This is a genomic window from Vibrio rubrogenes (assembly GCF_059641415.1).
On sequence record NZ_JCARSY010000014.1, the window covers coordinates 1 to 104,263 of the forward strand.

Genomic DNA, 104,263 nt, shown 5'->3' on the forward strand with positions numbered 1-104,263 from the left:
CGGAACACTTTCCCCGACACTGAAAATACTGACAACGCTCTTAAATGATCTACTTTCTCCATGCACAATTATATTTATGTCTATCGTATATTTCAGGCTTTACGTTACAAACTCCGACTCGAATAATGAAACAAAATCCAGTTGATGAAACCATTGTTTTATGACGAAGATCTATTCTCAATGCTTTGTCAGTCCCCGACTAAATAAGCAATGACTCACATAAAACGGTCTATAGAACACTTTCGCCTATCATAAATGCATATGACTATTTCAGAACATATGTAATAACCGACCGCAAGTGCATGACATTCTCCGCATTTTTGTCGCTTACTAATAATATTTAGTTGATAAGTCAGACGACTATCGCCATTTTATTCCGTACATCTGGCGAGATGTCTCGCGAACATTGTCCATAAATAAATATAATTAGGCCATGGATGTTTTATCAAGATCACTTACAAACTGTCTCCCTTCCAAACAATGAATCTGCCGAACCATCACCATCGGCAATCGTTGACTCACTGGTCGCTGAGCACGAATATACGCACGAAAGAGGAAGCCAAAATCAAAACAGCTCAGGTGGCACTCGCATATCAAGAAAAGTCAATACAATTTGTTGGCATATTGAACAAAATACTATACAAAGCATTTTAGAAGATGTAGCACGTACAACACGTTTAATTGGCGTTGGGGTGAACAACGCTTAACGTTTTTGTACTGCAGTCGGCACCTTTAACATGTCAAGCTGTAAGGGAAGTTATGTATAAAAAATTAAGCATTATTTTATTGTCCGCACTGATTACTGCATGTTCCGGCGGAACAATTGGTGGCTTGTTACCTGCACCCAAAATCGTGCATGGAAAACTGGAGGGCTTAACCTATACCTCACCGCAAGGCGACTTAACTGTTACAGCTCCCGTCACAGAAGATCATGGAGAATGGACCTACACGCAAGTGAAAGAACATTCTGAAAATACCCCTGATCGAAAAGATACTTTCGTTGGATTTAAAACGCCTTACGATAGCCATTTTTACTCTGCTGAAGTGGTAAGCTATAAACATGACCAAGCGCTCACTGACAAGCAGTTTTTGCAAGTCAAAGAGCACAACTTAAATCGCATCATAAGCGCGACAGAAGAGCGTTGGGGAAGCAAAGTTGAGCAACTCAATGAAACCAGTATTCATTGTGCAAACAATCAATCCTTCACCTATACAATACTGAAACAAAAAGTCACATCCTACGAGCTTAATTTCGTAAAATACTATTTAGTTTCTCAATCGTATCGAGGGAATAGCACTGCAATTGTCACAAGCGAACTGAATTTCGATTTAAGAAACACACGTCTCCCCGAAGACGATATAAAGAACGCAAAGTATGCAAAGCATCAAGAATTTACATGTTCTTTAGAATACGGTGCCTCTGCCATCTAAAACGTCACAAAAGGATGCCGCTTGCACTGATTCATAAAGCGGCAACTTTCTTTCTCTCCGAATAGATAAAGCTCTCATCAAAACCGAGTTCGTGCTAGAATCGCGCGTTTTGTTCATTCAGCCGCATCAAAATCACCGGAGGTCACTATGTCATTCGCGAAACTCGGACTCAGCACACCCCTGCTTCAAGCGGTTAGTGAGCTTGGTTATCATCAACCGACGACGATTCAGAGTCAGGCCATACCTGTGATTCTACAGGAACATGATCTCATTGCTGCGGCACAAACCGGCACCGGTAAAACAGCTGGATTTGTCCTCCCGATATTGAACAGACTCGCTCAAGGACAAACTCAGCGTAAAAAACGTATTCGGGCTTTAATCTTAGTCCCCACTCGTGAGCTGGCAATGCAGGTCGCGGAGAAAATCACCCAATATGGCCGATATCTTCCCCTGACATCTCTCGCAATTTATGGCGGCGTTGATGAAAAACCACAGAAACAACACCTGATTGAAGGCGTTGATGTACTGGTGGCAACACCGGGAAGACTACTTGATCTGTACCATCAACGGGCGGTTTACTTCGAAGAAGTAGAAGTTTTAGTCCTTGATGAAGCAGACCGAATGCTGGATATGGGATTTATCGATGATCTGAATAAGATTCTTGATCGGCTGCCAGAGAATATTCAACACTTATTATTCTCTGCAACGTTATCCCGCAAAGTTCGTGATCTCGCAAAGACAGCGGTCCACAATCCGCACGAAATTACCATTGCCGCGAATCAGGCTTCCAAATCCAATATTGAACAGTGGCTGATCACCGTTGATAAAGACAAAAAGTCAGCACTGCTCGCTCATCTGATTCAAGAGAATCAATGGGATCAAGCACTCATCTTTATTGAAACCAAACATGGTGCCGCCAAACTGGTGGCCCAGCTGGAGAAACGAGGCATTCAGGCCGAAGCCTTTCATAGCGGTCGTAGTCAGGCCATCCGGGCCAAATTGCTGGAAGATTTTAAAAACGGCCAAATCAAATATATGGTGGCAACGGGTGTGGCTGCCCGAGGCATCGATATTGATTCACTACCACGTGTCATCAATTACGATCTGCCTTTCCCTGCGGATGAATATGTTCACCGCATCGGCCGGACCGGAAGAGCCAATGCATCCGGCGAAGCGATCTCTTTCGTTTCTAAAGACAATTTTAAAAATTTGTGCATGATTGAAAGCCGTCTCGGTCACTTAATCGAGCGTAGAGACGTTGCCGGATTCGAACCGAAAAAACCGGTCCCAATTTCTATTCTGAACTATGTGCCCAAGCATCAACGCACGCATCCTTAAACAGTTCAATTGATATGCGGCTTGAAGTATCAACAGACCGTACCATTAACCATCAGTTACCCAGTTTCAACTTATATGAGGAATGCCCTTGTGAGCCAGTTACCTTTTTCTTCTCTGCCTTTATCTCCGGAACTGTTGCAGAGCCTTGATGCCCTTGGCTATACACACATGACTCCGATTCAAGCGCAAAGTCTGCCTTTTCTGCTTCAGGGAAAAGATATTATCGGACAGGGGAAAACCGGCTCGGGTAAAACCGCAGCATTTGGCCTCGGTTTATTACATAATCTGAATGTGAAACGCTTTCGGGTACAGTCCCTGGTCCTGTGTCCAACCCGCGAGCTGGCAGATCAAGTTGCCAATGAGATCCGTTCACTGGCAAAAACCGTGCACAACATTAAAGTGTTAACTCTCTGCGGTGGCATGCCGATGGGACCACAAATCGGTTCTCTCGCTCACGGCGCGCATATTTTGGTTGGTACACCGGGACGCATTCTTGACCATTTGCAGAAAGGTCGTATCGACTTATCAGAATTAAATACGTTAGTCTTGGATGAAGCCGACCGAATGCTGGAGATGGGCTTTCAAGACGCGCTGGATGCCATTATTGACCATGTTCCGTCTCAACGACAAACACTGCTGTTCAGTGCAACGTTTCCGGCACAGATTCAGTCGATTGCACAGCGGATTATGCAGGCCCCGGAGTGGATCAAAGTCGAATCCACCCATGATAATACCTCCATTCACCAGACATTTTATCAAGTCGGTGGTGATGAATCTCGCTTACTGGCACTGAAAAAACTGCTCCTTGCTCATCAACCGGAATCGACAGTTATTTTCTGTAATACCAAACGTGAGGTGCAAGAAGTAGCCGATGCCCTCTATCATGATGGTTTCAGTGTTATCGATTTACATGGCGATCTGGAACAGCGGGAACGAAACCAATCGTTAGTCCAATTTGCCAATAAAAGTGTGTCGATTCTCATCGCTACTGACGTCGCCGCCCGAGGTCTGGATGTTGACCAACTCGATATGGTGATTAACTACCGCCTGTCACGCGATCCAGAAGTTCATGTTCACCGCATCGGCCGGACCGGCAGAGCGGGCAGCAAAGGCATGGCATGTAGTTTATTCAGCGCCAACGAAGGTATTCGGGTTGCTCAAATCGACGAATACATGAACACACCGATTGATCCGGTTGCGCTACCGGCTGACGACGTACTCAACCGCTCACCATTTCAGCCCCAGATGGTCACCATTGAAATCTCCGGAGGCAAGAAACAAAAAGTCCGCGCCGGCGATATTCTCGGAGCCCTCACCGGTCAGCAAGGCATCGAAGGAAAACAAGTCGGAAAAATTAATCTATTCGATATGCGAGCTTATGTGGCAGTACACAAAAGTGTCGGTAAAAAAGCGGTGAAAAAGCTAGAGAGTGGCAAAATTAAAGGACGGTCTTTCAGAGCTCGAATCATCAAGTAATATTTATCTGATAGATTCATATCAATAAATTTATTTTTCTCTGAAATAATGTTAATGCAAATATCCCGGTATTGGATTGATACCGGGATCATTTTTATTGATATATGCCCAATGACAGATTTTTTGAGACCATTGTGACAATGCCACGCACCGGGGGTTATTTGATATCACCCGAAAGTGGCAATTCGTCGGGCCCGACATAAAAATAGAACTAATTTTAAATGCTGCCGGATATTCCTACACAGTGTCAAAAATAATGATCGCTCCTGAATGATTAAATAAATTTTCTGGCGTTATCGTGAAATATGAAATGGTATAAGTCTAGTCGAATGTTTCAATAATGCTGATATTTAATTGAGCAATTGAACATGTTCTTATCACTTCGATAATGTGTCTGTCCTTATAACATCTGTCCTTATAAAGGATGACCCCACCGACAACAACAATGTTCTGATTCATTTTTAACCGTTCAAAGATGAACTGAAACACGTGGCACAGATGTTACAGCGTCTGTCCTTATAACTTTGTTGGACATAGCAGGCGCTTTATGAGTAAAGTAATTGATAACAAAAGCCTAACCAATACCCTACCAATTTACTAGGTTACTTATGGTATACTAGCGCAAACTTCCCACCGTAAAATTACGTTAGGCAAGCCCAGAACATAGTCAGATAAAAAGAATCCAGAGGTACTTATGAAAACGTCCAACCCACGACTAACACTGCGTGTGATTGAAAAGAGTGATTACGATGAGCTTGCTGAACTCATGGATCTCGTCTTTCCTGATGTAGGTGGGGCATGGCCAAAAATGACCATCATGGATCTGATTCGTCAGTTTCCAGATGGGCAGATCTGTATTGAAGACAACGGAAAAATTGTTGCCGCTGCACTCACGATCAAAGTTGATTACAACCGTTACTCACTGCCCCATGTTTACACAGATATTGTTGACGAAAACAATGTCATTCAACATAACCCACATGGCGATGCGATGTATGGTCTCGATGTTTTCGTTCATCCTGACTATCGCGGTATGCGTTTAGGTCGCCGTTTATATCATGCGCGCAAAGAGCTTTGTCAAAGTGAAAACCTTAAAGCAATTCTGGCAGGTGGCAGGATTACGGGATATCACAAACTCTCCGATGAACTAAAAGTCGCAGAATATATTGAGCAGGTGAAACGTAAAACCATTCATGACCCGATCCTCTCCTTCCAGCTCGCCAATGACTTTGATGTCAAACGAATTATGCGCCACTATCTACCGGAAGATGATAAATCTCAGGGCTACGCGACACTGCTTGAGTGGGATAACTTCTTTTATGAAGAAGATCAATCGTCAATCCATGAACTCGATAAAACCCTCGTCCGTATTGGCATTGTACAATGGCAGATGCGTCAGGTTACAAGTTTGGAAGACTTACTTGAGCAATCTGAGTTCTTTATTCGCTCATTATCAAACTATAAGGCTGACTTTGCACTCTTCCCTGAGTTTTTCAATGCACCGCTCATGGGTCTTCAGCAAGACCAAACTTCCGTCGAAGCGATTCGCTACCTTGCATCCTTTAGTGAGGCGATTAAACAGCGTTTTTCTGAGCTAGCTATCACATACAACATCAATATTATCGCCGGTAGTATGCCCGAAGAACGGGATGATAAGTTGTACAATGTCTCTTATCTGCTTCATCGTGATGGTATGATTGATGAGCAGTTGAAGATTCACATCACACCACATGAACAACGTGACTGGGTCATCGATGGCGGGAACGAAATCGGTGTATTTGAAACCGATGCAGGACGTGTTGGCATTCTCATCTGTTACGATAGTGAGTTCCCGGAACTTGGACGAATGATGGCAGAAAAGGATGTTCAAATTATGTTTGTGCCGTTCTGGACTGACACCAAAAATGGCTATCAGCGCGTTCGTCTCTGTTCACAAGCCAGAGCCATTGAAAATGAGTGTTATGTCGCGATTGGCGGCAGCGTCGGTAACTTGCCACGCGTAGATAATGTGGATATTCAATACGCACAATCTGCGGTATTTTCACCATCCGATATTTTCTTCCCGCACGATGCCACGATCGCGGAAGCAAGTCCGAACACAGAGATGATCATTTTTGCCGATGTTGATCTAGATAAATTGAAACAGCTGAATACCGAAGGCTCTGTGACCAACTTACGTCACCGCCGTCTCGATGTTTACGGTGGATTTACGCAACCGAAATCAAGCAGATAGTCAGAGGAAAGGAGGATAATCCTCCTTTTTTATCGGCTTAAAGTGCCTGTCCTTATAACTAGATGGACCTCAATAAATATAAAATATTATTCATATAGTATCCATTGTTCCAATGACTCAGACTCATGCAAAAGGAACACTATGAGAAAAATAATTCAGGCGTCCATGTTACTACTACTTGGCTTGGGAATAGTATCGAATACATATGCTGCACAAGTCGAAGTACATGACCCAGTGATGGCACGCGAAAACGGGATCTACTATGTATTCAGTACTGGGCCAGGCATCACCATATACTCATCCACAGACAAAGTTCACTGGAAATATGCTGACCGAGTATTCAGTGGCGAGCCAGTATGGGCAAAATCGGTCGCCCCGGAATTTAATGGTCATCTCTGGGCACCAGAAATCTACAAGAAAAATGGCAAGTTCTACCTTTACTACTCGGTATCAGCATTCGGCAAGAACACATCCGCCATAGGTGTTACCGTGAACAACACTCTCAACCCGGATTCACCGGATTATCACTGGCAGGATCAGGGGATCGTTATCCAATCAGTTCCGGAACGCGATAACTGGAATGCAATTGACCCTGCCATTATCGAAGATGACAACGGCAATACTTGGATGAGTTTTGGCTCATTCTGGAGTGGCCTGAAACTGGTTAAACTCAATCCGGATATGAAAACCCTCGCTCAGCCACAAACGTGGTTTGATATCGCTTCCCGTCCCGGCGTCACCGATAACCCGGTTGAAGCACCCTTTATCTTTAAAAAGGATGGCTACTACTATTTGTTCGCCTCATTCGATTTTTGCTGCCGCGGGGTGAACAGCACTTATAAAATAATGGTCGGACGAAGTCAGAATGTGCAAGGGCCCTATTACGATAAACATGGTGTCTCCATGTTAAACGGGGGTGGCTCTCTTGTTCTTGAAGGTAATCAAGACTGGGCAGCGCTTGGCCATAATTCGATCTATAGCTTTGATCATCAGGATTACATGGCATTCCACGCCTATGAAACAGCAGATAACAGCATCCAAAAACTGCGTATTCTAAAAGTTAACTGGGAAAACGGCTGGCCCGTCGTCAATCCTGACGATCTCAATACCAATACAACCGAACTGATTGAATAATCCCGCTCCGGCACAGCAATATGGGACAGAAATCTTCGCCTGTCCCCACTTTTATCAATTCCCCGATACAAATGAACTAGATACCTGTACCTGACAACAAACCATTCATCAATATATGAAATTAAACACGCATCACTCTTGATGTATTCATGTAATCAATTACTCTTAATTAATCAATTAATGAATAATAACTCAAATATCAGGAACCAAGCGCACGCTCAGAAGTTTGATGTTTGAGTCACTCAGATATATCCAGAGATTCGCTGACATCTCGTAAGATCATGGTGATGATATGAATATCACAGCTAAACATTATCAAAAGATACTCAAAATAATTAAGCAAATAAATGAGCATGATAATGAGCGGGAGATGCGTGCCGATATTGCTGAACCGTTGATGGATTTACTGAGTGCTGACTATCTCGCATCGTTTTGCTGGCAGCCCGACAGACAAAGCTATGGTCAAGGGGTTTATGTGAATATGAGTGATCACAATATTGACCGCTACATTCACTATTACCAATTTAAAGATCCTATCACTTCCCTTCTGGCTAAGAGAAAAGAAGCAACTGCTGTCAGTGAAATTCTACCTCATAAGGATTTGATAAAAACCGAATTTTTTAACGATTTTCTATTGGTCGATGGTCTGTTTCGCGGAATAAATATCCACCTGTACAATTTTGATGAACACATTGGTGATTTTCGTATCTGGCGTAAAAAAGGAAAAACCGATTTTGATGCCGCCTCCTGCATGATGCTCAATATACTTATTCCTCACCTCAAACAGGCACTGTTAAACATGCGCCGTTATCAAAAGCCGACGGGTATTCCGATGGGGCTCATGCTTGATGAACAGTGTCACCATTTGAAATATCATTACAAACTGACACCACGAGAACTCCATGTTGCCCGACTGGTTCTTGCAGGTGAAACAGACGAGTATATTTCATCCCAATTGCATATTTCATCCACGACTGTACGTACCCACATTAAGCACATATTCCAGAAAACCGAGGTTTGTAATCGCCATAAATTACAGCAACTCATTTATACATCACCAGATATAACGTAATTAATCATTTTCCCCGAAAAATCATCAATTATGATGATACCAGCGTGTTCCCCCCTTCACTACACTCAATGAGACAGCAAACGCAATGAAACTGATAGCACTGCAACACTAAAATGCTGTGTAAACTCCGTATCCATTGTGTAATCAGTCTACTGTCGCCAGTAAAGCAAGAATGATCGCAAGTTCGCCTTCAGGAAAAGGAGAAGTTACATATGGCAATCGCACCAAATCAATGTACTGTGTTTGTTCAAGTCTGGGTTGACGTCAACGGCTTACAACAGAACTCAACCCGAGGATGCTATGCAGTTTCCAATAGAAGTCAGGATTCCTCCGGTGAAGGAACAGCACACCTCACGACAAAAGTTATCACCGGCAGTAATGTCTGCTGGTCTGTCGTACCGATCGACCCACAATATAGCGGTGATTTCACCATCACAGGTGTCGGTGTTGAACATGGCTGGGCAGAACCGCCTAAACCAGTTGCAGGGAAACCCAATGTATTTACCGGTCAACTGGAAGAAGGTACCGTCTCGGGTAATGTTAATTCCGAAGTCGACTTTAGCTATAACAACGGTTCACAATCCACAACTGTGAAATTACCAATCACCATTATTCCAGTGACAGCCTAGACCGTCTATCTGAACGACTCAGGAGAATTATTATGGCTAGAAAATTAAACCACCCCTTTCTTGTATCAGCGGTCATCCCTGCCCGTGTGATTAATGTGGCTGTCGATACGGTCTATTTATACAGCCAGACCTCGGGAACCTATGCAGGAACGGGGGTATACATGATGGATAACAATGTTGTAGGCGGCAGTAGTGGTGAAGGTGGCTTAGAACTGACATCTATTGTGACAGCCGGGTTCGGTATCGCATTCAATACTTTCCCTATTGATCAGGAAGGCGCACAGGGAGACACGGTTGAAATCGAAGGCTTTGAAATTTCCAATGGGACAGACATCTTCGGTACGTGGGGCTTTCCAACCAAACAACCCGACACTTCATCATACCAATGGATCGGTACCGCGATGACTCAGGGAGAGTGTACCTATCAAATTAAATTGGGCATCTCAGTCGGTGGTGCACCGAAAAAATACTACTGGTGGGACCCGTTCCTCGTCTGTAAAGCTTAACCATCATACAGGTTCAGGTCAGGCAATGTCTGATCTGAACCTGTTGATTTTCTCACGGTTTATAATGGCGAGATCAAGGCTTAAGTTCCAACACTTAAACACTTAAACACTTAAACACTTAAACACTTAAAGTGTCTGTCCCTGTAAGGCTCAAATTTATTGCCAATACAGGTCTTGTATTTTAAACCGCCCACCTTCACATCCATTAATTGTCACTTTGCTTGAAACGTCTGTCTTACAAAACGTCTGTCCTTACAAAAATAGAAGTGTCTGTCCTTATAAAAATATCTGTCCAAAAATAAGGCACTAACCTCTCCAATCTGCTCAGAATACTGACAACTGTCTCATTCTGCATACAGAATGAATTGACAAGAAAAAACTTCCTTTTAGCATGGGTGTTTTAACCCGATGAGTGCCTTTTATGTCTGATACGACACAATCTCAAGAACCTCAGGTTCAGCTTGATGAACTCTCTCCTGAACTGCGTCAGGTCATTTTATTTGATGATGTTCCTCAGGAAATGTTTACTATGATCGCTTCGATCCATGAAGTATCGGAAGAAGCCGTTAGAGAGGCATGGAATAGTCTGCCCGCTAGTGCGCAGAATATTTTAGATAATTTTGAACAGTTTCATGCACTGATATCTGTAAGTCAGGCTTTTGCCGGCATTGAAACGATGGAAGGAATTGCGGGGATGGACTTACCGGCCTCGATGGATGACCAAGCCAAAGAAGATTATCGGGCACAAATGCTGGATCAAGTGTTGTTCCAATGTGTGAAAGATATGGTCAAACAACTGAAAAAAGCGCGTCGGGATCCAATTCTCAAGCGTGAATTTATCGAAGTATTCCAATCGAATTAAACCGTCGATTTAACCGACTTCAGTCAAACGGCAGGCCATCTCACAATGTTGCCCTGCCGCCGCTGATCGAGCTTTTATTCACAAACAAAAACCTGAGAATCAACTAACGGTAGTCGGTTGATTTCTGGTTCTGCAAAATAAAAACCTTGCATAAATCGGATTCCTGCCCGCTTTAACCAGAGCATTTCTTCTTTCGATTCAATCCCTTCCGCTATCACATCAATGTTCAGTTCATTCATCATATTCAGCGAGTGCTTCAAAATACACTGACGAACCGGATCTTGATGGATATACCGAATCAAAGACATATCCAGCTTGACGATGTCTGTTTGCAGATCAGCAAGCAACCCCAACCCCGAGTATCCGGAACCAAAATCATCAATCGCCGTTTTAAAACCTAAATTCTGATAGGTTCGGATAATTTCAAGCATCCCGGCAATATCTTCTATCGCCTCAACTTCAGTAAACTCAAAAATGATATTCTCGGTCGGAAATTTAAATCGCTCCGCAACTTCCAGCGTCGCTTGTAAACACTGCTCAGGATGCAAGATAGCATTCGGTAGAAAATTAATGCTCAAGAGTAAATCCAAGCCAAGACGTGACGCATTTTCTATCGCCCTAACCCGACACATTTGGTCAAATGCGTAACGGCTGTCTTTTTTTACCGAAGCAATGACTGTATCTGCATCTTCATCATTTTGGCCCCGAACCAGTGCTTCATAGCCAACTATTACATTTTCCTGACAATCTACTATCGGTTGAAATGCCGTTAAAAAGTGTCCCATGCGTTCTTCACGATGAGATGAACAGCAGTGCAGCAGATGTTCTGAGGACTTTGTTTTCATCAATTATCGCCTGCGTCAAAAAATATTCTCACATTAACCCTAACCTGCTCTTATCGCTTACACAAGTCTCTTTGTTCATCCGGAATAATTAACTATCTGATAAGCATGACATATGCATATATTTTATGATCAATCGGATTAACTGTTTCATGAGAATGTGATTTGAATGTTACTGAATCGTCAGTATATTGACGAAGTAGCATATCAATTATCAATTTGCGATAAATTAATTATGAGTCTCTAGAACCCAAATATAAAGGATGATCAAATCGGATGCTAACAACTAATTTATATTTCTGATATTATTCAAAAAGTAACGATTCCAAGCACCTTTCGATGCAATGGTCTTATCGCCCATTTAATCCTTTGCAACGGTTTGCATTTAGGTGATATATGACTTTAGTGTAATAAAGTCATAGTCATTTTATATTGAATATATAATTTTCATTTATGATCATACTTCCACTCATAATCTTCTATAATTATTCCATGTCAGTGACCATATTGCGTAACTGATCTCTTTGCTACATTTTTTAATCCATGATTATTAAGGATTTTTCTCATGTTCATGAGCCGACAGCTAAAATCTGATTTACAAAAAACACAACAACAATTACATACATTGCAAGGTACGACAACATCAATTGAAAAACATGTTGCTGTAGTTGAATTTGATATTGATGGCAAGCTGATAAATATCAATGACATTTTTTTGAATACGTTAGGCTACAAACGAGAAGAAGTCCTTGGCAAACATCATTCTATGCTCTGCTTCGATGATTATAGTCGCAGCCAAGAATATACTCAGTTCTGGAGAAATCTGGCTGCCGGCAAGTCACAACACGGCACATTCAGACGAAAGAGTAAAAGTGGGCAGAATATCTGGCTAGAGGCAACCTACTTTCCGATCACTATTGACAATAAAGTGGTCCGGATCATGAAAATCGCCAATGATGTCACGGATAAATATGAACTGAGCCAGACAAGAGAAAGTATTTTGGACGCTTTGAACCGCTCGTTGGCAATTATTGAGTTTGAGCCTGACGGACATATTATCAGCGCGAATAAGAATTTTATGCAAACGATGGGATATTCCCAAGAGCAACTGAAAGGCAAACATCACCGAATGTTCTGTGATGAGGCTTTTATCCGCAATAATCCGAATTTCTGGCAAGAACTGGGGCAAGGTCAGTTTAAATCCGGTAAATTTCTCCGGATTTCAAGTCATGGAGAACATATCTGGCTGGAGGCAACTTACAACCCAATTATTGATGTCAATGGTAAAGTGACGAAAGTCATTAAGTTTGCATCTGATATTACCCAGCAAGAAAAACGGAATATTGCGATTGCCGAGTCCACTGATCTAGCCTTCAGTACAGCCGTGGAGACATCTCAAATCGCCAGACAAGGCGCAGATCAACTGGATGAAGCCGTCGAAGTCTCTAAGAAAATTACCAGCCAGGTACAGGAAACCTCAGAAAAAATTCAATCACTGAATGATAAATCTAAAAGTATTGAAGAAATTGTCGATACCATCCGAGGCATTGCCGAACAGACCAACCTTTTGGCACTGAATGCTGCAATTGAGGCTGCTCGTGCCGGTGAACAGGGGCGTGGATTTGCCGTGGTTGCCGATGAAGTCCGCAAACTCGCGTCTCGGACGGCTCAGTCCACGGAAGAAATTGCCAAAGTTGTCAGTGAGACCCATCAACTGATGCTTTCGGCTGCTTCAGCTATGTCTGAAGTGAATCATATCGCCGGTGAAGGTATGGATAAAATATCTCAGGTGGCAACCGTGATAGATGAAATCTATCTGGGTGCAGAGAATATTTCCCGCTCTGTCAGTGAGTTAAACGAAAAGCTTTAAACCTGCAATACCGCCAAACACTCCAACGACAATCTTCACTGTCACCTCGTTCAACGAGGTGACTCATTTCCGGACAGCAATACATCACTCCGACATGGACGACGACGTATCAATTCAATATTTTCGAATAGGTTAAGCGAATATTCCTACTTCTTTATTTTGATCTGCATCACTAGAATATTTTCTGTTTACAGTTCACATGTTTCCAACTAAACAAGGAATTTATTATGTCTCATGTTCTTGCTCTGAAATCTAGTATTCTTGGTGAATATTCTCAATCCAGTAAACTGCTTGATGCCTATCTGGAAAAATTCAGCGGTGCGCAGGTGACGCTCCGTGATCTAGCGGCTAGCCCACTTCCAGTACTCGATTTCTCGGTTGCCACAGCACTGCGTGCCGCTGAAGACCTGAGTGATGAACAACAAGCCATTGTTAATCTTTCTGATCAACTGATTGCTGAGATTAAAGCGGCCGATACTATCGTCATTGCCGCGCCAATGTATAACTTCACCATCCCGACTCAGTTGAAAAACTGGTTCGATTTGATTGCGCGTGCTGGTGTGACTTTCCAATATACAGAAACAGGTGTTCAAGGCTTACTTGAGAACAAAAAAGTTGTGGTGATCACCACGCGTGGCGGTATTCACCAGGGTAGTGCGACCGACAACGTCACGCCATACCTCAAAACCATTCTGGGCTTCCTCGGCCTGACTGATGTTGAGTTTGCTTATGCTGAAGCACTGAATATGGGTGAAGAATCCGCAGCACAAGGCATTGCAGCCGCAAAAGACCAATTGAAAGCAATTGCGGTTTAATTGTCTATAGTGTTCATTGCCTAGTAAAAACAGCGCTGATGGCGCTGTTTTTTACTCATCCTCAATCGAAGTCTCACTCCGACTGATTGGGTTATTTTTATCAATGTGTTGCTAAAAAGTCCGTAAGCTATAACATGTTAATAATGCCGTCAGGATAAAATGGCAGACTGCCGTTCAAAATATCATCTTCATCAAACCAACGAACAATAAATCGCTCTCCGTCCACTTCAATCCCGGGAATTTCATCCCGCTGATAGAATGATTTATCTTTCAGCTCGGCCTCGTAGACAAACACAATTTCATGTCCGGCAGTGCCACTGAATGTAAAGATGTTCTCACTGATTCCCAACAACCTCAGATTATCGATTTCAGCACCAATTTCTTCGAAGGTTTCTCTGCGGGCTGCATCTGTGGACTTCTCACCAAATTCAATCCCACCACCGACGGGAATAACATACTTTTCATCTTTAATCGGATCATATCCTTCAGCAAGTAAGATGCGACGCTGATGTCGGAACAGGCAGACGGCTTTTGCTCGGATGTATGGCATAAAAAGCTCTCATTTCAAATCATGGGAAATGTCTGTCAAATCCTATTCAATTCATCGAATACAATCAATGTTTGAACGACAGACCTGCTCTCACAGGAACAATTTTTGGACGAGAAGAAAGCAAATTTCTAACTAACCGTTTCCGCTTACCTTCTCATTTAACTGATGGGATAACTTGTCCCGATACATGCTCTTATCAGCTTCTGATAATATATCATTGATAACAAGGTCTTCTGATTGACCTTGAAAACTATAATATCCGATACTTAAAGAAATCCATATTTCATGCTGACGCCAATGTAAAGGATTAGACTCAAAGAATCGATGTATCTTGTGTATCATCAGTTCAATGTCTTCTGGTTTTGTCCTGCGCTGGAGGATAACGACGAATTCATCACCACCAATTCTAGAAATAAAATCGGATGATCTTAAACACTTGGTTAATGATGATGCAGTATATTTCAACACTTCATCACCGGCCTCATGTCCTAATGAGTCATTAATTTTTTTGAACCGATTTAAATCAATATTCAACACCGTCAATTCAACCACTGTTCCGTTTCTTAGTTTTATTCTGTCAAATTCATTGAATAAATAACGTCGATTGGGAAGTTTGGTCAGCTCATCATGCAGTGACAATTCATGAACACGCAAGTAATTATTAATCAAAAATAATATGAGAAAATAGCCCAAGGAGAATGTCATGGCACCAAGCGTATAAAATAGGTTTCTAAACTTATCCACACTTTCGATCTCATGAATATTTTTATATTTAGCAAACAAAGTCCAGTTCACATTGGGCAGATATATGGGGTAGCTGATATCAAAATCTTTCAGAACAGCTTCATTACCTTCAATAAATTTGCTGGTTGCACCATTATAGTTATTTGCAACTAAAGCGACGTCAACATCCTTCAACTGATGGAAATTAGACAGGGCAATCAGTTTATCATAATTGATCACGACACTGAGACCGCCCCAATAGTTGGTGTTATGCGGTGCGTCCGTGAAAATCGGATATCGGGCAATCATCGCTATCCCACCTTGCACCAGTTCGAGTGGACCCGCAATGAAAACCTTTTGAGTCTCTCTGGCAATCTGAACCGTTTTATATTGTTTCGGCACCGTACGAAAATCTAGCCCAACCGCTCTTTCATTTCCTTTTAAAGGATAAACATGAGATATGATGTCATTGGGGGCAAGGCCGATATTTCTCACCAGAGCGGCTTTCGATAAAAATTGCTCGGAGACGTGCTTCCAATTTTCCATTGCGAACTTGGGATTCAGAGCAACGACGGAAGCAAAGCTATCTGCTAAATATGTATCACGAAAGATATTCGCTTCGATACTATATCGAACCAACGCAAGTTCATGTTGTATGACCTCTTTCACCTCTTGACTCTGTTTGTCAACAAAGCGCTCAGTTACCAGCGTCACGGCCATAAAAGCAAATAAAACATACCCTATCGTCAATAGACAAAATATCCATGGGTTGAATTGATACGTTTTGATAATCTCATACTCCCATACCAGATATTGACTAAAAAACTACCTTTATAATCATATACTAAATATAGCAAGTCAGTTGAAATTTTAGTCGCGATTCACCTTGGTTGTTCCAACTTCGGAATTGATACCCTAACTTGCTTCAGTCGGTGGAGGACTCAGTATTGGTGTTAATTTCTTTACTAAACGAGCTTTAGTTCGTATTTGGGCTGACCTATGTAAAAAAGTCGGCATTCCTCATCGCAATCAATACCAACTGAGGCACACCTATGCGAGTTGGGCTATCACACACGCGAACATAAACGTGAGTTACCTTGCACAGCAAATGGGCCACTCCGATATTACGATGGTGGCCAAGGTCTATGCTAAGTGGTTAACCGAGTCCAACAAGAAAGAGTCAGTTCGGGTTTGGAGAGAGCTACAAAAGGTTAAGTAATTTTTGTAGCTCAGTTCTGGATAATTTCGATTTAGCATCTTGCATGAATAAAATCGGTACTACATTAGTCAATCAGTTGATTATAGGTTTGAATACTATCAGAATGAAACCATCAGTCGTTATTAAGCTAGCGGCTGTCTAGGTTCTTTATCCCACCGAACAACTTCACAAGGAATGGTGTAATGGATACAACGATTTATCGTTATGTTAGCAAGGCTGAACTGGACGGAATAATAATTAACAAAAAGCTATGGGTTAGTAGCCCTTTGCACATGAATGATCGCTTGGAAATCAAACATGGTATTGAAATACTACATCGAATAGCTTCACCTAAAGGAAGCTCCATCATACACCAGACAATATCTACTATCCTGACTCAATATGAAGATTGTTTAGAACGTTTTTATAACCGATTATTCATCTTGTCGATGAGTAAACATCAAGATGAATTACCGATGTGGAATGGTTATGGTTCTTCTACTCAAACCTATAATGTTGGTTTCAAAACCAGTGAATTAATCAACTCGGCAAAAAAACAGTTTTCAGATACAGCCCAACAAAAGAAAAATAAAAATACTGTAGAAATAAAAGAATGCATATATTTAGATGAAGACAAAGAAGATGCTATCAATTCATTTATATCCGACAATGCAGCTCTTTTACCTGAAAATGCGTATGAATTTTTTCTTGATTTCATAAGATTATGCTTAACATTTAAGCATAAAAAATTTCATTATGAACAGGAGGTTAGGTTAATTATCGACATCGAAGAACGATGTATTACTACTAAGAAAAATAAAAGAAATTCTTGTTATACTAATCAAGAACAGTCTTATTTTGAACTTGAATTGTCAGACCCAATGGTTACGCATATAGGCATTGGACCAACCCAAAACGATACTACAGAAGAAAGATTGTCTGAAGAAAATATCGTCAAAACTATAATGCAGGAATCAATCAATACATCTCCGAATATTATTCAAAACGATATTTTCATAGTATGTACAGAGGCACCATATAGACGAGGAAATAACGAACTGACGCCATCTTCACACACTGTCTAACATTTCGTTCCTAATGCCCTTGGTACGGAATAACTACTGAAGTGACCCAATAAAGTTGGACAGAAGGTGTTCACCAAAAATCCCAATCACTGTAATTTTCATCTGGCAAATTGGTACATAACAAATCATAGATAAATTGAAATGGGGCAAAAGTATGTTAGTGCTAACAAGCTTCTTGGGGCTTTTTCGGGGTATTCATTGAAGGGGAATCTTCATTTTGGGGCTAAATTGGGCTTTATCTTCCACTTTGCTGTTTATACACCCAGTAGTAGCACAAACAAAAAGCGCCCCAATCGGAGCGCTTCAAAATCAATATTTGATTATTCCCAGTCGAGTATCACTTTCCCGGAAGCCCCGCTACGCATGGTGTCAAAGCCTTGCTGGAAATCATCAATCTTGTAATGGTGAGTGATGATTGGTGACAAATCTAGACCAGATTGGATCAGGCTTGCCATCTTGTACCAAGTCTCGAACATTTCCCGGCCGTAAATACCCTTGATCACCAAGCCTTTAAAAATCACCTGATTCCAATCGATAGCCATATCCGATGGTGGGATGCCCAATAGTGCAATTCGTCCGCCGTGGTTCATAGTTTCTAACATGGTACGAAATGCCGCCGGAACTCCTGACATTTCTAAACCGACATCAAATCCTTCTGTCATGCCCAGTTCTGCCATGACATCACTCAGACGTTCTTCGGCAACGTTGACGGCTCGTGTCACGCCCATTTTCTCAGCCAATTGCAAACGATATGGATTCACATCAGTAATCACCACATGACGCGCACCGACATGCTTCGCAACCGCCGCGGCCATAATACCAATCGGCCCGGCACCGGTAATCAGCACATCTTCGCCGACCATATCAAACGAAAGCGCAGTATGGACAGCGTTACCGAATGGATCAAAAATCGCAGCCAAATCATCGGAGATACCGTCCGGTATCTTAAATGCGTTGTAAGCCGGAATGACCAGATACTCGGCAAATGCACCAGTCCGGTTGACACCGACGCCAATGGTATTGCGACATAGATGTGTTCTGCCACCACGACAGTTACGACAGTGGCCACAGGTAATGTGCCCTTCACCGGAAACCCGATCACCAATAGAGAAACCACGGACTTCCTGCCCGATGCCTACAACTTCACCAACATATTCATGGCCGACCACCATCGGAACCGGGATAGTTCTTTGCGACCATTCGTCCCAGTTATAAATATGGACATCTGTTCCACAAATCGCTGTCTTCTTAATTTTGATCAGCAGATCGTTATGTCCCATGACAGGCATATCGACCGAGGTCATCCAGATACCCTGTTCTGGTTTTAGCTTTGATAATGCTTTAATTTTCATATGACTATCTCTGTCACAATTACCGACTGTCACAACTGTCTCTACGACCATCATGATTACACTTGTGCGAACAGAAGAACATCACCATGTACTGTTCACATCTCTTGATCATTCAACAATTAATCTGCGATGATACCCATCTCTCGGCCAACCTGAATAAATACATCAATAGCCCTGTCCAGCTGCGCTTTTGAATGCGCCGCAGACATTTGAGTACGGATCCGTGCCTGCCCCTTCGGCACGACAGGGTAAGAGAATCCAACCACATAGATACCCTGTGCTAAAGCTCGCTCAGCAAACTCAGCCGCCACTTTGGCATCTCCCAACATGATGGGAATAATGGCATGATCTGCACCAGCCAGCGTAAAGCCGGCGTCACTCATACGCTGACGGAAATGGGCGGCGTTCTCCCACAAATGTGTTCTCAGCTCGCTGCTTTCAGCCAGTAAATCCAGCACCCGGATCGATGCAGCAACAATGGCAGGGGCAACGGAGTTAGAGAACAGATAAGGGCGGGAACGCTGACGCAGCCAATCAATGACTTCTTTTTTACCGGCAGTGTAACCACCGGAGGCCCCGCCCATCGCTTTACCTAATGTGCCGGTAATCAGATCCACGCGATCAATCACTTGGTGATATTCATGAGTTCCGCGACCATTTTCACCCATGAAACCAACCGCATGAGAGTCATCCACCATCACCAAAGCATCATATTGGTCTGCCAGATCACAGATAGCCGGAAGATTAGCCACCACACCATCCATGGAAAAAACGCCATCGGTGACAATCATTTTATACCGTGCACCCGCTTGATCAGCGGCAATCAACTGCTGCTCCAGCTCCGCCATATTGTTATTGCTATAACGAAAACGCATGGCCTTACACAACCGGACACCATCAATAATCGATGCATGATTGAGCGCATCGGAAATGATTGCATCTTCTTTATCTAACAATGTTTCAAACAATCCGGCATTGGCATCAAAACATGATGTATACAGAATGGTATCTTCCTTCCCGAGAAAGGCTGAAAGTTTCTGTTCTAGTGTTTTATGGATATCTTGCGTACCGCAAATAAACCGAACTGAAGCCATCCCGAACCCATGACTATCCATCCCGTCTTTTGCAGCTTTAATCAACTCCGGATGGTCGGCCAGCCCCAGGTAGTTATTTGCACAAAAATTCAGGACTTCATCACCGGTATTGATATGAACAGCTGCTTGCTGTGCCGAGGTGATGACACGTTCCGACTTATAAAGACCTTCTTCTTTGATGGACTCGATCTGATGTTGAATATGTGCGTAGAATGCAGAGGACATAATGATTCCTTTGATATTTTTTAGTTCACTGTCGTTGATGATACTGCAATATTTACAGTGTAAAGATACGTTATTGATCAGTGTAATCGATGTGGTGAAAAGCGATTATCCCTTACGGGGGAAAATCATTATTGAATTTAATTCACAAATAAAGCGTATTCTTATTTATTCCAGTCGCCCATGTTTTTTATGCCATTCAACAACTCTATTTTTGCAATCAATATCACAGAATGGGATGAATGGCACAGTTTCACCGTGATCTCATTGATCTTGATTTCATCTGGAACCTATCATTGGAACCGGTTTCAAAATTACAATTTTATCAAATTCTGGAGGCGTTAAATGAATCCGAAATTTCCGGAGAATTTTCTATGGGGAGGCGCTGTCGCTGCTCATCAGCTTGAAGGTGGCTGGGACAAAGATGGTAAAGGGATGAGCATTATCGATGTTGTGACCGCTGGTGCCTATGGCAAGCAACGCAAGATCACCGACGGTATTCAGCCTGATGAGTTTTACCCGAACCATGAAGCAATCGATTTTCACGGCCGTTATAAAGAAGACATCAAACTCTTTGCCGAGATGGGATTCAAATGTTTCAGAACCAGTATCGCCTGGACGCGTATTTTCCCGACCGGCGAAGAAACGACACCGTGTGAAGCCGGATTGAAGTTCTACGATGATATGTTCGATGAACTACTGAAATACAATATTGAACCGGTCATCACCCTCAGCCATTTCGAAATGCCCTACCATCTTGCCCAGAAGTATGATGGCTGGATGAGCCGGGAAGTTATTGATTTGTTCGTCAAATATGCGATGACAGTGATTGAGCGTTATCAGCACAAAGTGAAATATTGGATGACATTCAATGAAATCAATAACCAGAAGAATGTTGCTCTTGATATCTTTGGCTGGACCTGTTCAGGCGTCAAGTTCACGCAGAAAGAAAAACCTGAAGAAGCAATGTATCAAGCGACTCACCACCAATTTGTTGCCAGTGCCAAAGTGGTTGCTCAGGCCCATGCTCTGAATCCGGCACTGAAAATCGGTTGTATGGTGGCGATGGTGCCATTCTATCCATATTCCTCCCATCCAGACGATGTCATGCTGGCGCAAGTCGCGATGCGGGATCGCTTTATTTTCTCGGATGTGATGGCCAAAGGTCACTATCCGACTTACGCACTAAAAGAGTGGGAAGAGAAAGGTTATACCATTGAAATGGCTGAAGGCGATGAGGCGATTCTGAAAGCCGGGGCGGTCGACTATATCGGTTTTAGCTATTACATGTCCAATACGGTCAACTCCCAGGCAACAGAAAGTAATCAGGAAGAGCTGGTTGATGGAAGTCGTAAACACGCGGTCCGTAATCCGTTCTTAAAAGCCAGTGACTGGGGATGGCAAATTGATCCTGTCGGTCTGCGGTATAGTCTGACTGCCCTCTATGAACGTTACGAGAAACCGCTGTTTATTGTTGAAAATGGTCTGGGTGCCGTCGATAAAGTCGAAGCAAACGGTGAAATTCACGATGATTATCGGATCGACTATCTGCGCGCCCATATTCAGGAAATGGCGAAAGCAATTCATATTGATGGTGTCGAACTGATGGGTTATACCCCTTGGGGATGTATTGATCTGGTCTCCTTCACCACCGGAGAAATGAAAAAACGCTATGGCTTCATCTATGTTGATAAGCATGACGACAATACCGGTACGCTACAACGTTCACCGAAAAAGTCATTTTATTGGTATAAAAATGTGATTACATCTCACGGTTCAGAACTTTAATCGGACAGAAGAAATTTTATGTCAATATTCTGATCAACGATCATCGCGTCTTTTTAGTGATCAAAAAGTATTTTAGTGGTCAAGAGTATTTTAGTGATCAAAAACACTTCAGTGATAAACATAAGGCTAACCACACATGCCAAAAAAAGAGGGAAGCGCAAGCGCTTCCCTCTCTTCATTCAGTTCAGTATGGCTGATTTATGCTTCAGTGTGACGTCGGCTGTGACCGCGTTCACCACGATGAGCACCGCGATGATCTCCACCACGGTTGCGATCAAAACGGCGTTCACCTTCACGGCGACCATTTTCATTGAAACCCCGGCCTTCGCCACGGCTGTCACGGTTTGGACGACCACCCTCACGACGGGCACGAGACTCACGGAAGTCATCAAAGTCACACACCACGGCACCGACATCTTTCTGACGAATCCGTAGTTTACGCAACTTACGAGTCACATCAGAAGACATGCTTTTCGGCAATTGAACAAAGGTGTGTCCTTGTGCCAGTTTAATCGCACCAATCGAGTTTTTACCTAAGCCGAGTTCGTTTGCCAGTGCACCGACGATATCTTTAACCTGCACACCTTGTTCACGACCAACTTGTAATTGGTAAGTATCCCAATCCTGAGTTCCCTGACCGTAGCTCCGACGACCATCACTACCACCATTACCACCGTCACGACGATCACGACGACGTGATTTTTCACGCTCAATTTCAGCAACCATCGGGTCTTCACCGACGTAGAATAATGGACGTTTACCTTGTTGACGCTTCAGTAACATCGCCGCCAGTGTCGTGGTATCGATGTCCAGAGAATCTCTGAGGCTTTCAATCAGCGCGGAAAATTTTTCCAATGCTTTGTGTTCTTTTTCAGTTTCAAGTTCTTGGCTCAGTTGAACCAAGCGTGCCTGAGCAACTTTATCACGATGCGGTAACTGAATTTCTTCCATAGAAGAACGCGTCACCCGTTCAATCGTCCGCAACATACGGATTTGATTGGTACGAACCAACAGGATCGCTTTTCCTTTCCGCCCGGCACGACCCGTACGGCCAATACGGTGAATGTAAGATTCTACGTCAAATGGAATATCGTAGTTGAATACATGCGTAATGCGAGGCACATCTAGTCCACGCGCAACAACATCAGTTGCAACCAAAATGTCAGTCACGCCTTTTTTGATATGCTCAACCGTTCTTTCACGTAAAGACTGAGGGATATCGCCATGCAGCGCAGTTGCTTTGAATCCGCGAGAAGAAAGCCAGTCTGCCAGACGCTCGGTATCTTGACGGGTACGTACGAAAACAATCGATGCATCCGTTTCTTCCGTCTCAAGCATGCGAACCATTGCTTCATCTTTTTCGACGCCTTTCACAACCCAGAATTGCTGTTCTACTTTTGCAACGGTCTGATTTGCACCTGCTACGTCAACCCGAGCCGGGTCACGCAGGAAGCGATCTACGATGTTTTTCACCATTGGTGGCATTGTTGCCGAGAACAAGACACGCTGAGCACTTTCAGGAGATTGTTCCATAATCCAGGTCACATCATCGACAAAACCCATTTTCAGCATTTCATCAGCTTCGTCGAGAATAAAGGTGTGACACTCATCCAAATGGAGACGATCACGGGTAATCAGATCTTTTACCCGTCCCGGTGTGCCGACAATGATATGAGCACCGGCTCTCAGGGAGCGCATCTGATCAACAATCGATGCACCACCATAAATTTCTAACACTTTCAGGCCGGCAATATTTTGACCTAAAGTTTTGATTTCTGCTGCAACCTGAATAGCCAGTTCACGCGTCGGTGCCATCACAATGGCCTGAGGCTTATGCTGATTCATAATCAGTTTATTGAGCAGAGGTAGAGAGAATGCTGCAGTTTTTCCGGTACCGGTTTGTGCTTTACCTAAAGCATCACGACCTTCCAACAAAAATGGAATTGCAGCAGCCTGAATGGGTGTAGGAGAAACGAAGCCCATATTGTCCAGAGCGGAGAGGATTTCGTTTTTGAGAGCTAATTCGTTGAATTGAATCACATTATCTTGCATGGGGTTCCCACTAATTTAGATGAATAACAAGGCCCCATGCGCTTTACCATTTCTAATCCAGTCAAGGATAGATTCCTTTCCGTGCGGTATTAACTAAAGTCCGCTTTAAAGCGACGAGGGACATAACAAAGGATGCGGATTATTCCTTAAATGCATAAAAAAATCTAGAAAAAATTGAAATTCATCACATATTTTTCTCAATACGAACAAAAACCCCCTTTTAATTCCGCCACATAACACATTGTCATGGATTTTGCACCTTATAATCTCAGATTCAAGGTTGCATAATACCAATGAAGATGAAAAAACGACATGACATAGTGGCATAACGTCTGCTGCATCACGTTACCAAATAATGTCTGAACACTTGTAAGACACTATAATGTCTACTGATACGCATTCTCTCCAAAACCGATACCAGCACGCTCTATCAGCAGGTATGCTCATGATGGAATCGTATACTTTCCCCCAATTACCGAGTACCATGTGGGGGTATTATAGTATTTACGGATATTTCGCAGATATTCGATGCCATGTACTGGAGAATACTTCGCGAAATTGGGGGAGAGCGACCTCTCCTGAGCCAAAAGATGAAAGGTTAAAATAATATCTGATGTTTCAAGACAATCCATTACTTGCCCAGTTAAAACAACAGATTCAGGAGAATCTGCCGAAAAAAGAAGGGACCGTTAAAGCAACTGATAAAGGTTTCGGCTTTTTAGAAATCGACAGTAAAAACAGTGTCTTTATCCCACCTCCTTACATGAAAAAATCAATGCATGGCGATAAAGTCATTGCCATTATCCGCACCGAAAACGAACGTGAAGTTGCCGAACCACAAGAATTACTCGAACCCGCTCTCTCTCGCTTTATCGGTCGTGTCAAACTGCACAAAGGTAAGCTCAATGTTGCACCGGATCACCCGCAACTGAAAAAACAGCCGCTGAAAGCCAAAGTCAGAAAAGGACTGGATCCAAATACGATTGCGGAAAATGATTGGGTGGTTGCACAACTCACACGTCACCCACTCAAAGGTGACAATGGGTTTTTCGTTGAAATTACCCATAAAATTACCGATGCCGACGACAAGATCGCACCTTGGTGGGTCACACTGGCTCAAAACGATTTACCGAATCAGGAACCGGAAGGGATTGATAACTGGGAACAGAAAGATGATCCGGCATTGGCCCGCGTTGATTTAACCGATGTACCATTTGTTACGATTGATGGCGCATCGACCCAAGACATGGACGATGCATTATATGCCAAGCGCACTGAGTCCGGTGATTTTGAGTTAACCATCGCCATTGCAGATCCAACCGCTTACATCACGCCAGATGATCAGATGGACAAGGTTGCCCGTGAACGTGGCTTTACGATTTACCTGCCGGGGCGCAACATTCCAATGCTGCCGAGAGAACTCGCTGATAACCTATGTTCACTGCGGGAAGGTGAAGTACGCCCTGCCCTGTGTTGTACAGTCACGGTGGCTCAGGATGGCACTCTGCAAGATGATATCCGCTTTTTCTCAGCTCAGATTCAGTCTCATGCACGTCTGGTTTACGATCATGTTTCCGATTGGCTGGAACAGGGTGAGTCGAGCGACTGGACTCCTTCCGATGAAATTGCTCAGGTCGTCCGAGATCTATATGCCTTTTCTCAGGCGCGCATCTCATGGCGGGAAACCCACGCAGTGGTGTTCCCCGACAGACCGGATTATCGCTTTGAACTCAGTGAAGATAATGATGTGATTGCGATTCATGCCGATATGCGCCGCAGTGCCAATCGTTTGGTTGAAGAGGCGATGGTGACGGCGAACGTATGTGCCGGTAAAGTACTCCAACAGCAATTCGGAACAGGCGTATTTAATGTCCACGACGGTTTTAAAACTGAGCGTATTGCTGATGTAATTGCGCTGATTACCGAACACGGCATGAGTGATCACAGCGATGAGACGGTCAAAACACTGGCAGGCTTTTCCGCACTACGTCGTTGGCTCGCGACTCAAGACACTAGTTATTTGGATAACCGTATTCGTAAATTCCAAAGCTATAGTGAAATCAGCAATCAGCCAGCGCCACATTTTGCTATGGGGCTGGATGTCTATGCGACGTGGACATCCCCGATCCGTAAATATGGCGATATGATCAATCACCGCTTACTGAAGTCTTATATTATGGGTAAACCGCCAGTGCAATTACCGGATGAACTGGTTGGTGAAGAGCTGGCGATTCATCGGAAACATCATAAGATTGCTGAAAGAAGTGTCAGTGACTGGCTTTATGCCCGAACTTTGGCTGAAGAGCCACAGAAACAAACACGCTATCAGGCGGAAATCTTTGATATAAACCGTGCCGGGATGCGGATCAGATTGATCGAAAATGGGGCCACGGCATTTGTCCCTGCTCCGCTGATTATGGATAACAAAGAACGTATCGAATGCCACGCAGAACAAGGTTATATCTACATCGATAAAGCATTGGTGTACAAACTGGGAGATACACTTGAAGTCACACTCAATGAAGTGAATCAGGAAAACCGGAACATCATTGCCAAACCGACTGCAGTTTTTGCTGAGCCGCCTCAAAACGACGTATCAGAATCAGAAACGGCTTGAACCTGTGTTGTGCGTGCTTATGGCTGCGATAGAAGTAGCCGTGTAAGCAGGGTCAAGTGACACATAGCGCAACATCTGTTTTGCATAAAAAAGGTATTCATCTGAATACCTTTTTATTTGTCAATCGAAATGTGGTAGTGATGTTTCATCTTGGCAGCCGGTGCATCTGGCTCAGTTTCAATAAAACCACCGATGTACAAACAAATTAAGACCAAAATAAAGATTTCGGATCTTTCTCAACTTCGCGGATTAATGCGGTTAAATCTTCACTTCGACCCAAGAAGGGGTATAGCATCCAAGCGTTTTCATCATCCGGCACATAGAGTGCCCACACTCGTGCTTGCTGATCCCACTGAATCTTTGCCACTGGCGTAGAATAATCATAATGGCTGGAATCAAGCTTATAATGGTGTTTGAGAAATTTGACACCATCCACAATCGGCTCAAAGCATGATTTACCAATACCAACGGGCAACCCTTGATTGCGATTTTGGCATAATAGTTCAGCTCGGTGTTCGATCTGACGTTGTAATAGGTTAACGACCGTCATCTGTATCTCAATAAGCCTCTGAATCAACTAAGATAAGCAACCATGACATATTTTCTACTCTGGTTGCATTGATCTCACGATGTACTGAGTATAAACCATTCAACTCTTCAGGACGATACACAAAGCTGAATTCTGCCCACTGCCACACTAAGAAAACGTTTCAGCCCGTACCACTTGTCAAAATACCTGGCCAACCTCTTTTACTGCCGCTGCTTTCTCGATGTTCAAGCTGGATCAACACGCTCAAGGACTGTCGAAACGTCGTATTCTTCTCTGATTCAGCAACAAGCAGTCACAAAAGTGTCATCAAAACCTCATAATATCGAGGCTTTATTAGATAACGTGGAGTGGATTATGTTGCGGGTTGTTATCGGCCTATTTCTCAGTGTATGGGTCATGTCATCGCAGGTTGTTGCCAAAGAAATCAATGTTTCAGGGTCAACCTCAGTCGCGCGAATTATGGATGTCCTTGCTGAAGACTACAATAAAGCGCATCCGGAAAGCTTTATTGCTGTTCAGGGTGTGGGCTCAACCGCAGGGATTACCTTATTGAAAAAAGGTGTTGCAGATATCGCCATGAGCTCCCGCTATCTGACCGAAGGTGAGCTGGATGAAAATTTAGAAATTCGACTCATCGCATATGACGGCTTGGCAATTGTCGTGAATCTTGCTAATCCGATCAAGAATCTGACCCGAGACCAGCTCTACAAAATTTATAAAGGTCAGATTACCAACTGGAAGGAGTTGGGGGGAACGGATCAAAGAATCGCGGTTGTGACACGAGAAGCGTCATCGGGATCCAGATTCAGTTTTGAGAGCCTGTTGGGATTAACCCGGGTCGTTAACAATCGTCTGGTCTCCGATATCAACCCAAGTAACCTTGTCGTCAATAGTAACAGCATGGTCAAAACATTAGTCAATCATAATCCACGGGCCATTGGCTTCATTTCGACCGGTTCGGTTGATCAGTCAATTAAGGCCGTTCCATTTGAAGGTGTGGTCGCTTCGACGAAAACGATTTCTGATGGTTCATATCAGCTTTCGAGACCATTTTTCGTCATTGATTATTCAAACAAAGCCAGTCAGGAAGCCCAAGATTTTATCAAATATCTCCAGTCGGATCGGGCACGGGAACTGATTCACAGTTATGGATATATTCCATCGATTAAATAATTCTTTCTGAATCTCATCAAAAAGGACTGGCGTTGCCAGTCCTTTTTGATTGCGCAGATCACCTCATAACCATTAAACGATGGGTTGTTCCTGCGGTGGTAAATCCTGCTGACGCAGTTTGTCGTTTTTCAGGGTTCGATGGAGTAACTGACTGTATAGTGGCTCTCCGCCAAACAACTGAGCAAAGATAACTGCACCCAATACGGTAATGATGAGCGGTAGAATCAAATAATAGTTATTGGTCATCTCAATCACCAATAAAATACCGGTAATCGGGGCCCGAACCGTTGCAGCAAACAATGCGCCCATCCCTGCAATCGCAAACATTCCCGGTTCGAATGCCAGTTCAGGCCAGAAATTATGTGAAATCAGACCAAATGCATAACCAAACAAGGTTCCTAAAGCCAGCATGGGAGCAAAAATACCACCGGGCGCACCCGAACCAAAACAGAGCATTGTGGTTAAGATGCGTCCCAAAAATAGCAGCATTAATAAACTCGCAGTGTATCCGCCATTGGTAATCACAGGAATAAGCGCAATACCACCACCGGTTAGATCAGGAAGATACAGCAACAAGATGCCGAAACACCCACCGAGAAACGATCCGACCAATAAATAACGCTTACGATCATTGCGGTGAATTTTGACAAAGATATCCTGAAAAAATGTCACTAGGCGATTGAAGAACACCCCGAAGATCCCAAATAGAATGCCCAGTAGTAAAAAAAGCCATAATGACCGAATTTCTGGTGCCTGATACTGAGGCATAGTAATCACGGCCGCCTGACCGTTAATCAGCCGAAATACAATGTTGGCGAAAACAGAAGAAATGATCACCGCTTTAATCGAAATCAGCGTGTAACGAAACTGGGGGCGCATCTCTTCAACCACAAACATAATCCCGGCCAGAGGTGCGTTAAATGCCGCAGATAACCCACCGGCAGCACCGGCAGCCAACAACGAATGTCGGGCATCATCATTTTTAACCCGGAACAGACTTGAGATCATGCGCCCGATCGCTCCTCCCATCTGAACCGTCGGACCTTCACGTCCTAGCACCATTCCCGATCCCAGCGCACCGAGCCCACCGAAGAATTTCACTGGCAGCACCCGCCACCAGCGGACTTGTCGCATTCCGTCCATCGCCCCTTCAATTTCAGGGATCCCGGAACCTGCCGCTTCCGGCGCAAAACGGTGAACCAGAAAGTAACCGATGAAAGCCAGAGTCGCACTAATCAAAAAGGCTGCAAGCCAAAGCGGTAATAGGTTACCGATTTCACTGATTAACCAGCTAGTCCGTGTTTCTGAAACAAAGTGAATGCCTAACTCAAAATAAGTCCCGACCAAGCCGGATAAGAGCCCGACAAGAATAGAAAGCAGCAAAACAGAGACCGGAGTCTTATCTTTTGAGAGAAACTGATTAATGGCGTCCTTAGGTACTTTAGCTAATAGGGAAGGTTTGAATCTCTCTTTAGATCTCATTGAGTTAAGGCCTCACAAATGAAAGTATCAGTATCAACGAGCGTGAATTATACGCATCCTTATCATCTTCTATAGTTGCAATAATGAAATGTTGTATTTCATATTTATACTCAGATCACTTTCTCAATGCGACTTCATGCGCAAATTGAAAGAATTCCGATATCTGATGATAACCACAGTTGCAGGTGAAAAACAAATCTGTGAACCACATAAAAAAACGGTACAACAAATGATCATCACACTTGAAATACCAACATATCGAGCCATAATCAAAGTGTAAGGCAATTGAAATAATCTTAACCGGAGGAACGATTCAGTCTTACGTACAATTTGGATCAAGGAATAAAAATCCTAAGACCATTCCCGCCATTAGCTGGTTAACACAACCAGATCGCAAGCTCACGATATGAGTCGCGGGAAATGAAGGCGCGCTTTTATAAGTGCGCCTTTTACATTTTATCCACTCGTAGAATATTTGTATACTAACACACTGAATCCTGAACGTTCTTCAATTTGGAGTTGAAGTTATGACTCAACGAATTCCTGCCAATATCATCACCGGATTTCTGGGAACTGGCAAAACCACTGCTATTCTGAATCTACTTAAACATAAACCTGCCGATCAAAACTGGGCGGTTTTAGTCAATGAATTTGGTGAAATTGGCATTGATGGCACCCTCTTGTCTCAACAAAGTGCCTTGGTGAAAGAAGTCCCCGGCGGTTGTATGTGTTGTACTGCCGGTGTGCCGATGTCTGTTGGAATTACGGCTCTGCTTAGACAGAAGCCGGATCGGTTGCTGATTGAGCCTACAGGGCTGGGACACCCCCGGGAAATTGTCTCAACGCTCACCTCAGCCCAATATCAACCCTATCTGGATTTAAAAGCAACAATTGCGCTGGTCGATCCGCGTAATCTCAGCAATCGCAAATATACGACTCACCAAAACTTCAACGACCAGTTAGCCAGTGCTGATGTCATCATCGGCAATAAAGTCGATCAATGTCATACCCATGATATCGATACATTCAATGACTGGCTCACCGACCAACAACCGGCCAAAATTTTTCACAAACTGACCCGATTCGGTGACATACCACTGGAAGTGTTGGATCTCCCGCGTCGGGAAGAACCACAACAGGTATCGCCTCAATCCCCTCATGAGCATCTGCATGGCCACGCTGAACCGATCTTTCAGTTAGCTCCGGGAGAGCAGTACCAGAGAAAAGAAAATCAGGGTGAGGGCTACTACAGCTGTGGCTGGGTGTTCGGGGCTGAGTTCCACTTTCCTTTTGATGCACTGTTTTCACTATTCAGTGAGCTAACAGCGGAACGGATCAAAGCCGTTATCAATACAGACCGTGGCTGCTATGCATTCAATGTTAACCACCGCGTTGTCTCCGTACATGAGATATCGCTGGATGGATTCGAGTCAAAAATAGAGGTAATCGATTCCCAGCTGATGCCTTGGGATGAGCTGGAACAGATTCTACTTGAACTGGGACAGTTGACTGCAAAATGATGTGCAACATGGGGGAGCAATCGCTCCTCTTCACCCATCGACACGGATGAAACCATAATGACAGCAGGATGCTGTCATTATCTGGGGCTCAATTGCTGTTAGAGCAACCGTTACGGATGGATTAACGTTTATTCCGTAAATAGCGTTTACGCCGTTCTTCTTTATGCTTTGTCTTCTCTGCAGCTTTTCTTGTGGCTTCCAGTTCAGCATCAATCAGTTCCTGATGAATCATCTCCGGCCGCTCCAGCGTAATTGCCCCAATCGTACCGGCTCGCAGTTCATGCAACAGAATCTCTGACGCTTTGTGCAAATCAATCCGCCCTCCAGCCCGTAACGCACCACGTTTACGGCCAATCGCTTCCATCCATTCGAGATCCGATTGTGGATTTTCATCAATCTGATAACGCGCTTTCAATAAATCCGGATATACCTGGGCCAGATATTCAACGGTGTAAAACGCGACTTCATCATATTCCATCGCAGTGTCTTTCACCGCTCCGGTCGCAGCAAGGCGGAAGCCAGAATGGGGATTCTCAACTTTGGGCCAGAGAATTCCCGGGGTATCTGATAAAACAATCCCATTTTGCAGATTAATCCGTTGCTGGCGACGTGTGACAGCAGGCTGATTTCCTGTCTGAGCAATCGTCCGTCCGGCCAAGGCATTAATAATTGTTGATTTGCCGACATTGGGAATCCCCATGATCATCGTGCGAATATTCTTGCCGATCTCTTCCCGATGGGGTGCCAGTTTACGACACAGTTCCATAATCTGATTGACTTCCTGAGTATTCTGGGTCGTAATCGCCAACGCTTTTACGCCTTTCTCTCGCTCAAGGTGTTCAATCCAGAGTGCCGTTGTGACAGGATCCGCCAGATCGCGTTTATTCAACACTTTCACACAAGGCTTGTCACCCCGAAGTTCGGCAATCATGGGATTTTCGCTACTAAATGGAATACGGGCATCCAGCACTTCAATAATGACATCAATCTGGGGAATGACTTCTTCGATTTCCTTGCGTGCTTTATGCATGTGTCCCGGAAACCATTGGATTGTATTGTTAACCATTTGAAACGAACCTTTCACCGATATCCGTTTGTTTTGTTTCCCTGAATCAATGCTTTTCATATCTTCATCTTCAGGGCATGACAAACGGACGGATTTGATAAAATGATGGCATTCTAACATGCTCTGTGTGAAATGGGGGATTGTTCTTTGTTCATGGCGGTGGTGAACGACACTGAGTGAGGAAATCGCGGCCAACAGTTGACAAGTCACTGCAATTCAGTACGACTCAAATAAAAAAGTGCCGCCTAAAGGTAGGGACGGCACAAGAGGTATAGCTATCGTTAAGATAGGCTATTTTTTTGCAGATTGGAGATCTTCTGCCACATTTACAGATGAATCATGCTCTGCTGGCGGAACAGGCAAAACCTGACGAACATACTCTCCCGGAGCATCATCGAGGACAGGATAACTATCACTGCCGACAGCAAACGGTTCAATTTTTTCCTTCGCACAGAAGCCACACAGCCATTCATTCCAGTGAGTCCACCATGAGCCTTCTTGACGTTGCGCATTTGCCAGCCACTCATCGGCATTTTCTTCCAGCGCGTCATTCAGCCAGAAACCATATTTCTTTTTATCCGGATGATTGATAATACCGGCAATATGCCCGGATTCGCCTAAAACGAACGTTTTATTACCGCCGGTTTTCATCGCACCGTCATAGGTTCCTTGCCACAGCGCAATATGATCCTCTTTGGTTGAAATGAAATAGCTCGGAATCTTAATCTTATCCAGATCGATCCAAACACCACCGACTTTCACGCCTTTATCCTGAATCAGTTTGTTCTCCAGATAGAGATCTCTGAGCAAGAAATTGTGGCACGTGGCTGTCACATTAGTGCTGTCACTATTCCAGTACAACAGGTCAAAATCGACCGGACTTGAACCTTTCAGATAGTTATCGACATAGTAGTTCCAATAGAGATTATTCTCCCGCAATAGGCTGAATGTCACACTCAGTGAACGGCCATCCATATAACCACGAGATAAATTTTGCATCTCAATCGCACTAATCACAGGATCATTGATATACGCACCCACTTCACCCGGCTGTGAGAAATCCAGCAAAGTGGTAAAGAAAGATGCAGATTTAATCCGTTTTTTCATGCGTTTCGCAGCATAATAAGCAATCGTAGTTGCCAGCAAAGTACCGCCAATACAATAGCCTGCCGCATTGATCTGTTCCTGCCCGGTAATCTCTTCCACGACAGAAACAGCTTTCACAACGCCATCGATAACATAGCTTTCATACCCCAATTCGGCATGTTCTCTGCCCGGATTTCGCCAAGACATCATAAAGACACTATGGCCTTGTTCCAGCAGCCAACGAACCATGGAGTTCTTTTCGCGGAGATCGAGAATGTAATATTTATTAATAAATGGCGGCACAATCAGCAACGGTGTACTGTAGACTTGTTCAGTCATCGGTGTGTACTGAATCAGTTCAAACAACTCGTTTCTGAAGACGACTTTACCCGGTGTTGTTGCAACATTTTGACCGACCCGGAATGCATTGTTATTGGTCATCCGAATTTTCAAAATATCGGCACTGGAGGCAACATCCTCTTTCAGTGCTTCCATGCCATCAACCAAATTCTGTCCGTTAGACTCAAGTGTCAACTTCAATAATTCTGGGTTTGTCGCGATAAAGTTGCTGGGTGACATCGCATTGATTGTCTGACGTGAAAAGAAGCGTAAGCGTTCTTTCGCTTTGTCATCCAAGCCTTCAATAGCGTCAATTGTGTCGAGGTATGTTTTGCCAAACAATAAATAGGATTGCATGATAAAGTTGTACATGGCGTCATCTCTCCATGACTCATCCGCAAAGCGCTTATCGCCATGCTCAACTTCAATCAGCAAGTCTTTATTACCGGCAAGGGCAACATTTTGCCAAATTTCCAACTGCTTTTGCCACCACGCCATCTGAAGATCGAGTAGTGCAGCCGGTTGGTTGGCAGCCCTTTCAAAAAGTTTTGCAGTATCCTCAAAATTCACTTCCTGCATCGCTTTATTCAAGGGCGAACGAAAGACTTCCTGTTGTGTTTCAAAATCAGTCCACCATTTTTGATTGGTTTCCTGAATTTTCATCAGGTAGTCTGAGAAGAAGTGTTGAATCATAACCTACTCCCTAGTTCAGAAAAAAGCCGCCCGCAAAGGCGGCCAAAAGACATGGAGTTACGCAGGAGTGACTGTTGAAATGTTTTCTGAAGTTAATTTCTCAACATCATCTTTAAACTCTTTGGCAATCGCCTGAAGCTTATTACTGTCATCAACCATTTGTTGTGACAGTTTAGATAGCGCACCCATTTGCTGAGTGTTGAAAGCAGTTAAAGAAGCGACATCTTTCACGTCACCCGCGGCTTTCATCTGAGCAAGACCAATATCACTGTAGGTTTTCATTGAGTTCAACTGAAGCTGAGTCAATACTTCAACGTTTTTAGTCAGTAATTTGTTGAATTTAAAATAAGGTTCTAATGTTTTTTCTGTTTGATCAGTAAATGATTTAAAGAAGTCCGTATACATATTTTCATCTCCAATTGTGGGTCAAATCTTCATTTTTATTTAGCCAACGGCCTTCACTATGACAGCGGTTCCCATTCCTCCGCCGATACATAATGAAGCCACCCCATACTGGTCACCTCTCCGCTTCAATTCGTGGATAAGTGTCACCAATATACGGTTTCCAGATGCACCAAGTGGATGACCAAGCGCGATCGCTCCACCGTTTACATTCGCTTTTTGAAGAATTGCTTCTTCAGAAACTGCGTGTTCTCTTGATAAGCCTTTGACAACGCCCAATGCCTGAGCCGCAAATGCTTCATTCAATTCCAGCAGATCCATTTGATCGAGTGTTTTTCCCGCTCGTTTGAGTGCTTTCGCTACCGCAGGAACCGGCCCAAGTCCCATCACTTTCGGATCGACCCCAGCCTGTGCATAGCTAACAATTTCAACCAACGGTGTTAAACCGTATTGCTTGACTGCGCTTTCAGAAGCAACAATCACTGCACTGGCACCATCATTTAAGCCGGATGCATTCCCAGCGGTCACCGTGCCATCTTTCATAAAGGCAGGACGCAGGCGAGCTAAAAGTTCGATGGATGTGTCCGCTTTAGGGTACTCATCAGTGTCGAACATGACGCTATCCCGTTTAACTTTCACTTCAACAGGTACAATTTCATCAACAAACTTCCCAGCCTTAATCGCTGCAACGGCTTTCTGCTGACTACTCAGTGCAAACTGATCTTGTGCTTCCCGGGAGATGCCATATTCTCCGGCAATATTTTCTGCGGTACACCCCATATGATATTGATTAAATATATCCGTCAATCCGTCACGAATTAACAAATCAACCAAGGTCATATCACCCATTTTATGACCGTCACGGATACTGCCCGATAAGGCATAAGGAATTTGAGACATCGACTCAACACCGGCAGCAACCACAACTTGAGCATCTCCACTACGAATGTGGCTGACACCTTCCATCACCGCTTTCATCCCACTCCCACAAACCATATTAATGTTATAAGCGGGTGTAGTTTCAGGAATGCCGGCAAATAATGATGCCTGACGGCCGATACTCATCCCCTGCCCTGCACCAATAACATTCCCCACGATCACTTCATCAACCGCTTCGGGAGCAAGTGATGCTGCACTGAGTACGCCTTGAATTGCTAAGGCCCCAAGATGCCCGGCATCCACACTTTTCAAACTACCACCAAACGAACCGACAGGCGTGCGCTTTGCCGCAACAATAAATACTTTTTCCATGATTTGGCTCCCCGATCAGCTCATGTATAATCCACCGTTGACAGACAATGTTGCCCCTGTGATATAGGCGGCACCATCACTCACTAAAAAGCTGACTGTCTGGGCGATTTCTTCGGGTTTGGCAAGACGTTTCATTGGGACTTGTCCGACGATAGATTCGAGGACTTCAGGCTTCATTTCTTCCACCATGGGCGTAGCTGTATATCCGGGTGCGATGACATTGACTGTCACGCCTGAGCGAGCACCTTCGGCCGCTAAAGCTTTACTAAAACCAATCATACCGGCTTTCGCGGCAGAATAGTTTGTTTGACCAAACTGCCCTTTCAGTCCATTGACTGATGAAATATTAATCACGCGACCATAGCCTTTATCGCACATCGCGCCGAATAAAGGTTGAGTCACATTGAACACACTGTTTAAATTGGTATCAATGACATCCTTCCAGTTTTGGGCGGTCATTTTTTTAAATACACCATCTCGTGTGATACCGGCATTGTTAATGACCACATCGATACTTCCTTCCTCCTCAAGGAGCAACGACAGCCGTTCTGCACACTGCGCTGTATCGGTTACATCCAACTCAAGCAGACGAACCTGATCTTCAGTAAATCCTTTTTCATTAAACCAATCGATAGCACACTGATATGCCCCAGTATAATATGTTGCGACAACACGGAATCCTTCCGCGACGAGTTGACTAGAAATAGCAGAACCAATACCGCCCTTTGAGCCGGTAATCAAAGCGATTCTTTTCATTCAAGACTCCATCCTAAAATAATCAATTCAATATGTTTTATAATGAAAGGTGTCAAAAGAGGAATGGACACCAACCGACGAATGTTAAAATAATGTAAAAACTTCAAAGCCTTTGAAATCAAATAAAATTATTTTCTTCACTATTTAAGCTAATATAAGCTTCCAACTTTTCAAATAAATATGAGAATAAATTTGCCAACACTGACGAAGGTCACAAAAATTGATATCATTATTATATTGAATTATCAATTAAATGTAACTAGTTGATTTTAAATGGTAATTTATGAGGTTATTTTTTATTTTCTATTGAGATATACAGTACAATCAATGGGTTAAATATGAAATAAAATAAATAATCAATAAAACAAAATTATCATAAATAGAAATTAATCCGTATTTTCTATTCTCAATATAATTATTGAGTTTGATATAAATGAAATTGAATTCAACCTTTATTTAATATTTCATTTACTAATAAAATATTTCTCCGCTATCAGCATCAAAATAAATTTTATCGATTGATTTTAGACCACCACAATAAATGAAATAGACATGGCGTTCTTGGTAACGAACAGAACGAACCCAACCTTTTAGCTCGTCAAAATCTTCCGGTGCGCACATTTTTTCATCGATTAATTGTCCGGTGATTTGTATAAATTTTTCTTTGTAAATCAGTAAATCATCTGATTTGTTAATATAACTCATCAGAATCTCTTCTTTTTCTTCTTTGGAAATCACAGGAGCCTGCTCACTCAACTGATCCATCGCCACCCATTCTGCGATTTCCGGTCCACCTTGTTGATAGACAAAATATCTGGAAATCCTTCCCCAGCCCTGCTTTTGCTCCAACACGGTAACCGGATCCCCTTTGTACAAATATCGCACAGGAAAGGACTCTGAATCGGGAGCATTTCTGATCGCCAATTTATGTTCATTCACATAGAAATGCGTATTGACTTTGACCTCAGCCGTTTCATCAGGTTGCTCTGTCGAAGCGTTCGCTAATACCGGTTTTTTCTTCTTCTTTGCTGAACCTTGCTCGGCTGCATCTTGTTCCGGTTTCATGTAAAACAGATAGTACCCCGCACCGGCACCACCGATACCCAGCAATAAGATCAAAATCATCAATACTTTTTTCATATAATCAGAGCCTCTTTGTATATACTTTGTTATCGGCAACGGTGTGATTCACTTAACAATAACCTGCATCGATTGTAGCGTATAAAAACTGACGTAAAAACCACATGCTTTCACGTTATGAGTTGCACCAAAATTGCTCATTCAGACTCATTCTATGCACCAATGTTTATCATCTGAGATCATCGATGAATCTGAATCACTGAGCATAGAAGCACTTAACTTGTTGGCTTGAAACTTGTACTGCTCACTACAATTGAAATGAATTGCACATATATAGGGAGATAATAAAGATGCAAGAAACACTGACAGTTGTGCTTGCTGGTGGCATCGGCTCACGTCTTTCACCATTAACGGATCACCGGGCGAAACCGGCTGTTCCTTTTGGTGGTAAATATCGCATTATTGATTTTACCCTCACCAACTGCCTGCATTCCGGCTTAAGACGGATTCTGGTACTTACCCAATATAAATCTCACTCTCTGCAGAAACATCTCCGGGATGGATGGTCCATATTCAACCCAGAATTGGGAGAGTACATTACCGCAGTACCACCTCAGATGAGAAAAGGCGGCAAATGGTATGAAGGGACTGCTGATGCCATTTTCCATAATCTGTGGCTACTTTCGAGAAGCGATGCAAAGTATGTCGTGGTTCTATCCGGTGACCATATTTACAAGATGGACTATGCGGCAATGTTAGAAGAGCATATTGCCAATCAGGCAAAACTTACCATTGCCTGTATGGATATTCCCCGGAACGAGGCGAGTTCATTTGGGGTTATCTGTACCGATGATGACAACGCTAAAATTACGGGATTCATTGAAAAACCGCTCGATCCACCGGCAATGCTCACGAAACCTGAGCGTAGTCTCGTATCGATGGGCGTCTATATTTTCAATATGGATGTCCTGCAAGAAGCATTAGTTGATGATTCTGAGAGAGAGCATTCAAGTCATGATTTCGGTAAAGATGTCATTCCCGAACTGATTAAAACCAACGCTGTATTCGCTTATAACTTCTATGGTGACAAAGGGCGGGTCGCCAAAGACTGCTACTGGCGAGATGTCGGTACGATCGACTCCTATTACGAAGCCAACATGGATCTGCTGGAGCCAATCCCACCGATGAACATTTACCAGAAAAATTGGTCTATCCGCACTTATGAACCGCAGTATCCACCCGCCCGAACCGTTTCATCGGCAACCGGAAATGAAGGTATCTTTATCAATTCGATGATCGCCAACGGTGTGATCAATTCAGGTGGGTCTGTACAGCACTCTATTATCTCTTCCAATGTTCGAATCAATGACAGTGCCACTATTGTAGATAGTATTATTTTCGATGATGTCGAAGTCGGAGAAGGATGCCAGTTGGTCAATTGCATCATCGATAAACATGTCCACATTCCCCCTTACACTCAAATCGGGGTTGATCCCGTTCAGGACAAAAAACGCTTCCAGATGTCAGAAAAGGGCATCGTTGTCGTTCCGGAAAGCTACCACTTCACCAACTAACCCCACTTTCAAACCTCACAGCATAAAAAAAACCGTATTTCGAAAGAAATACGGTCAAATCTTCAATCGTATACTCTCTCAAAAGGAACATCATTAGGGGGTAGCCTTTAAGAGAACGCGGATCAATACGCATGAGTATGGAATATTTTCGCTCGGGGAAAAACAGTAAAAACCCTCTCCGTTCAATTCCCCTTTTACAATGTACTGGTTTCATTCCATTTTCTTAAAAGAGGATAAATCATCCCTCAATTATCAATAAAAATAATTGATTTATATAGAATATTTCGTATATAAAATGATCTGATGTAATGACTTCAAGACAAACCTACGACGAGAGTCATCCATGAGCATGGAGCAAAATTAATGCAAACGATTCAACGCAGATTATCGGAAAAGAAACATATTGCCCTTGTGGCCCACGATCACCGCAAGGCTGACCTACTCGCATGGACCAAGCAAAACCAAGCACAACTCGCCAATCATACGCTTTACGCGACCGGCACAACGGGTCATCTTCTCAGTCAGGAGACCGGCCTTGAGATCATTCAAATGATTAGTGGTCCAATGGGCGGAGATCAGCAGATTGGTGCTCTAATTTCTGAATGTAAAATCGATGTTCTCGTCTTTTTCTGGGATCCGCTCAACGCCGTACCGCATGATCCAGACGTCAAGGCACTCCTGCGAATCGCCAGCGTGTGGAATATTCCGATGGCACTCAATCGTGCCACGGCCGATTTCATTTTTTCATCCGCGTTGATAGCACAGAGTACCGATATCGAAATCCCTGACTATCAGTCCTATATCAATGCTCGAAAAATACTATAAGACGCTGAATTTATATTTTAGAAACCGCGTATGGCCCTTCAAGCAGTTCTTTGACGAAGGAGGAACCGCCTGCATTGTAGGCGACCCAGACTTTTTCTCTTGCCCGGGTCATCGCAACATAAAATAAACGACGCTCTTCTGCATTCGGGAAAGTCTCATCTGATAGTGTCAATACATCATCCAAGTGCAAGGTTTTCGTTTTGGTCGGAAATTGCCCTTCATCCACATTCACAATGATGACAAAATCGGCTTCTTTGCCCTTACTGGCGTGACATGTCATGAACTGAATATCGAGATGACGATATTGCTTCTGCCATGCGGCCAGCAATTGTGGTTTGTGATAGTGATTTCTGCCAAGAATCAATAGTGATTTGACTTCATTCTTGGCTGAATTCTTGCGATTCAGTTGCTCGATAATCTTCTCGATCCGTGATTGGGGAAGTAATGCTACTGCATTGTTTTTCTGTATTTTCAGACTATTGAGCGACTTCGGTATCTGCTGTGGATTCGCCTGTACGAAGGTATTTGCCACTTCTGCCAGTCGGTTATTAAACCGATAAGTGGTATCGAGATGTGTCACGGTCGAGGCAGGGAAACGCTGCTTGAAGCCCGTGGTTAAATCAACATCGGAACCGGCAAACTGATAAATTGATTGCCAGTCATCTCCAACGGCAAAGAGATTCCCGTTTGCTGGATGTTGTTTGCAGAGTGCCTCCAGTAACGCGAGACGCGGTGGCGAAATATCCTGATATTCATCGACCATGATAAACGCCCAACGAGATTGATATTTTTTCTTTCTGACATAAGCCGTTGCCCGACTGATCATCAGATTAAAATCCAGTTGTCCCTGCGTCTTCAGCATCTCATTCCAAGCCTGATAACATGGCCAGCATAATGCAAGCTCACTGTTCAGACGCGGATAATCTTCTCGCTCGACAATTTTTTGCTGAATCTCTTTTTTACTGAAGCCCAACAACGAAAGTTGTTCGACCTGCTGAGTCAGCCAAGAAATCAATTTAGGGTTTTCAACATGACTGCCCAGCTCTTCATCCCCTTTGATATAAGCAATCGGCCACTGATTTAAATGTTTCTGCCACCGTTTAAAGTTTGTCGGTGTCATCCAGTGTTTTTTGAGCCAGTCGGTCATCCAAGCTTCTTTGAGCTTGGCTTCGCCAACAATCGGGGACAGTTGCACATCTTGCCCTTCAACCTCATGAATAATCCGTAACCCAAGCTGATGAAACGTATTCACTGTGACATGTTCCGCTGCGGGCCCCACACGGTCTTTCAATCGTTGTTCCATCTCCAATGCCGCATCTTTGCCGAATGAAAGCAACAGGATTTGCGACGCCTCGGCCAACCCACTTTCAATTAAATAGGCAACCCGGGCAGAGAGTACGCTGGTTTTCCCCGAGCCGGCACCGGCTAATACCAAATTGTAATCATCATTCAAAAGAACGGCGGACTGCTGCGATGGATTTAAAGGCGAGGATTCCAGTGCTTTGAACAACGAATCCCAACGCTCACGCTCGGCCTCAATCCATGCTTCATTACGTTGTGACAACATCACTGAAGGTTGATGGTACCATGCACCAATTTCTGAAATCAGCCCGGGGGCCCGCTGCTCAATCTCATCGAGAGACATCCCCAATGCTGTCAAATCACGACTCACCTGACGGTGCCATTCTCGGATCTTGGAATGAGCAAGAAAAACAGGTTCATTCTGGCGCTGATTCAGCGCCTGCTGCCAAGCCGGTAAGTAGGTGGAAAGCTGAGCACACTGTAATTGATGCCATTGACGATAGGCTGCCACCGCTTTATCAGCAAACTTCCGGCACTGGGGCCAAGGTAACCCCCGGATTAACCAACTATAACGCTGGCCATCATGCTCATGGGCAAAAAACTCAAGTTCTCCCCACATAATCCCGCGCCGGACACGTACCGAACCATCCCAAACTGCAAATGGAATTCTTTCTTCTGCGGCACTAGAACGGATGATAAGTTTCTCGCCATCAATCGCGACTTGGTAAAACTCATCATTCATAAAATATTTTGCAGTATTACTGGCTTTCAGCTGCATCAGTTATGCTCATTGACTTGAAGTTCAACGTATAAATTCAGTTACACGCGTAAGAATATCTGAAGTATGCCCTCAGTGCAGTTTAAATCCTGCCCAAAGGTAACGTGGGTCTATTTATATATAAAATAGTCATTTATCTCAACGATTCTGAGGCATCATTCCGACATCATTGTTTGACTGACATTCACAGACGCAACAAATATCCACAGATGCAACAAATATCACAACCGGATAGGTTGATACGTCAGCAGCCTGTCATTTCCCGACGGGGAGAATTGCACCTCATTTTTATGCCTGCGGGCGAAAAGACGGATAAAAGTTCAATACGTTACAGTACAGTTCTGATATCATTCACTATAGTGGCACAACATGAATAAAATGGTTGAAATCCTGTGAAATTCCTCAGTCAGATTCGTGGTTATTGGGCGAATAAAACGTTCCATTATTCTGTCTTAATTTTAATTGCGCTGTTAGGTGTGGCATTGCCGACTTGGCATTATCAACTATCAACTTGGATCACCCCGCTGATTCTGGGGATTATTGCGGCAGCACTGACAGAACAGGATGACAGCATTACCGGCAGACTTAAGACTATCGGTCTGGCTCTGATCTGTTTTGCCATTGCGACATTTTCGATTGAAATTCTGTTTCATCATCCCGTTTTATTCGCTATCGGTCTGTCCATCTCCACATTTGGTTTCATTATGCTTGGCGCGATCAGCTCTCGTTATGCCAGCATTGCATTCGGCTCACTGTTGATAGCCGTATATACCATGATTGGTGAACACCAGAGTCCCGGATTCTGGTTTCAACCGACGTTACTGCTTGCCGGTGCGTTATGGTATTTCCTCATCTCAATTGTATGGCTGGTTCTATTTCCGAACCGTCCGGTACAACATAATCTCGCGGTCGTCTTTCTCAATCTGGCTGATTACTTTGCGCTGAAAAGCGAACTGTTTCATCCGGTTTCACAGGTGCAGATCCAACCCTACCGGATCCGTGAAGCCAACTTCAACGCACAGATTGTCACAGCATTAAATCAATGTAAGGCAACATTACTTTCCTATAGCAAGAAAGGTCAGATTCATACCACCAGTCATCATTTTTTGAACACTTACTTTCTCGCGCAGGATATTCATGAGCGTATCAGTTCAACACACTCGCGATATCAGGAGCTTGCGGAACATTTCGGGCGCAGTGATATTCTTTTCCGTTTCCGGCATCTGTTAGAAACTCAGGCTCAAGCATGCCGGGAAATCGCAACAAGCATCAAAGAAAACCGTGAATATCAACATCCGAACGCATCCGCTCTGGCACTGGATGAACTGCTCCTCTCGATGCAGTATTTACACACACATTCCCAACCTGAGTGGAAATCGTTATTTGCCCAGCTCAATTATCTGTTTAACAATCTGTCAACTATCGAAAAACAGCTATGTAATATCGGTCATCCAGAAAGTCATCAGTTTGATGAAACCCAACTTTCAGATACCAACCCTTATGGTTTGAAAAGTATGTGGCAGCGAGTCTGGAATAACATGAACCGGGACTCACTATTGTTTCGTCATGCCATCCGGATGTCCGTGACATTCACAACCGGCTATGCCATTTTGCAAACGCTTGATCTGGAACTGGGATACTGGATCCTCCTCACAACACTGTTTGTCTGTCAGCCCAATTTCTCCTCAACCCGGCAAAGAATTACGCTCCGTGTTATCGGGACAATTTCCGGGTTATTTATCGGTGTTTTACTGCTCACGTTGTTCCCCTCACAAGCAAGCCAAATCGCCATAATCGTTATTTCCGGGGTGATGTTTTTTGCATTCCGGAACAATAATTACGGCTATGCGACCGGATTTATCACTGTCTTGGTACTCTTTTGTTTCAATCAGATGGGTGCCGGATATGCGGTGGTTCTGCCGCGTTTGCTCGATACACTCATTGGATGTGGTCTTGCTGTGCTTGCGGTGTCTTTCATTCTACCGGACTGGCACGCGAAAAGGCTGCACCGAGTCATGGCTGAAGCAATTCGGAGTAATAAAAATTATCTGGATCAGATGATGGTTCAATACCGTATCGGCAAGAAAGATAGCTTGAGTTATCGTGTCGCCAGGAGAGAAGCACATGATCAGGATGCTGCCCTCACCACCACAATCAATAATATGCTGTCTGAACCGGGCAAATACAGAAAAGCAGAAGAAGACTGTTTCCGCTTTTTGACCTTAAATCATGCACTGCTCAGCTACATTTCAACCATCGGAGCGCACCGGACACAACTGGGGGACGAATCGGTTCTCTATTTGGTGCTTAACGGGCACCGTGTCATTCACCAACATCTGCAACAACTCCACGAACAACTGGAACATCACCAAAACAGTGGTGATATCAGTCAGACTGAAGACGCAGGATTAGAAAAACAACTGGCAGAATGGCATGAGGAAGACAAAGGATCAGCTCGTTTGGTGCTGCAACAACTGCACCTGATTTACCGGATTATTCCTGAATTACACTCACTGGCCAACAAGCTGGCTGCCCGAGTCGAACAGGAATAATGCAGAGGTAACCCCGCCCGGCGACTTGTTCTTGGTCTAAACAAGGCCTGAATGAGAAACTGCTGCCCGATTCAATTTGCATCACGCATCCATATCAGTCGTGCCAAAACGGATATTTCATTGCAAAAATCAACGATTCAGTGCAGCATTCTTGCTTTTGTCTGACATTACACGGACAAAAGCATCCGTCGAAATACTTATACTTTAAAACTGAGCCGTACAAGAAACATACAAAACCAGAACATCGTAGCCTTACTTATTAATTAAGTGATGGAGAATTGGAGCATAACGATGCGGGCACAACTCAGTCATAGTCACCATTATTTCCCGGTATCCGAACCGAATTTGTCAAGCTGCCAGTTTGAATCATTGAAAGCGCAACTCAAACAGTTGACGCCAGCGCAGTTACGTAGCCTTCAGAGCGAAATCGACGCAAACTTATCTTCGGAAAGTTCAGCACTTCTGACTCACGAAGAGTTGGATGTGATCTCCAGCCTGTTTTAAGGGGCTACCTGTCGTGCGTCAGTTTACTTACACTTATCGCGTTCAAGAAAAACGCGATCAAGAAAAAAATGTACCTGAGTCATATTTTGGCTATAATATAACCACGACCAAGGGAGTTTTTATGTCTGTATCTGCGCTTCAATCCGGTTACCAAATGATCGATCATGCGACTCAAATGACCAATGAGGCAAGTCGTGATATTAACCGTGCGACACGACATCGCTCTGATGAACAAATGCAGCAAGAACCACGTGCGGTCGATTCTGCACTCGCTCCCCAGCAAAATACCATTCGTCAACAAAAAGAAATTGCCGACAAAAACCCGGATCAAACCCAAGTTGATGCCTTAATTAAACTCAATCAAGCGACACAATATAACCGTGTTGGCGCCAACGTGATTCAGCGTGAACAGGACATGATCGGCTCTTTACTCGATATTCAAGTCTGATTGCGACACTGACTGACAGTCATCCCCATAAAATCGCGATAGCTCGGAATACTCGCTTATTTTGATAGTTCCGGCCACAGCAATGCCAGATCAAGATGCGTTTCAATTGCATCAGCAACCCGATTAAGAGCATCTTCTTTCCGCTGTATGTGATCAAGCGTTTGGAGCTCTCCGCTACCGGCCCATTGACACAAACATTGCATCACTTCTGTCTGATCAAAAATACCATGCAGATAAGTTCCGAATACCTGATTCGCCTGATCCATCAGGCCATCTTCCCGACCATCCTGTAACTGAATCACGGCCCGATCACGATTGCCATCCCGCCGATGTGAGTGTCCGGCGTGAATTTCATAACCTTGTACCCGGACATCGTCTCCACCAAAACAGAGTGAGCCTTGCACGTTGGTCAGATGTTTTTGCGCCATCAGTTCAGTATCAATATCGAGTAACCCAAGACCCTGACTCACACCCGATTCCCCTTCAATCCCCAGCGGATCACGCACCGTCTGACCAAGCATCTGGTATCCGCCACAAATACCGATGACTTTTCCGCCATAACGCAGATGCTGCATGATATCTTGATCCCACCCTTGCGCTCTCAAAAACGCAAGATCAGCACGGGTTGATTTACTGCCGGGCAGAATAATCAGATCAGCATCGCGGAGTCTTTCTCCTTTTCTGACATAACGAAACGAAATTTCCGGGTGATAGCGTAAAGCATCAAAATCGGTATGGTTACTGATACGAGAAAATACCGGCACCACCACTTTCAGTTTTTCGTCTCCTTCACGGACTTCAGTCGCAACAATCGCATCTTCAGCTTCAATATCCAATCCATGTAAATAGGGCAGCACCCCAATCACCGGCTTCTGGGTTTTCTGCTCCAACCAGTCAAGTCCTGACTGAAGTAAACGAATATCTCCGCGAAACCGATTGATGACAAAACCGACTACCCGCGCTTGTTCAGACTCGGAAAGCAACGCCAATGTGCCATACAAATGCGCAAAAACACCACCACGATCAATATCTGCCACAATAATAACCGGGACATCGGCCGCTTCAGCAAATCCCATATTGGCAATATCATTTTCACGCAAATTAATTTCGGCCGGGCTGCCTGCCCCTTCAATCATAATACTGTCGTATGTTTTACTGAGATGCTGAAAGGAATCCATCACAACATGCAGCGCGGTCTTCTTATAATCATGGTAACTGTCTGCTTCCATATTGGTAATCGCTTTGCCCTGCAGAATAATCTGAGCCCCGGTATCGGAATTTGGTTTGAGCAGCACTGGGTTCATGTGCACTGAAGGTTCAATCCCTGCTGCGAAAGCCTGAACTGCCTGAGCACGACCGATTTCGCCCCCGTCAGGGGTAACGGCACTATTCAATGCCATATTCTGGGGCTTAAACGGTGCTACCCGAATCCCCCGACGATAAAGAACCCGACACAGACCGGCGACAAGAACACTTTTCCCTGCATCGGAGGTAGTGCCCTGAACCATCAGTGCATTTAACGAAGATTTCATAATCGAGCGACTCCATCGGAAAGAAATAAGCAACTGCCACCATCAGAATTTTGGAATTCACTCAAAGAATCACCACCAGCTGATAGGTAACACTTGAATATCTGTCCTAATCGTTTAAATTAAAAATCAATATATTATACTTCTCTATATACAAAGGGAATCAAACCGATAGGACGTTTTATGTTAAGACAGGCTTTCAGTTTAATCATTACAGGCCTTGCTTTTATCTTTGCACCGCTGGCAGCCCATGCTGCAAATTTTAATTACAACTATCTTGAAGTCCGAGTCGGCGGTGGGCCGGAATCTATCGGTTCTGAATTCAGTATGAGTATCGTGGACAACTTTCATGTGCTCGCCCATGCCGACACCCAGATGGATAGTGATTGGGATCTTGCGAGTGGGATCGGTTTTAACGGCCCGGTGACACAGTTTGCAGATGTGTTCGGTGCCATCTTGTTACACCAAATCAAACGCCCTCAGGATGAAGGTGGTAAGTCCGATACCTTGGGAGAAATCAACATCGGTGGTCGTCTGTGGCTTGGTGATCAACTGGAAGTCTATGGCAAAGTGGGTAAGCTTGATGAACATTCTGTCGTCAGCTTTGGTGCCCGCTTCCACTCGACCGATCAACTCTCTTTGAATATGGGATTTGATAATAACGGTCTTTGGGGACCACGAGCTGTACTCGGGGTTCGCTACGAGTATTAATCACGGTTTACCGGTTTCCAGAACAAGAAACCGGTAAACAATGCACATCAATATCATCAGGGATGACCAATCATCCTCATATAACGCCGCCATTAATGGGATTGAAGTACGCTCGACGTTATCGGTGCCCAATAATTATCTCTGAAATGAACCAGCGCCTTATATAAGTTCTCTTCTCGGATCGGTTTGACCAGTATGTATTCTGCCCCTGCATGTAAGAAATCATTCTTGGTTTTTTCAGTATCATCCGCAGTACACGCATAAATTGGTGTGTCTAGTCTGAGTTGATGTTTCACAAAATCGGTAACTTCAACCCCATCCATACCTGGCAACTGGTTATCCATCAAAACTAAATCAAAGCCTATTTTTTTCAGTGTTTCAACGGCAACCTTGCCATCTTCAACCCATGTCACCCGTAGGCCGAAACGGTCACAAAATGCCTTCGCGATATAGGCATTAGTTTTGTTATCTTCAACTAATAGTACGTGAGGAGATTGCTCAAATAGTTGACCAGAGACCTCCTGTTCAACCGTTTCTTGCGTTTGTTTAACATGGTATTGCTCAACTTCAATCGGAATTGTGAACTCGAAGCAGCTTCCCTTGCCGACCTGAGACGAGACCGACACGGTTCCCCCCATGAGTTCCACCAAATTTTTCACAATCGATAGCCCTAAACCACTCCCGCCAAATTCGCGACTCGATGTCGTTCCGCCTTGAATAAAAGGTTCAAAGATTAACGAAAGATCATCATGTCCAATGCCAATACCGGTATCGGAGATAGAAACATGAAACATCGCGCCATCTTCTGAATGGTTTAAATTGATCAGGACACAAATCTCACCTTCACGGGTAAATTTAATCGCGTTATTCAGCAAATTAAAGATGATTTGATTCAGACGGATTTGATCAATGACAACGATGGTATCTTCCTGAATATTAGTCATCACATCCAGCTCAAGTTCCTTTTCCTGACATAGCGGTTGATAAATCCGTTCGATGACTCGAACTGTCTCAATCAAGTGGAAATGAACCGGATTCAGTTTGAACTTATTCTGCTCAATTTTGGAGAAGTCCAAAATATCATTTAAAACAGCAAGCAGATGTTCGCTACACAGGCTGAGTACACCGACCTGTTCACGCTGTTTTTCGTCTGTCACACTCTCTTTCAATAACTGTGATACCCCTAAAATCCCATTCAAAGGTGTTCTGACCTCATGACTCATCCGAGCCAGAAAATCAGCTCTGGCACCGGCAGCTCTTTCTGCTTCACTGCGCGCCAAATGGCTTTGTTTCTCAGCTTCGGCAATGGTCGTGACATCCTGTCCTTGAGTCAGGACAGACTCAACACGGCCTTCGGTCACAATCGGGGAAATCGTCCAGCGGAATATTTGACCTTCAAACTCAGTCGCGACTTCGTTGAGTGTCTCACCGCTAGACGCCTTTTTGATGCTGGGAATTAATCGTTCTTTCAGTTCATAGAAAGTAGAGACCTGACTCTCTTTGGAAAATTGTTTTACCGCAGCAGGATTCATCCGTAGTAAACGGCCGTCAGCTCCCCATAAAATGGTTGGTGCAATAGAGGAATTGAACAAATTCTCAAATTGCTTTTCTTGTTCAGACAAGCGCTTAAAGGTATGTTCAAGTGCTCGCCCGAATAGGTCAAATTCCTCGATCTTTGAACCATGGAAAACATGCTCGGCTCCACGATCAACAATTGAGCGACTAAACTGGACCAGTTTTTCAATCTCAGCCCGAATTCGCTTATGTAACCACCACCACAAGATGAAAGAGAACAACGCTGTCGCAATCAAAATAAACAAGACACCGTAATAAAAATTACGCTTCAGTTTGACAACATTCTGATTATCCTGAACTGCATACATCATCAGCTGAGTCGGATTTTCATCAACCCTCAGCTTGGTGGTATTGACCGTATAGGACTCAAGTCGATCAGCATGTTGGGGATAAGCGAGCACATCCTGTTCTGAGTATGACTCTTCTCCGTTGAGGGTCGTTGAAAGGACATTGGATCCGATCGCAAGGATCAAATTCTGCGAATTGCTACGGGAGCGAATCTGTTCGATAAGATTATAATTATTATTAATCACAAACATAACGTACAAGTAACCGATCAATTCACCAGAATTACTCACAAGCGGTGTTCTTCTTGCCAAAGCATAAACCGTCTCCAGCAAAGACGGTATTTTCACCAACATCCATGCATTATTCACGGCCATCCGGTGTGAGACGGATTCTAATTCATTCGGCACAATACCGTAGAACTGAGCATTCCCATCATCCCACAGCATATGATTCAACCCGGCAATAAAGCGGACGTCCGGTGTATTATCCGGGTCAAGCTGATCAACGGAACGAAAATATTGATCAATATACTGCGACTTCCCAGAGCTTACCGCATGTAATAAATCAGCGTTTGTCGCACTTCCATCCTGATGAATTTTGAGCAAAGAGAGGCGGAAGTTGACCATGCCCTGAACTAATCCTGAGGTCTGATTTGCCGTCCGTTGCACTTCCTGAGCAATCAACTGACTACTGATCTGATAGTTCTGAAACAGAACACTAAATGTCAGAATGACAATGATAATTGTAATCGCCCGAGTAAAATAGGTTGCTATTTTCTGTTTCTGGCGAATAGGGCTCGGCCTGACGTTCATAAAGCATGGTCTCTTTCTTTATCTATCATTTTCGACGGATCAGTGTCGATCAGAATACCGGAATGCACGTTGTTTCAATGCCTCAACTCTTTCGGGGTCATCTGCACTGGAAACCACTTCAAAGTCCCCGGAATAAACCGTTGGTACTTTTTTACCTTCCAGATCCCACTTGATTGCTTCAGCCATTGCGACACCGGTGTCATCATTCATCCGCATAACCGTGACATTCAAATCATGATGCTGTAAAGCTTCCAGTTCCGCAGAACCACCACCCCAGCCATTGATAAGAACATCATCTCGGCCCAGTTCTTTCAAAGCTTTAGCGGCTCCGAGAGCGACATCGGTTGAACAGGCATACAATAATTTAATATCCGGATGCTCCCTCATATTCTCAAGCGTAATTTTATAAGCACTTTCTTTATTCGCCTGAGTATAAAATGATGATACGAGTGGATATTCACTCATTGCTTGAATAAAGGTATCGCCTCGCGCTTCACTCACATAACCTTGTGAAAAATACAGCACGGAATAAGGTGAATGAGGTTTTAATGTTTGCTTAAAATAGTCCACCAACAAACTGGTCCCTATTTCATGGTCAAACCCGATGTACATCCACGGTTGTCGATGTGACCAGTCTTTCACAGGTGTGGTCACATTCTGTAGAATCAATTTGGTTTCTCCACCTCTTAATACATGCTCAATAAATTTTTTATGTCTGGTGGTATCGAGCGTAAAAATCAAATAGTCAGATTTATTCTTTAATGCTTCCATCAAAGAAAGACTTTGCTGACGGATATCCAGATTTGGTCGGGTGAACACCTGATGTATTTCGTATTTGACACCCAGCTCGTTCAAACGCAATTCAAAAGCCCGGATGTTACGACTCCAATAATCCGACACTTGCTGTCCGGGATAAATCACTGATATTTTTACCGGATGTTCCTGAGTCGCCTGTAATGGTTTCGGTTCAAGCCGAACGGCATTTGCCAAAGACTGTGTCAGTTGTTTTTGTTCGGGGTTTAAATCCAGAAATTCGTTGTAATGCCAATAGCCACTCAACGCATACGCCGCTGAATGATAAATAAGAAAGCAGGCGGTTAAAATAACTCCAGAAAGTCTCATTGTCGTCTTCTCATTAATTGAATATGTTCAACATAAACAAAAGAAAGAGCGCTCGTGTAACGCGCTGTGGTAAATCAAAAAGTAAAGGCAAGATTTGCCGAACCACCCAGCTGATGTTCTCCGGCATAACTTCCGGCAATATCAAGGCTAACGGTGTCTCCGGGGCTGATTTCCAACCCCAAGGTTATTGCATTATCCACTGTATTCTCTATGTCGATTTCATATCCAGCCCTTAGCTGTCCCCAGCCCCGGGCATTCCCTTCAATACCAAACCGGATAAACTGTGTATCATCATTTTTACCGATAAAACGTTCTTGTTTTGTCATATCAACATCAACGGCTGCACTCAAGAATTCTCCGACATAATCAGCCGACATCGTGACTTGCATGTCCAATTGATAATGTTTCAGCATCAGCACTCCCCATGCCGTTACCTCGGGCATCAGCAACCCACGATGCTGCCTCAACAGGAGCTGCCAAAGAACATATCACTACAATCAATCGATAATTCTTCATTTGATACCCACCTTATCTCATAAGTGATCAATCTAAGATTAGTACAAAATGAACGTTCTACAGATAGTTATGCACCTGAGTGATCAAAAATTTGCGACGGTAATAAATTTTTGAGTACTATTTTTTCTTTGCGGGTTTTGGAAAAACGTTTGACCTTCGCTTCCATACGCAATGCTTCACGATGTGTGCCGACCGGATGACTCCAGACCAGCACCAGAGGGGATTTGCCCCGCAATGCCTTCGCTCCCTGACCACACTGGTGCTGCTGAAAGCGTCGTGCAATATCGGTTGTAATACCGCAATAAAGCGCATTTTGGGGTGTTCGGATCAAATAGATCCACCATTGAGAGGTTTGTTGCTCGGTCATCAGATATTATTCACGGGAAGAAAGCAGCTCATCCACTTGTGCGCGTAACCACTGAACTTCCTGCTTTAATGCCTCCACTTCTTGTTCGAGTCCGTCGAGTCGTTCTGGTTGTGCTGGCGTTTCCGCTGCCGATTCTGCAATATCTTCACTTGCATCATAAGGTGTAAACGTTTGACGATAGCGAATTTCTCTTTTGCCCGGTTCCCGAGGCAATCTGGCCACTAATTCTCTTTCAATCAACGTTTCCAGCACATGTTCCGTGGTCTTCATGTCCGGCAAAACACATAGACGATTGGTTCGGGTCCGCAATTCTCCCGGGGTCTGCGGGCCACGTAACAGCAAGCAGCAAATGATTCCTAGCTCTTGTTCTGTAAGTTGCAAATCACCGAACTCCGTATTGCAAAAGCGATGCTGGTATTTGCTGGTCCGGCTGTTAAAACCACTTTCATCACTGACGAACCGACGAGAGATTAAACCCTCCACGGTTTCAAGCACTTGAGATTCAGATAAATTCATCACAGGCTCTCGGTTACTTTTCTGATTGCAAGCAGTGACCAGACTATTGAGGCTCAGCGGATAGTAATCCGGTGTGGTAATCGATTTTTCAATTAAACTGCCAATAATCCGCGCCTCATGTGCACTAAGCTCATACTTCATCATGATTTCCTTTATGCTCTATTCAATTGAATTCGGTATACACCATGTCCAACATCATTAATGTTCGACAACAAAAGTACATTTCACAATATGACCATGCTCATCCAAGACAAAAATTCGTGAACGATTCAATTCGATGTCCGTGAAACTACACGATTTTCTTGCTGTGATATAGCCAGTTCTGAGTTTATCCTGACGTGGGTTTTCGAGCGGTTCCTCAAAAATAGGAACAATAATCTCTGATGATAATGACATGACTTTTGATGAGTGATAATAGGAATGTCATTATCATATAGTGACTGACTGAGAAAATAAATCATGTTCAAACGATGAATCGCGTTTCCAGCACCACCATACGCTGATCGCCAGAAAATTCAGCGGACAAAGCCACTTTTGATTGATCTCAGGGCTGTTCCCAAGGCGATGGATATGATTTAATTCTGGTAGACCCATTTAATAAGACAATAGGAAAGGAACCGATGAGCAGCGTATTTGAAATTGTCTCGCTAGCACGCCGTAAAAATAAACTAAAACGGGAGTTGATCGATAACGAGAAAAAAGTTCGGGATAACCGTAAACGTGTTGACCTGCTTGAGAACCTGCTGGATTACATCAAACCTGAAATGACACACGATGAGTTTATTGCTATCGTCAAAAACATGAAAGCAGACTATGAAGATCGGGTTGATGACCATATCATCAAGAGTGCTGAAATCTCAAAAGAGCGCCGGGAGATGAGCCGTCGCATTAAAGAGTTAACCGAGCAAGATAAACTTCAGACTCAGGGTAAAAAATAATCCCTACAGTATCGTGACTGATACAGAAAAAACCCACAGCCATGTGGGTTTTTTTATGCGGCTATCTGGTTCTCCGCAACATTGCTGCCCGTGCTTGCCCCATAAAAAGCGTATTTCTCATGTCATAATTCCCTAATATTTTTATGTTTTTATTGATCTGATTTCAAGCTAGACTCAATGGAAGCCCTCATATCAATAAAAGGAAAAAATCATGATCGAACAAGGTCAGAAACTCCCTGCAGCAACGTTAGGTCAACTGACAGCAGATGGCATGGTCAATCATCAGGTTCAAGAACTCTTTGCCGGTAAGAAAGCGGTTTTATTTGCTGTTCCCGGTGCATTTACCCCAACCTGCTCCGAAGCTCACCTACCCGGCTATGTTGTGCTGGCCGACCAGTTAAAAGCCAAAGGCATTGATATTATCGCATGTGTTGCCGTCAATGATGCATTTGTGATGAAAGCATGGGGTGAAGCGCAGAATGCTTCAGAAATTATGATGCTGGCTGATGGCGATGCCAGTTTCACCAAAGCACTCGGTCTGGAAATGGATACCGAACAATTCGGTGGTATTCGCTCTCAACGTTATGCCATGATCATTGAAGATGGTGTGGTCAAACAGTTAAATGTCGAACCTCCGAAATCATTTGAAGTCAGCAACGCTGAAACCATTCTTGCCAGTTTATAAATCACATTGGTAGAGATCAGAAAACGGAAACCTCAAGGTTTCCGTTTTTTGGTTCATTAAGATAAATACGTTGCACAGCAAACACTAGCATCATGCCTTCAGTGTCGGTAATACCGGACTACCTTTTAAACGATGATACTCAGACAAAGCCACTTTGTCTGCCAGCGTGTCAACGTGTGCTTCAGACAAGTCACACCAAAACACTTCCTCGGCCTCGAAAGACGAGACACTGCCATCCCAACAACTGACCACATAATAATGCAGCAGTTGCAATTCTGTTGTCGGATGATAAAGCGAGCAGAGATAGTGATAACTTTTCGGGAGAACACCGAGCTCTTCCTGAATTTCACGGAGCAGTGCTTCTTTTTGCGACTCACCCGCTTCAATATGACCACCGGGGATCGCGACAATATCAGGATCACACGTTTTATCTTTCGCACGCTTTTCCAGCAGGACCTGAGCGTCATCAACCAATAGAAAAGACACACATTCATGGACTTTCATCATGTTATTCCTCCTCCGGGCCCCGACTCACTAACACCGAATCATATTCTGCTTAACCGATACCTATCATCCAGCATACACCGGTATATACCAGTAAGGCTAACACCGAGACCAAATACATCAGCCGAATCGTGCGCTGGATATCATCTCGTTCAATCAGACGTTTATCATCGCCAATCCAAGGCTTCTCTACCCGCTGGCCGAAATAATCATTTGCCCCGCCGAGCCGTATCCCCAGAGCGCCGGCAACAGCGGCTTCCGACCATGCACAATTCGGGCTTTTATGTTGATAGCGATCCCGCCAACCTATCGTTAATGCGCCACATGCATCGTAACGCAATAACCAAGCAGCCAAAGAAAACAGTAACCAGCTCAAACGCGCAGGTAACCAGTTTGCCAGATCGTCCATTTTGGCGGAGGCATAGCCCAACGCCCGATACTTTTCATTACGATAACCCACCATCGAATCCAGCGTATTGATTGCTTTATATGCCATCGCCAACGGCACACCGCCGAGAAACAGATAAAACATCGGTGCAATGACACCGTCAACGGTATTTTCTGCCACAGTTTCAACCACTGCGCGCGAAATCTGGGTATTGTCGAGGTTGCGGGTATCCCGTCCCACAATGTAAGACAATTGGCGACGGCTCTCTTCAATATCGCCTTGCTCCTGTGCCCGATAAACCAAATTGGCACAATCTGCCAGACACCGTCCCGCCAATGTGGTGTAAGCCAGCCACACGGTAACAACCACGCCCAACCAAGGATGAACCGCCCCGGCAGCTTGTAACACCAGCCAAGTGACACCCCAGCTCAACGCCACAATGACGACCCATAATACGCCGCCTCCTGCATAAAGCCCCCATTCATGATGACTCATACGACGGATCATCTTTTCCATTCGGGAAATTGCAGTGCCAATCCAGCGGATCGGATGCGGCCAATGAGGCGGGTCACCGAGGATTAAGTCAAGAATAAAAGCACAGCTATAGATCAACAGACTCATTGGCGCATTCTTCCCCGGCGAAACCAATGCAACAATAAATCAGGATTCTGACCGAAGTGGACATGGAAATAACTCGCGAGGGTATTGTTAACTTGATAGCCGCCTTGCCAGCGCTGCAACACCTGACCATCCCGCTCTTTGGTGCAGGTGAAGACCGGGGCAAGGTCTGTCGTAAATTCGGAATAGTGAAACTCATGGCCCCGAATCACCTCATCTTGTGAGGCAATCAGCACATCTTGGTTCGCAGAAACCTGACAATAACCGAAACGCTTCAGGGAAGTCGTCATCGTGCTATACCCGGGGAAAATGCCGCACATCGGATACTGCTCTCCGGCTTGATCAATCAAACTTTCGCCCAAATACATCAGCCCGCCACACTCGGCATAAATCGCAGTCCCTTGCTCATGAGCACGCTTTAGTGCTTGCAGCATCGGTTGGTTAACTGACAACCGTTCGGCATACAATTCCGGAAAACCGCCACCGATATAAATCAGATCGGCGTCTGGCAACGCCTGATCCTGCAAAGGGCTGAAACGGACAATCCGTACACCGCTTGCCGCCAATAGATCAAGGTTATCCTGATAATAGAAATTAAAGGCTTCGTCATAAGCCATGGCTAAGGTCAACCCGTCACCTTGTCCCTTTAATGTCAAAGCCAGCGTGTCATCGGTCACCGGTGCCATGGGCAACACCGAAACCTGAAGCAGTAAATCCAGATCAAGATGCTGTTCAATCTGATCCGCCAGTTGATCCCAGACATCATCATAAGCAGCCTGTTCATGCGCGGTGATCAATCCGAGATGACGAGACGGCAATTCAATTGCTTTGAGGTTGGGTAAACGTCCGAGCACGGGGATGCCGGTATAACGCTCGATTGCGGTTTTCAGTAAGTCAAAGTGACCGTCCGAATTAACCTGATTGACGATCACGCCGGCAATATTCAGGGTCGGGTCAAACTGCTGGAATCCCAGCACCGTTGCTGCTGCCGACGTCGAGACCGCTTTGCCGTCAATAACCAGAATGACCGGACAAGCCAGTTGTTTTGCCATCCCGGCACTACTGCAATAGTGTGGATCAGTGCCGTAACCGTCATATAACCCCATCACACCTTCAATGATGGCAACATCAACCTGAGCCACGCGTTGGTAAAACGTATTCAATAACACCGCCTGCGGTAACATAAACTCGTCCAGATTTCTGGATAACGTGCCAGAAACTCGCGAATGCCAGGCAGTATCAATGTAGTCGGGACCAACTTTGAACGGCTGAACCGACAAACCTCTGCGCCGAAATGCACGCAATAAACCTAAGGTGAGGGTCGTCTTACCACTGCCACTACTCGTGCCACCAATTAAGAATGCATTCATGTCGATTTAAATCTCATGTCGGTTTAAATATGATTTTTAATCAAAAACGGCACGATAGCAGAAGTGACTAGACCTGATCACCACAAAGTTATCGATCTGTCCTACTTTATCTGCAAAAAGTATCATCATCTGCAAAAAGCACCATCTCCGATAAACCTGAGCGAATCACCCAGACCAATCAGGATAAGAATATAACCTGAATCAAATGGCAGCTATGTGGTCAGGATGATATCAATAGCTTCATCAAATTTTCATATTAATGACCGACAATACAAAGATCAGACGACAAAACATCCGCCACCGGCTTGAAACCACTCAAACGATATCAGTACGAACATTATGCCGTACTCTGTAAACTCGCCTATCCTCGAATATTCAGGCATACCCGTTATGGCTTTGATCCCAACGGGCAACGTATCATTGGTGATCGATACGGTAAAACCATGATTCGGGTGCTATGGAGCAGCAAAAAGGACGAAGTCGTGGTCGTGTTTAAAGGCTCTCATTCCGTGAGTGACTGGGTGTTGAATCTTGCATTATGGATGAAAGACTGTCGGCCGCTCGGATTGCCCTATCATATTCATGCCGGCTTGTACTATCTGTTGCTTCAGGAGAGCCAGCCGCTTCGTAATGAAGATAAACTCGGCATCAGCGTACTGGAAAGGCTGGAAACCATTCTGTTACCGCTGATTGAACAGGGGAAACGCATCGTCTTGACCGGACACTCGTCCGGGGGAGCAATGGCATGTGTTGTCGCTGACTATCTGGAACGCAGAGCACCGAAAAGCATTAAACGCGTGGTTACCTTTGGTCAACCAGCCGTCGGCAACTGGCGCTTCTACAGGCAGTATACGTTGAAGCATAAAACCTACCGTATCTGTTGCGACATCGATATCGTGACCTTTTTACCGCCACTCCCGTTTATCTACTGGCATGTCGGTAAACTGCTCTGGCTTTATAACGGACGTATTTATGAAAATACACCGACCTTGATCCGACTTGGCCGCTCACTGCTCAGTTGGGTGATTCGACCGTTTTCTTATCATTTGATGAGTAAATACATCCGCAATAAAGATTTCTTTGACGAACGCTGAAAATAATGGGGTCACACAAAAGACTGACCGATAAGTCGGTAGTTGAGACGTAAAAGCGGAGACGTAAAAAAAGACGCTTTAAACGTCTTTTTTATCGAGATATGGAGGCGCGTCCCGGAGTCGAACCGAGGTCCACGGATTTGCAATCCGCTGCATAGCCACTCTGCCAACGCGCCAAATCATTTCGTTCTCAATTTTGTAGATGGTGCCCCGGGCCGGACTTGAACCGGCACAGCGCGAACGCCGAGGGATTTTAAATCCCTTGTGTCTACCAATTCCACCACCAGGGCAACGCTAAAAAGCGATGGTAACACCACCTCTCATCGGTATGAACCGTGAGAACGAGGCATACTTTATCGGATTAAAATTCGAGGTCAACAAAAATTTCTCTATTATCAATCAAATGGCTAATAAACATGCGTCTCGGTATAGACAACATACAATCAGGATGAAAACCAGCCACGAATCTGTCGCCCCCTCATAGTTTTTCTGTACCCGGTTCTACGCTGGCGATGGCGCCCATCAACTTTCAAGTGTCCGGGCAACTTTTTCTTCATATTTTTCTGTCATGTCACATGATGTTTGAGTCTATCGGATTGCTCACAAACTAATTCCCCTTCGATATTCAACGGATTATCATGACCGATAGACAGTCAGTGAATGATATTTTGTATCGTTAACGTTTAGCCACTCGGCTTGCAAAAAAAAGCTAAAGGAGAAGGGGAAAATTAGATGAGCGAAAATCAATATGTACCGCCTAAGATCTGGAAGAATGAACCAAGCTCGGGTAGTCAATGGGCGAATATTAACCGCCCGGAAGCTGGTGCAAGATTTGACAAAGATCTGTCGGTTGGCGAGCATCCATTCCAACTTTACTCATTAGGTACACCGAACGGGCAAAAAGTCACTATCCTGTTTGAAGAGCTTTTAGCACTAGGAATTAAAGAAGCTGAATATGACGCACATCTCATTAACATCGGGGATTCTGATCAGTTTTCATCGGGATTCGTTGCTGTAAACCCAAATTCAAAAATCCCTGCTTTGGTTGATCAATCAGGAGATGAACCGGTTAATGTATTTGAATCCGCGTCTATACTAGTTCACCTTGCTGAAAAATTTGATCATTTTTTACCGGTCAGTGGTTCGGCAAGAACGCAAACATTAAACTGGTTGTTCTGGGCGCAAGGCTCAGCACCATTCTTAGGCGGTGGTTTTGGCCATTTCTATGCCTATGCCGATGAAAAGCAAGAGTATCCGATTAACCGTTTCGCGATGGAAGTAAAACGTCAGTTAGATGTGTTAGATAAACAACTCGCCAAAAACACTTACGTGGCGGGTGAAAAATATACCATTGCTGATATGGCCATCTGGCCTTGGTATGGCAACCTTGTGTTGGGTCGGGCATACGACGCTGCAGAGTTTTTACAAGTTCATACCTACGAGCATGTGGTCCGTTGGGCGAAGCAGATTGAAGCTCGTGAAGCCGTACAACGTGGTCGTATTGTCAACCGTACGATGGGCGAAGCATGGGAACAAGTGGCTGAAAGACATAGTGCTGAAGATATTGATAAAGCTTTAAAACTAAAACCATAGAACGATTCAACAAAGCGCACTTATCATGGTGCGCTTTTATGAATGACGAACTTATCTGATCATGTGCACAAGCCAAGGCTGGCTCGTCTTCCGTTTAAATCATTCCCCTCATCTATCGATGACTCGATAAATATATTGCTTTTCTCCAATGAGGTATTAGAATCCGCGTCGTTTTGATGCTGTCAGACAACCAACACCGACAGCTTATTCCTCATCTATTTGTAAAGGTAAGTATCCATGTCAATGAAATTAGCCAACCCGGCCCCTCTTGGCTTAATGGGTTTTGGTATGACCACTGTATTGCTTAATATTCACAATGCAGGGTTCTTCCCTCTCGATTCGATGATTCTAGCCATGGGGATATTTTATGGCGGTCTCAGTCAAGTCATTGTGGGCATGATGTGTTTTAAACGCGGTGACACATTCGGCACAACAGCTTTCACTTCTTACGGCTTATTCTGGCTAACCCTGGTCGGCCTGATTGTGATGCCTAAAATGGGTCTGCCAGCCAGCCCGGCGCATTTTATGGGTTGCTATCTAGCATTGTGGGGGATTTTTACCGGATTTATGTTTATTGGCTCTTTGTGTTATCCAATCGCCAAGCAAGTGGTATTCGGCTCTCTGACCGTCCTGTTTGCACTGCTGGCAATCCGTGATTTCACTGGCAATGAAACCATTGGTATGATCGCTGGTTTTGAAGGTATTTTCTGTGGCGCAAGTGCCATCTACTTCGCAATGGCGCAAGTGCTGAACCATGAATATGGTCGCGTTATTTTACCCGTGGGTGATAAACGTAAGGGCAGCATTCAACCTGCCGTTGCTTAATATGATCCAGCCCCACTGAACAACGGTGAGAAACTCACCATCAAAAATCAGCCTGTTAAAACAGGCTGATTTTATTTATATGACACCTCTTATTATTATCAGTACGACTAAGTTACAAAAATCCGCCATGTGAACAACGAATCGTTCATCTCAATATGAATAAACTACAACTCAATATTGAATGTCACAAAATGTCACAACTATCAAAGAATTCCTGAGATAAAATTTACCAAGAACATCCTTTTGAACCGTCATACAGACTATGATATTCTCGATGCGCGGGCTTTTATCAATGTAAAACTCTTTACTCAACTTGTCTGTAAAGCAAGAAATTACACTTTATATACATAGGGTAAATAATAAAAACGACTTTGTTAGGTGATCAGGAGCTTTAATGTCAAACTTATATTTAAAACAGGTTTTATGCCTTATCCCAGCGTCATGCTTAATTACTTTTCCGGGATATGCTGCAGAAAATGGACTTTCACTCGGCGTTGGTGCTTCATATTCAACATCAGTTTATAAAGATTATGATGAAAACGTCTTTCCGCTACCGCTAGTCAATTACGATAATAATGTTTTCTTTATTCATGGTCTCTCAGCCGGTGCCTATTTGTATCAGGATGAATACAATGTGTTACAAGCCTCTGTGTCTTACTACGCTCAGGAGTTCGATCCAGATGATGCCAACAATAGTCAAATGAAATTGTTGGATAAAAGAGACGGTACGGCGATGGGCGCTGTTTCTTATACATTCCGCTCACCACTTGGAAATATTACTTCCTCGCTTGCTATCGATGTCCTTGATGAGACCGATGGCGGAATAATGGCTTCAGCACAATATAACTATCCAATTCCTTTTACTCAGCAGTTGATAATCATTCCTGAAGTGGGTATCAAATATACTAACAGTGATATGAATCAGCACTATTATGGTGTCAGTTCAGGCGAATCGGCACGTAGTGGACTAACAGCCTACGATCCCGGCAGTGCAATTACGCCTTATTTCGGGGTGACATTCAGATATAGTGTCTCTGATACTTTAGATGCATTTGTTTCCAGCCGTTATCAAGTATTACCAGACGAAATTCAAGACAGTCCAATGGTTGATTCTAGCCACACGATTCAAACCATCGCTGGTATTTCTTATCAATTTTAATCGTATACGAACTAAAACAGAGGGCCGATTGGCTCTCTGTTCATTACTGAATAAAATTATCTGACCGACGAACGACTTTTTATCAAACGACCGAGAATACCGGGATAATAACGCCAGGTGTAATCAAATATTTCCATTAATTGCGGATTCCCATACCGAAAAAGACTAATGGCATGAAAACGATTATGTTTTGCCCTTAGTGTATTGATCGCTTTATTCAATTCTTGAGAAGGTTTCGGTGCCATAAAATCAGAAATCACCACCAAATCAGCATTCTTATATCGATCACTATGCATTGTCTGAATTGCATCCGATAATGCCAGTTCCAGATCGGTCCCACCTTTAAAGGTATAACTCAGAAAGTCACAAACTTCTCTCAATCCATCTTGCTTGGTTAATTGATAGGTAATGATCTGTGTGGAGAAAATAACGACGTAGCAGTCCCGGTTGTCCGCCAGAGCAATCTGCATCAAAGCATAGGCTACTGCCTTGGCACACTGCTCCGGAAATCCGTTCATCGAACCGGACGCATCAATACAGACCACAAAAGGTCCTTTTTCAATATCCACTTGAGCATTGGCCGGTTTTGATGTTGTCACTTTCGATAATGTTCGTGATTTTCCCTGCATACGATAGTTCAACAGCCGCTTATCAATCAAATGCTTATAAAAAATCACTTCCAGCTCAGGATGCGCTAAAAACAACATCTCATTGGGAAGAATTTTATTTAAATCATCACTCTGATGAACACCGACAATATCGTCAGTTGCCAGATCAGATTGTTCTTCAACCAACTGTAGTGTCTCGACACTTGCCTGTTGAAGATCAGGATCATCTACCTCGCTGGCCATACGCCCAAGACTTTCAGCGATTTGTTGAATTTCCTTATGCTTTTTAAGGAATTCGGCATGTTTTTTCATCACTGCCAAATCAACTTTGCCTAGCTTAGCACTCGCCATATTCCACAAACGGTGAATACTTTTTACATCGTCGGTATCTGTGACTTGATCCATTGAACGCAGCGTCTCAATCCGCTGGTATAAGTCATCCAATACCTTCTCTTTATTCGCTTCGAGCTCCATCACCTGCGCCTGTTTAAGCGCATTGGATAAACTGTTATACCATTGATCGCAAAAGTAACGCGGGAACATCGGATTACTGAAGTTTTTCTTTTGCTCACATAACTGGCGGGCGGTTGTATAAAATGCAGAGTGCCACTCTAGTTGTTGCAACACTTGTGGGATTTTCTGAAAAAAAGTTTTTTCATCCCAATGAACGACTTCCTGATATAACGCTAATTCCTGCTGAAATCGCTCAGTTTCACAAACCTTGGTCATTCTTTTCTTCACTTGACCACGCCACTTGAGCAGATGATTTTGTACCGAAGTATTCACCCCTCGGTTTTCAACTGCGATCAACAATTGAATGTCGTCCATCAGTTCATTCACCGCTGTATCAATTAATCCTGAATCGGCAATCATCATCGCGAGATTTAGTCCGTCAATACCTAACATAACAATCTCTCCTAAGTGAAATACTGACTGAAATGATTCATCTGCTGAGCGGCTTCTTCGCACGCAGTAATTGATTTCTCCAATTGTTGTTGTAATTGCTGTAATGAACTTTCCATTGCTACGGGAAGTTCAGGATCGATAAAATGATGTGGCAATGCATCATGAAACTGTCGGGACGATTGACGTAAATGAGAGCCGGCTTGTTCTAATTGATGATGAACCTGTTCAATGCGTGTTTGCCATGCCTGAAATAGCTGATGCTGGTTTTGATGTTGTGTCGTCACGACAGAAACCAGTACCGAACGATTGGCAATATCTTTGATAATTAACAAATCTTCTGAGTCAACACCAAACTGAAAAGAGCAAAGGGTGGTATTTTGGTTCACATAACCGAATAGCTCACCTCCCCCTTCGCGGATAACCTTGTCAAACTCGGCTTTAGGTACATAAACCCAATGGCAATATTTATCAGTATTCTCTGCATCGGTGACGGTAGTATGACTTTGGAGCAACACGATTTTTAGGAGGTCTTTCCGATTGCCGGATTGATATGTCTTCGCATGTGTCAGATCATAGCTATAGACCTGCTTCTTAATCAGCCCCGCGGTTTTCTCAACCGCCAACGGCATCGTATATTGTTCCTCCAGTTCTCGTCCAACATCGGTTAACGCTTCCTGACAAATCTCAATTTGATGCTCAACATCCTGCTGATCAAAAGCATACTTCAGCGCAAACTCACGAATGACCTCTTTCACAATGGCAAGGGAGTCCGGGCTGTTCCACAAACAATCCTGCAACAAAAACAGATCCAGAGGATTAATGCTGTCACGGCCATTAAAGAAAGCACTAGCTTTGAGCAGCTTGACGGCTTTTTTCCAGCGCCGGTCAGAAACATACATCTCATCAGATGTTGTCAATGTGCTGTTTTCCGCTGCTGTATCAAGCATCGATTTGAGCTGATAGAGTTTTTCAAAAACATCGTTACTCAATGTTAATTGATCTAATGCCTGCTGCCACTCATGATACTCCTGATCGGTAATTGCTAATCCTTCCGGAATATGGGCTTCTTGCGGTGTACCAACCGTCAGCATCGATTTAAAATTTTGTTTATTCTGGATACGATTAACAAAAATTCGCACCAAAATTCGGTCAAATAACGCTTCCAAACCACTATCTTTATCCGGTAACTCATTCGATGCGGACACCAACAGACGCATAGGAACCCGCTCAACTTCACTACCGTTATTGAACGTTTTTTCATTCACAACCGTCAGCAATGTATTCAAGATAGCGGGACCGGCTTTCCAGATTTCATCTAAGAAAACGACCTGAGCCGTCGGCAGATAACCTTTGGTTAACCGCAGATAACGCCCATTATCCTTTAACTCTTGAATACTCAACGGCCCGAATACTTCTTCAGGCGTTGAAAAGCGCGTCATGAGATATTCGAAATAGGAACTATTTTCGAAGGCTTGAATCAGGCGTTTCGCAATCAAACTCTTTGCAATACCGGGAGGACCCAACAGAAACACACTCTCACCAGCGAGGGCAGAAAGCAGACAAATTTTAATCGCGTGTTCCCGTTCATAAACACCATCAGCCAGCGCACCGGCTAATTTATTGATCCTTTCTGACAGCAACGCCTTCTGCGAATGACTTGCAGGAATTGAACTTACCATGAAAATGACTCACTAGATTCACAAAATACTGAGTTATTGTTGTAATATTTTTATACAACTTCAGTTTATTATAAGTTTATCGATTTGTTAATCGAATGTTGCACAAGATTTAATTTGTGCTCCTGTTTTTATATCAGATCCACAATTCGTGCGATTGGTTGAAACCTATGTTTCCAAATATGAGTTTTGTATCATTAACCGCCCTGAAATTTATTCAAACTAAAAACCTTTATTTTTGAGTGTCATAGAGGTATCGTTTGCCAAGAACACCCTATCACAATTCCGAGCAATAACAGGCCGGATAAGTCAAAGGACTGTATGCGTAAAACGATACATCAGTGGAAACAGATTTCTTTGGTTGAGGAAGAAATCATGCTACCAACACACCGCCCAATCCTTCATACGACGATCATTCATCCTGGAGCTGCAGTGATCCTGCCTGTCAATCAACGGGGAGAGATTGTCATGTTGCGACAATTTCGTCCGTCAATTCGAAAATGGCTACTCGAATTACCAGCCGGAACCCGCGAGAATACGGAGACACCACTGGCATGTGCGCAACGAGAGCTCGCTGAAGAAACCGGTTATCTTGCCAGCGAATGGGTTGCTTTAGGACAGTTGACTCCGCTGGCCGGTTTCTGTGATGAGATTCAGCATCTGTTTGTCGCCAAAGGTCTATCTGTGACACAAGATTATCAGCGCGATGATGATGAAGTGATTGATATCTTCTGCCTGTCCATTCCAGCGCTGGAAAAGAAGATTATCGACAGTGAAATTACCGATACCAAAACAATCGCTTGTCTGAGTAAAGCCAAGCTTTGTGGATATATATGATAGCAACTTATCAGTTGCCCCGTTGATAAATCGGAATACCATCAAAACAGCGCGTTCAAAATTTTGATACAATCGGAGAACGCTCAACACTGGAATCTCACAACACTAAAACATCAAAATGACCATAAAAAGACAAGGGCGTCGCAGCGCTCACGATGCCGCACAAACGCGTCAGCAAATTTTACGCATTGCAACTGAGCTGTTTTGTGAGTTTGGTTATGCGCAAGTCTCGCTGCGTACCATTAGCGAAAAGGTAGGAATCTCACATAGCCTGATTCGCCACCATTTTGGTAGTAAAGAACAAATCTGGTATTGCATTAGCGACAATATGCACCAATACATTACTCAATATTGTCAAACCATACTGATGAATTTACCGAAAGATATGCCGGTCAACGAACTCCTGTATCAATTTATTGTTCGTATGCTGGCCTTTACCCTCATTAACAAACAACCAATCCAGTTAATGGCGGATGTTGTGCGCCAGAAAGGCAGTCGATTCGATTACTTTATTGATCAATCCGGTGAAGTTGAGAAACTGGTTTTCCATCTGGCTGAAGATTACAACCAACGTTTTCCGGAACACGCCATTAAAATTTGGGAAATCAAATGGCAAATGATTATGTTTACTCACGGCGCGGCCTCGCTCGAACCTTTCCTGCATGAAACTTGGTCACAAGAATGTGATACCGAAAGCGAGTGTCTGTTGAAACATTGGCAAATGTGCGATGAAATCATGGCGAAAAAATTGATGATACCGGCATCATCCCGTTTACAACCACAACAGCTTGACGAGCTGGTCATTCAACTGGAATTATATCGCACACCCCAATGATTTAACGGCCACCAGTCACCCGTTTTTTCAAACCTTTTCTCAAAAACCTTTTCTCAAAAACCTTTTCTCAAAAACCTTTTCTCAAAAACATGGATGACTGATTTTCCCAAAGCCGGGGAATATTACATATCTGGATAACCGTCCGGATTATTTGACTGCCAACGCCAGCTATCCTGAACCATATCATCTAATGAGCGGGTGGCTCGCCATCCTAATTCTTGCGTTGCTTTGGCAGGGTCGGCCCAGCACTCTGCGATATCCCCCGGGCGACGTTCAACCAATTGATAGGGGATCGTTTGACCACACGCTTTTTCAAACGCATGCACCATATCCAGCACGCTGTAACCAATCCCGGTACCGAGGTTGTACACATGTAATCCGCTTTTCGTCCCAACGTTTTGCAAGGCTGCAATATGTCCGTCCGCGAGATCCATCACATGAATGTAGTCCCGAACCCCAGTACCATCTTTGGTCGGATAATCATCACCAAAAATAGAGAGACACTCACGGCGTCCGACAGCAACTTGCGCGACAAACGGCATCAGGTTGTTTGGAATCCCCTGCGGGTCTTCACCAAGTTCACCCGAAGGATGAGATCCGACCGGATTAAAATAACGCAGCAAAGAGATACTCCAGTCCGGATTCGCATGTTGGAAATCAGTAAGACACTCCTCAACGATTAGTTTACTTCTGCCGTATGGATTCGTTGCCTGTGTCGGAAAATCTTCGAGAATAGGCACGGAAGCCGGATCACCGTAAACCGTGGCGGATGAGCTGAAAATTAATGTTTTGACATTCGCGATCCGCATCGCATCGACCAGCACCAAAGTGCCACTGACATTATTTTCATAATATTCCAGCGGCTTCTGAACCGATTCGCCCACCGCTTTCAAACCAGCAAAATGAATCACGGCATCAATCTGATGCTCATTCATCACTTCAATCAATAAACTACGGTCACGAACATCACCGCGGATAAATACAGGCCGGTAACCAGCAATCTTTTCAATCCGTTCCAAAACGGCTGGTTTGCTATTGTAGAGATTGTCTAAAATCACAGGCGTCATGCCTGCTTCAATCATCTGAATACAAGTATGGCTGCCAATATAGCCCATACCGCCGGTAATCAATACATTCATTGCCTAGCCTCTCCCTATCACACTTACATTGGCGCATCTTACCATACCAATGTAATCGTAAAGTCATTCTAGTTTGAAATTCCTGCGACATCTGTCTGGATTATAAGAATCACTTCATAAATTCAGACAGATGTAACACGGAGATGGGATTAACAACCAATAATTTTCGCCAGTTCAATGGGATAACCACGCGCCTGAGCCAAATCAATCGCAAACTGTTCAATTCTATCCGCTTCGAACGAAAGGCTAATCGGATGCTGCTGTTCAATCGACGCTAAAGTCGAATGATCGGTCAACTGCCAGTGCGACATCAGCTTTCTCGCAGCTTCTAAAGCCGATGAACCTTTGACAATTTCGATCCGGGCATAATTGTGACCACTGAACGACACATCGGCAGCGCGCAACGTCTCATCTTCACCCGGGATCTGCTGGGCACCAAACAGTGGCTTGCCATCAGGATAAGCGCGACAATAGTCAGGCATAAACTTACCGATATGCGCAATCGCATGACGCGTTCTGGCTTCAACGACTGTATCCGGCCAACCGTTGATCAGTTTCATCTGCAATACATCAGGCAAAATCGGTTGTGATGAATGAATAGAACTCCGTGTTAAGCCATCATCGAACAAGGTGATGGTTTTCGTCATACCATGTAACTGAAAAACACCGTCAGCATATGGCGTAAGCTGGGCCATTCCCTGTGGTGTGCCTCGCTGACCATGAAATATTACTTCGGGCCAGAGACTATGTTCATCAGGCCACTTGGCAATATATGCGGCTTTAAATTCAGCCATCCGATATTGAGGGTTCTTGGTGAGATCATCCAGTTTGCCCGTCTCATATCCACACGCATTGACTAAATAATCCACAACTAGTGTATGAGTTTGTGAATCTTTATCATGATAAGTCAAATGCCATTGGCCATCATGCATTTGCGCATCGACCAACGTACTGTTGGTTAACAGTTGACAATGAGGCAGTTGCTGAAGGGTCAACATCGCAGTTGCAGCAAGACGGAAAACACTCCACCCATATTCTTGCACAGCAATAACGGGATACTGAATCAACGCCAAATCCACATGTTTTGCGAAAGGAATCAGCCAGTCATCCATACTGACAGGCTCACTTGGCTGCGAACACAACCGAAGCCGTTCTAAATCAGCCCGTTCGTAGAGTCGATAGTATTCGTCAGGAGCACCCAGTACCTCATTGCGGGCATCCTGGTGAACCATCTCTTGATAAGCCTGTTTTATCGCTTCTAATCGGGGTAATAATGCTTGTGGATGTTCAGGATCAGTGGTCGGTGTCGCGATCACGGTCGGACGCTTGTTGATGGTATGTCGATATAGCCGAATCGTCTCAACGGACTGCCGCAATAATTCCAGACACTGTTGTTGAGAGATCTCTCGGTATAGGTTTCCCCCGGCATGCAGATGACAGATTGGCGGACCATTAACCAAACTCGGGCCACGTTCCATCAGAACGACGTCTACGCCCTGTTCACCTAAATGAACCGCAGCCGTCGCTCCCGCAACGCCACCGCCAATAATCGCAATCCGAGGTTTTTGGCGATTCGATGAATTATTCTGCATCACTACTCTATCTTGTCTGACGTGTCCACATTGTATATGCACGAAAACTTAATTTAAATCACATTTTTGATAGGGTTTTCCTTGAATCATCCATTCATCTGTAAGAATAATTTTTTCAAAAAAAACACTTGACGAGGACTCTATCTATCTCGAATTCAGTGTTTTGAACACATCAAAACTAACGGTAACATATTGAATGTACACATGAGATATTTCAAACCATCGGTCATGCTTGTCCACTTATCCCAAACTTTATCCACTGTTTTTGTGGATAACTGCTCCGACAACTGAACATGCAACCCTTCACTCAGGAGAAAACGGGAAGGTGTCCGTTTATAAATCACCCGCTGCCGTATCCAACCCGCTGATAGCTTCATATTTCGCCCTGATTAACGAAAGATATACCACAAAGCTTACAACCTGATTGTTTATCATTGCCGGTTTTGCTCATGCTTATTTTTCTATTGCGACTCATGACCAATTTTACCTTGGCTTACTTCTCTATAACTGAGACACTTATGCCGCAACTTACATTAGGCAAAAAAATATGAAACTTTTAGTCCGCAATCTAGCGCGCACAACGACTGAACATGACATTCGTGTTCTTTTTTCGACTCATGGCACAGTCACTGAATGCAACTTGGTTCTAGACCAGGAAACAGGATTATCAAAAGGCTTCGCGTTTGTTGAAATGCCCAACGACGATGAAGCGAAAGCTGCAATCCAAAATCTAAACCTTTCAAACGTCGCGAAAAGCACCATTAGGGTTAAACGCGCACAAAACTGACACTCTCGAAGCCAGCCGTGTATTGCACGACTGGCTTTTCTGATCGCCCTTCCCTTCATCCATTGAAAAACTGGTTAAGTTGCGAGAGCCATCATCAATGCCCCGTGACATAGCACCAGCCTCATTTCACCCGATTGAAGCAACTAAATGCGCAAAGCCGTTTTCAATCAAACTCGTTTCCATGATTGAAATAACTTTCCGGCTTGTATCAGCGGATATCACATCCGATTGAACTTGCTGCTTGAGAATTAGCGAAGAGATGTGCTCGATCTCGTATTCAAATCCACCCCCTTTCGCAGGTGAGGTTATTTTATGGTTTTTGCCTTGATAGAAAAGGTCAATGTTTTGGGGGTTCCACCACTTATCATGAATCACGATTTCCACCTCAGGCCCGGTAATGATCGCTTCGCGCTTTAGATCACGAGTAATCGAAGCCCCGACTCTGCCCTTGATATCACCATCAAACATAAATTCAACATTTTCATCGACTTCAGATTGAGCATTATCTTTTATATATTTCACCGCAGGTTTTAAGACCATGCTTTTCGTCAGTTGGCACAAGTCAACATACAGCCATAAAGCATACACACCGACATCTAAAGTTGCTCCGCCACATAAATCAGGATTGAATATTCTCAATTGGCTATCGAAATCATGTCGATTACCAAAAGCCGCCTCAACCGTGTTAATTTTTATATTGTTATCCAGAATAAATTGTCGCAGTGATTGATACGCCGGGAAAACAACCGATTTCATGGCTTCAACTAACAGTAAACCTTGTTCTTTTGCCAGCGAGGACATTGCATCCCAGTCATCAACATTGGTAAATGCTGGCTTTTCAACCAAAACGTGTTTGCCGTGTCTGAGAAACAGTTCAACCGTGCTTTTATGAAAAGGATGAATGGTTGCAATATAGACAACATCAACGGTTGGGTCTTGTGCCAACGCCAGATATGAGCCGTAACTTCTTTGACACCTGAATTCATCGGCAAACGTATCTGCTCGCAACTGATCTTGTGCTGCGACAGCATACAACTCACCATTCGGGACATGTTGTGTCAGATCTTTCACAAAACGATGTGCAATTTTGCCTAATCCGGCAATTCCCCAACGAACCTTGTTATTAATCACAGACGTACCTAAATCAAATAACTCATTGAACAACAATACTAGCGCGACGCCCCAAAGTATCAAGTCTCGCCATTTGAATCGAAGTGAAGATTTAACTCAGAGCTTTGAGGATAGATGAACAATAGGGCCATTTTGTATCCGACCCTAAATGTCGGCACGATATCGTGGATGGCAATCAGAATAGCTCCCGAAACACTTAACCGGCATCCAATTGAGACCGGACCACAGACAAACATTCCTCAGCTTTGCGTTTACGTCGGTCGCGATGACTTAAATACGCCAGCGGCACAATAATGAACAAAGCACCTATCACTAAAAAGAAATCAATTGACTCATGAAAGACCACCCAGCCCAGAATGGCCGCAAACAATAAACCGGAATATTCGGCACTACTCACTTGGCTGGACGCGACATAGCGATAACCTTGCAGACACGCCAAGCTATATATCATTGCGCATACCGCAGACGCCCCCGCGTAAATTAAGCCACTAAAATGCCAAGGTTCATTTTCCCAGAGTGCCAGACCAGCCGTCAATGGCAAGGCAGAGACATGAGTAATCAACAGCCCGAAGAACAAATTTTGATTTTTCGGCAGCTTGCGAATCAATAAACTGTTTGTCGCCAGCAGCACAGAAAATGACACCGCACTGATCATCCCCCAGCTCACTTCCGAAGGTCGTAAAATAATCAACACCCCGACAAAACCAGAGCAGGCCGCAATCACGATGCCTGTGGTAATTTTCTCCTTAAAGAAAATCCCGGCAAATAAAACAATCAGAATCGGAGCGATATAAAACACCGCATTGGCCGTCGCAAGGGGTAACTGGGACAAAGAAATAATCAACAAAATGCTCGCCAGCACCCAAAGATTGCCTCTTAACACGTGCAATTTCAGGCCAACCTCCCCCTTAAAATTGATATGCTTATAGGCCAATGGCAACAAAATCAGACAAATCATCACCAGACGCATCAACGTAAACTGATATGCCGACATACTACTGCCCGCCATCTTGATAAACACATCGCACAAAGTCGCGAACAAGTTTCCGATCACCAGGATCAAAATAGCGCTACTCACCGTTTTCCCAGACATTTCCCCTGCCCATATCGATAAAAACATCAAGAATTACAGTCTAATCTCGACTTCAGCGACGATAAAATGATATATCCTGACTTAGTATTCATTTTTTGGATAATAAAAATGCTGCCACCACTAAAAGCCTTACCCGTATTTGAAGCGGTTGCCCGATTAAACAGTTTTTCGCTCGCTGCGCAGGAGCTTAATCTCAGCCAAAGTGCGGTGTCTCATCAGATCCGCGTCTTGGAAAATCACTTGGGCGAAAGTCTCTTCCACCGTCAAGGCCGTTATCTCAGCCTGACACCAGAGGGAAAACATTATCTGGATGCGATCAGCAGCTCTTTGTCACAAATTGCTCACGCAAGCAGCCTGATACGCGGGGAAAGTGAAACCAAAGTCAGAATTGCCGTCTACAGTTCTTTTGCCGTTTGCTGGTTAATGCCACGCCTGCCCGATCTGATGAGGCTGCATCCGAATTTGGATATCAGCATCACAATGTCACACAGCTTGCTCGAACTTTCTGACAAAACAGCGGATTGTTTCATCACGACGGACAGCGAAAAACGCGGGTTTGACTTTAAGCACATCTACAGAGAGCGACTCTTTCCCGTTTGCAGCCCCGCATTTTATGAGTCGATGAAAAGTGCCCTCAACATCCGCTCAGACAAAGACATGGCCGACTTGCTGAAAAAACATCCCGAGACATTGGGCGAATTTCCTCTCGCGACCTCTTTTGGTATCTACAACGAATATACCGAAGACTGGCGCAGATGGTTTGCCGAATCAGGCCACCCCCTACCCGACGAACTGCAACTGCACAAATTCAGTCATTTACTGCTCGCTTATGAAGCTGCCAAATATTCGCTTGGTATCGGTTTAATCAATGACTATATGTTTAATGAGGATAGAACCAGAGACGATCTGATCCGCCTGCCGGCTCACCATATTGAAACCGGCGATGAATTTTACTTTGCTTATAAGTATTCAAGGCGAAATGAACCGGGCATTGCGGAAGTCAAACGATGGTTAATCCATGAAGCCACAGGGCTGCAGCCAGATGACTGAGGGAGGAGGGAACGCATCACCATCACTCCCTCGATGACTCGACCCGGATGAGCAATGGATACCATCGTTATTGGTCTACGAATAATACTCATTATTCGTCAATTATCTTAAATTGCCACCCGTTCTCCTTGCGTTCAATTAACTCTATTTTTTTATGCAGAAGAATCGTTCGCAAAATCTCGGAGAGACGTTGGTTGATATCTTCATTGGATGTATATGTCTTATCGTCTTCAATATCCATAATATGCATTCTCCTATTTAGTCATGATTAGACTATTGTTTACATAATGGATCATTTCTATCACTGACTTATGGTTTGAAAGTTTTTCTCTACCACTTGCCAATCTTGGGGAATATTCAACTATTGCGGCTAACATGGCTTCTTTTTCCTTAGCTGTATCTATCAATTCTTCTGATAAAATAGCTTTACGACAGACACGAATCGATTCATCTAATCTACTTAAATATGTCGTGATATTATTAAATGATTTTTTTTCGCTAAATTGTTCATCTTCAGGGATTACCTTTTTTTTACCATTAACATCATCAATATAGTAATAAATAAATTCTTTCCTGTATTCTCCACGATCAAGTGCATCGACTTTATCTTTAATTCTCATAGCTTCATGATCATCTGATTCAGCAGCCTTTTTTAAAATACTGTAAATATCAACCAAATAGGCATATCGTGATAAATCATGATCATGGAGACCCAAGTCGATACCTGACCCGACAGGATATCCGGATAGCGCACTCGTCACACCCGGTAATTTTGCGAGAGATTCTGCAGCAAGGCCAGTGGCAAACCATTGAGATGCAGAAGCTCCGGTCCCGCCACCAGTGGCGCCAAAATTCATCTTGGCCAATACAGAATGAGGAATAGTCTCTTTCGGTACTGCAACCCCCACAGGTGTTAATACGATATGTGTATTGCCATTTTCGGGCTTCGATAGCGTATTCGGAACACCGGCCTCCGAAGCACTGGGAAGTTTCGAAGCACTAGACTTGAATTCATAATTGGGTATTAAGGGATCGATGACTCCCTCCTGACGTTTATAACCCAGTACAAATTTTGCAGGTGTTCCAGAGGAAGGTTCCGAGCCAACCTCTAACCCGATGGTTGTATTGGTAAAAAAAACCAAATGCTGATTTGAAGCACAGGCAGTTAATATTCCAGAAAGAAGTAACACACAGAGTTCACCTTTCATAATAACCCCCTAACGATATGATTTATTTAAAGGTGACACTTTCTTCTGATAATTTTTTATCGACTACAAAAACTTCACCTATTTTACTTTCACAATGACTTGACAAATTTTTATCGATTTCCATTTTTTTGTTACTAAAATAACCCAAACCAAATGTTGCTGTACCAAGTTTTATGCCACTTCCTTCAATCGATGAATAAATACAACCAGGTGCCTCTTTTTTTTCATGATTGAATGCCCCCAAATAGACATCGCCATCATATACAACCAAATATTTATAGGAGCATCCGCTCAGTAGCACGAATAATGCGATCAACAAAGATTTCCCCACAAATACCATTTGCTCGTACCTAGACTAAGAAGCATAAAAATGCGAATGCATAATATAAAATTAGTTGCAATAAGTGGGTGTGAGCATTTTTTTTTACAAACTGACTTTATTATCACAAAGCTGACTCAGAATATAACAACCCCTTTCAATCAAAACATTGTCTGTCTAACAAAAATATCAAAGCGATCGTTAAATAATATGGAGCCGGTATACAGCGCTTGATATAAAACCAAGGACACATTTCGTTATTCGAATATATCGGGCAATGCATCGAACCGATAATATGCCCTTAAGCTTGATGACAGACAAAGGCTTTTGGCCTCATTCACTGGCCAAAGCCTGTTGTGGCGACATTACAAAGAAATATCTCGCTGTACGCCTGATTCACGAGCAAAATCATGGTCATGACTAATCAGAATGAAACCGCCACGATAGTTGCACAAGACCTGTGCCAAGATGACTTTTGATTCGAGATCGAGATGATTATCGGGCTCATCGAGTAGTAACAAAGGTTGTTCAGGTTGATGACTGACGATCAACATCGCTAACTTCATTGTCTCGCCGCCACTCAGCGTACCACCCAGACGAAAGACACTGTCACGACGAAACCCAATTCCGGCCAGCAATGTTCTGGCATCGCTTTCTTTGATACCACCACACTGTTGCATCAAATTATCCAACACCGACAGCGTGGGTTGAACCGTCCCAAAATGCTGATCAAGATAATACAATGGTGTATTCAATCGCAGTTCCCCTTGTTGAAGAGCAAACTCGCCGAATAACGTTTTCAACAGCGTTGATTTACCACTGCCATTGTTACCTCTCAGATGAATCTTTTCATTGGCATAGACTTGGAGTGAGATGGGCTGAGTTCGACCAAACGGCAATACACCGTCAAGCATCGAAACCACCTTACCTGCGTGGCTTGGGCTATCTTCAAGATAGAGCTTTTGCCCTTTCAGTTGCTCTTTTCTGGCCTTTAATAACTGCGTTTTATTTTGGAGGTGAACCTGACGAAGTTGCTCATTTTTATTGCGACTTGAGGCATGCGCGGTGGCTTTATCTTGTTTCGCATCGAGCAAGCTTTTCCCGTGGCTACCTGCCTGACGTAATTTGTTCCCTTGCGCCGCTCTTTGCTCGGCCTTTTCCCGGTTGCGCTGCGCTTGCACTGCCAGCTTTTTTCTCTGCTTATCAACGCTTGCCAGCTGTCGATCGACCGCTTGTAACTCGGTACGTTTCTGCTCCGCATAAGCATCGTAGTTCCCGCCAAATATTTGTAATCCAAGCCCGGACAGCTCCCAAATTTCTTCCATGTCACGCAGCAGTACCCGGTCATGACTAATGAGTAAAATTGCACCGTTGAACGCTCGCATCGATGCCAACAACCATTGTTTTGCCTGAACATCAAGGTGGTTGGAAGGTTCATCGAGAATCAGCAGCTCAACGTCACTTGCAAACATCTGCCAAAGCTGTAATCGTGCTAATTGCCCGCCACTCAATCGGGCGCAAGGAAAGTCTGCTTCTGGTGGCAGTCCCAGCACTTCAAGTTGCTGAATGAGTTGTATGGGTAAATCCCACTGCTCCCCAATCACATCAAACCAATGTTCTGAACAATCACCGGATTCAACCCGCTTTAACGCTTCAAGGACATGGTGTTTGCCCAAAAATTGCGCAATAGAAAGCTCACCGGATAGCAAGTCCGACGGTTGCTGACGATACACTAAAAATGACTTGGGTAACGTCACCGTTCCACTCGATGGCTGTTGTTCGCCACTTAAGATTGAAGCGAGTATCGATTTACCCACCCCATTGCGACCAACCAACCCGACACGATTCTTAATCATGGAACATGATAATTGTTGAAACAGCCTTTCACCGTTCTCAAATTGATGACTGATGTTGTAAGCCTGTAAGACTGGCATAATTGCCTCCTGTATGACAGGGACATCAGCCGTAGCTAGACAGTGACAGAGATGGCATCAATACAAATACCCGGCAATGACCCGCTCGACGCTGAGCGATTAGAGATTCAAGCACGGATTTGTAAAGAAATATCGGAAAGTGAGCTACGCCGACTAACCCTGTAGATCCAAAAATAAAATGAGCAATGGATGACAGGTTTAGTTGTTCATATTGGCGTAATCTCCTCAAGAAGTGATTGGGGAAAGATACTGGATTCATACGTGTTTCGTCAAGGAACACCGACCGATAAAAGGCTACCCGTAGGTAGCCTTTGTCTGGCTGTTCTGTTGCTTAAATTCTGTGTGCTTAAATCCTATGGCTTAAATCGATCTGATCACGCCTGTCTATCCGCATCAAAGTGATCCATTTATCCTGAAAATAAGCGACTGCACCGCTACCAGGATGCATGTTCATCCAGAAAACTAGCCACCCAGAAGAAAGGCGCATTCCAGTTGACTGTCACTTCATTCATCGTCCAGGCACCAATATCATCAATCCAGCAGGTTTGTCCGGTACAATTTCCTTTCAGCGTGGCGGCAACCGGATCACTAAAGTCGATAGAGTTCGGACCGCCTGAGATAACGCCGGGTGGGACAATCGGGAGATCAGGATTTTCAGAATGAGCCCAGAACCGATGATGAGGATTTTGCAGCGGATAAGAGCCATACCCAGAAACATAAGAATGATCCATCGGGTTACGTCCTAACATATAATCCATTGCATCAGACATCGCCTGTAAATACTTTTGTGTTTTCGTCCAGTCAAAAGCAAGCCCGAGGAAGATACTGCGATTCATCAGATTAGAGTTTGAACCCCATGGATATTGATCGCTTTGATAAGGAATCAGATATCCTTGTGTCTTGACACTGGCTTCATAGATATCCGCAGCTTTGAGAAGATTTGCACGCGCCTTTTCAATCGTGTTTTCATCGAGGCTATTCGGGACGAGTGCTAACGAAACCGTGCCGGCGCTGCCCATATTTGACCATGTCAGATCATCACTTGTTGTCGGTGTGGTCAAGTAATAAGGGGATTGTTCAAGCGCGGTTTTGTATTCTCCTTTACCAGTCGTAACATACAATTCAGCAGCAGCCCAGTAGAACTCATCCGCCAGATGGGTATCGCCATAAGGACCGGAGCCGTTAAAGTTATCATAGGCATACACATTTTTGTGAACATTGGCCGCCTGCCATGCTCTTTCAGCAGCGGATAAACATTTGTCTGCATAAGTCGCATCCAGAGGACGCCAGATACGGGCACATTGTGCGGCAGTCGCGGCCAGATTCAATGTTGCCGCAGTACTCGGATAACTCAGGAAGCGTGGTTGAGGATCTTCATAAGGTGGCAGAGGAACACCCGTCCATTCTGCATCGGCAATTTTATGGAAAACCATGCCACCGGCATCGATTTCTGTCAGTTTTAACGCAGACAGATGCCCGGACTGATCGCCAACCGGTACCGAGACTTTTTTATGTTCCGGAACTTGCATGGCCAGCATAAAGTCCATCATCCACTTGGCTTCATCCAGTAAATCATTGTACTGGTTAGACTGCTCAGGGATCTGAACCATACCGTCAGCAAATGCACTGGTATGATTGGTTTTATAGAGATTTTCACGCTCGTAATAATTCATCAGTGTCCAGACCGAAATCCCGCCATTCACCACATATTTGCCGTGATCGCCGGCATCGTACCATCCACCTGTGACATCCAGAGAAAAATCACATCCGGGCCACTGATTCCCTTTGGCATCGATTTGATTAAAGCAGGTCACGATTTCCTGTGGATGACCAGCCGGCCGGGCCAAATCAGCGCGCTGAACGTAGGCATTTTCAATCTCAATTCCGCTGCGTTGTTGATAGAAGAAAGACAGCGCATCATATTTCATCGTCTTGTAAATATCATGGCTGATATCAAACGGATGACTTTTCTGGCCGTTGACTTCAAGAGTGATCTGCGTTTCCGGTGTCTGTACCTGGCTGAAATCAGCAATCTGAACCTGCTCTCCTGAAGCACTGTTAAGACCAAAGGGAATGGTCTGACCTTCAGCAATCACCTCTCCCTGAGCGTCTAACAACTGCCACGGCAACGGTGTCTGAGTATCGGTCTGAATGGTGGCCCGTTTTTTTGCATTTAGCAGATAACCAACCTGATTGACACGAACAGCTGAGCGCCGATCTTCTTCTTGGTATTTCGGTCCATACAAGGAGATATCACTCAGGCACACGGTATTCGGCTGTTGTGCCCCGACTTGAAAAGCCAACTGTACTTTTTTATCTCTGGCAGACGGTATAATCTCAAATTCAAATGATTGAACCGTGTTATTTAAAGTGAGCAACTGATTCATATAGTTGGTGTAAGGCTCACCATCATGCTGAATCACTGCTGTTAAATTAGCTGCATTCTGAGCCATCGCACTAAATCGGAGGGTATATATTTCATCTTTTAGTAATTTTAGATTCGACTGACCTAAAACTACATCCCACGGATTCTCACCACCATCAGTGAATGTAATACATCCCTGTTGATCCTGCGTGTTAAAGGTTCCACCCGATGCCCACCAGCCGGTATCTCCCTGAAAACTACCATTGACCAGAATATCGACTGTTGAATTTTGTTGATTTTGTATCTTGTTCAGATTTTGTGAACTTTGCGCTGCATAGCTGCCATTCACACCAATCAGGCTGCAAACAATCGCAGCGAATACTGTTGATTGAATCTTTTTCATCTAAGCCTCTTATGTACCAATCCTACTGTAAAAATAAATTCGTCAGTTTATTGTTAGTGTTTGAAACAATGTTAAATCATAGTCAATGGATACGCTTTGCTCTGCACATTCAGGATGCATCTTTAATCTTTATGAACAAGGTTCAATATATTCACGGATTAGTTATCCCTAATCACAATAAGGATTTAGTGCTGGGATTGAGCGTTATAATTTGGAGCCGGAGACTGAGAAAAATAAACTGTGAGGCAGTGGTCTGGTGCGACCACTCGCCAGCAAGCCTGATGCCACTTACACTGCACTGGCACCGAAAAAAAACGATGTCGGGATGATGGTGAGCTGGGCATAGGCAGCGATGCTGGCCGCTTTTGAGGTTCTCTTAGTTAGACGACATACTCATTTGTTATAATTCGGATTTGTCACCACTTGGACGCAACTGACGCTGAAGACCGAGCAAGAAGTTGCGAAGAACTTGGTCTTTGCATTCTCTGTAATGCTTGTTCTCTGGCTTACGGAAAAATGCGCTAAGTTCATGCTTACTTAAACGAAAGTCTGCAAGTTGCAAAATTTCTAGGATATCCTCAGCTTTCAAGTTCAAAGCAATACGTAACTTTTGGAATATAATATTATGATTTAACTTCTCTTCTCGCTTAGGCTGCTCACCTTCGCGTTTACCGCGCTTAAAATTGATAAAACCGTTTAGAAATACAGCCAACTCTGTGTCGTTAAGCTCAACAAAAGATTCATCGTCTTCTTTTTTCAGCCAACTCGTGACTTGTTCATCTATCACATTCAAATCGGCTAAAGAGAAGATTTCAGTCATTACACTGTCTTTTAGATCAAATGTATAACGCACACGGCGTAAAATATCATTATTGGTCAAAATAGTTCCTAATCTTAGGTAAATCCAGTGCTATCAACGTGATTACTGGAAGATTTGGATTTTATCAGATTTGCGGTCTACACCCTACCAATTGTGCAAATCTGCGAGAAAATCATAACGCAAAGTTAAGATGACTCCACGAAAATGATTCTAATTCTCTTAGTTTTATATAAGTCAGACAACTCTGGGTTATTTGAAAATAATCATATACCTCACCTATAGATTTAAAAAACTTTTCTTCTTCTGCTTCATGAACGGAATTTTTCAAATTCAAAGCCTTACTAACAAATCGCTGATCACAGAATGACGCGAATGCGTCAATTGCCGAATTAAACGCCCGACGACAACCATCACCATCATCAACGCAAAGATAGGCTGAATGACCCATAACAGCGGATGGATGCGCGGCGTCAGTTCAAAAGCGTAATGGATGATCGCGGCAACCAGCGCATCGGCGCCAAAGCCTGATAAGCTGCCGGCCACAACCGCGATCAGGCCGAATTCAGCCAGCACCGTCCACATCAACCGCCGCCGACTCATCCCCAAGGTGCGGTATAGTTGCATTTCTTCATGCCGCTGCATGAGGCTCAGTCTCAGTAACGTATAAATCAGCAGTAAACCGGCAATTACCCCCACCACAGCCAGAATTGAAATGGCATTGATAATCTGGGATAACAACCCTTGAATTTTTTGAGTCATCTCTCGTAAATCAAGCAGACTCACGGTTGGATAAGCATGGCCCAATTGCGATAGCTGATGTGATGCATCGGCTCCGAGACGAAAACTCACCATCCAAGTCGCGGGAAGCTGAGCCAGTCGATCTGGCGTGAATATAAAGTAAAAATTAGGCTTCATTTCACGCCATTCCACCTGCCGAATTGAGTTCACCTGAGCCGTAACGGGCTGGCTGTTAATCATGAAGGTTAATTGATCACCAACTTTCACCCCCAGTTCACGCGCGACACTTTCTTCCACCGAAACCCCATTGCTTGACTGCCAGCGCCCCGCAACGAGCTGATTATAGGTCGGTAACTGTTCTGCCCAGGTGAAATTGACTTCCCGACGTAGCACATTACTGGCTTCCCGGCCACCAGCGTACTCGATCGCATCAGTACCATTAATCAGCGACAGGCGTCCGCGAATAATCGGAAAGACCGGTGAATGAGTAATATCCAGTTGCTGTAACTGATGCAAATAATCATCTTTCTCGTGGGTCGCAATATTCAACGCAAAAACATCGGGGGCATTATCAGGAAACACACTTGACCAGTCCGAGAGTAAATCCGTTCTGACCAACCATAAAGCAGCAAACAGCATCAGTGACAAAGACAACGCCCCCAACTGAATCCCCGAGGCCAGTGGCGTACGATTGACACGTTTCAGTGCCAGTTTGAACGCTGCATTTAACGGTAATGCCCGTACCCCGCGAAACAGGAGTAACCCAATTCCGGCGAGCAGTGCAGAGGACAACACAATCCCTCCCAAGACCAACCAGACCATAAACTGATTGCCCCAGTACAACGCCGCACCCGCCACAGGAAAAAGCCATAATCCCCACAGATAAATATGTTTGCGCTTCACTTGTGTATGATTTTGCAGGCTGGCAACGGCTTCAATATCAACCAACCGATAGAGTGGGATCCCGAGCCCCGGAATCGCAACCAGCAGACAACTGAGCAGTGCCATCACAAGTGGGGTCATCCCCAGTTCAGGCAATGGTGATGGCAACAGTCCAGTTAACGGTAACCTTAGTAATAGTTCCAACCCATATCCCAACGGTAATCCCAGCAACAGTGCGATGCCGATGAGCATCGACACTTGAACCATCAGCCAATGCCAAACCCAGCGTTTCGATGCACCGAGACTTTTCAGCATCGCCACCGTCTGGCGACGAGAAGCCACATAATGCTGACATGTCAGCAACAGTGTCATTGTCGCCATCAACACGACAATGATGACAACCAGAGAGAGATACTGCTCTGATTTATTAAAGATATCCTGCGTTCTGGAGCGCTGTCCGACATCACGCCATTCATCACTGGGGGTCAGTTCGATCTGTTGTTTCAACTGTTGAATGATGTCATCGCGGGCGTTGATAAACAGTTGATATTCAACCCTGCTGCCGACTTGCACTGCACCCGTTTCCGGCACCTGAGACTGATGAATAAAAACGGTCGACATCTGACGGAAAGGGTTAAAGCTAAAGCCCGGCTCTTCGGTGATGGTGCCTGAAACCACATGCTCCATATCTCCGATACTGACCCGATCTCCGATCTTGATCCCGAGGTCGGATAATAGCTGCGGATCCAGCCAGACTTCGTCTGGCGCAACATGAGACTGAGTCATGTGACTGTCAGATAATTGCAGTGTGCCACGCAGCGGAAACGTGTCATCCACCGCTTTGACAAAGACCAGCTTCATCCCATCTCCGCCAAACAGCATGGTGGAAAACCGGGTCATCTGTGATGTCGTTCCTCCCAACGCCCGGGCCTTGGTTATTAATGCTTCAGGAATCGGATTGGCGCTGACAAAAACCGTATCCGCCATTAACGCATCTTTGCCTTGCTTGACGATCACCTGATCCATACGTTGGGCAATCGCAGATAGCGCAAAAACACTGGCAATAATCAGCACAAACGCCATCACAATCAGCCACAACTGTCCCTGTCGAAGCTCCTGCCAACACCATCGCACCAGTGAGCGATTGACCAAATACGATGAATTCATGATTCAACCTCCTCGATCCGCCCTTCATTCATTTGCAACCGACGCTGGCACCGCCGTGCCAGATGATGATCATGGGTTACCAATACCAATGTGGTACCGAATTCCTCATTGAGCCGAAACAGGAGCTCGATCACCACGGCAGCGGTCTTTTGATCGAGGTTTCCGGTCGGTTCATCCGCGAACAGAATTTTAGGTTGAATCATAAATGCCCGCGCAATGGCGACCCGCTGTTGCTCCCCTCCGGAAAGCTGAGCCGGTGTATGATGGAGCCGCTCCCCCAGCCCAACTGCGTTTAACAGCGATGTTGCCCGCTCCCGGTCTTCAGGCTCCCCCCGAAGCAGACAAGGCAAAGTGACATTATCTAATGCTGATAAACTGGGAATCAGTAAAAAATTCTGAAAAATAAAGCCAACCGATTCACTGCGCATGGCCGCCCGTTGTTCGTCGTCGAGTGCACTCAATGACTGCCCAAACAGCACCACATCACCTGAAGAGGCAATATCCAGTCCGGATAATAGTGCCATCAGGGTCGATTTGCCTGCCCCGGAAGTCCCGACAATTGCTACGCTTTCCGTTGGATAAATATCAAAATGAGCCTCTTTAACAATTGTCAAATTCTGCTGATTCGTAGACACTGTTTTACTCAGATATTTTGCAGAAATCACAGGAGTGTTCGTCATGCGATGGTTATCCTTTCTTCTGGTTTTGACTTTTTCATTACAGGCGCATAGTGCCCGGTTACTGATTGTCGGTGATAGTTTGAGTGCCGGTTATCAAATGTCTGCCGATCAGGCATGGCCGAGTTTACTCCCTCAAGCCTTACAAAAGTACAATCGCTCGGTCACCGTCGTCAACGCCAGTATCTCCGGTGATACAACTGGTAACAGTTTGTCTCGTTTACCGCAACTGTTGCAGCAACATACGCCAGATTATGTACTGCTCGAACTGGGAGCCAACGACGGGCTCCGCGGCTTCTCGCCACAGATCCCTGAGCAAAACCTGGCCAAAATGATTGATCTCATCACACAATCCGGTGCACAGGCAATTCTGATGCAGATTCGCATCCCGCTGAACTATGGTCAGCGCTATAGCAAATCTTTCGCTTCTATATATCCAAAACTGGCGACGGAAAAACAGGTTGCGCTCCTGCCGTTTTTTCTGGAACAGGTCATTCTCAACCCGGAATGGATGAAATCCGATGGACTCCATCCCAATGAACATGCACAACCTTGGATTGCCGAATGGATGGCGCAACATCTGCATCCTTTACTTGCTCAATCCGCAGCACCGGACATGCAGTCATGATTCCTAGTTCGGTTTTTACTGCCCTAGCTCAATAAACATCAGACAATTTTGCGTTAATGTAGCTGATGTGTTAACTGAAAAAAATCAACACGTTTACACAGTCCATCATCATGATATGTTTCATCATCATAGGGTAACCGACATGCACATAACCCCAAAGATCAATGGCGTTGTTGCACATAGCGCACATCCTTACGGTTGCGAGCAATCGATTATACAACAAATTCAATATGCTAAGACCGCAACTCCGATTCAACACGGCCCAAAACGCGTGCTCATCTTAGGTGCATCTTCCGGACTGGGGCTTGCTGCGCGGATCGCACTCACATTTGGCGGTGCTGAAGCCGATACTATCGGTGTCTCTCTTGATACACTACCGCAGACGAATCACTCCGGTAGTGCTGGTTTTTACAACAACTACTACTTCAAACAGTATGCGCAACGTGAAGGCCGCACTGCGATTAATATTCAGGGGGATGTGTTTTCCCGCCGCACGAAAGAAGCTGTGATCGAAGCGATTGAGACTTACTTTGAAGGAGAAGTTGATCTCATCATTTACAGTGTCGCTTCAGGCAAACGTCGAAAAGCAGAAGGCAGTGATAGCTTCTGGTACTCCGCCATTAAACCGATTGGCCAGTCAATACAGAGTGTCTTGCTCGATTTGGGTCAGGATCAATGGCACGATGTCGTGCTTGAACCCGCTTTAGAAGAAGAGATCGACTCGACCCTCAAAGTGATGGGCGGAGAAGACTGGGAAGCATGGATTGATACATTGATTAATTCAGAATCGATTGCTGATGGTTGCCAATCCATTGCGTTTTCTTATATCGGCTCTGCGTTGACCCATCCTATTTATCTGGACGGCACCCTGGGGCGGGCAAAAGTCGATTTACATCAAACCAGCCACTCCCTGAATCTGAAGCTTGCCAACTATGGGGGTCATGCTTATGCGGTAGTCTGTCAGGCTTTGCTCACCCGGGCCAGTATATTTATTCCCGGTTTGAGCCCTTATTTGATTGCTTTGAATCAGGCAATGCAGGCTTTAGGTGTGAATGAAAACTGCAACAGCCAGATGCAACGCCTTTTCACCACCAAACTGTATGGTCCGGAGACTGTCCCCGTCGATGGGGAACGACTGATTCGCTTGGATGAGCGCGAGCTTTCTCCTGAAGTACAAACTAAAACGCAGCAATTATTGGCAAAAATCAATGTCGATAACTTTTCTCAGCTCGATGCTTATCAGACATTCAAAGCAGCATTTATGCGGCTGAACGGTTTCGACTGGCCCACTATTGATGAGGACGCACCGATCGACCTCCGACCTTTTATCAAATTCGCAACAAAAGAATAACGATGATATCGTGCTCACTCTGACGTTTTTATAGCTTCGAGTATGTGCTCGAAGCTTTTTTTTGCTAGATTATAAATAGAGTGCTGACTTTTATGAAACAGCTGAGCTCAGGAATATCAAACCATGCCAAATAATCACCCGAACCATTTGATCATTCCGGAACACATTCTGGATAACTGGCAAAATATTGTGAATCTCGCTGCTGGGATTCTATCTTCTCCGACGGTGATGCTGCTACGCTGTCGTGAAGGTATGAACGAGCGAATATGTCATAGTCATCACTCATCGGGTGTACTCAACCTTGATGAGCTCTGTGCATGTAAACTCCATCAGATTGTTCTCGAATCAGGTCAGCCACTGTGGGTTTCTGATATTGAAGAAGAACCGACCCTATCGACTTATTTACCGGATCCGGTCATGTCTTATGCCGGGTTACCACTGTATTTCCCCAATCAAATACCATTCGGTATGTTGGTGATTATCGATAGCCAGATACACCATTTTCATGAGCTGGAATTTCAGTTACTGGAAAGCCTTCAGTCCGCGATAGAATCTCATTTGAGAATATTGACGCAGCAATCTGAGATCAACCGACTCAATCACTACATTGAAAACACGCTTTCTCACGATACGGTCGATTATGTCAATCTGACTCAGACGCTACATCAAGAAATCGATCGCCGCAAAGTTGTCGAACGGCAATTGCAATATAATAAGCGTCACGATCCCAGTACAGGTTTTCTCAACCGTTTCGCATTGGAAGACGAGCTCAAGAATCGCTTGGCAAACTGTGCAGCACGCGGTGAAAAATTTGCGGTGATCCATATCGGCTTCAGCAATGCCCGCCATTTGCAAACCCGCTTTGGTTATCAAGAGTGGGAAAACGTCCTGAAACACTATCATGCACAACTCGAATCGCTGGAACTTGAAGACATTGAACTGTTAACCGCTCGACCCAATTCCACCGATTTGGCTCTGATTGTGCAATCCGGCCACCTGAAACGGGATGTGGATATCCTATGTGAGAAGCTGGTACTGATGAGCAAAGCCGTCTTTCATATTCATCATCAGTCGATTCACTTACATGCTTATATTGGCATCGCCATTTCCGGTGAGGACACCACGGTCACCGGGCTTCTGGAACAAGCGTCCACAGCGATGATTTCGTGCAAAGACTCCGGCCATTTGTATTACTACCATTCAGAAGCGCTCGCCCAATCTCAACTCCGCCTTCACCAGTTAGAAAACTATCTGCTTCATGCGGTAAGAAATGGCGATCTGATGCTCTATTTTCAGCCTAAAGTCTGTCCGACAACTCGGCTTTGGACCGGCGCAGAAGCGTTACTACGCTGGCGTCATCCTGTTTTGGGGGAAATCTCCAGTGAAACGCTGATTCACTTGGCAGAAAAAAATGGTCTGATCTTTGAGGTGGGAAACTTTGTGCTGAAAACGGCAATCGAAAAAGCCAGCCAGTGGACGCGCTATCTGAGCGATTTTAAAATTGCGGTCAATGTTTCAGCCAAGCAGTTACGGGACATTCGCTTTGTTGAGCAAGTCAAACAGTTTTTGCAAGCCTACCAACTTCCGGCCCATCATCTGGAAATAGAAGTCACTGAAAGCGGTTTGATCACCGATGAAAAAGTGGCTAGCGATATTCTTCAGATTCTTCATGAATTCGGAGTCACCCTATCACTTGATGACTTCGGTACCGGATATGCGTCGTTCAGTTATCTGAAAAAATTTCCTTTCGATTGTATTAAGATCGATAAAAGCTTTGTGCATTCACTGGAAGAGAGTGAAGAGGACAAAGAAATTGTGCGCTCTATCATTCAAGTCGCCAAAAAACTCAAATTGCAAATCATCATTGAAGGGGTTGAAACAGAAGCACAAGAGCAGTTTATCATCGCGGAAGGTTGTGACTACGGGCAAGGTTTTTTATACGGACGCCCCGTCCCTGCTGATGTGTTTGAAGACAGTTTGGTGCAACAAATGCAGTCTCAGTTACAGCAGATTAATTAACACTATCAGTCAATGATCATTAAAGACATGTGATCACAAACACTCCCCAAAAACAGCCTCACGGCAGTTTGGGATAACGATTGACTGATGACTTCTTTGCAGATTATGTTGAATATCAAAAAGGTGACACCGTCACCTCATATCATTTTATCCGCAGCCGTCTGACGCAGAATATGCCACGCTTCACACAAGGTTCGGAACCTTTCCGTATCACCATTATCTCGATCCGGATGCCAGCGCAGCGCCAGCTTACGCCATGTTTTCCGGATTTCCGTATCACTGGCATCAACGGGTAATTCGAATAACCGTAATGCTCTGGCTCGATCCATATCGGTCACGTTGTCATCCTGACCAATATATTGCCGATAACGGGTCCAGAATTCATTCAGCAGACGTTTGACTTCGCCTTCACTCGCTTCATAATTACTCCAGTCGGTATAATACATGCGTAGCGGGTCGGCCTGATCAATGAAATACGCGACATGACTGCTCACCAAACGTAACTCAATATCCATCGCCTCGACCTGAAGCCAGCGCTCGGGATAAAGCATCTCTTGCAGTTGATAGAGTGCATTCATAATCAAAAAATTGCGTTTGAAGATATCCTTTCCCGGGGATGAATCTAACTCCGGGACATACCCCAATTCATTCAACCGGGCTGAAAGCGTGTGGACTTTCCAGCCCGAGCATTCTCGTTTCAGCACTTCCAAAATAGGCCAAATCAGTGGATTTTCCATCTGTGTATGGAATACCGTTTGTAAGCTCTGATTTCCTGACATTACTGCACTCCTTGAGAGCATTCTCACTGCCGTCTATCGATTGAAGGATACTCGATACAGACTATCCTGTTCTTCCCTATTTTCCTATAGCAGCATCAGCGTCCTGTCTTCTTTCTGTGACGTTATTGCCAATGCCACGCAACAACCATGGCTTTTACAAATTGCCTTCACAGTGATCACACGCATCTGCTCCCAAATACGCCATTCAAACGTCAAGCGGGGACAAGTTGATTTATCCCCGCTCTTCCGGATGCAGTGTCACTGTCTCAATCCAATGAAGGTAAGCCTGAGACCCATCCATCACTGGGATTTGAATAATTTGTGGTATTTCGTACGAATGGACTTCCCGAATCGCCAACTCAACCGCCTGATAATGACGACTCTGAGTTTTCATCAACAGTAGTATCTCCTGATCGGTACAGATTTCCCCCTCCCAGCGATAATGGCTATTGATCGGTAATGTCTGAATACAAGCAACCAGTTGTGCAGACAATAGGCGTGAGACTATTGCCTGACAACCTTCCTGACTGTTGATTGTAGTCAGCACCATACAGAACGGTGTTTCCGTCATCTGACTTATCCCTTTGTCCTCTCATCATGTCCTGATTATAGCCCAGCAACCAAAAACATGACCGGACGTCCGACACGATGAAACATCAACCCCATAAAATCATAGCGTATATAAGGTAAATCGGCCATTTGTCAGGCAGAAGGAGACAGATATAAAAAAGGCCAACCTCACCAAAGGTTGGCCTTCAATCGTGAAATATCGATTAATCTAGCAATGCAACTGACTGCTGTACAATGACTAACTCTTCATTGGTTGGAATCACCATTGCAACCGCATTGTGTATTTCAGAGTGCGCAATCACGCCTGAATTACCAAATCGTGCTGCTTCATTAGCGGCTTCATCTTCCACAAATCCGAACACGCGCAAATAATTCAGAATTTCGCGACGAATCGGCAGTGAATTTTCGCCGATACCGCCAGTAAATATAATTGCATCGACGCGCTGAAGCGGAATCATGTATGAAGCAATATATTTTGCAACTCGATAGGTAAACACTTCAAATGCGAGTTTGGCATCTTCATGGCCTTGTTCCATAGCTTCTAACACGCCACGGGCATCTGAAGTCAGACCGGATAACCCCAGAAAACCTGACTTTTTATACAAAGTGTCGAACACTTGTTCTTGCGTCCAGCCTTTCTTTAATAAAAACTCAATAATACCCGGGTCAATATCACCGGAGCGCGTTCCCATCATCAATCCGGCTTGAGGGGTGAATCCCATCGACGTATCAACACTCTGACCATCCCGAATCGCACAGACAGATGCCCCATTCCCCAAATGAACAGAAATTACATTGGTGTCATTGACATCTTTATCCAGCATTTTTGCCGCTTCACGGCTGACATAATAGTGGCTGGTACCATGAAAACCATAACGGCGAATCGCATATTTGTCGTAAAGTTCAGTCGGAATTGCATCCCGGTAGGCTTTTTTCGGCATGGTCTGGTGAAATGCGGTATCGAACACAACAAACTGAGGTAGCGAAGGAAATGCTTTAACTGCTGCGCGAATCCCTTTGACATGGGCTAGATTGTGTAAAGGCGCGAGTTCTGCCAGTTGCTCAATTTCGGTAATGACCTGTTCATTGATTCGAACCGTCGAAGTAAATTTTTCTCCCCCGTGAACAACCCGGTGCCCGACGGCGATGATGCTGTCATTCAGTCCGAGAGACTCAATCAGTTTGACAATCCGATCAACCGCATGTTGGTGATGATTATCAGGATAATCGATCGTTTCCTCTGTTTTCTCACCCTGATATTTCCAACTGATAACAGCCTCGGATAATCCGAAACATTCACCTAACCCACTAACAATAGCTTCACCGCTTTGAGAGTCGATCACCGCGAATTTAAGGGATGAACTACCTGAATTAACGACCAACACATACGAGTTCGACATAAGGCTTTATCCTGTATTCAAATGAATATTGAAGCAAATGCTTCTCCTAACAATCAACGCATCCATTATTCAATATTTTTTGAATGTTTCAACTTTATTTTAATATGCGTTGATTCTTAAGCCATTTTTTTATGATCGAGAACAAAGAATAATTTATTTTCGAACTAAAAATATATGAATTTACTCAGTAAACACGTCTATACCTTTCGCTCAACGCAACAAACCCGGTCGGCATCAATTTGGCCGTGCTTTAAGATCTGATATGCAAAATCGAGCGGTGCATCATAAGTTGAACAGGCCGGAACAATCACTAAATCAGACACCAAAACATCCGATTTTGTCTGAGTTAAAATCCCGGCGGCAACCGGTTCACCATGCTCAAAACCAAGATACAACTCACAGGGCGGAGAATAGATAATTTGTGTAAAGAACTCGATAATGGCTTCTTTTTCTGCCGATGCGCGGTATTGTTCGGCCTGGATCTGAGCAAACATTACGGTTAGACGATGAAAATCAACACGATAGACATCCTGTGGTATCAACTCAGCGACGGTCCCTAATTCGACATCTTGATATGTACATTGCTGGAGCGATGCCAGATAAAGATCACGCCCCACCAAACTGAGGGGGGTTGGATAAGCAACATCCACTTGATCTGATAACCACTGGTTTTTCATTTGTGCGATATTCATAAAACCCTATTATTTCAATATCAGGGGGGGGGAATACGCCATCTTACTCGAATATGCCCCGAAAAGGGGATAAAAGTGATGTCCGTGTTGATGGCACTGCCGAAAAGTCCCTATTGGCAATCATCATTTCACCGTGGTATTCATATACAATGTCATGGTAATTCCTTCATCCGGCTCACTTTATTTGGGAATCCTCAAATATCTTGATATGATGGACAGACTCATTTGACGGCTGGAAACCAAACATGAGACTCAAGAATATATTTATCGCATCACTGCTTTCTCTGGGACTCACTGCTTGTGATAACGACGAAGTTGGTGATGTCAGTTTAGGCCTATTTACAACCCAAGATATCAAAATCAATCAGCTCATTGATCCCATCGTTACCGGTGTTACCTGCCATATTGCCAGCATTGAAGCTGATCTCAGTTTATCCGATCCATCCGACTCATCGATTGCCTGTCGGCAAACAGGGGAGATAACCCCTGAAATGATCGCAAAAATTAACAAGTCAGATTCTGGGGAAGTGATTTTCAAAAAATCCAAAAGTATTTTCTTTAAGTCAATGAAAATGCGCAGAATATATGACCCGAAGACGCAAACGCTGATCTATGTCTCTTACTCCACTAAAGAGACTTCCGGCAGCTTCAAACACAGTATATCAACGGTGCCGCTATGGGGAACAAAAGCCTATCAAAAGCAGCCAGAACCGAATCATTGAGATAATACTCTCACACGACCAACCAGCGAATAAGATTGATGAGCATATAAATTGGCGTCAAGGAGCCTTCAATTTCATGCAAAAAGACTTGGGGGAAGCGGTGTCACAAGTTCAGCCGCCCAACAACGAATATAAAATGCGCCTCATCCATATTTTTGATGTGTTCAATGAAGGGATATTTCATATGGATGCAGAAGGCCATCTGACATTTTATAACCCTAATTTCTATGTTCAGTTTGGTATTCAGTCACCCACGATTCATATCTCCGCATGGTATGCGCTTGTTCATCCTGACGATCAGGCATTACTGATCAACCGAGTCGACTACCATATCGATACTTTTGAGCAACGGATGACCACTCAATATCGGGTAAAAAAAACCGACGGGAATTACTTATGGATCGAAGGAAGTGCGATCTGTTTGACCGAGGACGGTCAAACTTACATCGTCGGAAGCCACCGGGATATCTCTGATAAAAAAATGATGGAAACCTATCTCAAAGAAGCTGCTTTCTATGATGATAGTTCCTCCCTGTTTAATCTGAGAAAACTACTTTTAGATCTGGACTTACTTGTTCAATCAACAAACAACGACTTTTCGGTCATTTATATTCAGATTCATGAATTACAATCCTATCTGATCGAATACGGTTCCACGCTACTCAAAAACGTCATCACCAATGTCAAATCAGCGGCCAAAGTCTTTCCTCACGAAAACGCAACACTTTACCGGGTCAGTTTGGATACATACGCAGTACTATTCAGAGATTCGGTTTCGCATACTTCTCTCAGAATGATGTGTACCCAATTTATTTTCCGTTATCAAACCTGCATGGCACAACAAAATACCCTCTTTGCCAATGGCATGAGTCTCGGGATTTATCCGGATTGTGACCATCAGCTTGAAAGTGAAGAAATCTTGAGTATCGCCTTTAGAACATGTGCATTCGCCAATGAACAAAGTCAGTCTCAGATCGAAGTGTATGAGGGGCATACGCAAAAAAAAGTGGATCGCTATTTTTACATCGAAAGCGGCTTAAAAGATGTGTTAAGAAATAAAAGCCTCTCGGTCAAGTATCAGCCCATTGTTGATACCACAACAGGAAAAGTCTCCAGTTTCGAAGCTTTAGTCAGATGGTATTCCAAAGATTACGGTCATATTTATCCCGATGAATTCATCCCCGTGGCTGAAAACAAAGGCCTCATCGTTGAGCTGGGTTATCAAGTGTTCGAAAAAGCGTGCCAGTTCATCAATCACTATAACGTCACAAATCAAGCCTTCGCCCGAGTGAACGTCAATGTGTCGGTCTTACAGTTATTGAATAGTAATTTTCCCGATGAAATGTTACGAATCACATTAGAATCAGGGCTCAAGCCTGGTTCGATCATTCTCGAATTGACTGAAACCGTAATTCTTGATGAACATAAATATGCACTTCAACAGATCAACCGTTTGAATGCTCTTGGTTTTTTACTGTCTCTGGATGATTTCGGGGCAGGTTTCAGCTCTATCCACAGCTTTTTTGACCTGCCATTTGATCAAATCAAGATAGACCGATACTTCTCAATGAAGACCATGCAAAATCATAACTCTTGCCAGTTTTTGGAATTCTTAATCGAGTTATGCCGGAAAGAGCACATCAGTGTTGTCATCGAAGGGATTGAAAACAGCGACATGTTACGTCAATTTCACGCGATGGGTGCTTCTCATCTGCAAGGTTACTGGTTTGCAAAACCATTATCGCTTGCAGCGGCCATGAACTACAACCCATCAAACATGATGGGTATGTCAGTCTTATCGAGTTGTGGCAGACGCGCTCCCCTTCCATCGATATCCCCAAATACCGAATAGCAACCACAGCAAGTGCCATCCTATCGATCCACCTCCGCCTGAGCTATTACTCGTTGTTGCACTGCTACTTAAATCCGATTGAGATAAAATCTGTGTCTGATAATACTCCAGGCGTTTTGTATCCGTTGCAATATAATTTGGTGCAATACTGCCATTCAAAACATTGGTTATCCAATCGTCATAATCCGCCACCTCGGTAAAAACCCCCGTCACCGAGCCAGAACCACAAATCGTCGGCCCGAAGCTGGTTATACCAACTTGACGCAGCGTACCACTGTCACTCCAGTAGATCGGCCCACCTGAGTCTCCGGAACAAACCCCATTATTCATCGTGGCAGCCGATCCGCCAGAAAAACAGATTTGAGAATCATGCAACCCGGAATTTTGTGCAGCACAGGTTGACTGGTCAACATAATCCATTGATGTTTTTAATAACTTATACGTTGTGGTATTGGTTGTGGTATTGCCATGACCGATTGCAGTAAAACTCTCGGTATTACTCCGATAGGACTCATCCGTGGGTGGGCGATTGACAGTACCGCCAGTATTTAACGATGATACCAGTTTAATAATCGCAATATCGTCTTTCCACAGATCACTTTCCGAATCACTAAATGAACTGAAATAATAAAACTCAGCCGGTCTGACGGTGGTAATGTTATAAATCCAGTCCGTCTCATCATCAGTCTGCCCGACGGCCATAAACAACATAAACTCTTCATCAATACTGCCACCACTAAAAATACAGTGCGCCGCCGTCAGCACGTACTGGTCGCTCAACATGGTTCCGCCACATAAGCTATGTTCACCGTATATCAGGTCATACTCTGACCGATCATAAAACAAACTGACAAAGTCAGGATAAGTGACCACCGATGTTTCCGTGCCGTTGACAATATAAGGAGAGACATCACTCGAAAATGCAGGTGAAGAGACTAAACAACAACAGCATAGTGCTGTGCGAATCCACTTTGAAAACATTAGAATATTTCGTCATTGATAAAAGTATGGCTTATCATAGCCGCGCGAAAAAAAAAGGAAAATACTTTCTGTATTTTCCTTTTCAATTTGATTCAATGATTCATTTTCCCCGATAATAACGCTGAGGTACAAACGGCATTCTGGTCACCGTCATCGGCAGCATCTTACCGCGTACATCCGCATAAATCTCGGAGTCGAGGGTTGCATACTCGCTGGCAATATATCCCATCGATACCGGCTGTCCCGCTGTTGGCCCCGATGTACCGCTGGTCACAATACCAATCTGTCGGCCTTGCTGATCAAATAACACCGTCCCTTCCCGAACCGGAGCTTTGGTCTGTCCGACAAGCCCGACACGCTTGCGCTGCGCTGATTGCTGTTCAATCTGCTCCAGAATCACCGCAGCCCCTGGAAAGCCACCCGCTCTGGCACCACCCGCCCGACGCACCGGACTGATTGCCCAAAGTAAGCTGGCTTCCACAGGGGTCGTGGTTTCATCCAAATCATGACCATACAGGCACAAACCACATTCCAACCGCAGCGAATCGCGAGCACCGAGGCCAATCAGAGCAACCTCATCGAATGTGAGGAGATGGTGAGCCAGCCGCTCCGCCTGATCGGCCGGAACAGAGATTTCATAACCATCTTCCCCCGTATAACCACTGCGACTGACAATACACTCGACGTCCAACAACGACACGCGGCGGATATCCATAAAATGCATCTCTGCGACTTCAGGAGCCAGTTGTGATAATACGCTGGCGGCCATCGGACCTTGTAAGGCCAGCAGTGCCCGATCAGCCATCTCTTCCAAAACCAGATGTGCAGGTAAATGCTGTTTTAGATGCGCAATATCTTGCTGTTTACAGGCGGCATTGATGACCACAAACAGACAGTCACCTAAATTGGCGATCATTAAATCATCAAGGATTCCACCATTTTCATTGGTCAAAAAACCATAACGCTGTTTACCAACCGGCAGATCAACCACATCGACAGGAACCAGTGATTCCAGCGCCAATGCCGCGCCCTCTCCTGTCAAACAGATCTGTCCCATATGAGACACGTCAAATAAGCCGGCAGCTTCACGAGTATGTAAATGTTCTTTCTTGACTCCTAAAGGATACTGAACCGGCATTTCATATCCGGCAAACGGTACCATTTTTGCGCCAAATTCTTGATGTAAAGCATACAGCGGCGTTCTTAACAGCGACTGGTTTTCTTGTTCAGATGACATGTGGTTCTCCCTTTTCATACGTCCGATCGTCCGGCAAAGCAGACCTTATTTCTGATTTTATAAATGTGTTTCCTATAATAAACACCTTGAAACACACATCAATTGATTATTTCGCCGTCACCCATAAAATCAGTGCATCATCATCACTGACGGAAATGAGTGCATGTCCCATGCTGGCATCATAATAGACACTGTCACCGACACTCAGCGTGATCGGCTCATAAAACTCGGTATACAACATTACCGATCCCTCAAGCACCAGCAAAAACTCTTCACCATCATGCCGGACCCAATCGCCGAATTCCTCAAACTGTCTGGCACGAACCCGGGTCTTAAACGGCGTCATTTTTTTACCGGATAGCTGAGTCGCCAATAGTTCATGTTCGTAGGTTGACGTCGGATGTGGCTTGCCTCGTCCTGCTAACGTAATGTCTCTCCGCCCTGTGGCAAGCACTCTCTTCGGCGGCTCAAATATCTGTGGCATCCCGATTTCCAGGCCATGCGCCAGTTTTTGCATTGCCTGAAATGTCGGAGAGATCTGCTCATTCTCAATTTTACTCAGTGTCGATCTCGCCAATCCGGTCTTCTGACTTGCTTCTTCTAATGTCAGACCGAGCTCAAGACGAATGTCCTTAATACGCTGTCCTAATCGAAGTGGATCGATATTACTTTCCTGAGATTCCTGCGTGATAACCGAAGCAGGATTATCATCCAGCGTACTTTTTTCCATGGTGTTTCCCCTCAAGTAAAACGCAATGACAATCCCATCAATATCTTGTCATTGTTATAAATATTATAGCCTTCCGGTGCGACCATCATTTTTCTCACAGTGGTTCACGACATCATCACTGTTACCTGAAAATTGACTGAAACCGCTTCGAATGGGCAATGACTGACATACTAGCAAGAAAATAAGTTTCCTATAAGAAATTTTTATTGCCTACCGCTGCTTCAGCGGGTAATGTTAGACATATCATCGTTCAGATTTTGCTAAAGATAACTTAGTAACATCATCTAAATTGGCTACGCTATGGAAAGAGTCGGACAACCCATGATTCAGGGTGAATGACACAACAAAACAGATTTTATTTTTTTGATGATGTTTTGCTGCCATTCACTGATTTTTTACCACACCTCAGGAATAAAATCATGAATCTGGTGACGCTCTGAGCACGAGTTATAATCGATTTTTTGGAGATAAATGCATGGATAACACGCTGAAGTTTACCGACAGTCACGAATGGGTTCTTAATCACGGCGACGGGACTGTTACCGTTGGCATTTCAGAACACGCACAACAAATGTTAGGTGATGTCGTATATGTGGAACTCCCTGATGTTGACAGTGACGTGGATGCTGGTGATAGCTTTTCATTGGTCGAATCCGTAAAAGCAGCATCTGATATCTATTCCCCGGTTAGCGGCATTATTATTGAAGTGAATGAAGATCTCGGTGATCGTCCTGAACTGATTAACGAAGAGCCGTATGAAGGAGGGTGGATTGCCAAAATCCGCATGACGGATCCAACTGAATTGGATGATCTGAAAGACGAAGCAGAATATCTCAATACACTGGAAGACTGATCAACGAAAGCTGCTTACATCTCTTGTGCGCAGCTTTTTTATGCCCTGAATTCAGCTTATATCAACGGATACCTTTTGTGGTCACGGTAAGGAAATTATGACTCAACTACTGCGCAACCTCTCTTCTCAAACAGAATTCGCAACACGTCACAACGGTCCGCGTCAGCGGGAACAAGCCATGATGCTCGAGACCATTGGTGCTGAAAGTCTGGCAGCTCTGATCAACGAAACCGTGCCGGCCGGCATTCGTCTGGAACATCCGCTGTCGTTACCGGCACCGATGAGCGAATCTGAGATGCTCGCGGCATTGAAACGCATCGCAGGCAAAAACCAAATTGCCCGCAGTTTTATTGGTCAGGGTTACTATGACACGCTTACACCCAGTGTCATTCAACGCAATGTTTTGGAAAACCCCGGCTGGTATACCGCATACACCCCTTACCAACCTGAGATTTCGCAAGGTCGTTTAGAGTCACTGCTGAATTTCCAGCAGATGGTGATTGACTTAACCGGTATGGATATCGCCAATGCCTCACTTTTGGACGAAGCAACCGCCGCAGCGGAAGCAATGGCCTTATGTAAAAGAGCCGGCAAAAGTAAAAGCCAACGCTTTTTCATCGCGGATCATGTTCATCCGCAAACTATCGCAGTGGTCAAAAATCGCGCTGAATTCATGAATTTTGAAGTGGTGGTGTTGCCGGTCAGCGAGCTGCCTCAGCAAGATGTCTTCGGCGCTTTACTGCAATATCCGACAACCACCGGTGAAGTCACTGATTTAACCCCAGTGATCGAGGCTGCCCATCAAAATAAAACTTTGGTTGCGGTTGCTACCGATTTGCTTGCCAGCACGCTACTCAAACCGGCCGGAGAAATGGGTGCCGATATTGTGATTGGTTCTTCCCAACGCTTTGGCGTACCGATGGGTTATGGCGGCCCTCATGCTGCCTTTATGGCAACCCGCGATCAATACAAACGCACTATGCCCGGCAGAATTATCGGGGTCTCGGTGGATGCCAAAGGTCAGCCCGCGCTGCGTATGGCGATGCAAACCCGGGAACAACATATTCGGCGCGAGAAGGCGACTTCGAATATCTGTACCGCGCAGGCACTGCTGGCCAACATGGCTGTATTTTATGCCATCTATCATGGTCCCGATGGGCTTAAAACTATCGCTAGGCGAACCCATCATCTGACCGCAATCATGGCGGCCGGCCTGACGTTACAGGGTTACACTCTGCGTCATCAGACATTCTTTGACACCCTGACAATTGAGACCGGCGACCAGACCGATGCGCTGTATCAAAAAGCACAGCAAGCCGGGCTCAATCTGCGTCGCTATGAGCAAGCCCTTGGCATCAGTTTCGATGAAACCAAAACGCCGGATGATCTTCAGACCCTGTTTACGGTATTCGACATCCAAGCCGATCCGGAAAAAATTGCCGCTGAGATTGAGCATGATGAATACGCAGCGATTCCCGCATCCTGCCGCAGAACATCCGCTTATCTGACTCACCCGGTTTTCCATCGTTATCACAGTGAAACGCTGATGATGCGTTATCTGAAAACGCTGGAGAATAAAGACTTCTCGCTGACCCACGGCATGATTCCGCTGGGCAGTTGCACCATGAAACTCAATGCTGCCTCTGAGATGATTCCGGTGACATGGCCTGAATTCGGCCAAATCCATCCGTTTGCCCCAAAAAGTCAGGTTGCCGGATATACTGAGCTGGCCGAAGATTTAAAAACCAAACTATGCACGATTACCGGTTATGATGCGTTCTCGTTGCAACCGAACTCCGGTGCATCCGGTGAATATGCCGGGCTGATTGCGATTCAGCGCTATCATCAGAGCCGCGGTGAAAATAACCGCCATATTTGTTTGATTCCAAGCTCAGCGCACGGCACTAATCCTGCGTCAGCCGCAATGGTGTCACTGGATGTTGTCGTCGTCGCTTGTGACTCGAACGGGAATATTGATCTTGCCGACCTCAAAGCCAAGATCGAAAAATATCAGCAAGAAATCTCCTGCATCATGATTACTTACCCGTCCACCCACGGCGTGTACGAAACGCATGTCCGGCAGGTATGTGAACTGATCCACGCCATTGGCGCACAGGTTTATCTGGACGGCGCGAATATGAACGCACAAGTCGGACTGACCAGCCCCGGCTTTATCGGCTCGGATGTCTCCCACCTGAATCTGCATAAAACGTTCTGTATCCCGCACGGCGGCGGTGGCCCGGGCGTCGGCCCTATCGGAGTGAAATCTCATCTGGCGCCATTTTTACCCGGCCACATTGAGTCCGGCGTCGAAGGCAACGACCATGCAGTCGCGGCCGCAGATTTAGGCAGTGCCTCGATTCTGCCGATATCCTGGGCTTATATTACGATGATGGGTACCGCCGGATTAACCGAAGCGACTCAACTGGCGATTCTGAATGCCAACTACGTGATGGAGCGGCTCCGCGCCCATTATCCGATTCTCTACCGAGGCGATAACGGCCGCGTTGCACACGAATGTATTATCGATATTCGGCCCATCAAAGAGGCGTCCGGCATTTCCGAAGAAGATATCGCCAAGCGGCTGATGGACTATGGCTTCCACGCGCCGACGATGTCCTTCCCGGTGGCCGGTACATTGATGATCGAACCGACCGAATCGGAAGATCTGGCCGAGTTAGATCGCTTCTGCGACGCGATGATCGCCATTCGTGAAGAGATCGACCAAGTCGTTGCCGGTGTGTGGCCGCTTACGGATAATCCGCTGGTGAATGCCCCGCACACACAAGCTGATCTGGCCGCCGACGACTGGCAACATCCATATAGCCGTGCACTCGCCTGCTTCCCGACCCCACATACTCAGTCAGCAAAATACTGGCCAACCGTCAATCGGGTCGATAATGTTTATGGCGACAGAAACCTGATCTGTAGCTGCCCGCCGGTCAGTGATTATGAGGGTTAGAGTTGGGTTTGATGACGATAATAAAGTTTGTGACCGTAATTAAGATTGTGACTGACTGAGTTATCAATAGCAAAGGCGAACCGAGTGGTTCGCCTTTTTGTTATGCTGTAAAACATTTTTGGACATTTCTTAGTTAGAACACCAGCTCTACATATTTAATTTTCGGATAAAAATTTCTATGGATAATTCCGACAGCAGAGCAAAGAGTAAAATAAGGTTTTATGCTAGCGATACTGCAAATTCAAAACGAATTCTGACCTTTTTACCTATAGTAAGAGGGTCAGAATCTATATCAGTACATACTTAAGCTTGCCCAGAGTTAACTTGAAATATATATTGGGGAAACTTACTATCCATATATTCATATTAGTTAATCAACAAATCCTTGTTCGAAAAGCTCAGGATCATTAAGGTAATGTTTTATTATAGATATTGGTCTTTCATAATGATGTAACGTTCTTAAAAATATTCCCTCCATCAATACCATTTCATTTATACCATTACCTATATAAACTGGCATTCCTTTGTGCATATATGGTCGATGTTTAGATTGAAGTAATTTCCCTTTTTCTTTGTTAGTTGCAAATCTAACCGTCAGTCCCTCTTTCTCACATCTTTTTAGAAACTCGTCGACCACAATACCAATACATACAGTTTTCCTACCAAATACCACATCAAATTTATCTTCTTCTGGAATATCTAAAGCAAAAACGGGGGGAGCTAATGGATCTATCATAGAGTCATTCAAAAGTACTCGTGGACAATTAGGAGTTCCGCCTGAAACATCAAACCAATTGTTGAAAATTAAGTGTCCCATATGAAGTGCTTTGTTTCCGGTGTAACTTCCCACAAAAATATAATCATCAATTACACCTATAGACCAATCTTTAACTTTATTCCCATTAAGTACTTCAATAAAATCATCAAGCCATGACTCAACAAAAACTTCTTCATTTGGTATCTTGTGAATCATTTTCGTATCTGGATGGGAGCTAACACCTTTATTAACTAATCTAGTATAATGTGACATCCTATTGGTTTGTCTCATTATTCTCTCCATCTGTTTTATATCTTTGAAAGATAAATTTTCAGAATCATTTTCAAAAGGTTGATTATCATTTTTAGCGTTAAAAAGAAAATTCATTAATTTATGATTATTTTTTCCAGACTTTACTTCAATAACACAGCTTCCTTTGCTAGAGCTAGATAAATAAATATCTCCTAATTGGATAAATGACGTTAAATCTGAAATTAAAGCAAAAGACAAAGAATCTTCATCCATTATTGAATTTGCAGCAGCGAACACAGACTCTAAATTGGAATTAAATAAGTCTGGCTGACGTTGTTCTTGGTATAGTGCTCTAGCATAGCAGAGTTGATTTTGAATCATCATCCAACCCATTGAATCAGCGATACTTCTAAATAAAACTTCCGTTGAATAATCTAACTTATCGACATTCAAGATGTAATTTACCATCTGTTCTTGCGCAGCTTTCATACCATTATAAGTTAACTTTAAAAAATAATTTTTTAAGTCGTCATTATTAATAAAAGACTTTGGATCGGATTTAATTTTATCCCAGAGAGGATAAGAGCCTTTACAAGACTTTTCATATAAATCTTTTGCCATTGGTTCCAAATCAGCAGGTAAACATTTCGGAGCTAACTTTCTTGAGGGTTGATAAATTATTTTTCTTCTCTTAGACATGTTTATTTACACCATCGTGTTTTTTATTTAAGAAAATTTAAACCGTGAATTTAAATTAATAATCATTTCCTTCAATGTCAACCTGGAACGTCGATGGACATAAACGTCTTAGAACTGATTCTCGACAGCGTTTCTATCAGATTAGGAAAAGTATGTTGATTCCTTGGACGTTTGTTAGCAACTATTTACAACGGTTCACTTGATACCAATGTAAGAACAGTATGACTTGTCCGACGCATAGTAAAGCAGCGAAATAGTCCAGTTTTTTTTATTTCATTAAACAAGTCTTGATCACTAATTGAAAAAACATGCTGAATACTTTTTTGACTATCATCCTGATTAAAGCCTCGGTTAAAAGACTCAAGAATTATTTCTTTAATTACTTGGTTTAAGTTTTTATGTGCCCCATATTTATAAATTTCGTGAACCCCACCGATGTGCTTCAAAATTCGGCTTTTCCCAATCCCATTTTCACCAAAAAGAACTAAAGGCTTCATATCACTACTTCGAATTGCTTTTGCTAACGCTTCTATATCTTTTCGAAACTCAAGTTCACTTACAAACTTAATTGATTCTGTCATCTTATTTACCCTCATATATCGGTCTAGATTGATGGTTGCTAACGCCCGCTTAAGGGGCAGCCAACGCTACTACTAACCTAACGCATAACACCGTAATCACAAAAACCAACGCATAGTAAAAATGCCGCACGTTAGCTGTCCCTCTTGAAGC

Annotated in this window: 87 protein-coding genes, 2 tRNA genes and 1 pseudogene; 41 read left to right on the top strand and 49 right to left on the bottom strand. The window is 44.3% G+C overall.

Annotation, left to right across the window (positions count from 1 at the left end; translation table 11 throughout):
- The first annotated feature begins 437 nt into the window (after positions 1 to 437).
- From AC55NX_RS11635 to AC55NX_RS11680, 10 genes are all read left to right on the top strand, one after another.
- Positions 438 to 707 carry a hypothetical protein gene (locus tag AC55NX_RS11635; protein ID WP_496995890.1) on the top strand — a complete coding sequence of 90 codons (270 nt, stop codon included), beginning with the start codon at positions 438 to 440 and terminating at the stop codon, positions 705 to 707.
- A 52-nt stretch (positions 708 to 759) separates the two neighbouring features.
- Positions 760 to 1,431: a hypothetical protein gene (locus AC55NX_RS11640; protein WP_496995891.1), complete on the top strand. Its 672-nt coding sequence runs from the start codon at positions 760 to 762 to the stop codon at positions 1,429 to 1,431.
- 147 nt (positions 1,432 to 1,578) lie between these two features.
- Positions 1,579 to 2,769: a DEAD/DEAH box helicase gene (locus AC55NX_RS11645; protein WP_496995892.1), complete on the top strand. Its 1,191-nt coding sequence runs from the start codon at positions 1,579 to 1,581 to the stop codon at positions 2,767 to 2,769.
- Positions 2,770 to 2,859: 90 nt separating this feature from the next.
- Positions 2,860 to 4,245 (top strand): ATP-dependent RNA helicase DbpA, encoded by a 1,386-nt coding sequence (gene dbpA, locus AC55NX_RS11650; protein WP_496995893.1) that lies wholly within the window; start codon positions 2,860 to 2,862, stop codon positions 4,243 to 4,245.
- A 694-nt stretch (positions 4,246 to 4,939) separates the two neighbouring features.
- Positions 4,940 to 6,478, top strand: coding sequence for a GNAT family N-acetyltransferase (locus AC55NX_RS11655; protein ID WP_496995894.1), 1,539 nt, complete (start codon positions 4,940 to 4,942; stop codon positions 6,476 to 6,478).
- Positions 6,479 to 6,619: 141 nt separating this feature from the next.
- Positions 6,620 to 7,612, top strand: a complete 993-nt coding sequence (locus tag AC55NX_RS11660) for an arabinan endo-1,5-alpha-L-arabinosidase (protein ID WP_496995895.1) — start codon at positions 6,620 to 6,622, stop codon at positions 7,610 to 7,612.
- Between the two features lie 292 nt (positions 7,613 to 7,904).
- Positions 7,905 to 8,684, top strand: a complete 780-nt coding sequence (locus AC55NX_RS11665) for a helix-turn-helix transcriptional regulator (protein ID WP_496995896.1) — start codon at positions 7,905 to 7,907, stop codon at positions 8,682 to 8,684.
- 212 nt (positions 8,685 to 8,896) lie between these two features.
- Complete coding sequence (locus AC55NX_RS11670) at positions 8,897 to 9,313, top strand: DUF8788 domain-containing protein (protein WP_496995897.1); 417 nt, start codon at positions 8,897 to 8,899, stop codon at positions 9,311 to 9,313.
- Between the two features lie 32 nt (positions 9,314 to 9,345).
- Positions 9,346 to 9,819 (top strand): DUF8788 domain-containing protein, encoded by a 474-nt coding sequence (locus AC55NX_RS11675; RefSeq protein ID WP_496995898.1) that lies wholly within the window; start codon positions 9,346 to 9,348, stop codon positions 9,817 to 9,819.
- A 421-nt stretch (positions 9,820 to 10,240) separates the two neighbouring features.
- Positions 10,241 to 10,681, top strand: a complete 441-nt coding sequence (locus tag AC55NX_RS11680; protein ID WP_496995899.1) for a DUF3069 domain-containing protein — start codon at positions 10,241 to 10,243, stop codon at positions 10,679 to 10,681.
- A gap of 74 nt (positions 10,682 to 10,755) precedes the next feature.
- Here the strand turns inward: AC55NX_RS11680 and AC55NX_RS11685 are convergent, their stop codons facing one another.
- Positions 10,756 to 11,526 (bottom strand): EAL domain-containing protein, encoded by a 771-nt coding sequence (locus tag AC55NX_RS11685; protein WP_496995900.1) that lies wholly within the window; start codon positions 11,524 to 11,526, stop codon positions 10,756 to 10,758.
- 568 nt (positions 11,527 to 12,094) lie between these two features.
- On the opposite strand from AC55NX_RS11685, the gene AC55NX_RS11690 reads away from it, so the two are divergent.
- Entirely contained in the window at positions 12,095 to 13,393 is a 1,299-nt protein-coding gene (locus tag AC55NX_RS11690; RefSeq protein WP_496995901.1) for a methyl-accepting chemotaxis protein, read from the top strand.
- Positions 13,394 to 13,620: 227 nt separating this feature from the next.
- Entirely contained in the window at positions 13,621 to 14,208 is a 588-nt protein-coding gene (locus AC55NX_RS11695; RefSeq protein ID WP_496995902.1) for an FMN-dependent NADH-azoreductase, read from the top strand.
- A gap of 127 nt (positions 14,209 to 14,335) precedes the next feature.
- Here the strand turns inward: AC55NX_RS11695 and AC55NX_RS11700 are convergent, their stop codons facing one another.
- Together AC55NX_RS11700 and AC55NX_RS11705 are read right to left on the bottom strand one after the other, a co-directional pair.
- The gene (locus AC55NX_RS11700) at positions 14,336 to 14,758 is read right to left on the bottom strand and encodes an NUDIX hydrolase (protein WP_496995903.1); all 423 of its coding nucleotides are present in this window, start codon (positions 14,756 to 14,758) and stop codon (positions 14,336 to 14,338) included.
- Between the two features lie 132 nt (positions 14,759 to 14,890).
- Entirely contained in the window at positions 14,891 to 16,201 is a 1,311-nt protein-coding gene (locus tag AC55NX_RS11705; protein WP_496995904.1) for a diguanylate cyclase, read from the bottom strand.
- A 226-nt stretch (positions 16,202 to 16,427) separates the two neighbouring features.
- Between AC55NX_RS11705 and AC55NX_RS11710 the strand changes: the two genes are divergently transcribed.
- Both AC55NX_RS11710 and AC55NX_RS11715 read left to right on the top strand, forming a co-directional pair.
- Positions 16,428 to 16,700 carry a tyrosine-type recombinase/integrase gene (locus AC55NX_RS11710; RefSeq protein WP_496995968.1) on the top strand — a complete coding sequence of 91 codons (273 nt, stop codon included), beginning with the start codon at positions 16,428 to 16,430 and terminating at the stop codon, positions 16,698 to 16,700.
- Between the two features lie 182 nt (positions 16,701 to 16,882).
- On the top strand, positions 16,883 to 17,764 hold the full coding sequence (locus AC55NX_RS11715) for a DUF2971 domain-containing protein (protein WP_496995905.1): 882 nt from the start codon (positions 16,883 to 16,885) through the stop codon (positions 17,762 to 17,764).
- Positions 17,765 to 18,084: 320 nt separating this feature from the next.
- On the opposite strand, the gene tdh is transcribed toward AC55NX_RS11715, so the two are convergent.
- Complete coding sequence (gene tdh, locus AC55NX_RS11720) at positions 18,085 to 19,116, bottom strand: L-threonine 3-dehydrogenase (protein WP_496995906.1); 1,032 nt, start codon at positions 19,114 to 19,116, stop codon at positions 18,085 to 18,087.
- 119 nt (positions 19,117 to 19,235) lie between these two features.
- Positions 19,236 to 20,435: a glycine C-acetyltransferase gene (locus AC55NX_RS11725; protein ID WP_496995907.1), complete on the bottom strand. Its 1,200-nt coding sequence runs from the start codon at positions 20,433 to 20,435 to the stop codon at positions 19,236 to 19,238.
- 342 nt (positions 20,436 to 20,777) lie between these two features.
- Here AC55NX_RS11725 and AC55NX_RS11730 point away from each other — a divergent pair, with 342 nt between their 5' ends.
- Positions 20,778 to 22,220: a 6-phospho-beta-glucosidase gene (locus AC55NX_RS11730; protein ID WP_496995908.1), complete on the top strand. Its 1,443-nt coding sequence runs from the start codon at positions 20,778 to 20,780 to the stop codon at positions 22,218 to 22,220.
- A gap of 198 nt (positions 22,221 to 22,418) precedes the next feature.
- Here AC55NX_RS11730 and AC55NX_RS11735 read toward each other — a convergent pair whose 3' ends face one another.
- Positions 22,419 to 24,272 carry a DEAD/DEAH box helicase gene (locus AC55NX_RS11735; RefSeq protein WP_496995909.1) on the bottom strand — a complete coding sequence of 618 codons (1,854 nt, stop codon included), beginning with the start codon at positions 24,270 to 24,272 and terminating at the stop codon, positions 22,419 to 22,421.
- Positions 24,273 to 24,885: 613 nt separating this feature from the next.
- Between AC55NX_RS11735 and rnb the strand changes: the two genes are divergently transcribed.
- On the top strand, positions 24,886 to 26,889 hold the full coding sequence (rnb, locus tag AC55NX_RS11740) for an exoribonuclease II (RefSeq protein WP_496995910.1): 2,004 nt from the start codon (positions 24,886 to 24,888) through the stop codon (positions 26,887 to 26,889).
- 205 nt (positions 26,890 to 27,094) lie between these two features.
- Here the strand turns inward: rnb and AC55NX_RS11745 are convergent, their stop codons facing one another.
- On the bottom strand, positions 27,095 to 27,439 hold the full coding sequence (locus AC55NX_RS11745; RefSeq protein ID WP_496995911.1) for a DUF3024 domain-containing protein: 345 nt from the start codon (positions 27,437 to 27,439) through the stop codon (positions 27,095 to 27,097).
- 354 nt (positions 27,440 to 27,793) lie between these two features.
- On the opposite strand from AC55NX_RS11745, the gene AC55NX_RS11750 reads away from it, so the two are divergent.
- Positions 27,794 to 28,612 (top strand): phosphate ABC transporter substrate-binding protein, encoded by an 819-nt coding sequence (locus AC55NX_RS11750; RefSeq protein ID WP_496995912.1) that lies wholly within the window; start codon positions 27,794 to 27,796, stop codon positions 28,610 to 28,612.
- Positions 28,613 to 28,684: 72 nt separating this feature from the next.
- Here the strand turns inward: AC55NX_RS11750 and clcA are convergent, their stop codons facing one another.
- Positions 28,685 to 30,094 (bottom strand): H(+)/Cl(-) exchange transporter ClcA, encoded by a 1,410-nt coding sequence (gene clcA, locus AC55NX_RS11755; protein ID WP_496995913.1) that lies wholly within the window; start codon positions 30,092 to 30,094, stop codon positions 28,685 to 28,687.
- A 527-nt stretch (positions 30,095 to 30,621) separates the two neighbouring features.
- On the opposite strand from clcA, the gene AC55NX_RS11760 reads away from it, so the two are divergent.
- Positions 30,622 to 31,614, top strand: a complete 993-nt coding sequence (locus AC55NX_RS11760) for a CobW family GTP-binding protein (RefSeq protein ID WP_496995914.1) — start codon at positions 30,622 to 30,624, stop codon at positions 31,612 to 31,614.
- 121 nt (positions 31,615 to 31,735) lie between these two features.
- Here AC55NX_RS11760 and ylqF read toward each other — a convergent pair whose 3' ends face one another.
- From ylqF to AC55NX_RS11790, 6 genes are all read right to left on the bottom strand, one after another.
- Positions 31,736 to 32,680, bottom strand: a complete 945-nt coding sequence (gene ylqF, locus AC55NX_RS11765) for a ribosome biogenesis GTPase YlqF (RefSeq protein ID WP_496995969.1) — start codon at positions 32,678 to 32,680, stop codon at positions 31,736 to 31,738.
- Positions 32,681 to 32,971: 291 nt separating this feature from the next.
- A complete protein-coding gene (gene phaC, locus AC55NX_RS11770) occupies positions 32,972 to 34,798 on the bottom strand; it encodes a class I poly(R)-hydroxyalkanoic acid synthase (RefSeq protein ID WP_496995915.1) in 1,827 nt (608 codons plus the stop codon).
- 57 nt (positions 34,799 to 34,855) lie between these two features.
- Positions 34,856 to 35,203, bottom strand: a complete 348-nt coding sequence (locus tag AC55NX_RS11775) for a phasin family protein (RefSeq protein WP_496995916.1) — start codon at positions 35,201 to 35,203, stop codon at positions 34,856 to 34,858.
- A 39-nt stretch (positions 35,204 to 35,242) separates the two neighbouring features.
- A complete protein-coding gene (locus tag AC55NX_RS11780; RefSeq protein WP_496995917.1) occupies positions 35,243 to 36,451 on the bottom strand; it encodes an acetyl-CoA C-acetyltransferase in 1,209 nt (402 codons plus the stop codon).
- Between the two features lie 15 nt (positions 36,452 to 36,466).
- Positions 36,467 to 37,207, bottom strand: a complete 741-nt coding sequence (locus tag AC55NX_RS11785; RefSeq protein ID WP_496995918.1) for an SDR family oxidoreductase — start codon at positions 37,205 to 37,207, stop codon at positions 36,467 to 36,469.
- Positions 37,208 to 37,678: 471 nt separating this feature from the next.
- Positions 37,679 to 38,347 carry an SH3 domain-containing protein gene (locus AC55NX_RS11790; protein WP_496995919.1) on the bottom strand — a complete coding sequence of 223 codons (669 nt, stop codon included), beginning with the start codon at positions 38,345 to 38,347 and terminating at the stop codon, positions 37,679 to 37,681.
- A gap of 290 nt (positions 38,348 to 38,637) precedes the next feature.
- Between AC55NX_RS11790 and glgC the strand changes: the two genes are divergently transcribed.
- Complete coding sequence (gene glgC / locus AC55NX_RS11795) at positions 38,638 to 39,861, top strand: glucose-1-phosphate adenylyltransferase (RefSeq protein WP_496995920.1); 1,224 nt, start codon at positions 38,638 to 38,640, stop codon at positions 39,859 to 39,861.
- Positions 39,862 to 40,224: 363 nt separating this feature from the next.
- Positions 40,225 to 40,686 carry a methylglyoxal synthase gene (locus AC55NX_RS11800; RefSeq protein WP_496995921.1) on the top strand — a complete coding sequence of 154 codons (462 nt, stop codon included), beginning with the start codon at positions 40,225 to 40,227 and terminating at the stop codon, positions 40,684 to 40,686.
- Between the two features lie 10 nt (positions 40,687 to 40,696).
- Here AC55NX_RS11800 and helD read toward each other — a convergent pair whose 3' ends face one another.
- Positions 40,697 to 42,766, bottom strand: a complete 2,070-nt coding sequence (gene helD, locus AC55NX_RS11805) for a DNA helicase IV (protein WP_496995922.1) — start codon at positions 42,764 to 42,766, stop codon at positions 40,697 to 40,699.
- 392 nt (positions 42,767 to 43,158) lie between these two features.
- Here helD and yccS point away from each other — a divergent pair, with 392 nt between their 5' ends.
- The 3 genes from yccS (at position 43,159) to AC55NX_RS11820 (ending at position 46,270) form a co-directional block, all read left to right on the top strand.
- Complete coding sequence (gene yccS / locus AC55NX_RS11810; RefSeq protein ID WP_496995923.1) at positions 43,159 to 45,318, top strand: YccS family putative transporter; 2,160 nt, start codon at positions 43,159 to 43,161, stop codon at positions 45,316 to 45,318.
- 291 nt (positions 45,319 to 45,609) lie between these two features.
- A complete protein-coding gene (locus tag AC55NX_RS11815; RefSeq protein WP_496995924.1) occupies positions 45,610 to 45,822 on the top strand; it encodes a hypothetical protein in 213 nt (70 codons plus the stop codon).
- Positions 45,823 to 45,943: 121 nt separating this feature from the next.
- Positions 45,944 to 46,270, top strand: coding sequence for a hypothetical protein (locus AC55NX_RS11820; RefSeq protein ID WP_496995925.1), 327 nt, complete (start codon positions 45,944 to 45,946; stop codon positions 46,268 to 46,270).
- A 56-nt stretch (positions 46,271 to 46,326) separates the two neighbouring features.
- On the opposite strand, the gene AC55NX_RS11825 is transcribed toward AC55NX_RS11820, so the two are convergent.
- Positions 46,327 to 47,802, bottom strand: coding sequence for a cobyric acid synthase (locus tag AC55NX_RS11825; protein ID WP_496995926.1), 1,476 nt, complete (start codon positions 47,800 to 47,802; stop codon positions 46,327 to 46,329).
- A 180-nt stretch (positions 47,803 to 47,982) separates the two neighbouring features.
- Between AC55NX_RS11825 and AC55NX_RS11830 the strand changes: the two genes are divergently transcribed.
- A complete protein-coding gene (locus AC55NX_RS11830) occupies positions 47,983 to 48,510 on the top strand; it encodes a hypothetical protein (RefSeq protein ID WP_496995927.1) in 528 nt (175 codons plus the stop codon).
- 92 nt (positions 48,511 to 48,602) lie between these two features.
- Here AC55NX_RS11830 and AC55NX_RS11835 read toward each other — a convergent pair whose 3' ends face one another.
- From AC55NX_RS11835 to AC55NX_RS11855, 5 genes and pseudogenes are all read right to left on the bottom strand, one after another.
- A complete protein-coding gene (locus tag AC55NX_RS11835; protein WP_496995928.1) occupies positions 48,603 to 51,185 on the bottom strand; it encodes a LuxQ periplasmic sensor domain-containing protein in 2,583 nt (860 codons plus the stop codon).
- Positions 51,186 to 51,224: 39 nt separating this feature from the next.
- A complete protein-coding gene (locus tag AC55NX_RS11840; RefSeq protein ID WP_496995929.1) occupies positions 51,225 to 52,307 on the bottom strand; it encodes an autoinducer 2-binding periplasmic protein LuxP in 1,083 nt (360 codons plus the stop codon).
- A 74-nt stretch (positions 52,308 to 52,381) separates the two neighbouring features.
- Positions 52,382 to 52,708 (bottom strand): annotated as a pseudogene (locus AC55NX_RS11845) (conjugal transfer protein TraF); the annotation flags it as partial.
- Positions 52,709 to 52,890: 182 nt separating this feature from the next.
- Positions 52,891 to 53,190 (bottom strand): GIY-YIG nuclease family protein, encoded by a 300-nt coding sequence (locus AC55NX_RS11850; RefSeq protein ID WP_496995930.1) that lies wholly within the window; start codon positions 53,188 to 53,190, stop codon positions 52,891 to 52,893.
- A gap of 6 nt (positions 53,191 to 53,196) precedes the next feature.
- Positions 53,197 to 53,847 (bottom strand): YceH family protein, encoded by a 651-nt coding sequence (locus AC55NX_RS11855; RefSeq protein ID WP_496995970.1) that lies wholly within the window; start codon positions 53,845 to 53,847, stop codon positions 53,197 to 53,199.
- A 479-nt stretch (positions 53,848 to 54,326) separates the two neighbouring features.
- Here AC55NX_RS11855 and AC55NX_RS11860 point away from each other — a divergent pair, with 479 nt between their 5' ends.
- Both AC55NX_RS11860 and AC55NX_RS11865 read left to right on the top strand, forming a co-directional pair.
- Positions 54,327 to 54,644 carry a DUF496 family protein gene (locus tag AC55NX_RS11860; protein WP_021018699.1) on the top strand — a complete coding sequence of 106 codons (318 nt, stop codon included), beginning with the start codon at positions 54,327 to 54,329 and terminating at the stop codon, positions 54,642 to 54,644.
- A 211-nt stretch (positions 54,645 to 54,855) separates the two neighbouring features.
- On the top strand, positions 54,856 to 55,329 hold the full coding sequence (locus AC55NX_RS11865) for a peroxiredoxin (protein ID WP_496995931.1): 474 nt from the start codon (positions 54,856 to 54,858) through the stop codon (positions 55,327 to 55,329).
- 90 nt (positions 55,330 to 55,419) lie between these two features.
- Here the strand turns inward: AC55NX_RS11865 and AC55NX_RS11870 are convergent, their stop codons facing one another.
- Genes AC55NX_RS11870 through AC55NX_RS11880 form a run of 3 tightly spaced genes read right to left on the bottom strand, consistent with a single transcriptional unit; the run spans position 55,420 to position 58,209 of the window.
- On the bottom strand, positions 55,420 to 55,833 hold the full coding sequence (locus AC55NX_RS11870; protein ID WP_496995971.1) for an NUDIX hydrolase: 414 nt from the start codon (positions 55,831 to 55,833) through the stop codon (positions 55,420 to 55,422).
- A gap of 52 nt (positions 55,834 to 55,885) precedes the next feature.
- Positions 55,886 to 56,842 (bottom strand): adenosylcobinamide-phosphate synthase CbiB, encoded by a 957-nt coding sequence (cbiB, locus tag AC55NX_RS11875; protein WP_496995932.1) that lies wholly within the window; start codon positions 56,840 to 56,842, stop codon positions 55,886 to 55,888.
- A complete protein-coding gene (locus AC55NX_RS11880) occupies positions 56,839 to 58,209 on the bottom strand; it encodes a cobyrinic acid a,c-diamide synthase CobB (RefSeq protein ID WP_496995933.1) in 1,371 nt (456 codons plus the stop codon). The genes cbiB and AC55NX_RS11880 overlap by 4 nt, the downstream gene beginning before the upstream one ends.
- A gap of 305 nt (positions 58,210 to 58,514) precedes the next feature.
- On the opposite strand from AC55NX_RS11880, the gene AC55NX_RS11885 reads away from it, so the two are divergent.
- Positions 58,515 to 59,303, top strand: coding sequence for a lipase family protein (locus AC55NX_RS11885; protein ID WP_496995934.1), 789 nt, complete (start codon positions 58,515 to 58,517; stop codon positions 59,301 to 59,303).
- Between the two features lie 102 nt (positions 59,304 to 59,405).
- On the opposite strand, the gene AC55NX_RS11890 is transcribed toward AC55NX_RS11885, so the two are convergent.
- Positions 59,406 to 59,479, bottom strand: a tRNA-Cys gene (locus AC55NX_RS11890).
- Positions 59,480 to 59,506: 27 nt separating this feature from the next.
- Positions 59,507 to 59,593: transfer RNA gene (locus tag AC55NX_RS11895), tRNA-Leu, on the bottom strand.
- Positions 59,594 to 60,035: 442 nt separating this feature from the next.
- Between AC55NX_RS11895 and yghU the strand changes: the two genes are divergently transcribed.
- The 3 genes from yghU to AC55NX_RS11910 all read left to right on the top strand — a co-directional run bounded on the left by yghU (position 60,036) and on the right by AC55NX_RS11910 (position 62,880).
- Positions 60,036 to 60,896: a glutathione-dependent disulfide-bond oxidoreductase gene (gene yghU, locus AC55NX_RS11900; RefSeq protein ID WP_496995935.1), complete on the top strand. Its 861-nt coding sequence runs from the start codon at positions 60,036 to 60,038 to the stop codon at positions 60,894 to 60,896.
- Between the two features lie 237 nt (positions 60,897 to 61,133).
- Positions 61,134 to 61,721, top strand: coding sequence for an acetate uptake transporter (locus AC55NX_RS11905; RefSeq protein ID WP_496995936.1), 588 nt, complete (start codon positions 61,134 to 61,136; stop codon positions 61,719 to 61,721).
- A gap of 394 nt (positions 61,722 to 62,115) precedes the next feature.
- The gene (locus AC55NX_RS11910) at positions 62,116 to 62,880 is read left to right on the top strand and encodes a MipA/OmpV family protein (protein ID WP_496995937.1); all 765 of its coding nucleotides are present in this window, start codon (positions 62,116 to 62,118) and stop codon (positions 62,878 to 62,880) included.
- A 56-nt stretch (positions 62,881 to 62,936) separates the two neighbouring features.
- On the opposite strand, the gene viaA is transcribed toward AC55NX_RS11910, so the two are convergent.
- Both viaA and AC55NX_RS11920 read right to left on the bottom strand, forming a co-directional pair.
- Positions 62,937 to 64,394 (bottom strand): ATPase RavA stimulator ViaA, encoded by a 1,458-nt coding sequence (viaA, locus tag AC55NX_RS11915; RefSeq protein ID WP_496995938.1) that lies wholly within the window; start codon positions 64,392 to 64,394, stop codon positions 62,937 to 62,939.
- Between the two features lie 11 nt (positions 64,395 to 64,405).
- Entirely contained in the window at positions 64,406 to 66,073 is a 1,668-nt protein-coding gene (locus AC55NX_RS11920) for an ATPase RavA domain-containing protein (RefSeq protein WP_496995939.1), read from the bottom strand.
- A gap of 318 nt (positions 66,074 to 66,391) precedes the next feature.
- On the opposite strand from AC55NX_RS11920, the gene AC55NX_RS11925 reads away from it, so the two are divergent.
- Positions 66,392 to 66,907 carry an NUDIX hydrolase gene (locus AC55NX_RS11925; RefSeq protein ID WP_496995940.1) on the top strand — a complete coding sequence of 172 codons (516 nt, stop codon included), beginning with the start codon at positions 66,392 to 66,394 and terminating at the stop codon, positions 66,905 to 66,907.
- Between the two features lie 118 nt (positions 66,908 to 67,025).
- Entirely contained in the window at positions 67,026 to 67,742 is a 717-nt protein-coding gene (locus AC55NX_RS11930) for a TetR/AcrR family transcriptional regulator (RefSeq protein WP_496995941.1), read from the top strand.
- Between the two features lie 122 nt (positions 67,743 to 67,864).
- Here AC55NX_RS11930 and galE read toward each other — a convergent pair whose 3' ends face one another.
- Together galE and AC55NX_RS11940 are read right to left on the bottom strand one after the other, a co-directional pair.
- On the bottom strand, positions 67,865 to 68,881 hold the full coding sequence (gene galE / locus AC55NX_RS11935) for a UDP-glucose 4-epimerase GalE (RefSeq protein ID WP_496995942.1): 1,017 nt from the start codon (positions 68,879 to 68,881) through the stop codon (positions 67,865 to 67,867).
- A 149-nt stretch (positions 68,882 to 69,030) separates the two neighbouring features.
- Positions 69,031 to 70,473, bottom strand: a complete 1,443-nt coding sequence (locus AC55NX_RS11940) for an FAD-dependent oxidoreductase (RefSeq protein ID WP_496995972.1) — start codon at positions 70,471 to 70,473, stop codon at positions 69,031 to 69,033.
- A gap of 547 nt (positions 70,474 to 71,020) precedes the next feature.
- On the opposite strand from AC55NX_RS11940, the gene AC55NX_RS11945 reads away from it, so the two are divergent.
- Positions 71,021 to 71,260, top strand: coding sequence for an RNA recognition motif domain-containing protein (locus AC55NX_RS11945; RefSeq protein ID WP_059121853.1), 240 nt, complete (start codon positions 71,021 to 71,023; stop codon positions 71,258 to 71,260).
- Positions 71,261 to 71,386: 126 nt separating this feature from the next.
- On the opposite strand, the gene AC55NX_RS11950 is transcribed toward AC55NX_RS11945, so the two are convergent.
- Positions 71,387 to 72,391 carry a Gfo/Idh/MocA family protein gene (locus AC55NX_RS11950; protein WP_496995943.1) on the bottom strand — a complete coding sequence of 335 codons (1,005 nt, stop codon included), beginning with the start codon at positions 72,389 to 72,391 and terminating at the stop codon, positions 71,387 to 71,389.
- 196 nt (positions 72,392 to 72,587) lie between these two features.
- On the bottom strand, positions 72,588 to 73,484 hold the full coding sequence (locus AC55NX_RS11955) for a DMT family transporter (protein WP_496995944.1): 897 nt from the start codon (positions 73,482 to 73,484) through the stop codon (positions 72,588 to 72,590).
- Between the two features lie 108 nt (positions 73,485 to 73,592).
- Between AC55NX_RS11955 and AC55NX_RS11960 the strand changes: the two genes are divergently transcribed.
- Positions 73,593 to 74,534 carry a LysR family transcriptional regulator gene (locus AC55NX_RS11960; RefSeq protein WP_496995945.1) on the top strand — a complete coding sequence of 314 codons (942 nt, stop codon included), beginning with the start codon at positions 73,593 to 73,595 and terminating at the stop codon, positions 74,532 to 74,534.
- A 91-nt stretch (positions 74,535 to 74,625) separates the two neighbouring features.
- Here the strand turns inward: AC55NX_RS11960 and AC55NX_RS11965 are convergent, their stop codons facing one another.
- The 8 genes from AC55NX_RS11965 to AC55NX_RS12000 form a co-directional block, all read right to left on the bottom strand.
- The gene (locus tag AC55NX_RS11965; protein ID WP_496995946.1) at positions 74,626 to 74,775 is read right to left on the bottom strand and encodes a hypothetical protein; all 150 of its coding nucleotides are present in this window, start codon (positions 74,773 to 74,775) and stop codon (positions 74,626 to 74,628) included.
- 13 nt (positions 74,776 to 74,788) lie between these two features.
- The gene (locus AC55NX_RS11970) at positions 74,789 to 75,742 is read right to left on the bottom strand and encodes a hypothetical protein (RefSeq protein ID WP_496995947.1); all 954 of its coding nucleotides are present in this window, start codon (positions 75,740 to 75,742) and stop codon (positions 74,789 to 74,791) included.
- Positions 75,743 to 75,764: 22 nt separating this feature from the next.
- Positions 75,765 to 76,058 (bottom strand): hypothetical protein, encoded by a 294-nt coding sequence (locus tag AC55NX_RS11975; protein ID WP_157371917.1) that lies wholly within the window; start codon positions 76,056 to 76,058, stop codon positions 75,765 to 75,767.
- Positions 76,059 to 76,426: 368 nt separating this feature from the next.
- Positions 76,427 to 77,995 (bottom strand): ATP-binding cassette domain-containing protein, encoded by a 1,569-nt coding sequence (locus tag AC55NX_RS11980; RefSeq protein ID WP_496995948.1) that lies wholly within the window; start codon positions 77,993 to 77,995, stop codon positions 76,427 to 76,429.
- 434 nt (positions 77,996 to 78,429) lie between these two features.
- Positions 78,430 to 80,763 carry a glycoside hydrolase family 9 protein gene (locus AC55NX_RS11985; RefSeq protein ID WP_496995949.1) on the bottom strand — a complete coding sequence of 778 codons (2,334 nt, stop codon included), beginning with the start codon at positions 80,761 to 80,763 and terminating at the stop codon, positions 78,430 to 78,432.
- A 400-nt stretch (positions 80,764 to 81,163) separates the two neighbouring features.
- Entirely contained in the window at positions 81,164 to 81,643 is a 480-nt protein-coding gene (locus tag AC55NX_RS11990) for a YehS family protein (protein ID WP_496995950.1), read from the bottom strand.
- A 270-nt stretch (positions 81,644 to 81,913) separates the two neighbouring features.
- Positions 81,914 to 84,370, bottom strand: coding sequence for an ABC transporter permease (locus tag AC55NX_RS11995; protein WP_496995951.1), 2,457 nt, complete (start codon positions 84,368 to 84,370; stop codon positions 81,914 to 81,916).
- A complete protein-coding gene (locus AC55NX_RS12000) occupies positions 84,367 to 85,050 on the bottom strand; it encodes an ABC transporter ATP-binding protein (protein WP_496995952.1) in 684 nt (227 codons plus the stop codon). The genes AC55NX_RS11995 and AC55NX_RS12000 overlap by 4 nt, the downstream gene beginning before the upstream one ends.
- Here AC55NX_RS12000 and tesA point away from each other — a divergent pair.
- From tesA to AC55NX_RS12015, 3 genes are all read left to right on the top strand, one after another.
- Positions 85,049 to 85,675 (top strand): multifunctional acyl-CoA thioesterase I/protease I/lysophospholipase L1, encoded by a 627-nt coding sequence (tesA, locus tag AC55NX_RS12005; RefSeq protein WP_496995953.1) that lies wholly within the window; start codon positions 85,049 to 85,051, stop codon positions 85,673 to 85,675. The two genes, AC55NX_RS12000 and tesA, sit on opposite strands and share 2 nt — an antisense overlap.
- 142 nt (positions 85,676 to 85,817) lie before the next feature.
- On the top strand, positions 85,818 to 87,026 hold the full coding sequence (locus AC55NX_RS12010) for a trans-2-enoyl-CoA reductase family protein (RefSeq protein WP_496995954.1): 1,209 nt from the start codon (positions 85,818 to 85,820) through the stop codon (positions 87,024 to 87,026).
- 123 nt (positions 87,027 to 87,149) lie between these two features.
- A complete protein-coding gene (locus AC55NX_RS12015) occupies positions 87,150 to 89,045 on the top strand; it encodes a sensor domain-containing phosphodiesterase (RefSeq protein ID WP_496995955.1) in 1,896 nt (631 codons plus the stop codon).
- Between the two features lie 137 nt (positions 89,046 to 89,182).
- Here the strand turns inward: AC55NX_RS12015 and AC55NX_RS12020 are convergent, their stop codons facing one another.
- The 4 genes from AC55NX_RS12020 to AC55NX_RS12035 form a co-directional block, all read right to left on the bottom strand.
- Positions 89,183 to 89,824, bottom strand: coding sequence for a DNA-J related domain-containing protein (locus AC55NX_RS12020; RefSeq protein ID WP_496995956.1), 642 nt, complete (start codon positions 89,822 to 89,824; stop codon positions 89,183 to 89,185).
- A 232-nt stretch (positions 89,825 to 90,056) separates the two neighbouring features.
- Positions 90,057 to 90,395, bottom strand: a complete 339-nt coding sequence (gene cutA / locus AC55NX_RS12025; RefSeq protein ID WP_496995957.1) for a divalent-cation tolerance protein CutA — start codon at positions 90,393 to 90,395, stop codon at positions 90,057 to 90,059.
- A gap of 202 nt (positions 90,396 to 90,597) precedes the next feature.
- The gene (locus tag AC55NX_RS12030) at positions 90,598 to 91,794 is read right to left on the bottom strand and encodes an acetate/propionate family kinase (RefSeq protein WP_496995958.1); all 1,197 of its coding nucleotides are present in this window, start codon (positions 91,792 to 91,794) and stop codon (positions 90,598 to 90,600) included.
- Positions 91,795 to 91,991: 197 nt separating this feature from the next.
- A complete protein-coding gene (locus tag AC55NX_RS12035; RefSeq protein ID WP_496995959.1) occupies positions 91,992 to 92,486 on the bottom strand; it encodes a flavodoxin in 495 nt (164 codons plus the stop codon).
- A 245-nt stretch (positions 92,487 to 92,731) separates the two neighbouring features.
- Between AC55NX_RS12035 and AC55NX_RS12040 the strand changes: the two genes are divergently transcribed.
- Complete coding sequence (locus AC55NX_RS12040; RefSeq protein ID WP_496995960.1) at positions 92,732 to 93,208, top strand: CreA family protein; 477 nt, start codon at positions 92,732 to 92,734, stop codon at positions 93,206 to 93,208.
- 76 nt (positions 93,209 to 93,284) lie between these two features.
- Positions 93,285 to 95,060: an EAL domain-containing protein gene (locus AC55NX_RS12045; RefSeq protein WP_496995961.1), complete on the top strand. Its 1,776-nt coding sequence runs from the start codon at positions 93,285 to 93,287 to the stop codon at positions 95,058 to 95,060.
- Here AC55NX_RS12045 and AC55NX_RS12050 read toward each other — a convergent pair.
- The 3 genes from AC55NX_RS12050 to AC55NX_RS12060 form a co-directional block, all read right to left on the bottom strand.
- The gene (locus tag AC55NX_RS12050) at positions 95,004 to 96,041 is read right to left on the bottom strand and encodes a S1 family peptidase (protein WP_496995962.1); all 1,038 of its coding nucleotides are present in this window, start codon (positions 96,039 to 96,041) and stop codon (positions 95,004 to 95,006) included. The genes AC55NX_RS12045 and AC55NX_RS12050 overlap by 57 nt on opposite strands.
- A 100-nt stretch (positions 96,042 to 96,141) precedes the next feature.
- Positions 96,142 to 97,278, bottom strand: a complete 1,137-nt coding sequence (gene gcvT / locus AC55NX_RS12055; RefSeq protein ID WP_496995963.1) for a glycine cleavage system aminomethyltransferase GcvT — start codon at positions 97,276 to 97,278, stop codon at positions 96,142 to 96,144.
- Between the two features lie 106 nt (positions 97,279 to 97,384).
- Complete coding sequence (locus AC55NX_RS12060) at positions 97,385 to 98,008, bottom strand: helix-turn-helix domain-containing protein (RefSeq protein ID WP_496995964.1); 624 nt, start codon at positions 98,006 to 98,008, stop codon at positions 97,385 to 97,387.
- Between the two features lie 475 nt (positions 98,009 to 98,483).
- On the opposite strand from AC55NX_RS12060, the gene gcvH reads away from it, so the two are divergent.
- Both gcvH and gcvP read left to right on the top strand, forming a co-directional pair.
- Entirely contained in the window at positions 98,484 to 98,861 is a 378-nt protein-coding gene (gene gcvH / locus AC55NX_RS12065; protein WP_059121892.1) for a glycine cleavage system protein GcvH, read from the top strand.
- Positions 98,862 to 98,958: 97 nt separating this feature from the next.
- Positions 98,959 to 101,823: an aminomethyl-transferring glycine dehydrogenase gene (gene gcvP, locus AC55NX_RS12070; protein WP_496995965.1), complete on the top strand. Its 2,865-nt coding sequence runs from the start codon at positions 98,959 to 98,961 to the stop codon at positions 101,821 to 101,823.
- Between the two features lie 370 nt (positions 101,824 to 102,193).
- On the opposite strand, the gene AC55NX_RS12075 is transcribed toward gcvP, so the two are convergent.
- Entirely contained in the window at positions 102,194 to 103,531 is a 1,338-nt protein-coding gene (locus AC55NX_RS12075; protein WP_496995966.1) for a hypothetical protein, read from the bottom strand.
- Positions 103,532 to 103,716: 185 nt separating this feature from the next.
- Positions 103,717 to 104,112 carry a hypothetical protein gene (locus AC55NX_RS12080; protein WP_496995967.1) on the bottom strand — a complete coding sequence of 132 codons (396 nt, stop codon included), beginning with the start codon at positions 104,110 to 104,112 and terminating at the stop codon, positions 103,717 to 103,719.
- Positions 104,113 to 104,263 lie beyond the last annotated feature (151 nt).

Bases quoted from the DNA above. Each gene is read 5' to 3' on its own strand.
- AC55NX_RS11840 (WP_496995929.1), bottom strand. From the start codon at position 52,307: ATGAGACTTTCTGGAGTTATTTTAACCGCCTGCTTTCTTATTTATCAT.
- gcvP (WP_496995965.1), top strand. From the start codon at position 98,959: ATGACTCAACTACTGCGCAACCTCTCTTCTCAAACAGAATTCGCAACA.
- AC55NX_RS11870 (WP_496995971.1), bottom strand. From the start codon at position 55,833: ATGAAAGTCCATGAATGTGTGTCTTTTCTATTGGTTGATGACGCTCAG.
- AC55NX_RS11700 (WP_496995903.1), bottom strand. From the start codon at position 14,758: ATGCCATACATCCGAGCAAAAGCCGTCTGCCTGTTCCGACATCAGCGT.
- AC55NX_RS11675 (WP_496995898.1), top strand. From the start codon at position 9,346: ATGGCTAGAAAATTAAACCACCCCTTTCTTGTATCAGCGGTCATCCCT.
- AC55NX_RS11905 (WP_496995936.1), top strand. From the start codon at position 61,134: ATGTCAATGAAATTAGCCAACCCGGCCCCTCTTGGCTTAATGGGTTTT.
- AC55NX_RS12030 (WP_496995958.1), bottom strand. From the start codon at position 91,794: ATGTCGAACTCGTATGTGTTGGTCGTTAATTCAGGTAGTTCATCCCTT.
- AC55NX_RS11815 (WP_496995924.1), top strand. From the start codon at position 45,610: ATGCGGGCACAACTCAGTCATAGTCACCATTATTTCCCGGTATCCGAA.
- AC55NX_RS12045 (WP_496995961.1), top strand. From the start codon at position 93,285: ATGCAAAAAGACTTGGGGGAAGCGGTGTCACAAGTTCAGCCGCCCAAC.
- AC55NX_RS11970 (WP_496995947.1), bottom strand. From the start codon at position 75,742: ATGAAAGGTGAACTCTGTGTGTTACTTCTTTCTGGAATATTAACTGCC.
- AC55NX_RS11910 (WP_496995937.1), top strand. From the start codon at position 62,116: ATGTCAAACTTATATTTAAAACAGGTTTTATGCCTTATCCCAGCGTCA.
- AC55NX_RS11985 (WP_496995949.1), bottom strand. From the start codon at position 80,763: ATGAAAAAGATTCAATCAACAGTATTCGCTGCGATTGTTTGCAGCCTG.
- ylqF (WP_496995969.1), bottom strand. From the start codon at position 32,680: ATGGTTAACAATACAATCCAATGGTTTCCGGGACACATGCATAAAGCA.
- AC55NX_RS12010 (WP_496995954.1), top strand. From the start codon at position 85,818: ATGCACATAACCCCAAAGATCAATGGCGTTGTTGCACATAGCGCACAT.
- AC55NX_RS11780 (WP_496995917.1), bottom strand. From the start codon at position 36,451: ATGGAAAAAGTATTTATTGTTGCGGCAAAGCGCACGCCTGTCGGTTCG.
- AC55NX_RS11685 (WP_496995900.1), bottom strand. From the start codon at position 11,526: ATGAAAACAAAGTCCTCAGAACATCTGCTGCACTGCTGTTCATCTCAT.
- AC55NX_RS11760 (WP_496995914.1), top strand. From the start codon at position 30,622: ATGACTCAACGAATTCCTGCCAATATCATCACCGGATTTCTGGGAACT.
- helD (WP_496995922.1), bottom strand. From the start codon at position 42,766: ATGCAGCTGAAAGCCAGTAATACTGCAAAATATTTTATGAATGATGAG.
- AC55NX_RS11670 (WP_496995897.1), top strand. From the start codon at position 8,897: ATGGCAATCGCACCAAATCAATGTACTGTGTTTGTTCAAGTCTGGGTT.
- AC55NX_RS11820 (WP_496995925.1), top strand. From the start codon at position 45,944: ATGTCTGTATCTGCGCTTCAATCCGGTTACCAAATGATCGATCATGCG.
- AC55NX_RS11735 (WP_496995909.1), bottom strand. From the start codon at position 24,272: ATGCAAGATAATGTGATTCAATTCAACGAATTAGCTCTCAAAAACGAA.
- AC55NX_RS11705 (WP_496995904.1), bottom strand. From the start codon at position 16,201: ATGGCCGTGACGCTGGTAACTGAGCGCTTTGTTGACAAACAGAGTCAA.
- yghU (WP_496995935.1), top strand. From the start codon at position 60,036: ATGAGCGAAAATCAATATGTACCGCCTAAGATCTGGAAGAATGAACCA.
- galE (WP_496995942.1), bottom strand. From the start codon at position 68,881: ATGAATGTATTGATTACCGGCGGTATGGGCTATATTGGCAGCCATACT.
- cutA (WP_496995957.1), bottom strand. From the start codon at position 90,395: ATGACGGAAACACCGTTCTGTATGGTGCTGACTACAATCAACAGTCAG.
- AC55NX_RS11645 (WP_496995892.1), top strand. From the start codon at position 1,579: ATGTCATTCGCGAAACTCGGACTCAGCACACCCCTGCTTCAAGCGGTT.
- AC55NX_RS11800 (WP_496995921.1), top strand. From the start codon at position 40,225: ATGCAAACGATTCAACGCAGATTATCGGAAAAGAAACATATTGCCCTT.
- AC55NX_RS11660 (WP_496995895.1), top strand. From the start codon at position 6,620: ATGAGAAAAATAATTCAGGCGTCCATGTTACTACTACTTGGCTTGGGA.
- AC55NX_RS11680 (WP_496995899.1), top strand. From the start codon at position 10,241: ATGTCTGATACGACACAATCTCAAGAACCTCAGGTTCAGCTTGATGAA.
- AC55NX_RS11690 (WP_496995901.1), top strand. From the start codon at position 12,095: ATGAGCCGACAGCTAAAATCTGATTTACAAAAAACACAACAACAATTA.
- AC55NX_RS11960 (WP_496995945.1), top strand. From the start codon at position 73,593: ATGCTGCCACCACTAAAAGCCTTACCCGTATTTGAAGCGGTTGCCCGA.
- AC55NX_RS11995 (WP_496995951.1), bottom strand. From the start codon at position 84,370: ATGAATTCATCGTATTTGGTCAATCGCTCACTGGTGCGATGGTGTTGG.
- AC55NX_RS11695 (WP_496995902.1), top strand. From the start codon at position 13,621: ATGTCTCATGTTCTTGCTCTGAAATCTAGTATTCTTGGTGAATATTCT.
- AC55NX_RS12080 (WP_496995967.1), bottom strand. From the start codon at position 104,112: ATGACAGAATCAATTAAGTTTGTAAGTGAACTTGAGTTTCGAAAAGAT.
- AC55NX_RS11785 (WP_496995918.1), bottom strand. From the start codon at position 37,207: ATGAAAAGAATCGCTTTGATTACCGGCTCAAAGGGCGGTATTGGTTCT.
- AC55NX_RS11865 (WP_496995931.1), top strand. From the start codon at position 54,856: ATGATCGAACAAGGTCAGAAACTCCCTGCAGCAACGTTAGGTCAACTG.
- AC55NX_RS11745 (WP_496995911.1), bottom strand. From the start codon at position 27,439: ATGACGGTCGTTAACCTATTACAACGTCAGATCGAACACCGAGCTGAA.
- AC55NX_RS11965 (WP_496995946.1), bottom strand. From the start codon at position 74,775: ATGGATATTGAAGACGATAAGACATATACATCCAATGAAGATATCAAC.
- phaC (WP_496995915.1), bottom strand. From the start codon at position 34,798: ATGATTCAACACTTCTTCTCAGACTACCTGATGAAAATTCAGGAAACC.
- AC55NX_RS11940 (WP_496995972.1), bottom strand. From the start codon at position 70,473: ATGCAGAATAATTCATCGAATCGCCAAAAACCTCGGATTGCGATTATT.
- gcvT (WP_496995963.1), bottom strand. From the start codon at position 97,278: ATGTCATCTGAACAAGAAAACCAGTCGCTGTTAAGAACGCCGCTGTAT.
- gcvH (WP_059121892.1), top strand. From the start codon at position 98,484: ATGGATAACACGCTGAAGTTTACCGACAGTCACGAATGGGTTCTTAAT.
- rnb (WP_496995910.1), top strand. From the start codon at position 24,886: ATGTTTCAAGACAATCCATTACTTGCCCAGTTAAAACAACAGATTCAG.
- AC55NX_RS11635 (WP_496995890.1), top strand. From the start codon at position 438: ATGTTTTATCAAGATCACTTACAAACTGTCTCCCTTCCAAACAATGAA.
- AC55NX_RS12040 (WP_496995960.1), top strand. From the start codon at position 92,732: ATGAGACTCAAGAATATATTTATCGCATCACTGCTTTCTCTGGGACTC.
- AC55NX_RS11715 (WP_496995905.1), top strand. From the start codon at position 16,883: ATGGATACAACGATTTATCGTTATGTTAGCAAGGCTGAACTGGACGGA.
- AC55NX_RS11790 (WP_496995919.1), bottom strand. From the start codon at position 38,347: ATGAAAAAAGTATTGATGATTTTGATCTTATTGCTGGGTATCGGTGGT.
- AC55NX_RS11655 (WP_496995894.1), top strand. From the start codon at position 4,940: ATGAAAACGTCCAACCCACGACTAACACTGCGTGTGATTGAAAAGAGT.
- AC55NX_RS11725 (WP_496995907.1), bottom strand. From the start codon at position 20,435: ATGTCCTCTGCATTCTACGCACATATTCAACATCAGATCGAGTCCATC.
- AC55NX_RS11925 (WP_496995940.1), top strand. From the start codon at position 66,392: ATGCGTAAAACGATACATCAGTGGAAACAGATTTCTTTGGTTGAGGAA.
- tdh (WP_496995906.1), bottom strand. From the start codon at position 19,116: ATGAAAATTAAAGCATTATCAAAGCTAAAACCAGAACAGGGTATCTGG.
- AC55NX_RS11855 (WP_496995970.1), bottom strand. From the start codon at position 53,847: ATGAAGTATGAGCTTAGTGCACATGAGGCGCGGATTATTGGCAGTTTA.
- AC55NX_RS11930 (WP_496995941.1), top strand. From the start codon at position 67,026: ATGACCATAAAAAGACAAGGGCGTCGCAGCGCTCACGATGCCGCACAA.
- cbiB (WP_496995932.1), bottom strand. From the start codon at position 56,842: ATGAGTCTGTTGATCTATAGCTGTGCTTTTATTCTTGACTTAATCCTC.
- AC55NX_RS11920 (WP_496995939.1), bottom strand. From the start codon at position 66,073: ATGGTAAGTTCAATTCCTGCAAGTCATTCGCAGAAGGCGTTGCTGTCA.
- AC55NX_RS11640 (WP_496995891.1), top strand. From the start codon at position 760: ATGTATAAAAAATTAAGCATTATTTTATTGTCCGCACTGATTACTGCA.
- AC55NX_RS12060 (WP_496995964.1), bottom strand. From the start codon at position 98,008: ATGGAAAAAAGTACGCTGGATGATAATCCTGCTTCGGTTATCACGCAG.
- AC55NX_RS12020 (WP_496995956.1), bottom strand. From the start codon at position 89,824: ATGTCAGGAAATCAGAGCTTACAAACGGTATTCCATACACAGATGGAA.
- AC55NX_RS11980 (WP_496995948.1), bottom strand. From the start codon at position 77,995: ATGCCAGTCTTACAGGCTTACAACATCAGTCATCAATTTGAGAACGGT.
- AC55NX_RS11825 (WP_496995926.1), bottom strand. From the start codon at position 47,802: ATGAAATCTTCGTTAAATGCACTGATGGTTCAGGGCACTACCTCCGAT.
- AC55NX_RS11945 (WP_059121853.1), top strand. From the start codon at position 71,021: ATGAAACTTTTAGTCCGCAATCTAGCGCGCACAACGACTGAACATGAC.
- AC55NX_RS11880 (WP_496995933.1), bottom strand. From the start codon at position 58,209: ATGAATGCATTCTTAATTGGTGGCACGAGTAGTGGCAGTGGTAAGACG.
- AC55NX_RS12050 (WP_496995962.1), bottom strand. From the start codon at position 96,041: ATGTTTTCAAAGTGGATTCGCACAGCACTATGCTGTTGTTGTTTAGTC.
- AC55NX_RS11830 (WP_496995927.1), top strand. From the start codon at position 47,983: ATGTTAAGACAGGCTTTCAGTTTAATCATTACAGGCCTTGCTTTTATC.
- AC55NX_RS11775 (WP_496995916.1), bottom strand. From the start codon at position 35,203: ATGTATACGGACTTCTTTAAATCATTTACTGATCAAACAGAAAAAACA.
- AC55NX_RS12000 (WP_496995952.1), bottom strand. From the start codon at position 85,050: ATGACGAACACTCCTGTGATTTCTGCAAAATATCTGAGTAAAACAGTG.
- glgC (WP_496995920.1), top strand. From the start codon at position 38,638: ATGCAAGAAACACTGACAGTTGTGCTTGCTGGTGGCATCGGCTCACGT.
- AC55NX_RS11730 (WP_496995908.1), top strand. From the start codon at position 20,778: ATGAATCCGAAATTTCCGGAGAATTTTCTATGGGGAGGCGCTGTCGCT.
- AC55NX_RS11860 (WP_021018699.1), top strand. From the start codon at position 54,327: ATGAGCAGCGTATTTGAAATTGTCTCGCTAGCACGCCGTAAAAATAAA.
- clcA (WP_496995913.1), bottom strand. From the start codon at position 30,094: ATGAGATCTAAAGAGAGATTCAAACCTTCCCTATTAGCTAAAGTACCT.
- AC55NX_RS12015 (WP_496995955.1), top strand. From the start codon at position 87,150: ATGCCAAATAATCACCCGAACCATTTGATCATTCCGGAACACATTCTG.
- tesA (WP_496995953.1), top strand. From the start codon at position 85,049: ATGCGATGGTTATCCTTTCTTCTGGTTTTGACTTTTTCATTACAGGCG.
- AC55NX_RS12035 (WP_496995959.1), bottom strand. From the start codon at position 92,486: ATGAATATCGCACAAATGAAAAACCAGTGGTTATCAGATCAAGTGGAT.
- AC55NX_RS11835 (WP_496995928.1), bottom strand. From the start codon at position 51,185: ATGAACGTCAGGCCGAGCCCTATTCGCCAGAAACAGAAAATAGCAACC.
- AC55NX_RS11850 (WP_496995930.1), bottom strand. From the start codon at position 53,190: ATGACCGAGCAACAAACCTCTCAATGGTGGATCTATTTGATCCGAACA.
- viaA (WP_496995938.1), bottom strand. From the start codon at position 64,394: ATGTTAGGTATTGACGGACTAAATCTCGCGATGATGATTGCCGATTCA.
- AC55NX_RS12075 (WP_496995966.1), bottom strand. From the start codon at position 103,531: ATGTCTAAGAGAAGAAAAATAATTTATCAACCCTCAAGAAAGTTAGCT.
- AC55NX_RS11750 (WP_496995912.1), top strand. From the start codon at position 27,794: ATGTTGCGGGTTGTTATCGGCCTATTTCTCAGTGTATGGGTCATGTCA.
- AC55NX_RS11665 (WP_496995896.1), top strand. From the start codon at position 7,905: ATGAATATCACAGCTAAACATTATCAAAAGATACTCAAAATAATTAAG.
- AC55NX_RS11955 (WP_496995944.1), bottom strand. From the start codon at position 73,484: ATGTCTGGGAAAACGGTGAGTAGCGCTATTTTGATCCTGGTGATCGGA.